This is a genomic window from Cellulomonas pakistanensis (assembly GCF_016862755.1).
Taxonomy (GTDB): Bacteria; Actinomycetota; Actinomycetes; order Actinomycetales; family Cellulomonadaceae; genus Cellulomonas; species Cellulomonas pakistanensis.
In genome coordinates this window covers 1-106,976 of record NZ_BONO01000015.1, presented here as the reverse complement: position 1 = coordinate 106,976, position 106,976 = coordinate 1, and the positions used below count along the sequence as shown (strand labels likewise).

The following is a 106,976-nucleotide window of genomic DNA, read 5'->3' as shown; positions in this document are numbered from 1 at the left end:
CGGGCTCGGGCTCGGACGCCGGCGCCGGCGCCGCGGCCGGCGCCTCGGGCTCCGCCCCCGCCGGCTCGGTCCCCGCCGCGGGGACGTCCGCGCCCTCGGCCGCCGCCTGGCCGGCGGTCACCAGCTCGGCCAGGTCGTCGGCCGTGATGACCGTGTCCGCGACGGCCCGGTACGCGCTCGCGGCCGGGCTCGCGGTGATGATCGTGACCCGCCGGTCGGCGGCCCGGCACCGCTGCACGAGCGGCGTGAAGTCGGCGTCGGCGGACACGATGACGAACTCGTCGTACCGGGTGTCCGCGTCGAGCGCGTCGACGGCGTCGAGCACGAGGTTGATGTCCGCGCTGCTCTTGCCCTGCTGGGTCAGCGACGGGCAGTCGACGACCTGGAACCCGGCGCGCGTGAAGTTCGGCCGGAACCGGGAGAACACCGACGGGTTGAGGTAGCAGGCGCGCACGAGGAACCGGCGGGTGAAGTCGCCGTCCGCGTCGCTCCCGCTCTCCAGCTCGGCGAGCCAGTGCCCCGGGTCGGTCGCGAACGCCTCCGCGGCGTCCGGGTCCAGGCGGCGCAGGCCGATGTAGACGTTGTCGAAGTCGACGAACATGGCGGTGCGCAGGCGGCGCGGCGCGTCGAGGCGGCTGGGGTCCAGGGCGGCTGTCACGCCGCCATCCTGCCGCGAAACCGGCCGGCCCGCGCCGCTCGTACACTGTCCCGGTGCCGAGCGGGACCAGGTGGTGAGCAGTGGACGTCCGTGACCTCCTCGCCGCGCCCGACCTCGGGCTGAGCGTCGTCGCCGCCGAGCCGGACGCGCTCGACCGCCCGGTGACGTCCGCCTACATCACCGACCTGCCCGACCCGTCGCGGTTCCTGTCGACGGGCGACGTCGTGCTCACGAGCGGCCTGTGGCTCGACCGCCCGGACGGCGCAGCGACGTTCCTCGGGGCGCTCGCGCAGCAGAACGTGGCGGCGCTGATCATCGGCCTGATCGAGATCGGCGTCATCCCCGACGAGGTGATCGCCGCCTGCCGCGCGCGCGGGCTGACCCTGCTCACGGTGTCGCCCGGGGTGTCGTTCCGCCGGATCGCCGACGAGATCGCCACCCGCCAGCCCGGGTCGGCGGCGGGGCTGGCCTCCCGGACGATGCGGTTCAGCCGCCGGATCGCGGACACGGTGTCCCGCGGCGGCGGCGCCGCCGAGCTGCTCGCGCAGTTCACCGCGGAGTTCGCGGTCGGCTGCTGGGTGATCGACGAGACCGGCATGCTGCTCGCCACGGCGGGCGCCGCCCCCGACCGCGCGCAGGTCGCCGAGCAGTGGAACGCGGTGATCGCCCGCGAGCACGACAAGCGGGTGATCCTGCCGGGGGAGGGCACCGACCACGGGCCCGCGACGATCGTGCGCACCGGCGCGCGGGACCGGTCCGGGTTCTTCGGCTGCTGGGGCGACCACCGGTCGTTCTCCGACGAGGTGGCGCTGGCGCTGGACGCCGTCGTCGGCGCGCTCCGGGTGGAGATGGAGCTCGCCGCGCGCTGGCGGGAGACCCGGGACGCCCAGGTGGCGGCGCTGATCACGGCGATCCGGGACGCCGAGGCGTCGCCCGGCGCGATCTCGGCGCGGATGCGCCTGGAGGGCATGGCGCCGTCCGACGAGACGACGATCGTCGCGGCGCGGGTCGACGACCCCCGGTTCCCCCGCGCGGCGGTGCTCGAGATGCTGCAGCGCACGCTGACCGCGCGGGGCCACCGCGTCCTCGGCTGCCGGTTCGACGACCAGGCGATCCTGCTGGTCAACGGCGCGGGCGACGACGACCGGCCGCTCGGCGAGCACCTGGCCGAGGAGTACCACCTGCTGCTCGACGGCCGGCAGCTCCGCGTCGGGATGAGCGACCCGGTCAGCGGGGTCAGCCGGCTGAACTCCGCCGTCGCCACCGCGGTCGAGCGGGTGCGCAACGCCTCCGGGACCGAGCCGGTCGTCGTGTCGACGTCGCTGCACGTGCAGACCCACCGGGCGCTGCTGCGGATGCTCGGGGAGAGCACCCGGTCCGGGTACGCCCGCGAGGTGCTGGCGCCCCTGCTGTCCTACGACGAGCGGCACAACGCCGACCTGGTCGGCACGCTGCGCGCGTTCCTGGACGGCGGCGGCGCGTGGCAGGACACCGCCCGGCAGCTGCACCTGCACACGAACACGCTGCGCTACCGGATCGCCCGGATCGAGGAGCTGACCAACCGCGACATGAGCACCATGTCGGACCGGGTCGACCTGTTCCTGGCGATGACCTGCCTGGACGAGACGGAGTAGCGCGCAGGGCCCCGGAGGGCCCGGGGCTCAGGCCGCGCCGAACCGCATCGTCGGGATGCCGTACGCCCGCGGGTCCGGCACGCGCAGCAGCGCGGGCGCGACGACCTCCTCGACCAGCACCTCGACCGTGTAGTGCGTCTCGGCGCTGAGCACGTGCCCGGCGAACCCCGCGGCGGCGGCGTTCTTCACCCCGACGGCCAGGTGCAGGTGCGGCGTCGGGGTCGCGGTGTCGGCGTCCCACAGGATCGTGCCGCTGCCGATGCCCTCGGTGTACGTCACCGTGACCTCGTGGGGGAGCGGCGGCTCCTGGTCGGCGACCGGCACGTCGGCGGCGATGAACCGCGCGGTGCGGAACGCCCCGGAGAACACCGGCACGAACCCCTGCCGGATCCCGTGCGCCCGGCACGCCTCGGTCAGGGACGCCAGCACCTCGTCGCCCGGCTCCAGCACGACCGCGACGCGGCGCCCGGTGGTGACCTCGCTGCTCTGCACGCTCAGACCGCCGCGGGGTCGAGGGCGAGCGCGGGCACGGCGGCGCCGACCCGCTCGGCGTGCGCGCGGATCTCCGCGAGGAGCGCGGCCTTGCCGGCGTCGGGCAGGAAGGACGACGCGACCGCGTTCGCGGCGAGCACGCCGACCTGGTCCTCGGTGACGGTGCCGGCGGCGACCAGGGCGCGCACGTTGTCGTCGAGGTACCCGCCGAAGTAGGCCGGGTCGTCGGAGTGCACGGACGCGCGCAGCCCCTCGTCGAGCATGACGGCGAGCGGGTGGTCGGCCAGGTCGGGGCCGGCGGTGCGCAGCGCGAGGTTCGACAGCGGGCAGACGGTCAGGGGCGTGCGGGTCTCGCGCAGGTGCGCGACCAGCTCGACGTCCTCCAGCGCCCGGTTGCCGTGGTCGATCCGCTCGGCGCCGAGGATGTCCAGGGCCTCCCAGACGTAGTCCGGCCCGCCCTCCTCGCCGGCGTGCGCGACGCGGCGCAGGCCCTCGGCGGCGGCCCGCTCGAACACGTCGCGGAACAGCGACGGCGGGAAGCCGACCTCGCTGGAGTCCAGGCCGACGGCCAGCAGCAGCGACCGGTGGGGGAGCACGGCCTCGAGCGTCGCCATCGCGGCGTCCGGGCCGAGGTGGCGCAGGAAGCAGACGATGAGCCCGCCGGACATGCCGTGCGCCGCGCGGGCGTCGGCGAGCGCGGCGGACAGCCCGAGCAGCACGTCCTCGACCGGCACGCCGCGCTCGGTGTGCGACTGCGGGTCGACGAAGATCTCCGCGTGCCGGACGCCGGCCGCCGCGGCGCGCGCCAGGTACCGGGCGCCCAGGTCCTGGAAGTCCCGCCGCGTGCGCAGGACGTCGAGGTTCGCGTAGTACACGTCCAGGAAGTCCTGCAGGTCGCGGAACGGCGCGCCCCGCCCGGCGCCCGCGGGGACGGGCAGCCCGTTGCGGTCCGCCAGCTCGCGGATGAGGTCGGCGTCCAGCGTGCCCTCGATGTGCACGTGCAGTTCAGCCGTCGGCCACACGTCCTGCTCCCGGTGATTCGTTCGTCCGTCGTCGCGGACGGGTGGTCCACGCTTGCCGCCGAAGCCAACCACAGGCCCGTGGCCTGCGGCCTCGTGCGATCCACCAACGACCGCCGGCCGACCCCGGGTCGGCCCCTGGGCGATCCGCCGGGACCCGGCGCCGCGGGGTGCCGGATGTGTCGCGCGTGTGTCGCGCTCGGTCGGTCGCACAACGGACCGCACCGCTCGGGGCGGGGGAGTTCGGAGGATCCCACATGGCGACGGCGGAGCCGCGCCCTGTCGAATGGGGGCAGTCGCCGGGTCGCCCGGCGCAACCCTCCCCCTGGCACCGCGGCCGCCCGTCGCCGCGGGCGCCGCACGACGTGATCGAGGTTGACGTGACCCGCTCCTTCACCGCGCGCCCCCGGCGCCGGATCGCCGGCCTGGCCGCTACCGTGGCCGCCGCCGGCCTCCTGCTCTCGGCCTGCTCCTCGGACGACACCGCCTCCGGCGGCTCCTCGGAGGCCGCGGAGGACTTCCAGGCGGTCAGCGTCCAGCTGTCCTGGCTGAAGAACCAGCAGTTCGCCGGCGAGTACCTCGCGGTGGAGGACGGCCTCTACACGGACGCCGGCTTCCCCGAGGTCACGCTGACCGCGGGCGGCTCGTCCGCCACCTCCGCCGAGGCGGCCGTCGCCTCCGGCCAGGCGTTCGTCGGCCTGTCCTCGCCGCTGATCACCGCCCCGGCGATCCAGAGCGGCGCGGAGCTGAAGATCGTCGGCGCGACGTACCAGCTCAACCCGTTCGCGCTCGTGTCGGCCGCCTCCGCGCCGATCGAGGGCCCGGACGACCTCGCGGGCAAGACCATCGCGGTGTCCGACTCGAACACGCTCGTGTGGAACGCGTTCCTCGCGGCGAACGAGCTGGACGAGGCCGACGTCACGACGGTGCCGCTCTCCGACACCTCGATGCTGACCACCGGCCAGGTCGACGGCTTCATCGGCTACACCACGACCGGCGCCGCCGCGCTGGCCGAGGCCGGCTTCGAGGCCACCGAGTTCCTGCTCGCGGACAACGGCCTGCCGATGGTCGGCGAGGTGCTGGTCACCTCGCAGCAGGCCATCGACGAGCGCCCCGAGGAGGTCAAGGCGTTCCTGCTCGCCACGGCCGAGGGCTGGCGCGCGGCGCTGGACGACCCGGAGCGCGCGGTCGACCTGACGGTGAACACGTACGGCAAGGACCAGCAGTACGACGCCGACGCGATCGCGCTGTCCTTCGACCGCCAGGCGACGCTGATCGAGACCGACGAGACCGCCGCGAACGGCCTGCTCACGATCAGCGACGAGCTGCAGGAGGGCACCATCGCCTCCCTCGGCTTCGCGGGCGTCGAGATCGCCGCGGACGAGCTGTTCGACCTCTCGCTGCTCGACGAGGTGTACGCCGAGAACCCGGACCTGCTCTCGTGACCGACCCCCAGTCCACGCCCGCCCCCGTGCTGCCGACCCCCTCGGCCGCGGGGGCGGGCGTGCCCACGTCGGCCCCCGGCATCGAGATCACCGGCCTGAGCAAGGAGTTCCGCTCCGGCCGCCGCTCGGTGACGGCGCTGGACGACGTCAGCCTGTCCACCCCGCGCGGGTCCTTCCTGTCGCTGCTCGGCCCGTCCGGCTGCGGCAAGTCGACGATCCTGCGGATCCTGGCCGGCCTCGAGACGCCGACCGCCGGCACCGTCGCCGTGAACGGCGCGCCCGTCGCCCCCGGCAGGCGCGCGGACGGGATGGGCATCGCGTTCCAGGACCCGGCGCTCCTGCCGTGGCGCTCGGTGCAGAAGAACATCCGGCTGCCGCTCGAGATCCAGAAGCGCGCGGACGACGGCATCGTCGACGAGCTGATCGAGCTCGTCGGGCTGTCGGGCTTCGAGAAGTCCCGGCCCGCGCACCTGTCCGGCGGCATGCGCCAGCGCGCGTCCATCGCCCGGGCGCTCGCGGTGCGGCCGGACTTCCTGCTCCTGGACGAGCCGTTCGGCGCGCTGGACGACATGACCCGCCAGCGGCTGAACTTCGAGCTGCAGCGGATCTGGACCGAGCGCTCCGCGACCACGCTGATGGTCACGCACGGCATCGCCGAGGCGGCCCTGCTGTCCGACTACGTCGCGGTCATGTCCGCGCGCCCGGGCCGGATCGTCGAGGTCGTCGAGATCCCGTTCGAGCGCCCCCGCACGCCCGAGATGATGCGGACGAAGGAGTTCCACGAGGTGGTCGACCACCTGTCGGGGCTGCTGTTCTCGCCCGGCGGCGCCGCGACGAAGGCGGACGGGTGAGCGTCGCCGTCGCGCGGTTCCGCGGCGCGCTGGCCCGCCCGTGGGTCGGCGGCACCGTCGGCATCGCGCTGCTGCTCGCCCTGTGGTGGGCCATGACCGCCGGGCTGGAGAACAGCACCTCGTTCCCGTCGCCGGTGGACGTGGCGCGCTCCGCGGTCGCCGACGGCTGGGGCTTCTACGAGGCCAACGTCGTCCCGACGCTGACCCGCGCCGCCCAGGGCTACCTGTGGGGCAACCTCGCCGGCCTGGCGCTCGCGGCGGTCGTGCTGGTCGTCCCGCGGCTCGAGGACGTCATCACCCAGCTCGGCGTCATCTCGGCCTGCCTCCCGGTGACCGCGATCGGCCCGATCGTCATGGTCATCTTCGGCGGCCGCGCCTCGGCGATCTTCCTCGGGGCCCTGCTCGTCTTCTTCACCACGCTCGTCGGCGCCATCCTCGGGATGCGCTCCGCGAGCCGCAGCTCGCTGGACCTCGTCGCCGCGTACGGCGGCGGACGGTGGACGCAGATCCGCAAGGTCCAGCTCATGTCGGCGCTGCCGGCGATCGTCACCGCCCTGCAGGTGGCGGTCCCGGCAGCGCTGCTCGGCGCCGTCGTCGGGGAGTACCTCGGCGGCATCGACTCGGGGATCGGCGTGGCGCTCAACGCGGCGCAGCGCCAGATCCAGCCCGACCGCGTGTGGGCGCTGAGCATCCTGGCCGGTCTGATCGCGCTCGGCGGCTACGCGCTCGTCGGCCTGGTCGGGCGGGTCCTCACCCCCTGGGCGAAGGAGAAGCGCGGATGAGCGGCGGGACGGGGCGGTTCGTCGCCCGCCGGGTCGGCACGCTCGCGGTGGCCGTCGTCGTCGCGCTCGGCGTGTGGGTGGCCGTGCTCGAGGTGTTCGACGTCAGCCCCCTCATCGGCAAGCGGCCGTGGGACGTGTTCGGCTACGTGGTCACGGCCGACGACGCCGCCGAGCACCGCGCGACGCTCCTCGCCGACCTGGCGGTCACGGTGCGCGACGCCGGGATCGGGTACGTCGTCGGCCTGGCCGCGGCGTTCGCCCTGGCCGTCGTGTTCTGCGTGTCGCCGGTCCTCGAGCGGATCGTCATGCCGACCGCGATGGTGCTCCGCTCGATCCCGCTGGTCGTGCTGACCCCGCTGATCACGCTCATCTTCGGCATCGGCCAGGCCGGCGTCACGGCGATCGTCATCCTCGTGGTGTTCCTGCCCGCGCTGGCGAACATCCTGTACGGCCTGCGCAGCGTGTCCGGGGAGCACCGGGACCTCGTGCTCGCGTACGGCGGCTCGTCGTGGACGGTGCTGCGCAAGGTCGCCCTGCCGGCGGCGGTGCCGTCGACGCTGGCCTCCGCCCGCATCGCCGTCCCGTCGGCCGTCACCGGCGCGATGATCGCCGAGTGGCTGTCCACCGGCGAGGGTCTGGGCGGCGCCATCTCCAAGGCGGCGGGCTCGTTCGGCTACGACGCGATGTGGGCGTCGGCGATCCTCGTCGCCGCGGTCACCATGCTGGCGTACGCGGTGCTGAGCATCGTCGACACGCTGGTGCAGGAGCGGATCGGGCAGCTGTCGTGAGCGCCGCCCCGGCGGGCGACGTGACGCTCGTGCTGCGCGGCGGGACCGTCGTCGACGGCACCGGCGCGGCCCCGGTCGTGGCCGACGTGCTGGTGGCCGGCGACCGGGTCGCGGCCGTCGGCCCCGGCCTCGCCGCCACGGCGCCCGCCGGCGCGCGGGTGGTCGACGCGGCCGGGCTGGTGGTCGCGCCCGGGTTCGTCGACGCGCACACGCACTCCGACGTCGTGCCCTTCATGGCCGACGCGCAGCCGTTCAAGGTGCTGCAGGGCGTCACCACCGAGGTGGTCGGCAACTGCGGCAACTCCGCGGCGCCGCTGGTCGACGACCGCGCGGTCGAGCTGCACCGGCCCATCTCGTCGACCGTCGCCGCCGGGGTGTCCTCCTGGCCGCGCACGTTCGGCGAGTACCTGGACGCGGTCGAGGAGCACGGCCCGACGACGCACGTCGCGTCGCTGGTCGGGCACCACACGCTGCGGATCAGCGCGAACGGCATGGCCGAGGCGCTGGCACCGGGTGCGCTGGACCGGATGGTGGAGCTCGCGGACGCGGCGTTCGCCGACGGGGCGTTCGGCCTCTCGACCGGGCTGATCTACGCGCCGGGCGTGTACGCGGACACCGACGAGGTCGCCGCGCTCGCCGCGGTCGCCGCCCGCTGGGCACGGCCGTACGCGACGCACATGCGCGACGAGGGCGACGGCCTGGCCGGCTCGCTGGCCGAGACGTTCGACGTCGCGCGGCGCACCGGCGTCCGGGTGCAGGTCTCGCACTGCAAGGCCGCCGGCCGCCGGAACCACGGCCGCGCGGGCGAGCTGCTCGCCGCGCTCCGGGCCGCCCGGGCCGCGGGCGTCGACGCGCACGGCGACGCCTACCCGTACACGACGGGGGAGAGCTTCCTGACCGCGCTGCTGCCGGCCGAGGCGCAGGTCGGCGGCCGCGCCGAGCTCGTGCGCCGGCTGTCCGACCCGGCGACGCGCGCGGCGCTGCGGGAGCGCGCGCAGGCCGGCGGGCCCGGCGCCGGGTCCTGGACCCAGACGACACCCGCGGGCGTGCTGCTCTCGATGCACGCCGACGCCGCGCTGCTCGGGCGGAGCGTCGCCGACGTCGCCGCCTCGCGGGGCGTGGACCCGTGGGACACCCTGTGCGACCTCGTGCTCGCCGACCCGGGCGCGATGATGGTCTACGAGCTCATGGCGGAGGAGGACGTGCGCGCGATCCTCGCCGACCCGCTGATCGCGATCGGCTCGGACAACTCGGTGCCGGTCGGCAACGCGCACCAGCGCGGCTGGGGCTGCTTCCCGACGGTGCTCGGGCGGTACGTCCGCGACCTCGGCGTCCTCGCCCTGCCGGAGGCCGTGCGCAAGATGACCTCGCTGACCGCCGACGCGCTCGGCCTGACCGGCCGCGGCCGGCTCGTGCCCGGCGCGATCGCCGACGTGGCGGTGTTCGACCCGGCGACGATCGGGCACGCGGGGACCCCGCAGCGGCCGTGGGAGCGGCCCACCGGCGTCGTGTGCACGGTGCTCGCCGGGACCGTCGTCGTGGACGGCGGGGAGTTCACCGGGGCGCGCGCCGGGCGCGTGCTGCGGGCGGGGCGGCCGGAGCCGGTCGGGCGCGCGGCGGTGCCGGCGTGAGCGGCCGGCACGCCGCCGCGGGCGCCGGGTCGGGGTCCCGCGCCGCCGTCGCGGCCGCCGACCTCGAGCTCCCCGCGATGCTGCTGCACGACGACGCGCTCGACCACAACGTCCGCGCGATGGCCGACTGGTGCCGCGCCGCGGGCGTCCAGCTCGCCCCGCACGCCAAGACCCACATGTCCCGCGACCTCGTCCGGCGGCAGACGGCCGCGGGCGCGTGGGGGTTCACCGCCGCGACGCCCGCGCAGGTGCGCACCCTCGCCGGCTGGGGCGTGGCCCGGGTGCTGCACGCGAACCCGCTCGTCGACCGGGCGTCGATCGCGTGGGTGGCCGAGCACCTGCTGACCGCCGGCTCGGCCACCGAGTACCTCGGCTACGTCGAGAGCGACGCGGGGCTCGACCTGCTGCTCGCCGAGCTCGACCGGCTGCAGCCGGCCCGGCCGCTGCCCCTGCTGCTGGAGCTCGGGTTCCGCGGCGGGCGCACCGGGGTCAGGGACGACCACGCGGCGCTGGCGCTGGCCGAGCGGGTCGCGGGCGCCGACCGCGTACGGCTCGCGGGCGTCTCGGCGTTCGAGGGCCTCATGCCGGTCGGCGACGACCCCGGCGCGCCGCCCGGCTCCGTCGACCTGCTCGCCCGCGTCCGCGCGCTGGTCACCGCGGTGACCGACCAGGGCCTGGTCGCCGGGGTGCCGGTCGTCACGGCCGGCGGGTCGTCCTACTTCGACCTGGTCGCGCGCGAGCTGGGCCCCGCGATGTGGGACCGCCCGGTCACCACCGTGCTGCGGTCCGGCTGCTACGTGACCCACGACCACGGCGTGTACCGCCGGACGTCGCCGCTGGGCGCCGACCGCGGCACCGGCGCGCTGCGCCCGGCGTTCGAGCTGCGCGCGTCCGTGCTCTCCGCGCCGGAGGACGGGCTGGTGATCGCCGGGTTCGGCCGCCGCGAGGTGCCGACCGACGACCGGCTGCCGGTGGTGCTGGGCGCGCTCGCGCGCGAGGGCGCGGCGGCCGGCTCGGCCGCCTCCGCCGACGTGGCCGGCTGGGAGGTCACGGCCGTCAACGACCACCACGCGTTCCTCCGCGTCCCGCCGGGCACGGCCGTCGCCCCGGGTACCGTGCTCCGGCTGGGCATCAGCCACCCGTGCGGCGCGTTCGACCGCTGGCGGCACATCCCCCTGGTGGACGCCGGCGACCGCGTCGTCGGCGAGATCACACCGCGCCTCTGACCCGCTCCACCCGCCCCGGGGTCGCCCGGGGCCCGCACCACCCGCGAAGGGCCCCCATGACCGACAGCACCACCCACGTCCTCGACGGCCTCCCGCTCTGGGACGGCGAGCGCGAGGTGGGCCCGGCCCGCCTCACCTGGTCCGGGGACCGCATCCTGGAGGTCGAGGAGGCGCCGGCCCGGCACGCGGACCTCAGCGTGATCCCCGGGCTGGTCGACACGCACGTGCACCTCGGCTACCCGGCCGGCGCGCCCGCCGCGGACCCGTCGGCCTGGCCGATCCTGACCCCGCCGGAGGAGCGGTCGCTGCACGTCGCGGCCAACGCCCTGCGCTGCGCCCGCGCGGGCGTCACCACGCTCCGCGACCTGGCGGCGGACTCGATCCAGCTCGCCGTCGGGCGCGCGTTCGAGACCGGCGTGCTCGCCGGCCCGCGCCTGCTCGCGCACGGCCAGGTCGGCATGACCGCCGGGCACGGCGACCTGTTCGTCCCGCCGCACTACCCGCACCGGCCGCCGACGGCGGACAGCCCCGACGAGTGCCGCAAGCTGGTGCGCGTGTGGGCCCGGTCCGGCGCCGCGGGCGTCAAGATCTACACCTCCGGCGGCGTGCTCTCGATGGGCGACAAGGTCGGCTGGCGGAACCAGACCCGCGAGGAGATCCGCACGACGGTCGACGAGGCGCACGCCCTCGGCATGCTGGTCGCCGCGCACACGCACTCGGTCGAGGGCCTGGACATCGCGCTCGCCGAGGGGGTCGACTCGATCGAGCACGGCACCGCGATCGCCGAGCAGCACCTCGCGGCGCTCGTCGAGCGGAACCTGCCGGTCGCCCCGACGCTGCTGATCAACGACATCATCGCCGAGGCCCGCCGCCCGGTGTCCGCCGAGGCGCAGGCCAAGGCGCGGGACGTCGTCGCGCTCCGGGACGCCGGGTTCGCCCGCGCCGCCGAGGCCGGCGTGCGGTTCGTGCTCGGCACGGACGCCTCCGGGCAGTTCGTCGGGTTCGGCGACCAGATGGAGGAGGTCCGGACGATGGCGGCGATGTTCGGCTGGACGCCCGAGCGCACGCTCGCCGCGGCCACCTCCGACGCCGCGGACGCGATCCGGATGGGCTCGGTCACCGGCCGGCTGCGCGCGGGGCTCGGCAGCGACTTCGTCGTGCTGCGCGGGCGGCCGTGGGAGGACGTGGCCGCGCTGCGGGTCGAGAACATCGTGGCCGTCGTCTCGCGCGGCCGCGTGGTCGCCGGCGCGCTGCCGGCCTGACCGGCGTGCCGCCGCGCCGAGACCGCCGGATCCGGACGAGAGCCACGCGCGCGGACGGGCGTCTCGCGCGGATCGGTGGGTCTCGGGGGAGAGTGGGCCGCATGACGAGCACGAGCACGACCGCCCGGGTCGCCGGGGTCGCGGCGGCGGTCGCCGCTCTCGGGCTGCTGGCCGGCTGCACCGGTGGCGACGACCGCGCCGAGCCGGCCGCCTCGTCGCCCGCCTCCGTCCCGACCGCGACCCCGACACCGGAGCCCTCGCGCTCCGCCGCGCCGACGACCCCGGCCGCCGAGCGCCCGCTGGTCGCCGCCGGCACGGTGGCCGAGGACGCCCCGGCGACCGCCTCCGGCGAGGGCCCCGCGCGGGTCTCGGTCGTGCGGGACGGCGACTTCGGCGTGGTCGCGCACCTGGACTGCTCCGCCTGCACCGGCGACGTCGTGCTGACCGCCGACGGCCGGATGTCGCCGTGGGGCGCCGGCCCCGCGCCGCTGACCGGCACCTACCTGGTCGACCTGCTGGAGGGCACCGACGCGGAGCAGGGCTTCGTCCTCGACGCGCAGGGCCCCTGGACGCTGACGTTCCAGAGCTGGAACGACCTGCCCGTCGTCGCCGGCGAGCAGCAGGGGCGCGGCGCGGCGGTGCTGCTGCTCGGCGACGACGCGAGCGGGGTGCGGATCGACTACTCGCCCGCCGGGCCGGACGACACGATGCTCGCCCGGGTGGTGTCGGCGGTCGACGTCGACCCGTCGACCGGCCCCGCGTCGCTCGTGCTCGGCGACGAGCAGGCGTTCAGCGAGACCGCCGAGGTGGCGCTCCCGGGGGTCGTCGCGCTCAGCACGAACGGGACCTGGTCCGTCACGCCCGTGCCCTGACCGGCCCGGTGCCCTGCCCGGGGTCTGGCGTCGGGCGCCCGTCCGCGCGAGGCTGGGGGCGATCGCGACGCGGCGGACGGGGGAGCACGGTGCTGGACAGCTACGACTACGTGGTCGTCGGGGCGGGCATGGCCGGGGACGCCGCGGCGCGCGGCATCCGCGAGGTCGACCCCGACGGCACGCTCCTCGTGATCGGCCGGGAGCCGACCGCGCCGGTCACGAGGCCCGCGCTCACCAAGAAGCTCTGGACCGACCCGGACTTCACGTTCGACCAGGTCTGGCTGGCGACCGCCGAGGACGCCCGCGCCGAGCTGCTGCTCGGGGAGTCGGTGATCGCGGTCGACACCGGCGCGCGCACCGTCACCACCGACGCCGACGTGACCGTCGGGTACGGCCGGCTGCTGCTGGCGACTAGCGGGCACCCGCGGCGGCTCCCGGGCGTCGAGGAATCGGGCCGGATCATCTACTTCCGCACGGTGCGGGACTACGAGCGGCTGCGCGACCTCGCCGGCGGCGGGCGGCACGTCGTCGTGGTCGGCGGCGGGTACATCGGCACCGAGCTCGCCGCCGCGCTCGTGCAGAACGACACCCGGGTGACGCTGGTGCACCGGCAGGACGTGCTCACCGGGGCGACGTTCCCGGACGGGCTCGCGCGGCACGTCGAGCGCCGGTACGCCGACGCGGGGGTCACGCTGCTGCGGGGCTCGACGGTCGCGTCCGCGGAGTCGGGCGCGGACGGCGTCACCGTGCGGCTCGCGGACGGTGCCGTGGTCGAGGCGGACGCCGTGGTGGTCGGCGCCGGCATCGAGGTCGAGACCGACCTCGCGCGCGCCGCCGGGCTCGAGGTCGGCGACGGGATCGCGGTCGACGACCGGCTCCGCACGTCCGACCCGCACGTCTGGGCGGCCGGGGACGTCGCCCTCTACCCGGACCGGATCCTGGGGCGGAGGCGGGTCGAGCACGTCGACAACGCGACCTCGATGGGCCGGCAGGCCGGGCGGAACCTCGCCGGCGCGGACGAGCCGTACGACCACACGCCGTTCTTCTACTCCGACCTGTTCGAGTACGGCTACGAGGCCGTCGGCCGGCTGGACGCGTCGCTGGAGACCGTCGAGGACTGGCACGAGGACGGGTTCGGCGCCGGCGTCGTCTACTACCTCGACGGCGGCCGGGTCGCCGGGGTGCTGCTGTGGAACGTCTGGGACGCGACCGACCGGGCACGGGAGGTGCTCGCGGGGCAGACCGACGTGCGGACGGAGGCGCTGCGAGGTCTCATCCGCTGAGCCGACGTGGCGCCGCGCCGGCACCCGGGTCCGGCAGGACCGCCCGGCCGTGCGCTGCGCGCGCCCGCCCGGACGTGGCATCGTGGGACCACGAGGTGCCCGACCCCCTGGAGGTGCCGCAGTGCCGCTCACCCTGGACACCGCCCTGCGCTCGGTCGCGGGGGAGCACCGGCCGCACAACGAGGACTCCGCCGGCTGCGCGCCGGGGTACGCCTTCGTCGCCGACGGCGTCGGGGGGCACGCGGGCGGGGACGTCGCGTCCTGGACGGTGGCGCACCGGCTGATGGCCGCGCTCGCGGCGGGGGCGGCCGAGCGGTTCACCGCGGACGACCTGCGCGCGGCCGTCGCCACGGCCAACGCCGACCTCGCCGAGCGGGTGCGCGAGGACCCGTCGCTGCAGGGCATGGCGACGACGTTCACCGGGGTGTTCTGCGCCGAGGACGCCGTCCGGGTCGTGCACATCGGCGACTCCCGCGCGTACCTGCGGCGCGACGGCGAGGGGCGCCGGGTCACCCGGGACGACTCGCTCGTGCAGCTGCTGGTCGAGGCGGGCGTGATCGACGCCGCCGAGGCCGCGCACCACCCGCGGCGCAACGTGATCCTGCACTGCCTCGCGGGGGACGACGCCGACGCGGCGCACGTCACCGTGCTCGAGGTCGACGCGCGCCCCGGCGACCGCTGGCTGATGTCGACCGACGGGCTCACGGACTACGTGCCGGAGGAGCAGGTGCTCGCGCTGCTCGGCACGCCAGGAGGGCCGGAGGCGGCGGCGGAGGCGCTGGTCGCGGCCGCGCTCGACGCCGACGCCTGGGACAACGTCACCGTGGTGGTGGCCGACGTGGTGGCCGCGGGGGACGAGCGCCCCGGCGGGCCGGCGCGGCTCGCGGGGGCCGCGGCGGACGAGCGGCTGCCGGCGACGGCGGGCTGACCGGACGTCTGCTGCCGGCAGACGGCGTCTGCCCCGGGCAGACCCGGCCCGGCGGGGCGCGGGCGCGGTGCGAGCGTCGGGGGACCAGCCCACCGAGGAGGCCCCGCATGCACCCCGTCCCCACCCCGCCCGCCGCGCGGACCGACGCCCCGCCGGCGCGCGCATTCGACGACGACCTGGCTGCGCGCCTGCTGCACCAGCGCATCGTCGTGCTCGGCCAGGAGGTCGACGACGCGGTCGCGAACCGCGTCTGCGCGCAGCTGCTCCTGCTGTCCGCCGAGGACGCGCGCCGCGACATCGCGCTCTACATCAACTCGCCCGGCGGCTCGGTCACCGCGGCGATGGCGATGTACGACACGATGCGGCTGATCCCGAACGACGTCGCGACGCTCGCGATGGGGCTCGCGGCCAGCGCGGGCCAGTTCCTGCTGAGCGCCGGGACGCCGGGCAAGCGGAACGTCATGCGGCACGCCCGCGTGCTCATGCACCAGCCGTCCGGCGGCATCGGCGGCACCGCCGTCGACATCGCCATCCAGGCGCAGAACATGGCGCACACCAAGCGGACCATGCAGGCGCTGATCGCCGAGCACACCGGCCAGCCGGTCGAGACGATCGAGCGGGACTCCGACCGCGACCGGTGGTTCACCGCGGACGAGGCGCTGGCCTACGGGTTCGTGGACCGCGTGGTCGAGCACCTGGACGACGTCCGCCCCGACGCGGCGCAGCGACGGGCGGGCCTGTGATGGCCGGGCAGTACACGGTGCCCGTGGTCGTCGAGCAGCGGCCGAACGGCGAGCGCGCGTCCGACGTGTTCTCCCGGCTGCTGTCGGACCGGATCGTGTTCATCGGGACCGAGATCGACGACGGCGTCGCCAACGTCGTCATCGCCCAGCTGCTGCACCTGCAGCAGGAAGACCCGGACAAGCCGATCCACCTGTACCTGAACTCGCCCGGCGGCTCGGTGACGGCGCTGCTCGCGATCTACGACACCCTGCGCTACGTCCGCCCGGACGTGGCGACGTTCTGCCTCGGGCAGGCGGCGTCCGCGGCGGCGGTGCTGCTCGCCGCGGGGGCGCCGGGTCAGCGGCACGTGCTCGAGCACGCCCGGGTGCTGCTGCACCAGCCGTCGGGCGGGGCGCAGGGCACGGCGGCGGACCTGGAGCTGCAGGCCGCGGAGATCCTCCGGGTGCGCGCGCAGGTCGACGAGATCCTCGCGGCGCACACCGGCCGGTCGCCCGAGCAGGTCCGCGCCGACACCGACCGCGACCTCGTGCTGACGGCGCAGCAGGCGGTCGCGTACGGCGTCGCGGACACGGTGATCACGACGCTGAAGCCGGCGCGGGCCGGCTCCGAGGCGGCCTGACCCGGCCCTGGTCAGGCGGCGAGCACGACCGCCGACGGGGACGTCGTCCGCCGCGGGAGGGCGGTCACGGCCCCCGGGCCCGGGGTCGCCGCCAGGTCCACGACCACGCGGCCGTCCGCCCGGGCGAGCACCGCGTGCGCGTCGCCGACCAGGTCGACGAGGCGCAGCCCGAGCGCCCGGCAGACCGCGCCGAGCACCTCGGACGACGCCTCCTTCCGCCCGCGCTCGACCTCGGAGAGGTACGGCACCGAGACCCGCGCGGCCGCGGCGACGTCCCGCAGCGTGCGGCCCTGGCGCTCGCGGTGCCGGCGCAGGACGGCCCCGACCAGCACGCGCAGCGGCGGCTCGGGGCGGGCGGCGGGCGGGGCCGACGGGGCGTCGGCGGCGTGCGCGGCGTGCGGCATGGCGGACCTCCTCGGTCCCCGCCACGGTAGCCCCGCGACCCGCGGCGCGGCCCGGCGCGTCGTTCTGCCGTCAGCAGACGCGCGCGCTTGACTTCGAGCGCGCTCCAAGGGGGATCGTCACGCACGACCGGCGCCCCGCCCGAGGCGCCCACCCGTGAAGGAGCCACCATGCGTCTCGGAGCCCACCTCATGCGGTTCGACGCCGTCGAGCCCGCCCGGCTGGCGCCGGAGCTCGCCGCCACCGGCGAGGCGGCGGAGGAGGCCGGCCTGTCCTGGCTCTCCGTGATGGACCACTTCTTCCAGATGGAGCCGGCCGGCCTCCCCGCGGACGACCCGATGCTCGAGGCGTACACGACGCTCGGCCTGCTGGCCGGGCGCACCGAGACCGTGCAGCTCGGCGCCCTCGTCACCGGCGTCACCTACCGGCACCCCGGCCTCCTGGCGAAGATCGTCGCGACGCTGGACGTCCTGTCGCGGGGCCGGGCCACGCTCGGCATCGGCGCGGCCTGGTACGAGCGCGAGCACGTCGGGCTCGGCGTGCCGTACCCGCCGCTGGCGGAGCGGTTCGAGCGGCTGGAGGAGACGCTGCGGATCTGCCGGCAGATGTGGGACCCGGCGGACGACGGCCCGTTCGAGGGCGCGCACTACCGGCTCGCCGAGTCGCTGTGCCGCCCGCTGCCGCTGAGCCGGCCCGGGCGCGGGCCGGAGATCCTGGTCGGCGGGTCCGGGGAGCGCAAGACGCTGCGGCTCGTGGCGCAGTACGCCGACGCGTGCAACCTGTTCGAGGCGGCGCCGGAGGAGATCGCCCGCAAGCTCGACGTGCTGCGCGGGCACTGCGACGCGGTGGGCCGGGACGCCGCCGACGTCCGGGTGACCCTGGTGATGGGCGGCGACCAGCTGCTGACCGGCGACGTCGACGCGTTCGTCGCCGCGGCGCGGCCGTACGCGGACCTGGGCGTGGCGGAGGTCATCCTGCGGGCCCCGGCGGGCGTGCCGCTCGCGACCTGGGTCCGGGACCACGTGGCGCCCGCGGTGCCGCGGGTCGCGGAGCTGGGCGGGCGCTGAGGCCCCGCGCCCCCGGCGCCGCGCACGGCCGGCCCCCTCCGCGACCCCCGCCGCACCCCCTGCCGCGCCGCCCCGACGTGCGGGCCCCCGGGGCCTTCCCGCAGGATGGACGGCATGCGGGGGCGTGCCGAGGGCGGCTGGTGGGGCGTGGTGATCGACGCGCCGGAGCCCTGCACGCTCGCGGCGTTCTACGCCGAGGTGCTCGGCTGGCAGGTCGTCGGCGACGACCCGGACCACGCGGTGGTCGCCGCGCCGTCCGGCGTCGCCTACCTGTCCGTGCAGCGCAGCCCGGACCACGAGCCGCCGGTGTGGCCGGCCGAGCCGGGTCGCCAGCAGCGCCAGGTGCACCTCGACGTCGAGGTCGTCGACCTGGAGGACGCCGTCTCCGACGCGCTCCGCCTCGGCGCGCGGCTCGCGGCGCACCAGCCGCAGCCGTCCCGGCGGGTGCTGCTCGACCCGGTCGGCCACCCGTTCTGCTTCTACCGCGACGGCTGAGTCGGCCGGTCCGTCACCCGCCCGGCGGCGGTGCGCGCGCGCCCCGCCCGGCGGGGGACGACGGGGGCGGGTAGGTTCGCGAGGGTGCGATCCCCGTGGTTCCAGCGCGTGACGGCCGGCAGCGCCACCGGCCTGCTCGCGCGCGAGGTGGACTGGGCGGCGACGCCGATCGGCGTGCCGAGCACCTGGCCGACCGCGCTGCGCGTCTCGGTCGAGATGTGCTTCACCACGCGGTTCCCGGTGCTGGTCGCCTGGGGCCCGGAGCTCACGATGATCTACAACGACGGCTACCGGGAGTGCCTCGGCACGGACAAGCACCCCGCCGCCATGGGATCGCCGGTCGCCGAGGTGTGGAAGGAGATCTGGGACGACCTGGTCCCGTCCATCGAGCGGGTGATGGTGCAGGGCGAGCCCACCTGGACGGTGGACCAGCACCTGCTCATGCACCGGTCGGGCTTCGACGAGGACACGTACTTCACCTACTCGTACTCGCCGATCCGCGACTCGACCGACACCGTGCGGGGCTTCCTCGACATCGCGACCGAGACCACCGAGCGCGTGGTGGAGCAGCGGCGGATGCGCCTGCTCGGCGACCTGTCCACGGCCCTGACCGCCGCGCACGGGCTCGACGGCGTCGCCCGCGCCGCCGAGGGCGCGCTGACCGGCTCGTCCGACGTCGTGGCCGCCGAGCTGTGGCTGGCTGCCGGGGGTGCGCTCGAGCAGCGCGCCGCGACGGCCGCGGCCGGGCCGGCGGTGCCCCGGGCGGTGATCGACCGGGTGGCGCGGACCGGCGCCGCGGAGGAGATCGGCCGCACGCTCGTGGCGCCGCTCACCCCGACCGGCGAGCCGGCTCCCGTGGGCGTCCTCGCCCTCACCGCCGGGCCGCGGCGGCCGTGGGACGACGCGAACCGCGCGTTCCTCGGCCTGGTCACGGGCGCGGTCGGGGAGGCCGTCGGCGGCACGGTGCGGCACCAGACCGAGGTCGACCACCTGCGCGAGGTCAGCGACACCCTGCAGGCGGCCATCGTGCCCGAGGGGTCCAGCCTGACCGGCGTGGTCGCGCGCTACCTGCCCGCCGTGGGCGACCTGGCGGTCGGCGGCGACTGGTACGACGTCGTCGAGCTCAGCCCGGGCCGCCGGGCGCTCGTCGTGGGGGACTGCGTCGGGCACGGCCTCGACGCCGCCGCCCGCATGGGCCAGCTCCGGGCGGCCACGCGCGCGCTGCTGCTCGAGGACCGCAGCCCCGCGGACGTGCTGGCCGGGCTCGACCGGTTCGCCCGCACGCTGCCCGGCGCCGAGTGCACGACGGTGTTCTGCGGGGTCGTCGACGAGGTGGACCACACCCTCGTGTACGCGTCGGCGGGGCACCTGCCGCCGGTCCTGCGCCGCGCGGCCGGCGGCGCGGAGCTGCTGGACGGGGCCCGCGGCGCGGCCCTCGCGATCGGCCTGCCCTCCCGGCCCGAGGCGGTCGAGCGGCTGACCGACGGCGACCTGCTGGTGGTGTGCACGGACGGGCTCATCGAGCGCCGGCGGGAGTCGCTGCGCGACGGCCTCGCCCGGCTCGCCGCCGAGGTGGCCGCGCAGCCCGACGACGCAGGCACGGCGTCCGTCGCGGACGACCTGCTCCGCGCGCTGGCGCCGAACGGGGCGGACGACGACGTCGCGCTGGTGGTCTACCGGGCGGGCGACGTGGCGGACGACCCCGGGCGCTGAGCGCGCCACGGGCCGGCCGGCCGCGCGCGCGTCAGCCCGCGGCGATCCCGTCGAGGAAGCCCTGGAACGCGGGCTTCGCCTGCAGCTCGTCGTCGAACAGCAGCGGCGCCTCGAACGGCCGCTCCTGGGGCCACGCGCGGAGCCAGGACCGCGTGTCGTACAGCCCCCAGACGCCGACGAACGCCAGGTCCCGCGCCGCGAACGCCGACGCGAGCTCCTGGACCTGGCCCCGCTGCGCCTCGAGCCGGTCCGGCGGGGTGCTGTCGAGCTGCTCGTCGCGCCCGGAGATCGCCACGTCCAGCTCGGTGACCGCCTGACGCAGCCCGAGCGCCGCCACGGCGTCGAGCGTGGTCGCCACCCGGTCGACGTCGGTGTCCAGGTCGACGTGCATCTGGTGCCCGACGGCGTCCACCGGGGCGCCGGCGGCCTGCAGGTCCATGACCAGCCGGACCAGCCCGCGGCGCCGGTCCGGGGCGTCGGTGTCGTAGTCGTTGAGGTACAGCACCGCGTCCGGCCCGAGCTCCTCCCGCGCGACCCGGAACGCCTCGGCGACGTAGTCCGGGCCGAGCACCTCGTACCAGCGGCTGTGCCGGAGGCCGTCCGCCTCCTCGGGGTCGAGCGCCTCGTTGACGACGTCCCACGACCTGACGGGGTTCGCGTCGCCGTACCGCTCGGCCAGGTGGTCCGCCACGGCCCGGGTGTGGGCACGCAGCCGGTCGAGCACCAGCGACCGGTCCTCCGGGGAACCGGTCAGCGGGCGGCCGTCCGGCGCCTGGAAGAACCACTCGGGCGTCGACCGGTGCCAGACGAGCGTGTGGCCGTGCACGGTCAGCCCGTGCTCCGCGGCGAAGTCGAGCACCTCGTCCATGGGCCCGAAGTCGAACTCGCCCTCCGCCGGCTGCACGGTGACCGGCTTCATCGCGTTCTCGGGCGTGACCTGGTCGAAGTGCCGGAGCAGGAGCTCCGCGGGGCGGCCGGTCAGGTCCTGCGGACCGACGGCGACGCCGAGCGGCACCTCCGTGGCGTCCTTGAGCGCGGGCACGTCCGTCTGCACCTCCGGGGTCGGGCGCCGCACCGCGACGTCGTCGACGCGCAGGTCGGCGGTCGACGCCGTGGTCTCGACGTACAGCCGCCACTCGCCGTCGCCCTCCGGGACCTCGGCCGCGCCGGTCAGCTCCACCCAGTCGCCGGCGCTCGCGGTGCCCCGCGCCACGTGCAGGTAGAGCGGGTCCTCGCTGCCGGGGTCGCGCTCCAGGGTCAGCTGCACGTCCGCGTCCGGCGCGCCCTCGCCGAGGCGGACCCAGGCGGACACGGCGTGCACCTGGCCGCGGGCGACGGAGCCGGACAGGTCGACGGCCGCGCCGTGCCAGGCCTCGGTCCGGCCCGACACCAGCAGGCTGCCCGCGCCGTCCCGCGTGACGTCCTGGGCGGCGGCCACCTCCACGCCGTCGCCGAGCGGCGCCCAGCCCTCGTCGCCCTCGTCGAACGTGCTCGACAGCACCGTCGTCAGCTCCGCGGCCGGCGGGCTGCTCGCAGCGGCCGTGGGCGCGGGGGTCGTCGTGCGGTCGCCGCCGTCGTCGCGCGTCACCAGCAGCACCACCAGCAGGGCGAGGACGACGACGAGGACGGCGCCGGCGCCGAGCAGGAGGGCGGGTCGGCGCACGCGGGTGCCTCTCGTCCGGGGGTCGGGGAGGGGCCACGGTAGGCAGACGGGCGCCCGGGAGGCCAGCCCCGCAGGTCGGGCGCGCGACCCGGGCGCGGCCCACGACGCCGGCGGCGGGCGCGGGCGGGTGCGGTCGGGCGCGCGCGCTCCTACGCTGGCGGGCGTGCGGGCCATGACGTGGAACGTGTGGTGGCGCTTCGGGGGCGCGTGGCGGGAGCGGGAGCCCGCCGTCCTCGGCGTGCTCGCCGACGCGGCGCCCGACGTCCTCGGGCTGGTCGAGACCTGGCGCGACGCCGACGGCACGCAGGCGGACCTCGTGGCCGAGCGGCTGGGGCTGCCGTCGGCGGTGTTCGTGCCCACGGGGCTGCCGCCGGTGCCGGACGACCCGGAGCTCGCCGGCGTCGAGATGGGCATCGCGCTGGTGTCGCGCTGGCCCCCGGTCGAGACGCGGACGATCCCGCTGCCCGCGAGCCAGCGCACCGGGCCGCCGGCGCACGTCCTGCACGCCACGCTCGACCACCCGGCGGGGCCGTTGCACGTGCTGGTCGCGACGCTCGAGTGGGAGCCGCGGTACGACGAGGACCGGATGGCGCAGGCCTGGGCGCTCGCGGACCTGGCGGCCGACGCGGCGCTCGACGGCGACCTGCCCGTCCTCGTGATCGGCGACCTGAACGCCCGACCGGACGGCCCGCAGATGGCGGCCCTCACCCGGCAGCTCGCCGACCTCTGGCCGCTCGGCGGCGGCGACCCGGCCGCGGCGACGCTGAGCTCCGTCGTCCCCGAGGCGCCGCTCGAGTGCACCGAGCTGATCGACCACCGGATCGACCACGTGCTCGCGCGCCCCGGACGACCCGGTGGCACGCTGCGCGCGGACGGCGCCCGGCTCGCCGGTGACGCGCCCGTCGACGGCCGGTACCCGTCGGACCACTTCGCCGTGGTGGTGGACGTGGAGCTGACCTCGTGAGGCGGCGGCGCGCGGGCGCGGCCGGCGTGCTGCTGCTCGCGCTCGCCGCGTGCACGGCGGGCGGTGACCCGGTGCCGTCCCCGGGCCGCAGCCCGGCGGGCGCGGCCACGAGCGCGGCCGTCAGCCCGCCCGCGACCGCCGCCGCGGCCGACGCGGGCCCCGGTGCGACCGCGCCGGACCCCGCCGGCGCGCCGGACCCCGCCACCCCGCCCGTCGTCGCCCCCGAGGTCGCGTGGGCGGACCACGGGGCCGTGGCGCCCGACGCCTACGCCCTCGGCTACGCCGGCGCCGTCGCGCCGATCACGCCGGAGCTGGCGGCCCGGATGGCGCCGTCCTGGCGCGCGGGCTGCCCCGTGCCGCTCGAGGACCTGCGGTACGTCACGGTGACCCACCGGGACTTCGAGGGCGGCATCGCGACCGGCGAGCTCGTGGTGCACGCCGACGTCGCGGACGGCGTGGTGGCGGTGTTCGGCGAGCTGTTCGCGCTCGGGTACCCGATCCGGTCGATGCGGCTGGTCGACGACTTCGGCGGCAGCGACGACGCGTCGATGGCGGCGGACAACACGTCGGCGTTCAACTGCCGCCCGATCAGCCGGGGGACCGGGTGGTCGGAGCACGCGTACGGCCGCGCGATCGACCTCAACCCCGTCGAGAACCCGTACGTGCGCGGCGCCCTCGTGCTGCCGTCGGAGGGCGCCCCGTTCGCCGCGCGGCCGGACGCGCCGGGCGTGGTGCACGCGGGCGACGCGGTGGTGCGGGCGTTCGCGGCGCACGGCTGGCTCTGGGGCGGCGACTGGACGTCCCCGGTCGACTACCAGCACTTCTCCACGACGGGGCGCTGACCGCCCGTCCGCCGGCGCGCGGGCCCGCGCCAGCCGCCCTCGGCGCCGGGACCTAGGGCCTGGCGCGCCCCGCCTCCGGAGGCGCATGGTGGGAGTTCCCGGTGGTGGTCCCACCGGGACGGAGGTGCAGGGGACATGGACGACAGGGTGGACGTCGGGTACGACACCTCGCCGGAGTCGGCGGCGGCGGTCCGGTGGGCCGCGACGCAGGCCGCCGGCCGGGGCTGGGCGCTCGACGTGGTGCACGTGTGGGGCTTCGCGGGCCGGGACGGCGGCGGGGCGGGGGAGTCCTGGCTCGGCCGGGAGGTGCAGAGCCAGGTGCGCGCGGTCGCCGAGGAGGGCGCGGTGCTCGCCGCGGAGGCCGCGCCGGGCGTCGACGCCCGGCCGGTGGTGCTGCACGGCCCGCCGGCGCGGGTGCTGGTCGACCGGGCGGAGGACGCCCGGCTCGTGGTCGTCGGCCGACGCGGCGCGGGGCTGGTCGCGGCGCTCGTCGGGTCCGTGGCGACCGGCGTGCTGCACCGCGCGCGCTGCCCGGTGGCCGTGGTGCCGGCGGCGGCGCGCCCGGGGTCGGCCCGGGAGCCGGTGCTGGTGGGCTTCGACGGGTCCGCGGGCGCGTTCCGGGCGCTGGAGGCCGGGTGCGAGCAGGCCGCCCACCTCGGTACGGGCGTGGTCGTCGTGACGGCCTGGACCGCCGCGGCGGAGGCGTCGCGCGCCGCGTACTGGGCGCTCGGCTACCCGTCGCGGTCGCCCGCCGAGGTCGCGCTCGACGAGGCCGAGCGGGTGCTGGAGCGCGCCCGGTCCTGGGCCGCGTCCCGGCGGGACGTGGAGGTGGCGTTCGACCTGGCCGAGGGCCGCCCGGCGCAGGCGCTGGTGCGGCGGTCGCGGCACGCGGGCCTGCTCGTGGTCGGCACGCGTGGCCGGGGCGGGCTCGCCGGCCTGGTGCTCGGGTCCACGAGCCGGCCGGTCGTGCAGCGCGCCGAGTGCCCGGTGCTGGTGACCCGGGGCCCGGAGGCGGTGCCGGAGCCGCGCGCGCCGCGTCCGGCGCGGGCGGCGGCCACGGCCTGACGCCGCGCGCGCCGGGCGCGCGGCGGCGTCGACAGGTCACGGATCGGGGGCTCCGGGGCCGCGAGACCCCCGGTCCGCGACCGCTCGGCGGCGCCCGCCGCGCGCGTCAGGCGGGCGGCGGGGCCGTGCTCGCGCGCACGACCAGCCGGGTCGGCACCACGATGCGGGTGTCGGTCAGCGTCTCCCGGCCCCGGATCTGCCGCATGAGCAGGTCGAGCAGCCGGTCGCCGATCTGGTGGAAGTCCTGCTGCACGGTGGTCAGCGGCGGCCAGAGGAACTCGGCGAGCGGGATGTCGTCGAACCCCACGACGGACAGGTCGTCCGGCACCCGCCGTCCGGCCTCGTAGAGCGCGCGGACCACGCCGGCGGCCATCTCGTCGTTGGCGCAGTACACGGCGGTGGCCGAGGCGTCGGCGGCGAGGCGCCGGCCGATCTCGTACCCCGACCGCGCGGTCCAGTCGCCGACCAGCACCTCGGGCACCGGGCGCCCCGAGCCGACGAGGTGCTCGCGCCACGCGGCCGCGCGCATCTGCGCCGGCGCGGAGTCGTCCGGCCCGGCGACGTGGTGCACGGTGCGGTGCCCGAGGTCGAGCAGGTGCTGCACCGCGAGGTGCGTCCCGGTGACCTGGTCGGCGCCGACCGCGGGGTGGTGGCCGACGAACCGGGAGTCCGACACGGCCACGGGCATCCGGGGCGGCAGCGCGAGCGCGACCGGCGTCGCGGTCTCGGCGCGGATGATGATGAGCCCGTCGATCGACTGGTGCGACAGCCGCGCGACCGCGTCGGTGACGTCCGCGGAGCCGGGGGTGCGCACGTCGACCAGGCTGACGGTGTACCCCTCGGCGCGGGCGGACTCGACGACGGCCTCGATGGTCCGCGACTCGCCGGTGCGGGCCAGCCGGTGCGCGATGAGGCCGATGGTGCCGAACGAGCCGTACCGCAGCGCGCGGGCGGCGTGGTTGGGGGAGTAGCCGAGCTCGTCCATGGCGGCGAGCACGCGCTCGCGCGTCTCGGGACGGACGTTCTCGGCGCCCGTGGACACGCGGGAGACCGTCTGCGCGGAGACGCCGGCCAGCTGCGCGACGTCCGCGATCGACGGGCCCGGGCGGCCTCGCGCGGCGACGGTCATGGCGCCGACCCTAGCGCGTGTTCACGTCACCATCGAGCACATGGTGACGTCACCATTTCGTGACCTCGGCATGACCCCCTCCCGTTGACGAGCGCCCTGACGCCGTGGCACCGTGAGCGGGCGCTTCCGATGTTGACGTCAACATCGCCGGCGCTACGACCCCGAAGGAGTGGCTCGTCGTGACCCAGACCGTCCCCCCGCCCGTCGTGGCGGACCCCCTCAGGACCGCGCGCCGCCCCGCTCGCCGCGGCCGGTGGACCGGCTGGGGCTTCGTCGGCCCCTTCATGGCCGTGTTCGCCCTGGTGTTCCTGGCCCCGATCGTCTACTCGATCTACCTCAGCCTGTTCCGGCAGCAGCTCGTCGGCGGCAACGCGTTCGTCGGGTTCGAGAACTACACCCGGGCGTTCGGCGACCCGGCGTTCTGGTCCTCGCTCGGCCGCGTGACGCTGTTCCTCGCGGTGCAGGTGCCGATCATGCTCGGCATCGCGCTGCTGGTGGCGCTCGCGCTCGACAGCGGCCGGCTCTACGGCAAGAGCTTCTTCCGCATCTCGATCTTCATGCCGTACGCGGTGCCCGCCGTCGTCGCCACGCTCATGTGGGGCTTCATGTACGGCACGCGGTTCGGCCTCGTTGGCAACATCAACGACGCGTTCGGGATCTCGCTGCCCAACCCGCTGTCGCCCGACCTGGTGCTGCTGTCGATCGGCAACATCGTGACCTGGAGCTTCGTGGGCTACAACATGCTGATCTTCTACTCCGCGCTGCGCGTGGTGCCCGCCTCGCTGTACGAGGCCGCGGCCATCGACGGCGCCGGCCAGTGGCGGGTGATCCGGTCGATCAAGCTGCCCGCGATCCGCGGCGCGCTGGTCATCGCGACGATCTTCTCGATCATCGGGTCGTTCCAGCTGTTCAACGAGCCGAGCATCCTGCAGAAGCTGGCGCCGAACGCGATCACGACGAGCTTCACGCCCAACATGTACGCGTACTCGCTGTCGTTCTCCGGCCAGCAGTACAACTACTCGGCCACCGTCGCGATCATCATGGGCCTCGTCACGATGGTCGTCGCCTACGCCGTCCAGCTCCGCGGCATGCGGAAGGAGGCGTGACGATGACGACCACCACCGCCCCCGCGCCGGCGCGCCCCGTCGCCGGCCCCCGGCTGCGCACGCGCCGCGGCCACAGCGTCGACAAGCCGCGCCGCAGCGTCCTGCTCACGGTCCTCACCACGGTCGTCGGCCTGTACGCCGTCGTCCCGCTCGTCTGGCTGATCATCAACGCCACCAAGGCGCAGGACGACCTGTTCGGGTCGTTCGGCCTGTGGTTCGCCGGCGACTTCTCCCTGTTCCAGAACATCGCCGACACGCTCACCTACAACGACGGCATCTTCGTGCGCTGGCTCGGCAACACGCTGCTGTACGTGGTCGTCGGGGCGGGCGGCGCGACCGCGCTGGCCGTGCTCGGCGGGTACGGCCTGGCCAAGTTCCAGTTCCCCGGCAAGCGCGCGGTGTTCGCGATCGTGATCGGCGCGGTGGCCGTCCCCGGGACCGCGCTCGCCGTGCCGACGTTCCTCATGTTCAGCCAGATGGGCCTGACCAACACGCCGTGGGCCGTCATCATCCCGTCGCTGATCTCGCCGTTCGGCCTCTACCTCATGTGGACGTTCGCGGCCGAGGCGATCCCCACCGAGCTGCTCGAGGCGGCCCGGATGGACGGCGCGAGCGAGGCGCGCACGTTCGCGCAGATCTGCCTGCCGCTGCTCGGCCCGGGCATCGTCACGGTCCTGCTGTTCACGATGGTCGCGACCTGGAACAACTACTTCCTGCCGCTGATCATGCTCAAGGACCCCGACTGGTACCCGCTCACCGTCGGCCTCAACTCGTGGAACGCCCAGGCGGCCACCGCCGGCGGCCAGGCGATCTTCAACCTGGTGATCACGGGCTCCGTCCTCACGATCCTGCCGCTCATCGCCGCGTTCCTGCTGCTGCAGCGGTTCTGGCAGTCGGGCCTCGCGTCCGGCTCCGTCAAGGAATGACCACCCTCCCGCACGACCCCCGCACGACCCATCTCACGACGACGTGGAAGGACACCCCATGACCGCACGTACCCGCCGGACGCTGGTGCGCACCGTCGCGCTGGCCGGCGCGCTCTCCCTCGGCCTCGCCGCCTGCTCCGGCGGCGGCGACAGCGGCTCGGGCTCGGACGACGCCTCGGGCGGTGGCGGCTCGCTGACCATCTGGGCGTGGGAGCCGGCGCTGACGGACGTCGTCGCCGACTTCCAGGAGGACCACCCGGACGTCGACATCGAGCTCGTCAACGCCGGCACCGGCAACGACCAGTACACGGCGCTGCAGAACGCGATCGCCGCCGGCTCGGGCGTCCCGGACGTCGCGCAGATCGAGTACTACGCCGTGCCGCAGTTCGCGATCGGCGAGTCGCTCACCGACCTGACCGAGTTCGGCGCCGACGAGCTGGACGGCACCTTCAGCCCCGGGCCGTGGAACGCGGTGCAGCAGGGCGAGGGCATCTACAACCTGCCGATGGACTCCGGCCCGATGGCGCTGTTCTACAACGCCGCGGTCTTCGACCGCCTCGGCGTCGAGGTGCCGACCACCTGGGACGAGTACCTCGAGGCCGCGCGGGCCCTGCACGCCGCGGACCCGAGCGTCTACATCGCCTCCGACACCGGCGACGCCGGCTCGGCCACCTCGATGATCTGGCAGGCCGGCGGCCAGCCGTACCAGGTCGACGGCACCGACGTGACGATCGACTTCACGGACGAGGGCACGCAGAAGTACACCGACCTGTGGCAGCAGATGATCGACGAGGGCCTGCTCTCCGACATCAGCGGCTGGACCGACGAGTGGTACCAGGGCCTCGGCAACGGCACCCTCGCCACCCTGGTCGTCGGCGCGTGGATGCCCGCCAACCTGGAGTCCGGCGTCGCGCAGGCGTCCGGCGACTGGCGCGTCGCGCCCATGCCGCAGTGGGAGGCCGGCCAGTCGGTGACGGCGGAGAACGGCGGCTCCGGCCTGTCGATCCCGGCGGGCACCCAGAACGCCGAGCTCGCCTACGAGTTCCTCGAGTACGCGACCGCCGGCGACGGCGTGCAGACCCGCATCGACGCCGGGGCGTTCCCCGCCACGGTCGCGGACCTGGAGTCCGAGGAGTTCCTCGGCAAGGAGTTCGAGTACTTCGGCGGCCAGAAGGCCAACGAGATCCTGGCGCAGTCCGCGGCCGACGTCGCCGAGGGCTGGCAGTACCTGCCGTTCCAGGTGTACGCCAACAGCATCTTCAACGACACGGCCGGCCAGGCCTACGTGTCGGACACGACGCTGCAGGACGGCCTGCTCGACTGGCAGGAGAAGTCGATCGCGTACGGCAACGAGCAGGGCTTCAGCGTCGACTGACGCCCGCGGGCCGGCGGCGGGCGCGCACCCGCCGCCGGCCCGGCCCCGCACCACCGCACCACCCCGGACACCCCAGGAGCCCCCGCATGCCCACGTTCGAGATCGGCGACGTCGACTTCCTGCTCGACGGCCGCCCGCACCAGGTGATCTCCGGCGCCCTGCACTACTTCCGCGTCCACCCCGAGCAGTGGGCGGACCGGATCCGCAAGGCCCGGCTCATGGGGCTCAACACCATCGAGACCTACGTGGCGTGGAACTTCCACGCCCCGGAGCGCGGCCGGTTCGACCTGGACGGCCCGCGCGACCTCGGCCGGTTCCTCGACCTGGTGGCCGCCGAGGGCATGCACGCGATCGTCCGCCCCGGCCCGTACATCTGCGCGGAGTGGGACGGCGGCGGCCTGCCGGGCTGGCTGCTGGCGGACCCCGAGGTCGGCGTGCGGCGGCACGAGCCGCGCTACCTCGCGGCGATCGCCCAGTACTACGACCAGCTGCTGCCGCTGGTCGCCGAGCGCCAGGTCACCCGGGGCGGCCCCGTGATCGCCGTCCAGGTGGAGAACGAGTACGGCGCGTACGGCGACGACCAGGACTACCTGCGCGCGCTGATCGCGATGAACCGCGAGCGCGGCATCGAGGTCCCGCTGCTCAGCTGCGACCAGGCCGACGACGCGATGCAGGCCCGGGGCAGCGTCCCGGAGCTGCACCGCACGGTGACGTTCGGGTCGCGCGCCAAGGAGCGGCTCGACCTGCTCCGCCGGCACCAGCCGACCGGCCCGCTCATGTGCATGGAGTTCTGGAACGGCTGGTTCGACTCCTGGGGCCAGCACCACCACGTCGCCCCGGCGGAGACGAACGCCCAGGACCTCGACGACCTGCTCGCGATGGGCGCGTCGGTCAACCTCTACATGTTCCACGGCGGCACGAACTTCGGGTTCACCGGCGGCGCGAACGACAAGGGCACCTACCTGCCGATCACGACCTCCTACGACTACGACGCCCCGCTCGCCGAGCACGGCGCGGTCACGGCCAAGTGGCACGCGATGCGCGAGGTGATCTCCCGGTACGCGCCGGTGCCCGACGAGCTCCCCGCCGACCCCGCGCCGGCGCCGGAGCTGACCGTCGACCTCGACCGGCGCCTGCCGCTGGCCGACGCGCTGCCCGCGCTGGGCGAGCCCGCCGCGTGGGACCACCTGCCGACGACCGACGAGCTCGGGCACTGGACCGGGTTCACGCTGTACCGGACCGAGGTCACGGCCGAGGACCGCGTGCTGACGCTCGCCGAGGTGCGGGACCGCGCGCTGGTGGCTCTCGACGGCGAGCCGGTGGGCGTCCTGAGCCGGACCGAGCACAGCCGGACGATCGCGCTGCCGGCGCGGGCCGGGGAGCTCACCCTGCTGCTCGAGGACCAGGGCCGGGTCAACTACGGCCCGCGGATCGGCGAGGCGAAGGGACTGATCGGGCCGGCGCGCACCGCGACCCGCGAGCTCACGGACTGGACCGTGACGCCGCTGCGGCTGGACGCCGTGGAGCCCGCCCTGGCGGCCCTGCTGGACGCGGCTCCGGCCGTCGCGGCCGGGACCCCGGTCGCGGGGCCCGCCTTCCTGCGGGGCACCTTCCCGGCCGACGCGGGCGCCGACCACTTCCTGCGCACCGACGGCTGGGGCAAGGGCCTGGTCTGGGTGAACGGGTTCCTGCTGGGCCGGTACTGGAGCGCCGGCCCGACGGCGACGCTGTACGTGCCCGGGCCGCTGCTGCGCAGCGGGGACAACGAGGTGGTCGTGCTGGAGCTGCACGGCGCCGAGGGCGCGCGCGTGGCGTTCGCGGCCGGCCCCGACCTCGGGTCCTCGGAGGTCTGAGAAGTCACCCGCCCGCCGCGCGGGTCCACCCGGTCGGCGTCTCAGATGACCTGCGAGGACGCCGATGACACGTGCAGGTCCCCGGCAGGTGCGCCGGGGTGGCACGTGAGGCGAGGGATCGGGTGGACGGCGCAGGGTCGCAGGAAGGCTGGGAGGCCGCCGAGGGAGCGCGGGTGCTCCGCGGGGCGCTCGCCGCGCTGACCCGGGACGGGTCCTTCCCGCTGGACGGCCTGACGCCGCGCTCGCCCGCGTCCGCCGCGGAGGGCGCGGGCCGCGTGCCCGGCCTGCCCCGGCGCCGCCGACGCGCGGACGCCCCCGCCGCCGAGGACCTCGCCGAGGTCGTGGCCCGGCAGAACCAGCGGATCCGGCAGCTCGAGAGCCTCATCGAGGCGGCGCCGGTCGGCATCGGCCTGGTGCAGCTCGACGGGCGCACGCCGCTGACCAACGACACCCTCCGGCAGCTGCTCGGCTACTCCACCGAGGAGTTCGCGGCGATGCCGTTCGCCGAGTACACGGCGCCCGAGGACCAGGCGGAGAACGACCGGCTGTTCCGGGCCATGGTCGACGACGACGCCGGCGGGTTCGCCATGCAGAAGCGGTTCGTCCGCAAGGACGGCAGCACGCTGTGGACCGACCTGACCGTCTCGCTGGTCCGGGACGCCGACGGCCGGCCGGACTACGCCATCGGCATGGTGCAGGACATCACGGAGCGGAAGCGGCTGGCGGACGAGCTCCGGGCCGCGGAGCTGCACTACCGCCTGCTCGTGGAGCACGTGCCCGCGGTCGTGTACATCGCCGAGCCCGGGCCCGGCGGCCGGTTCGAGTACGTGAGCCCGCGCCTGGAGTGGATGCTCGGGTACCCGGCGCAGGACTGGCTGACCGACCCGACGGCGTGGGCGCGCACGATCCACCCGGCCGACCGGCCGGTGCGCACGCACGAGGAGGCGCTGCGGGCGGGCGTGGCGGACGGCGAGATGCTGCCGTCGATCACCTACCGGCTGCGGCACCGCGACGGCCACGACGTGTGGGTGCGGGACGACGCCGTGCTGCGCCGGGACCTCGACGGCAGCCCGCGGCTGCACGGCGTGCTGCTCGACGTCACGCAGGAGAAGACGCTCGAGGAGCGGCTCGCGCACATGGTCGACCACGACGCCCTCACGGGGCTGGTCAACCGCGCGCACTTCCACCGGCTGGTCGACGACGCGCTGTCCCGCGCGGTCGGCGGGCGCCGCGGCGTCGCCGTCCTGTACGTGGACCTGGACGACTTCAAGGCCGTGAACGACAGCTTCGGCCACGCGGTCGGCGACCGGGTGCTGGTCGCCGTCGCGGACCGGCTGCGGGAGATCGTCCCGCCGTCCGGCGCCGTCGCGCGGCTGGGCGGGGACGAGTTCGCCGTGCTGGTCAGCGGGACGCCCGCCGCGGTGCGGCGCGCGATCGCCGCGGTGCAGGCGATGGGGCAGGTGTCCGTGCCGGTCGGCGGGGCGTGGGCGCGGGTCAGCGCCAGCGTCGGCGCCGCGACGGCGGACGCCTCGCACACGACCGAGCGGCTGCTGCACGACGCCGACCAGGTGATGTACGCGGCGAAGCTCGGCGACGACCGCCGGGGCGGTGCGGGCGCCGTCGGCGCCGCGGGCGGCCGCGCCTCCGGGCGGCGCTCAGGGGACCGCGCGACGGCGGGGCGCGGCGGGCGGCGCGGCGCGGGGTCCGGCGCGGCGGGCGACGAGGGCGGCCGGCGCGCCGGGGGCTGAGGCGGATCCTCGGTCCCCGGCGCGCCGGTCGTCGTCGTCAGGCGGGGGCGCCCACCCGCGCGAGCAGGCCCGCGACCACGGCCGCCGAGCGGTCCGCGGCGTCGTCCACGTGCGTGAGGAAGTCGTCCGCGCCGGCCGGGCCGCAGAGGTCCGAGATGCCGCGCACGGCCAGGAACGGCACGCCGTACACGTGCGCGACCTGGGCCAGCGCCGTGGTCTCCATGTCGGTCGACAGGCCACCGGGGAACTGCTCGCGCACCGGGCCGACCAGGGTCGCGTCGACGAACGCGTCGCTCGACAGCATCAGGCCGGCACGGACCGTGAGGTCGCCGGCGTCCGCGCCGAGGGCCGCGCCGCGCAGGCCCTGGTCCCCGTGGTAGGTCGCCGGCATGCCCGGCACCTGGCCGAGCGCGTAGCCGAACGCCCGGGCGTCCGCGTTCGTGTACACGTGCTCGGTGCCGACGACGACGTCGCCGACGTGCACGCCCGCCTGGACGCCGCCGGCGCTGCCGGCGCTGATCAGCGCCGCGGGGGCCTCGCCGCCACGGGCCGCGGACACGAGCACCAGCGCGGCCGAGGCGGCGGACGCCGCGTTGGCCAGGCCGATGCCGCCCCGGACCAGCAGCACGCGGCGGCCGGCGAGCGTGAGCACGTGGTGCTCGGCGCCGCCGACGGTCGCGGGCTCGCCGACGGCGTCGGCCCGCTCGAGGAACGGCGCGGCCTCGTCCGGCATCGCGACCGCGACGACGGCCTCGACCTCGGCGAGCGGGGTCAGGTCGGGCGCCGTCACGCGGTCACCGTGCTCCACTCGGCGCGGTGCGCGAGGAACTCCCGCGCGGCGCCCTGCGCGCCCTCGAGCGTGTGGTTGGCGCCCCAGCCGCACTGCACCTCGTTCGCGGCCGGGACCTCGCCGGCCGTCGTGATGTCCTCCAGCGTGTCCTGGACCAGGGTGGCGACGTCGTCCTCGGCCCACTCGCCCTGCAGGATCAGGTAGAAGCCGGTCTGGCAGCCCATCGGGGAGAAGTCGATGACCCGGTCGCTGTGGTTGCGCGAGTGCTCGGCGAACATGTGCTCCAGGGAGTGCACGACCGGCATCTCCAGGTGCGCCTTGTTCGGCTGCGTGAACCGGATGTCGAACTTGCTGAGCACGTCGCCCGCCGGGAGCACCTTCTTGTCGGCGAGCCGGATGTACGGCGCGGCGACGGTCCGGTGGTCGAGGTTGAACGACTCGACGTTCATGCGGGGCTGGTTCACGAAGGCTCCCTCGTGGGTGGGTCTGTCGGACGGTCCATTGTGCAGCGGCGCGCGGGGACGCGGTATTCCGGGGCGCGGCGGTGGACGTCGGTGTCGCGGCGCGGGGTGCCGCGCGCGAGGCGCCCGACCCCGCGCGCGGTCAGGCCGGCCGGACCGCGCGGCGGGGGCGGGGGCGCGTGCGGGGCGCGCGCGACCGGTCCGTGAGCTCCAGCAGCCGCACGACGCGGCCGCGGTGCGGCGCCCAGGGCGCGAGCACGTCGAGGACCTCCTCCTGCTCGACGCGGCGGCCCGCGATCGCGGTGCCGACGAGCCGGGGGAGGTGCAGGTCCCCGACGGACACGGCGTCGGGGTCCCCGAGCGCGCGGCGGGTGGTCTCCGCGACGGTCCACACCCCGACGCCCGGGACGGTGGCCAGCCGGCGCCGCACCTCCGCGGCGGCGCCCGGCGCGTCCGGGGCGACGTCCAGCACCTCCTGCAGCCGGCGCGCGACGGCGGCGGCCCGCAGGATCGTCGACGACCGCTGGTCGTCCACGCCGGCCCGGCGCCAGTCCCACACCGGCACCCGCCGCCAGCCGAGCGCGTCCGGCGGCACCCGCATGCCGGCGGGCGCGGGCCCCGGCGGGGTCTCGCCGTGCCGCAGCAGCAGCCAGCGCCAGGCGTGGTGCGCGTCCACCGTCACCACGCGCTGCTCGAGGACCGCCGGGACCAGCGCGCCGAGGACGTCGCCGGTCCGGGGGATGCGCAGCCCCCGCAGCCGGCGGTGCGCGGCGGCGAGCGCCAGGTGACCGACCGGGTCGAACGTGCGCGGGTCGTCCCGGGCGCCCAGCAGGTCCGGCAGCCCGGCCAGCGCCCGCGCGGCGCCGGGCCCCCACGCCGCGGCAGCGACCCCGCCGGGTCCGGGCCGCAGGTGCAGGGTCGCGGGGCCGTCCGCCGTGCGCAGCGCGTGCCAGACCGTGCCGTCGCGGTCGATCCGCAGTGCCGGGTCGAGGCCGCCGCGGCGGACCAGCATGAGCGTGAGCCGCACGTCCAGCGGGCCGTCGGGGACGTACGCGGCGGTCAGCGCGCGGTCGGTCGGGTGCTGCACCCCACCAGCATGCCGGACGCCGCCGACATGGGCCTCGGGCGTCGGTCGCAGCGACGAGTGGAAGATCCGGCCCGACACGCCGGGGCGTGTCGGGCCAGATCGTCCACTCGAGGGCCGCGGGGCGGGGTCAGCGCTTGAGGAAGTCCAGCAGGACCTCGGTGACCTCGGCCGCGTGGGTCCAGAGCATCCCGTGCGGGGCGCCCTCGATCTCGACGTACTCCGCCTGCGGCAGCGCCGCGTGGAACGGGCGGCCCGTCGCGTCGATCGGCAGGATCCGGTCGGCGGTGCCGTGCACGATGAGCGCCGGCACGTCGACCTTCGGCAGGTCGCCGCGGAAGTCCGTCAGCCAGGCCGGCACGACCGCGCTGGACGCGAACCAGGACGCCCCGGCGGCGACGTCCCACGAGTGCCGCAGCGCCTCCTCCGACAGCCGCGACCCCAGGTTCTCGTCCGTGTTGTAGAAGTCGGCGTAGAAGCTGGTGAAGTAGGCGTACCGGTCGGCGGTGACGGCCGAGAGGATGCCGTCGAAGACCTCGCCCGGGACGCCGGTCGGGTTGTCGTCGGTCCGGAGCAGGAACGGCTCGAGCGAGGCGAGGAACACGGCCTTCGCCACGCGCTCGGAGCCGTACGTGCCGAGGTACCGGCCGACCTCGCCCGTGCCCATCGAGAAGCCGACGAGGACCGCGTCCCGCAGGTCGAGGGTGTCGAGCACCGTCTTCAGGTCGGCCGCGAACGTGTCGTAGTCGTACCCGGTGGTCGGCTGGCTGGACTGCCCGAAGCCGCGGCGGTCGTAGGTGATGACGCGGTAGCCGGCGTCGAGCAGCGCGGCGGACTGCTTCTCCCAGGAGTGCCCGTCGAGGGGGTACCCGTGGATCAGCACGACCGGCTGCCCGGTCCCGTGGTCCTCGTAGTACAGGTCGATCGACGTGGTGTTCTCGGTGCCCACGGTGATGAACGGCATGGTCTGCCTTCTCCCTGACAATGGAGAACGGTCGTTCTCCGCGATGTCGCCTACACTAGAGAACGAGCGTTTTCGATGCAACCCCCGGAGGTGGGCGGCCATGAGCCAGGTGCAGGAGGCGGCCCGCCCGGGCCTGTCCGACGACGAGCTGCGCGAGCGGGTGCTGGAGGCGGCGGACCGGCTCTACTACGGGCGCGGCATCCAGGCGGTCGGCATGGACGAGCTGCGCACCGAGGCCGACGTGCCCCTGAAGCGGCTGTACAAGCTGTTCGGCGGCAAGGACGCGATCGTCGCCGAGGTGCTGCGCCGGCGCAGCGCCCTGTGGGAGACCGGCGTGCGCGCCGCCGTCGCCGCCGCTGCGACCCCCCGGGAGGGGCTGCTCGCCGTGTACGACCACCTGGCCCGCTGGTTCGGCGAGACCGACTTCCACGGCTGCATCTTCATCAACTCGTTCGGCGAGCTGGGCGGGTGCTCGCCCGACGTCGCGGAGATCGTGCGCGCGCACAAGGCGGCGTTCCAGGACTACGTGGCGGCGCTCGTGGCGGACGCCGGCGGGCCGCGTGCGCTCGCGGCGCAGCTGGCGATCCTCGCCGAGGGCGCGCAGACGACGGCGGCGATCGCGGGCACGCCCGAGGCGGCGGCCCAGGCGCGGGCGGCCGCCGCGACGCTGATCGACGCGGCGGGGCTGCCGGGCTGACGGCGGGCGTCAGGCCGCGCGGTCGCCCTGCACCCGGGCCAGGAACTCCGTGACGGTGCGCAGGTACTCCGCCCGCGGGCCGTCGGCCGACAACGCGAGGTCGTGGATGCCGCCCGCGACCGTCACGAGGGTGACGTCGTCGCCGAGCCTGGGCGCGCGGGCCCAGATCTGCCGCACGTCGAGCACCGTGTCCTGGGCGTCGAGCAGCGGGTTGGACCGCGCGTTCGGCCCGGACTCCGCGGCCGTGCACACCAGGACGGGCGCCTCGATCCGCAGCCCGCGCGCGAGCCGCGCCTGGCCCCGGCGCACCGCGCGCAGCCACCCGGCGCGCACCGGGAAGCCCTCGGCGGGCTTGAGCGCGCGGTCGTACGCCCAGCGCCCGCCGTGGTCGGCGTGCAGGTGCCACGAGTAGGCCGACGGTCCGTCCGCGAGCACCCGCATCGGGTCGACCGGCCCCAGGCTGTCGAGCACCCACGTCGACACCACGCGCTGGAACCAGCGGGCGTTCAGGTCGAACCAGGGACTGTTCAGCACGAGCGCGTCGACGGCGGCGCGGCCGCCGGGGCTGTCCGCCCACAGCGCCGCGGTCAGCCCGCCGGTCGAGTGGCCGTGCACGGTGAGCCGGTCGTGGCCGAGCTCCTCGCGCACCAGGCGCGCCGCCAGCCCCAGGTCGGCGCGGTACTCGGCGAGGTCGTCGACGTAGTGCGGCACCTGCCCCTCGCGCCACGACCGGCCGCACCGGCGCAGGTCGACCGCGTAGAACGTGTGGCCCGCCGCGGCGAACGCGTCGGCCAGGTGGGTCTGGAAGAAGTAGTCGTTGAACCCGTGCACGTGCAGCACCGCGGGGCCGCCGGGGGCCGACCCCGGGTCGGGGGCGCGGCGGACGACGGTCGCGACCAGGTCCGGGTCGGTGGTGGAGAGCGCGAGCGTGCGCTGCTCCCAGCCGGGCCCGAGCGGGTCGGGCCGCCAGCCGGTCACGCGCGCCCCGGGCCGGCCGCGCGCGCCCCGGGCCGTGCCGCCGCCAGGTGCAGCGGCAGCAGCGCGGCGAGGCCGATCGCGATCACGAGCACGATGCCCAGGATGCCCCACCGCTGCGACCCGGCGACCGCCACGGTGGTCGAGAACGCGAACGGCGCCAGGAAGCTCGCGGCACGGCCGGTGGTCGCGTACAGGCCGAAGATCTGGCTCTCCCGGCCGGGCGGTGCGATCCGGGTGAGCAGCGACCGGCTCGCCGACTGCGCCGGGCCGACGAACAGGCAGAGCAGCAGCCCGCACACCCAGAACGCGGACGCGCCGGCGCCGGCCAGCGCGAACGTCGCGACGCCGGCGACGACCAGCCCCGCCAGGGACACCACGATCAGCACCCGCGGGCCGACGCGGTCGTCGAGCGCCCCGGCCGCGAGCGTCGAGATGCCGGCGACCACGTTCGCGGCGATCGCGAACACGACCACCTCGCTCGCCGAGAACCCGAAGGTGCCCGACGCGATGACGGCGCCGAACGTGAACACGCCCGCGAGCCCGTCGCGGTAGACGGCGCTGGCCAGCAGGAACCAGACCGTGCTGCGTGAGGTCCGCCACAGGTCGCAGACGTCGGCGACGATCCGGCGGTACGCCTCGACGACGCCGGGCCGGCGCGTCCGGGCGGCGGCCTCCGCCGGGTCGTCGGGCACGGCGAGGAGGACGGGGATCGCGAACACCCCGAACCACAGCGCCGACACCAGGACCGCGACCCGGATGTTCACCCCGTCCTCGCCGGTGACCCCGAACCAGCCCACCTCCGGGTTGATGAACCCGACGAACAGCACGAGCAGCAGCACGATGCCGCCCAGGTAGCCCGCTCCCCAGCCCAGCCCGCTGACCCGGCCGAGCGTCGCGGGCGTCGCGACCCGGGGGAGCAGGGCGTTGTAGTGCACGCTCGCCAGCTCGAACGTGAGGTTCGCGGTCGCGAGCAGCGCGATGCCCAGGAGCAGGTTCGCGGTCAGCGAGCCCGGGTCGGGCCGGACGAGGGCCATCGCGGCGCACAGCGCGACCGTCACGGCGGTCTGCACCGCGAGGTTGCGCCGCCGGCGCCCGGAGCCGTCCGCCCGGGTCCCGCTCAGCGGGGCGAGCAGGGCGATGAGCACGCCCGCCGCCGTCAGGCCCCAGCCCAGCCAGGTCGAGTGCCGGGCCAGCGCCGCGTCCAGGGCGTCGCCGCCCTCCGCGACCACGGCCGGGTCGACGAACGCGTCGCTCGTGAGCCAGCGGGTGAACACGAAGGTCGTGATGACGGCGTTGAACGCCGCGGATCCCCAGTCCCACAGCGCCCAGGCGGCGATGCGGCGGCGCGCGCCGGGGGCGGGCGCGGGCGCGGCGGGCGCGGCGCCGGCGGGGGTCGCCGGGCCGGCGGCGGGCCCCGGCGGCGTCGGCGGGAGCGGGGCGGGGTCGGCGTGCACCCGCCAGGCATACCGCCACCGGGCGTCCCGCGCGTGTCGAACGGGGAAACGCGCGGCGACGCGCGCCGCGCGTCACCCGTCCGGAGCGGTTGCCGGGCCCGGGCGCCGTGCCTACGGTCCGGCCATGACCTCGACCGTCCGCATCGGCATCTCGGGCTGGCGGTACGCGCCCTGGCGCGGGGTGTTCTACCCGAAGGGGCTGGCGCAGCGCCGGGAGCTCGAGCACGCGTCCCGGCACCTGGGGACCATCGAGATCAACGGCTCGTTCTACGCGCTGCAGCGCCCCGGGTCGTACCAGGCGTGGCGCGCGGAGGTCCCGGAGGACTTCGTGTTCTCGGTCAAGGGCGGCCGGTTCGTCACCCACATGAAGAAGCTCGCCGACGTCGAGGTGCCGCTGGCGAACTTCTTCGCGTCCGGGGTGCTGGCGCTGGGCCCGGCGCTCGGCCCGGTGCTCTGGCAGCTGCCGCCGACGCTCGGCTACGACCCGGACCGGCTCGCCCGGTTCTTCGACCTGCTGCCGCGCACGACGGCCGCCGCCGCGGAGCTGGCCGCCCGGCACGACGAGCGGCTCGACGACCGCGCCTGGACCACGACGGACGAGGACCGCCCGCTGCGGCACGTGCTCGAGGTGCGGCACGCGACGTTCGAGACCCCCGAGTTCCCCGCGCTGCTGCGCGAGCACGGCATCGGGCTGGTGGTCGCCGACACCGCCGGGAAGTGGCCGTACCTGGAGGACGTCACGTCCGACGTGGTCTACGTGCGGCTGCACGGCGACTCCGAGCTCTACGTGTCCGGCTACGACGACCCGGCGCTCGACCGGTGGGCGGCGCGGGTGCGCGCGTGGGCGGCGGGCGGCGAGCCCGAGGACGCGCGCCGGCTCGGTCCCGCGGCGGCGCCGGCGCCGCAGGGGCGGGACGTGTTCGTGTACTTCGACAACGACGTGAAGGTGCGCGCGCCGGTCGACGCGATGGCCCTGGCGGCGCGGCTGGGCGTCGGCCCGCTGGTCGGCTCGGCCTGACCCGCGCGGGCCCCGGGCGGGCCGCCCCACTCGGCTCGGCCGCCCGGCTCGGCCAGGCTGGCTCTGCCCGAGCGGCTCGGCCCGGGGCCGAGTGTCCAGAAACTGCCGGACGAATCCGCCCAGATCGGGCGAGTTTCTGGACACTCGGCGCGAGGCGCGGGGCGCGGGGCGCGGGGCGCGGGTGCGGCGGGTCAGCGGCCGCGGAGCCGGTCGATCTCGCGGCGCTCGCGCTTCGTCGGCCGGCCCGCGCCGCGGTCCCGCTGCGCCGCCACCGCCACCTGCTCGGGCGGCGGGGGAGCCGGGGTGCGGTCGATGTAGCACCGGGCCGCGGGCTCGGCGCCGACGCGCCGCTCCAGGACGTGCGCGACCTCGACTATCCGCTCGGGCCCCTCGCCCCGGACCCGGACCTCGTCACCGACCTTCACCGACGTGGCCGGCTTGGCGCGCTCGCCGTTGACCCGTACGTGCCCGGCGCGGCACGCGGTCGCCGCCGCGGCGCGGGTCTTGGTCAGCCGGACCGCCCACACCCAGCGGTCGACGCGGGTCGACGGCGGGCCGGGGGGCAGCGGCTTGGCCGCGGCGGCGGGCGGAGGCGTGGCGGAGCCCGGCGCGGCACCGGGTCCGTCGTCGCCCGCCGCGCGTCCGGGCGCACCCGCCCCGACCGCACCCGGCCCGACCGCCTCCGGCCCGACCGCCTCCGGCCCGACCGCCCCCGGCCCGCCGGCCCCGCCGGGCGCCCCGCTCGCCACCACCGCTCCGCTCAGGCCGCGGCCCGCGCGGCGCCGAGGATCTCGGCCGCGTCGTGCCCGCCGGGCTGCTCGCCGGCGGCCGCGGCGGCCTCGGCCAGCCGGAGCAGGGCGGCGTTCAGGGGGGTCGCGACCCCGTGCAGCCGGCCGAGCAGCACGATCTCGCCGTTCAGGTACGCCGCCTCGATCGACCCCGCGCCGCGCACCAGGCTCTGCCACGACGACCCGCCGAGCCGCGTGACGCCCGGCAGCTCGACGAGCGTGAAGTCGCCCCGCGCCGCGGCCTCCTCCTCCGGGGAGGTCGGCTCGATGCCGGCGGCGGCGAGCACCTCGCGCGCCTCGGCCACCGTCGCGGACAGCAGCTCCTTCGCGGCGGGCTCGCGCACCGGGCCGCACAGGGCCTCGACGGCGTTGCCGAGGTTGCTCAGCAGCTTCGCGTACTTCCACGCCATGACGTCCCGCACGACGGGCGCGCGGAAGCCGACGGCCTCCAGGTCGGCGCTCACGGCGGCCAGGTCGGGGTCCGGCTCGCCGACGGGGTACGAGCCCATGGTCAGCACGCCCGTCACCGGGCTGCCGGCCGCCGACACCCGGCCGGGCTCGAGGAACGTCGCGGGCAGCCACACGCACATGCCGGCGACCCGGGCGAACCGGCGCAGCGCCGTGCGCTCGTTGTCCACCCCGTTCTGCGCGCAGACCAGCAGCAGGTCCTCGCCCGCGGTGCGCCCGCCGGCGACCGGGCGGCCCGCCCACTGCGCCGTCGTCGCCGCGGTGTCCTGGCCCTTGACCGCCAGCACCAGCACGTCGCCCGCCCGCAGGTCGACGTCCTCGGGGCCGGCCGCGGTCGCGGCGCGGACCACCCGCGCGCCGGCCGGGGTGGTGAGGTGCAGGCCGGCGTCCCGCATCGCGTCCAGGTGGGCGCCGCGGGCGACGAGCACGACCTTGCGCCCCGCCTCCGCCAGCAGCCCGCCGATGGTCCCGCCGACCGCGCCGGCGCCGATGATCACGTATCGCACCCGGCCACGGTGCCACACCGGGCCGCCGCGCGGCACCGCGACCTCGCCGGGCGCGGGTCGGGCGGGCCGGGGGCCGACGTACGGTGGAGGCCATGACCTCCTCCGTCGTCGCCGTCACCGGCGGCCATGTCGTCCCCGTCTCCTCCGACCCGATCGACGGCGGCACCGTCCTGATCCGCGACGGCCGCATCGAGGCCGTCGGCGTGGACGTCGCCGTCCCCGAGGGCGCGACCGTCGTCGACGCGACCGGCCGCTGGGTGCTGCCCGGCTTCGTCGAGGCGCACGGCCACATCGGCATCCACGAGGAGGGCGAGGGCGTCGCGGGTGACGACGTCAACGAGATGACGGGCCCCAACATGGCGGCGGTCCGGGCGATCGACGCGATCAACATCGACGACGAGGGCTTCCGCGACGCGCTGTCCGGCGGCGTCACCTCGGTCGTGGTGAAGCCCGGCTCGGGCAACCCGATCGGCGGCCAGTCGGTCGCGATCAAGTCCTGGGGCGGCCGCACGATCGACGAGCAGGTCATCCGCGCCGCGGTGAGCGTGAAGTCGGCGCTGGGCGAGAACCCGAAGCGCGTCTACGCCGGGAAGAACCAGACCCCGTCGACCCGGCTGGGCACGGCGCTGATCATCCGGCAGGCGTTCACCGAGGCGCAGCACTACCGGGCGGCGCGCGCCGCCGCCGAGGCCAAGGGCGAGCCGTTCAAGACCGACCTCGGCCTGGAAACGCTCGCCCGGGTGCTGGACGGCGAGCTCGCCTGGGACCAGCACGCGCACCGGCACGACGACCTGGTGACCGCGATCCGCCTGGCCGACGAGTTCGGCTACCGGCTGGTGCTCAACCACGGCACCGAGGGCCACAAGATCGCCGACGTCATCGCCGAGCGCGACATCCCGGTGATCTTCGGCCCGATGTTCACCTCGCGGTCGAAGGTCGAGCTGCGGGACCGGGCGATCGCCAACCTGGCGGCGCTCGCGAAGGCGGGTGTCCGGGTCGCGATCACCACCGACCACCCCGTCGTGCCGATCAACTTCCTCGTGCACCAGGCGACGCTGGCGGTGAAGGACGGCCTGCCCCGGCAGACGGCGCTCGAGGCCCTCACAGTCAACCCGGCGTCGTTCCTCGGCCTGGACGACCGGGTCGGCGCGCTGGAGCCGGGCCGCGACGGCGACGTCGTCGTCTGGTCCGGCGACCCGCTCGACGTGCACGCCCGCGCCGAGCACGTGCTCATCGAGGGCCGCACCGTCTACACCTGGGACCGGGCGACGGCCACGGCCCGCGTGGTCGAGCGCGCGGAGCGCTTCACCGCCTGACGCGCCCGGCCCGCCGAGGTCGGCACCCCGTGGTCGAGGTCGGCACCCCGGTGCCGACCTCGACCTGCACCTGCCGGCCTCGGCGGGCCGCGGCTCATCGCCGGCGCACAGGGAGGGTCCAGCGGACGTCCGGGTGCGGGGCGTTGTCTTCCTCCCGTCGGCGCCACCGCGGCGCCCCGCAGGAGGTGTCCCATGGACCAGCACGACCCCGCGTCGACCGCGCAGCCCGAGCGCGCGGATGCCGTCCCCACCGCCGACGCCGCGCCGGCGCCGCGGCGCTCCCGCCGGCGCCGCACCGCGATCGGACTGCTCACGTCGGGGGCCGTCGCCGCGGGCCTGGTGCTCGGCGGCTCGGCGGTCGCGACCGGGTGGCCCGACGACGCCGCCGGCACCGGCCTGACCGCGACGGCCGGGCGGGACGGATCGGGCGGCTGGAGCGGCACCGCGTGGGGCCACGGCGACGGCGACGGCTCCGGCGCCCCGTCGACCGGCCTGCTCCCGGGTGCCGGCTCCTCGACCGGCACCGGCACGGCCACCCTCGACGCCACGACGGCCACCGACGCGCAGCAGCAGGGCGTCGTCCTGGTCGACACCGTGCTCGGGTACCAGTCCGCGGAGGCGGCGGGCAGCGGCGTCGTGCTGACGTCGGACGGCCTGGTCGTGACCAACAACCACGTCGTCGAGGGCGCGACGGAGATCACCGTCACCATCGGCACGACCGGTCGGACCTACGTCGCCGAGGTCGTCGGCACCGACGCGACCGCGGACGTCGCGGTGCTGCAGCTGCAGGGCGCGTCCGGGCTGGCGACGGCCGCGCTGGACGACGACGGCGACCTCGCGGTCGGCGACGGCGTCACGGCGGTCGGCAACGCGGAGGGCGGCGGCGTGCTGCTGGCGGCCGGCGGCACGGTCACCGCGCTCGACCAGGACATCACCACCCAGGCCGAGGGCGCGTCGGCCGGCGAGTCGCTGACCGGGCTGATCCAGGTGGACGCCGACGTGGTGTCCGGCGACTCGGGGGGAGCGCTCCTGGACGACGAGGGCGAGGTGGTCGGCATCACGACCGCCGCGTCGTCGGGCTCGACCGACATCACGGGCTTCGCGATCCCGGTCGGCGACGCGCTCGACGTGGTGACCCGGATCGTGGCCGGCCAGGACACGGACACGATCACGCTCGGCTACCCGGCGTTCCTGGGCGTGCAGCTGGGGACGGTCCCCGGCGTCGGCGGCGCCGCGGGCGCGACCGGCAGCAGCGGCGCGACGATCGCCGGCGTGATCGAGGGGACCCCGGCCGCCGAGGCCGGCCTGGCGGCGGGCGACACGGTCACCGCGGTCGACAGCACCGCGGTGGCGGACGCGGACGCGCTGAGCGCGGCGCTCGCGGACCACGCCCCCGGCGACCAGGTGACGCTGACCTGGACGACGGCCGACGGCACGGCGCGGACCGCGACGGTCATCCTGATCGCGGGCCCGGCGGACTGACCGGGCCACGCCGAGGTCGTCGGTCCCGTCCCCCGGAGGGCTGCGCAACCGACGACCTCGGGCGCGACCGACGACCTCGTGCCGTCCGCGCTGCGGTCAGGACGGGCGCGGCGAGGGGGCGAGCACGCGGACGAGGTGGTCGAACGGCCGGAAGTCCGCGAGGTTCGCCGTCATCACCGCAGCGCCGTGCCGATGCGCCTGTGCCGCGATCAGCGCGTCCTTCCCGCGCACCTTCGCGCCGGTCGCGCGCGCGCCCGAGGCGACGATCCCGTACGACCTGCTCGACGCGACGTCGAACTCGAGCCAGTCGAACCGGTCGTCCAGGTCGTTGAGCCAGCGAAGGCGGTGCGCGGCGGCCTGCGGATCCCGGGCCGCGAGGACGCCGAACTCCAGCTCCGCGCGGGACAGGATGCTGGCGGCGTAGCGCTCCGCGCTGTCCAACGCGTACCGGTGCAGATCCACCAGCACGTCGGTGTCGAGCAGGATCACGCGCGGTCCTCCCAGGGGTCACGCGGCTCGGCGTCGTCGCGGTGTGCGGCGATCAGCTCGCGCAGCTCGACCGCGTCCTCGGCGTCGAGCGGACGCAGGTCGGCGAGCGCGTGCGCCGGCACCCAGCGTGCACGCTGCGGTCGGTCCGCCACGAGACGGACGCCCGTCGGTCGGCCGTGGGTCGTGATCTCGATCTCCTCGTCGGACGACAGCACGCGTTGGATCACCGCCTGCGGGTTCTGCTTGAGCTCTCGGGTGCCGACGGTCTCCATGCGTCGATCGTAGCGAGATGTAGACGTCCGTCTACATCTCGTGACCGCCGGGACCAGGCGCCTCCCGCTGCTGCGCGGGTCGGAGGCACCCGGCCCCGGCGGGGCCCACGGACCGGGCGCCGCGCCGCCGTCTCCCCGGTGTCCCAACCGGGTCGGCGGCGTCGCGCGCGCCCCCTCACCGGGCGTCGGAGTCGGCACCCTGGATCGCGGCCCTGCCGGCCTCGAGCCGCGCGACCGGAACCCGGAACGGCGAGCAGGACACGTAGTCCAGGCCCACCGCGTCGAAGAACCGGATCGACTCCGGGTCACCGCCGTGCTCGCCGCACACCCCCACGGAGAGGTCCGGCCGGGTCGCCCGGCCCTCCTCCACGGCGATGCGGACGAGCCGTCCGACCCCCTTCGTGTCGATGGTCTCGAACGGGGACACCGTCAGCACCCCGTTCGCCAGGTACTCCGGGAAGAACGCGCCCTCGACGTCGTCCCGGGAGAAGCCCCACGTGGTCTGCGTGAGGTCGTTGGTGCCGAACGAGAAGAACTGGGCGATCTCGGCGATCCGGTCCGCGGTCAGCGCGGCGCGGGGCAGCTCGATCATCACGCCGACCGGCAGGTCGAGCTCGACGCCGCGTCCGGCGCCGACCTCCGCCATGATCCGCAGCGCGTCGTCCCGCACGAGGTGCAGCTCCATCACGGACCCGACGAGCGGCACCATGATCTCGGCGTGCGGGTGCCCGCCCGCCGCGATCCGGTCGGCCGCCGCCTCGCAGACCGCCCGGATCTGCAGCGCGAACAGCCCCGGCACGACCAGGCCGAGCCGGACGCCCCGCAGCCCGAGCATGGGGTTCGCCTCGTGCATCCGGCGCACGGCCGCCAGCAGCTTCACGTCGTGCGGGTCCGGCTCGCCGCGCTCGGCCGCGACCGCGACCTTGACGGCCAGCTCGGTGAGGTCGGGCAGGAACTCGTGCAGCGGCGGGTCGATCAGCCGGATCGTCGTCGGCAGCCCGTCCATCTCGGTCAGCAGGGCCGCGAAGTCCTCGCGCTGCAGCGGGAGCAGGGCGTCGAGCGCGGCCTGCCGCTCGGCGTCGTCGTCGGCCAGCACGACCCGCTCGACCAGCACCCGGCGCTCGCCGAGGAACATGTGCTCGGTCCGGCACAGCCCGATGCCCTGCGCGCCGAGCGACCGGGCGCGCCGGGCGTCCTCGGCGGTGTCGGCGTTCGCGTGCACGCGCAGCCGCCGCGTCTCGTCCGCGTGGGTCAGCACGCGGTGCACCGACCGCACGAGCTCGGCCGTCTCCTGGTCCGGCCCGGCCTGCGCCAGCGCGGCGTCCAGCCCCTCGGCGAGGTAGGTGCTGACGGGCGACGCCACGACGGGCACGGCGCCGAGGTAGACCTCCCCGGTGGAGCCGTCGATCGCGATCACGTCGCCCTCGGCGACCTCGTGGCCGCCGACCTTCATGGACCGCGCGCCGAGGTCGATGTCGAGCTCGTCGGCGCCGACCACGCAGGTCAGGCCCATGCCGCGCGCGACCACGGCCGCGTGCGACGTCTTGCCGCCGCGGGCGGTGAGCACGCCGACCGACGCGATCATGCCGCCGAGGTCGTCCGGGTTGGTCTCCCGCCGGACCAGCACCACGTCCTCGCCGCCGGCCGCGCGCGCCTCGGCCGTGGCGGAGTCGAACACCGCCGCGCCCACGGCGGCACCGGGGGAGGCGGCCATGCCGCGGGTCAGCAGGGTGCGCTCGGCCCCGGCGTCGAACCGCGGGAACATCAGCTGGGACAGCTGCGCCCCACTGACCCGGGCCAGCGCCTCGTCCATCGTGATGAGGTGCTCGTCGACCAGCTGGGTCGCGATCCGGAACGCGGCGGGCGCGGTGCGCTTGCCGACCCGGGTCTGCAGCATCCAGAGCTTCCCGCGCTCGACGGTGAACTCGACGTCGCACAGGTCGCGGTAGTGGGTCTCGAGCCGGCGCATCGCCTGGCGCAGCTCGCCGTACGCCTGCGGGGACACCTGCTCCATCTCGGCGAGGCTCAGCGTGTTCCGGATGCCGGCGACGACGTCCTCGCCCTGCGCGTTCGCCAGGTAGTCCCCGTAGTCGCCGGAGTGCCCGGTCGCGGGGTCGCGGGTGAAGGCCACGCCGGTGCCGGAGGTCGGCCCGAGGTTGCCGAACACCATGCTTACGACGTTGACCGCCGTGCCGAGGTCGTCCGGGATGCGCTCGCGGCGCCGGTACAGCCGCGCGCGGTCGGTGTTCCAGGACCGCAGCACGGCGACGATCGCCAGGTCCAGCTGCTCGCGCGGGTGCTGGGGGAACTCGCGCCCCGACTCCGCGCGCACGATCTCCTTGTACGCCTCGACCAGCCGCCGCAGGTCCGCCGCGTCGAGGTCGACGTCCTGCGCGACGCCCTTGGCGGCCTTGGCCTCGTCCAGCGTGTCGGCGAACCGGTCGCCGTCGATGTCGAGGACGGTCCGGCCGAACATCTGGATCAGCCGCCGGTACGAGTCCCACGCGAACCGCTCGTCGCCCGCGAGCTCCGCCAGCCCGATCACGGACGCGTCGTTGAGCCCGACGTTGAGCACGGTCTCCATCATCCCGGGCATGGAGAACTTGGCGCCGGAGCGCACCGAGACGAGCAGCGGCTCGTGGAAGTCGCCGAGCCCCCGGCCCAGCGCGTCCTCGAGCCGGCGGACGGCCATGGTGACCTGCACGCGCAGCTCGGGCGGCAGGTGGCCCGTGCGCATGTACGCGCGGCAGGCGTCGGTGGTGATGGTGAAGCCGGGCGGCACCGGCAGTCCGAGGCGGGTCATCTCGGCGAGGTTCGCGCCCTTGCCGCCGAGCAGGTCCTTCTGGTCCTTGCCACCCTCGGAGAAGTCCTGGACATAGCTGGCCACGTGCACCTCCGGGTACGACCGCGGGGGCGTCGTCGCACCCGCCCTCCCTACTCTGCTCCCCGGCCTCGCGGTTGGACAGGGCCGTCCGCCCCTGGCGCCACCCCGCCGCGACCGGGAGAATCCGGGGGCGGTCCGTCGGTGGTGGTCGGTAGGATGGGTGTCCTCATCCCGCCTCGATGAAGGAGCGCACGGCGCACGCCGAGCACATGGCCGAGACCACACCCGATCGCCAGCGGCGATCGCTCCCCGGGACCGCCCGGGTCGAGCACCGGATCACGATCCCGTCCAGCGTGTCCATGGTCGAGCTCCTGGGGATGGACGACCAGGTGCTGCGCGCCGTGGAGGAGGGGTTCCGCACCGTCGACGTGCACGTGCGCGGCAACGAGATCACCCTCGGCGGCCCCGCCGGGGACGTCGCCCTCGTCGCGCGCCTGGTCGACGAGCTCGTCGAGACCGCCGTCGCGGGCACGCCGCTGACGCCGGACGTCGTCACGCGCTCCGTCGCCATGCTCACCGCCGGCACCGCGACGCGTCCGGCGGACGTGCTGACGTTCAACATCCTGTCCACCCGCGGCCGGACCATCCGCGCCAAGACGGCGGGGCAGAAGGAGTACGTCGACGCGATCGACCGGAACACGATCACGTTCGGCATCGGCCCCGCGGGCACCGGCAAGACCTACCTCGCCATGGCCAAGGCCGTGCAGGCGCTGCAGGCCCGCCAGGTGAACCGCATCGTGCTGACCCGCCCGGCCGTCGAGGCGGGGGAGCGGCTCGGGTTCCTGCCCGGCTCGCTCAGCGACAAGATCGACCCCTACCTGCGGCCGCTGTACGACGCGCTGCACGACATGGTCGACCCGGAGTCGATCCCGCGGCTGATGGAGGCGGGCACGATCGAGGTCGCGCCGCTCGCCTACATGCGCGGGCGCACGCTCAACGACTCTTTCATCATCCTCGACGAGGCGCAGAACACCTCCGCCGAGCAGATGAAGATGTTCCTCACCCGCCTGGGCTTCGGCTCCAAGGTGGTCGTGACCGGCGACGTCACCCAGGTCGACCTGCCGTCCGGCACGACCTCGGGCCTCCGGGTGGTCGAGTCGATCCTCGACGACGTGGACGACGTCGCGTTCTGCCGGATGTCCTCCTCGGACGTCGTCCGCCACCGCCTGGTCAGCGACATCATCGACGCCTACGCACGCTGGGACAGCACGAAGAGATGAGTATCGAGGTCAACAACGAGTCCGGCCACGAGGTCGACGAGGCGGAGTTCGCCGCGCTCGCCCGCTTCGTGCTGGACCAGATGCACGTGCACCCGCAGACCGACCTGTCGATCCTGTTCGTCGACACCGAGGTCATGACGGACCTGCACGTGAAGTGGATGGACGAGCCGGGCCCGACCGACGTGCTGTCCTTCCCGATGGACGAGCTGCGCCCCGGCCGCGCCGACGAGCCGACCCCCGCCGGGCTGCTCGGCGACGTCGTGCTGTGCCCGGAGGTCGCCGTCGAGCAGGCGCGCACCGCCGGCCACTCCACGGCCGAGGAGCTGCTGCTGCTCACCACGCACGGGATCCTGCACCTGCTGGGCTACGACCACGCGGAGCCGGAGGAGGAGAAGGAGATGTTCGGCCTGCAGCGCCAGCTGCTGCTGACCTTCCTCGCCGGCCGATGACCGCCGGCGTCCCGCTCGGGCTGCTCGCGGCCCTGACGGTCCTCGCCCTGCTCGCGGCCGCCGTGCTGTCCGCGGGCGAGGCGGCGGTGCTCCGGGTGTCCCGCGGCGTCGTCGCCGACCTGCTCGCCTCCCGGCACCCCGCCGCGGAGCGCGTGCGGCGGCTCACCGAGCAGCGCGCGACCGTCGCCGGTTCGGCGGGCGTCGTGCGGCTGCTGTGCGAGATGGTGGCCGCGGTCTGCCTCACGCTGGCGATCGCCGCGTCGTCGCTGCCCTGGCTCGCCGAGCTCGTCGTCGCCGTGCTCGCCTGCGCGTTCCTCACGGTCGTGCTCGCGCGGCTCAGCCCGCGCTCGCTGGGCCACCGGTACTCGCGCCAGGTGCTGACCGCGACGTCGCGGCTGCTGCTCGCGGTGCGTGCCGTGGCCGGCCCGCTGGTCCGGGTCGCCCCGGCCGCCGGCTCGGACCTGGACGAGGACGAGCTGCGCGAGATGGTCGAGCGCGTCGGCCAGTCCCCGTCGGCCGACCTGGACGAGCGGGCGATGGTCCGCTCGGTCCTCGGCCTCGGCGACACCCTCACCCGCGAGGTGATGGTCCCGCGCACGGACATGGTGACCACCGGTGAGGCCACCCCGCTGCGCAAGGTGCTGTCCCTGCTGCTGCGGTCCGGCTACTCCCGGGTGCCGGTGGTCGGCGAGGGCGTGGACGACCTCCGGGGCGTGCTGTACCTCAAGGACCTCGTGCGCCGGATGCAGGACGACCCGGAGGCCGCGACGGCGCCGGCCGGGTCGCTGGTGCGGCCCGCGGTGTTCGTGCCCGAGTCGAAGCCGGTCGACGAGCTGCTGCGCGAGCTGCAGGCCGGTGCCAGCCACATCGCGATGGTCGTCGACGAGTACGGCGGGATCGCCGGCCTCGTGACGATCGAGGACGCCCTGGAGGAGATCGTCGGCGAGCTGACCGACGAGCACGACCCGCACGCCCCGCAGGTCGAGGACCTCGGCGGCGGCACGTTCCTCGTCCCGGCCCGGCTCGGCAAGGACGAGCTCGGCGAGCTCGTCGGGCTCGAGGTCGAGGACGACGACGTCGACACCGCCGGCGGCCTGCTGGCCAAGGCGCTCGGCAAGGTGCCGATCCCCGGCTCCGCGGGCGAGATCCACGGGCTGCGCCTGGTCGCGCAGGGCACGGAGGGCCGGCGCAAGCGGGTCGCCCGGGTCCTGGTGTCCCGCGCCCCGGAGCCCGACGAGCGCGCCCCCGAGACCCCCGCCGAGGGCCAGCGGTCCGCCGCGCCCGCCACGACCACCGACGGATCCTGACATGACGGAGAACCCCGTGACCCACCGCTCCGGCTTCGCCTGCCTCGTCGGCCGGCCCAACGCCGGCAAGTCGACGCTCACCAACGCCCTGGTCGGCCAGAAGGTGGCGATCACCTCCGGACGGCCGCAGACCACGCGGCACACCGTCCGCGGCATCGTGCACCGTCCCGACGCCCAGCTCGTGCTGGTCGACACCCCCGGCCTGCACCGGCCGCGCACGCTGCTCGGCGAGCGCCTGAACGACCTCGTGCGGGACACGCTGACCGAGGTCGACGTCGTCGGGTTCTGCCTGCCCGCGGACCAGAAGGTCGGCCCGGGCGACCGGTTCATCGCCGAGCAGCTCGCCCAGCTCGGCCGGCGCACGCCGGTCGTGGCGATCGCCACCAAGGCCGACCTGGTCGGCAAGCAGCGGCTCGCCGAGCACCTGCTCGCGGTCTCCGAGCTCGGCGACTGGGCGGACATCGTGCCGGTGTCGGCGGAGTCGGGCTACCAGGTCGACGTCGTCGAGCAGGTGCTCGTCTCCCACCTGCCGGAGGGCCCGGCGCTGTACCCCGAGGGCGAGCTGACCGACGAGCCCGAGGCCGTCATGGTCGCCGAGCTGGTCCGCGAGGCCGCGCTCGAGGGCGTGCGCGACGAGCTGCCGCACTCGCTGGCCGTCGTCGTCGACGAGATCGTGCCGCGCGAGACCGCGAAGGACGAGACCCCGATGCTCGACGTCCGGGTGCACCTGTTCGTCGAGCGGGACAGCCAGAAGGCGATCGTCATCGGCCGCGGCGGCTCCCGGCTGCGCGACGTCGGCACCCGCGCCCGCCGCGGGATCGAGGCGCTCCTGGGCTCCCGGGTGTACCTCGACCTGCACGTGAAGGTCGCCAAGGACTGGCAGCGCGACCCCAAGCAGCTCGGGCGGCTGGGCTTCTGAGCACCCCGGCCACGCAGCGGGACCAGGAGGTCCCTGTGCGCGCGGACCCCGACGGGGATAATCGCGACGTGCGCTACCGGACCGCAGCGGGGACCGTCGTGGGCGCGGTGGTGCTCGCCGTGCTCGGCGCGCTCATGGGGCCTCAGTGGTCGCCGGTGCCGCTCACCGACCCGCTCACCGTCCAGACGTCGGCGACCGCGATCACCGGCGCCGTCGAGGCCGGCCCCTACCCGGTGCGGGCCTCGGTGCTCACGGTCGCGCTCGACGGTGCCGACGTGGACGCGCAGCTGCTCATGCCCGTCGGCGTCGAGGGCGACGTGCCCGCGGTGGTGTTCGTGCACGGCGCCGGTACCGGGAAGTTCACCGACGCCTTCCTCGACCAGGCCCGCTCGCTCGCCGAGCACGGCGTCGCGACGCTGGTGCCGGACAAGCGCCTCGACACCTACACGCTCCGGCACCGCGACTACGTCGAGATGGCCGGCGACTACCTGCGGTCCGTCGACCGGCTCCGCCGGGTGGACGGCGTCGACCCGGCCCGCGTGGGGGTGTACGCCGAGAGCGAGGGCGCCTGGATCGCGCCGGTGATGGCGGCCGACGAGCCGGGCATCGCGTTCGTGGTGCTGGCGTCCGCCCCGGTCGTGCCGCCGCGCCAGCAGGCCGCGTTCGCCGTCGACTCCTACCTGCGCAACACCGGCGTCCCGCAGCAGGTGTTCCGGGCGATCCCGCGGGCGGTCGGCATGTCGCTGCCCGGCGGCGGCCTCGACTACGCCGACTTCGACGTCGCGCCGTACCAGCGCCGGATGACCCAGCCGGTGCTCGTCGTGTACGGGACGGCCGACGCGTCGATGCCGGTGGTGCAGGGTGCGGAGCAGATCATCCGCGACCTGGCGATCGCCGGGAACACGCAGTACACGGTGCGGTACTACCGGGGGGCGGACCACGGGATCCGGGTCGACGAGATCGTGGCGCCCGCTTTCCTCGACGACCTGTCGGGCTGGGTGCTGGGGCTGCCCGCGACCGGGGCGGCGTACCCGCGGATCGCGGGCGACCAGCCCTCCCAGCTCTACTGGGCGGGCCCGGTGCCGCAGCCGCGCTGGCTCGGCGACGGGGACGTGCTGCTGGTCCTGGTCGCGGGCGCGGTCGGCCTGCTCGTGCTGCTGCCGGCCGGGCGGCTGGCAGTGGTCGGCGTGCAGCACCTGCGCGGGCGCGAGCCGGGGCCCGGGCGGGACCGGACGCTGACCCGCCGCCTCGCGCTGCTGTCCGGGGCGTCCGTCGCGACCGTCGTGGCGCTGGTCTGGTACCTCGTCGAGGTCGCCCGGCTCGCGGTCGGGTACGAGCGCAACGGCTGGATCGTGCAGGGCGGGTGGATCGCGGTGCGGGTGCTCGGCCTCGTCGCCGTGTACGCGGCGGCGGCCGTCGTCGTGCGGCTGCGGCGGCTCCGCCGGGCCGGCGAGCCGATGGCGCACGGGGTGCTCGGGCACGTCGTGCTGTGGGGCACGTGCGCCGCCAGCGCCGCGCTGCTCGTCGTCCTCGCCTACTGGGGTGTGTACCAGCTGGGCATCTGAGGGTGTGGACGATGCGGTACGTGGTGCCGCGACCAGGCACCATGGTGCCGGCAGGGGCGACGAGGGGAGCACGGGTGCGGACGACGTGGGGTTCGGCGACGGACCGGGGGCGCGTGCGCGCGCTCAACGAGGACGCGCTGCTGGCGCACCCGCCGGTGTTCCTCGTCGCCGACGGCATGGGCGGGCACGAGGCGGGCGACGTGGCGAGCCGCCTAGCGGTCGAGGAGTTCGCCGCGCTCGCGGGGCGGGCGACCGTCGACCCGTCCGACCTGCACGCGTGCTTCCGCAGCGCCGCGCGCCGGATCCGTGGCGCGTTCGAGCGCCGCGAGGGCGGCACGACCGTGACCGGCGTCGCCCTCTCCGAGCACGACGGGGCCGCGCACTGGCTGGTGTTCAACGTCGGCGACTCGCGGGTCTACCGCTGGGCGGACGGCGAGCTCGCCCAGCTCACCGTCGACCACTCGGTCGTGCAGGAGCTCGTCGACTCCGGCGCGCTGAGCCGGGACGCCGCCGAGCAGCACCCCGAGCGGCACGTGCTCACGCGCGCGCTGGGCACCGGCGCCGACCCGGACCCCGACTACTGGACGCTGCCGGCGCGCCCGGGGGACCGGCTGCTGGTGTGCTCCGACGGCGTGACCGGCGAGCTCACGCCCGCCGACCTGGCCGACGTCCTGCACCGGGTCGAGGGCGCCGGGGCCGCGGCCGCGGAGCTGGTCCGGCGCGCCGTCGAGGCCGGCGGGCGGGACAACGCCACCGCGGTCGTCGTCGACGCCGCGGGTGATGAGCCCGACACGACGGATTCACCCGGATGGCTCGCGTTCGGCACCGCTCCTGCCGATAGGACATGGGACGAGAGCGTCGACGGGGCGACCATCCCGCGACCGCGCAACCACCAGGAGGACCGTCGGTGATCGTGCCCGAGTACACCCCCGGCGAGTGGTACGCCGTCGTGGCCGGCGGCGTCGTGCTGCTGCTCGCCCCCAGCACCCCGCCCGAGGTCGTGCGCGACGTGTGGACCTCCGCGCCCGAGCGCGGCGAGGGGCTCGGCGCGCAGCTCGACGCCCTGGTCCGGCACGGCATCGGCGGCCTGCACCCGTTCGCGGCCGTCGACCTGGCCGGCGGCCAGGTGCACACCGCGCTGCGCGGCGACGTGGAGGTCGAGGTCGTGCGCGGCACGCGCGCCGAGGTGCTGTCCGCGCCGCAGGTCGTGTCCTGGTCCGAGCGGTCCGTCGGCGCGGCCGAGGAGGTCACCGTCCGGGTGTCCGGCTCCGGCCGCGGGCCCGCCCTGCCCATCGTCAGCGGCGTCGTGCGCGCGTCCCGCGTGCGGGTCCGGCTGACCGGCGCGGACGCGGCGCGCGAGCCCGCCGCGGCGGCGCCGTCCGAGCCCGTCGTGCGGTCCGCGGAGCCGACGCCGGTGGCCGTGGCGCCCGGGCGCGCGGCGGCGGAGTCGCCGGTCGCCGCCGTCGTCGCCGAGGCCGCGCCCGAGCCGGTCGCCGTGCCGGAGCCGGCCGAGGCCGCGTCGACCGCGGTCGCCGCCGGCTCGGCGGACCAGCCGTCGGGCACCGAGGTCGTCGAGGGCGCCCCGGCGCCGGGCGAGGTCGTCGAGGGCGAGCTCGTCGAGGCGGAGGTCGTCGAGGCGGAGGTCGTGGAGGCCGAGGTCGTCGAGGAGGACGCGCCCGCCGACGCGCCGTCGGACGCCCCCGCGGAGGTCGAGGAGCACGACGCCGGCGCGCCCGCTCCGGAGCGCGCGCCGGCCCCGGCTGCCGCCCCGACCCCCGCGCCCGCGCCCGCCGCCCCCTCGGCTGCCGGCGCGCCCGTCATCCCGGCCCCGTCGCAGCCGTACGTCCCGCCGGCCCCGGCCGCCCCGGTGCTGCCGGGCCCGGCGTCCGCCGACGACCACGACGGCCTCACGATCCTCAGCGGCGAGCTGGCCTCGATTCGGCAGCACCTGCCGTCCTGGGCGGTGTCCCAGACGGGTGAGTGGCCGTCCGGCCCGGTCGTCCCGACGCCGGCCCCCGCGCCGGGCGTCTCGGGCGCCGTCCCCGTCACGGCGGCCTCCACGGGCGCGCTGCCGGTCCCGCGGCTCGCCCTGTCCACGGGCGCGCTCGTGCCGGTCGACGGCGTCGTGCTGATCGGCCGCGCGCCGCAGGCCGACCGCGCGCCCGACGGGGCCCAGGCGCGCCTGGTCACCGTGCCCAGCCCGGAGCAGGACATCTCGCGCACCCACGCCGAGGTCCGCCTCGAGGCCGGCCGCGTCCTGGTCACCGACCTGTACTCGACGAACGGCATCACCGTCGCCGCCGGGGCCCTGCCGCCGCGGCGCGTCACCGCGGGCGAGCCGGTCGCCGTCGGGGAGGGGGACGTCGTCGACCTGGGCGACGGCGTGACGTTCACCGTGGAGCCGGGTGCGTGAACCGACGTCGTGAGGCCTCGCAGCCGCCCCACCTGCCCGGATACGCGGTGCAGCGGCTGCTGGGGTCGGGGGGCTCCGCCGACGTGTTCCTGTACGAGCAGGACCTGCCGCGGCGGCCGGTGGCCGTCAAGGTCCTGCTCGGCAGCGTGGACGCCGCCGCGCGCGAGGCCTTCGAGCGCGAGGCGGACCTGACCGCCCGGCTCTCGCACCACCCGTCGATCGTGACGGTGCACCAGGCGGGCGTGGCCGGCGACGGCCGGCCGTACCTGGTGATGGAGTACTGCGCGCGCCCCGGCCTGGGGCAGCGGTACCGCTCGGAGCGGTTCGCGGTCGCGGAGGTGCTGGAGCTCGGCGTCCGCCTGGCGTCCGCGGTCGAGACGGCGCACCGCGCCGGGATCCTGCACCGGGACATCAAGCCCGGCAACGTGCTGACCAACGACTTCGGCCGCCCCGTGCTGACCGACTTCGGCATCGCGTCCACGGTGGACGCGGGCGGCCCGGCCGTCGGCATGTCGATCCCGTGGGCGGCGCCCGAGCTGCTCGCGGCGGCCCCGCACGGCGACGCGCGCTCCGACGTGTACTCGCTGGCCGCGACGCTGTTCTCCGCGCTGGCCGGGCGCTCGCCGTTCGAGCGCCCGGGCGGCGGCAACGAGGCGGCGGACCTGGTCGGCCGGATCGAGCGCGGCGCCCCGGTGCCGTTCGCGCGCGACGACGTGCCGGACCGCCTGCGCACCGTGCTGGCCCGCGCGATGGCCCGCGAGCCGCAGCAGCGGCACGCCCGCGCGTTCGACCTGGCGCAGGACCTGCGCGCCGTGCAGGCGGACCTCGGGCTGCCCGTCACGGCGCTGGACGTCGACGACCACGCCGGGCCGGCCGGCGCCGCCGGTGCGCCGTCCGCCGGCGCGCCCGCGGACGCCACCCGCGCCCGTCCGGTCGTCGAGATCGCCCCGCAGGGCGGCGGGCCGGACCTCGCCCGCCCGCCGGTAGCGGCCGCCGCGCCGGCCGCGGCGCCGCAGCCCGTCGGCCCGCCGCTCGACCTGGGCTCGGGCCCCGAGGCGACCCGGCTGCGCCCGGTCGTCGCCGTGCGACCCGACGCCGCGCCGGCGCCCGCGCCCGGCCCCGAGCTCGTGCCCGCCCCCGTCGAGGTGCACCCCGGCGGGCCGTCCCGGTCCCGCACGGGCCGGGTGCTCGCGGCGGTCGGCTCCGTCGTCGCGATCGCCGCGGCCGTCGTGGCGCTGGTCCTGCTGACGAACCGCCCCGACGCGACGCCCGGCCCCGACGCCGGGACCGAGTTCCCCGGGCCGGCCAGCACGCTGTCGCAGACCGTGCCCGCGCCGACCAACCTGTTCGGCTCGCGCGAGGCGGACGGGACGGTCGTGTTCACCTGGACGAACCCGGACGAGCAGGAGGGCGACACCTACCTGTGGGGCCTGCGCACCGCGACGGGTGAGCCGCAGCTGCAGATCGTGGAGGAGCAGACCGTGACGGTGACACCGGAGGCCGCCGGCGAGGTGTGCATCGAGGTGTCCGTCGTCCGCGCAGACCGGCGCGCGTCGACCGTGCCGGCCGAGGGGTGCGTCCCGTGAGGGCCGGCTGGAACCGCCGGCGCGTCGCGTCCACCGCCGCGGTCGTCACCGTCCCCGCGGTCGTCGCCGCGCTCGCGCTGGTCAACCCGGGCTTCCCGCTCGCGCAGGTCGACCTCAACGACGGCGCGGTGTGGCTGACGTCGACCAGCACGCTGCAGGTCGGCCGGTACAACGCGCAGGTCGAGGAGCTCAACGCCGGCCTGGTCGCGAGCAGCACCGAGTTCGACGTGCTGCAGGACGCGGGCGACGTGCTGGTCGTCGAGGCCGGCACCGTGACGGTCGTCGACCCCGCCGGCGTCACCGCCGCGGCGCAGGTCGCCGTCCCCGCGGGCGCCCAGGTCTCGATGGCCGGCGGCACGGTCGCGGTCATGGACACCGACGGGCAGGCCTGGGTCCGGACGTTCGAGGACCTGCCGCTGCTCCAGGTGACGGCCGACGAGCCGGACGCCGACGTCGGCGCCGACGGCCTCGTCACCGCGTCGGTGACCGGTGACGCGTTCGCCGTGTCGGGCACGACCGGCGAGGTCACCCGGCTCATCCCGGTCGCCGGCGGCCCCGCGACCGCGCAGGAGGCGCCGGCCCTCGACGGGCCGGTCGACGCGCTCACCGCGGTCGGCGACGTCCCGGTCGGCCTGGACGGCGACACCGTGCGGACGCCCGGCGGGTCGAGCGCGCTCGGGATGGCGCAGCCGGTGCTCCAGCAGCCGGGCCCGGCCGCGAGCACCGCCCTGGTCTCGGGCAGCACGGGCCTCGTGGAGGTCGCCGTGGCGTCCGGCGAGGTCGCCGCGGAGCACGAGGCGGGCGGCGCGGGCGCGCCGGCGGCCCCGGTCCGGGTCGGGACCTGCGCGCACGCCGCGTGGCCGACCACCGCCCAGAACTACCTCGAGCTGTGCGAGGGCGCCGAGGCGCGCGTGCTCGACCTGGACGGCGTCACGAACGCCGACCGCCTCGTCTTCCGGGTGAACCGCCAGGTGGTCGCGCTCAACGAGACCGTCGACGGCCGGCTGTGGCTCCCGCTGGAGGACACCGAGGTCCGCGAGCCCGACTGGTCGGACGTCGTGCCGGAGGAGCAGCCGGACGACCAGACCGACCAGGCCGAGGGCGACCGGACCACCCAGCAGCTCGTGCCGGAGTGCTCGCCGACGAGCGCCGCGCCGACCGCCGTCGACGACGCCTTCGGCGTGCGGGCGGGCCGGACGACCCTGCTGCCCGTGATCGACAACGACACCTCCTCGGACTGCGGGATCCTCGTGATCAGCGAGGTCGACCCGCTGCCGGCCGAGTTCGGCTCGCTGCAGCAGGTCTACGGGGGGCGGGCGCTGCAGCTCGCCGTGCCCGCGGGCGCGTCCGGCACCGTCACGTTCGCCTACTCGATCAGCGACGGCCGGGGCACCACCGCGCCGTCCACCGCGCAGGTCACGCTGACCGTGCGCGACCCCGGCCTGGACGAGCCCCCGGCGCAGGACCGCACGGGCGAGATCCGGGTCGAGCAGAACGCCACCGCGACCTACCCGGTGCTCGCCGACTTCTCCGACCCGGACGGCGACCCGCTGACGCTGGTCGGCGCCACGGCCGAGAAGGGCAGCGCCCGGTTCCGGCAGGACGGCACCCTCACCTACGTCGCCGACGGCGGCGAGCTCGGCCGCGACGTGGTGCACGTGGTCGTGTCCGACGGCGTGTCCACCGCCGAGGGCACGGTCGACGTGGACGTGCGGGCCATCGGCTCGCTGCCGCTGCAGATCGACCCGGTGCACGCCGTCACCTACGTCGACCAGGACGTGGTGCTGCGCCCGCTCGACGCCGTGCGGACCTTCGGCGCGGAGCAGCCCCGGCTCGCCGGCGTCGAGGAGCTGCAGGGCACGACGATCGTCCCCGACCTGGACGCCGGGACGTTCACGTTCCGCGCCCCGCAGGCGGGCACGTTCTACGTGACGTTCACGGTGACCGCGCCGCCGCAGCAGGCGACCGGCGTGGCCCGCATCGACGTGCGCGAGCGCCCCGAGCAGGCCGAGCCGCCGGTCGCCGTCCAGGACCAGGCGTGGCTGCCGTCCGGCGGCGAGACCACGATCGACCCGCTGGCCAACGACTCCGACCCCGCCGGCGGCGTGCTGGTGCTGCAGAGCGTCGACGCGCCCGACGGCCTGCGGGTCGCGGTGCGCCAGCGCTCGCTCGTCACGATCTCGGCCGTCGGCGCGCTCACCGAGCCGGTGACGCTGCAGTACGTGGTGTCGAACGGCACGGCGAGCGCGACCGGGCAGATCATCGTCACGCCCGTGCCCGCCTCGGCGACGTCGCAGCCGCCCGTGGTCCCGAACGCGACCGCCGACGTGCGGACCGGCGGCGTCGTCACGATCCCCGTGCTGGAAGGGGCGTACGACCCGGACGGCGACGAGCTGACGCTGAAGACCCAGCTCGCCGAGCCGCTGGGCGACGGCGAGGGCCTGCTGTTCGTGTCGGGCGAGAACCTCCGGTACCAGGCGCCGAGCGCGCCGATGACGGTGCACGCGACGTTCGTCGTGCAGGACGCCACCGGCAACGAGACCGCGGCGACCGTCACGGTCCGGGTGCACGAGTCCGACGCGGAGACCAAGGCCCCGCCGAAGCCGCGCGCGCTGACCGCGCGGGTGTTCGCGGGGGAGACCGTGCGCATCCCCGTGCCGCTGGCCGGCATCGACGCGGACGGCGACGGCATCACGCTGCTCGGCGTCGCGTCCGCCGGCACCAAGGGCCGGGTCACGTCCGTCGGCGCCGACTACCTCGAGTACGAGGCGCTGCCGGACGAGGCGGGCACCGACACGTTCACCTACGCGGTCGAGGACTGGACCGGTCAGCGCGCCGTCGCCACCGTCCGCGTCGGCATCGCGGCGCGCCCCGGGGACAGCAACCGCGTCGTCGCGCGCGACGACACGATCACCGTGCGCCCCGGCCAGACCGTCGAGGTCCGCGTGCTGGAGAACGACACGGACGTGCTCGGCGGGGAGCTCGCGCTCCGCGAGGACCTCGAGGCCGACGTGGGCGTCACCGCGTCGGTCTCCGGCAGCCGGGTGGTCGTCCGCGGCGACGCGGCGGGCATCTTCAACATCGGGTACACCGCGGTCAACGAGCGCGGGGCCACCGGCGGCGCCGTGCTGTCCGTGACCGTCGACCCGGACGCGCCGGTGCTCCCGCCGGTCCCGCGCGACGTCGTCGTGCCGCCCGTCGACACCGTCGGGCGCACCAGCGTCGACGTCGACGTCCTCGCCGTCGCGCAGAACCCGAGCGGACCGGTCGGCGACCTGGAGGTCTCGGTGCCGAGCAGCGCGGCCGACGTCGCCACGGTCCGCGCGGACGGCACCATCACCGTGACGCTCGCGGAGACCGCGCAGACGATCCCGTACCTGCTGACCAACACGACCGCGGAGGGCGTGCGCGCGTACGCGTTCATCTCCGTCCCGGCGCTCGGGTTCTTCCCGCCGACCGCCCGGCCGCGCGCGCCCGAGCTGCGGGTCGCGTCCGGCGAGACGCTGACCATCCCGCTCGACGAGCAGGTGCAGGTCGCGCCCGGCCGCACGGCGCAGGTCGCCGACGCCGCCGGCGTGACCGCGACCCGGTCCGACGGCTCGTCGCTGGTCGCCGACTCCACCACCGTGCAGTTCCGGCCCGCCGAGGGCTACGTCGGGCCGGCGTCGATCACCGTGCCGGTGACGGACCGGACCAGCGCGGGGGACACCTCGGCGCGCACGTCGGTCATCACGCTGCCGATCACCGTCTACACGCTGGACGACTACCCGCCGACGTTCGTGCCGTCGACCCTCGAGGTCGGGCCGGGCGAGGCGCCGGTGTCCGTCGACCTGCTGGCCTTCACCCAGGGCGTCGAGGGCCCGACGGGCACGGAGACGTTCACGTTCCGCCAGGTCGGCGACGTGCCCGCCGGGTTCACCGCGTCGCTGCAGGGCACCCGGCTGTCGGTCGCCTCCGACGTCGGCACCCCGAAGGGCACGCGCGGGACGCTGCAGTTCGAGCTCGGCTACGGCCGGGCCGGGAAGATGACCGTCCAGGTCGACGTCCGCACCGTCGCGAGCACGCGCCGGATCGCGGTCGTCCCCGACCGGACGATCAACGACGCCGTCCAGGGCCAGGAGCGCGTCGTCGACGTGCTGGCCGGCGCGTCCAACCCGTTCCCGGACCAGCCGCTGCGCGTCGTCGGCGTCACCGTCGAGACGCCCGGCGCCGGCACCGCGTCCGTGTCCGGGTCCGACGTCGTCGTGCGGCCCGCGGCCGAGCTCGTCGGGCAGATGGTCGTGCGGGTGCGCGTCCGGGACGCCACCGACGACAGCGCCCGCGAGGTGTCCGCCGGGATCACGCTGCGCGTGCGCGGCAAGCCCGTGGCGCCGACCGCGCCGCGCGTGGGCGAGGTGCGCGACGCGACGGTCGTGCTGTCCTGGACCGCGCCGGACGGACGCGGCGAGCCGATCACCGGCTACCGCGTCGTCGCGAGCCCCGGCGGCCGCGAGTACGCCTGCGCCAGCACCACGTGCACCATCGACGGGCTGACGAACAACACCGAGTACACGTTCACCGTCGCGGCGCAGAACGCCGTCGGCTGGTCGGACCCGAGCCCCGCCTCCGCGCAGGCCCGGCCGGACGCGGTGCCGTCGGCGCCGGGCGCGCCGCGCTGGACCTCGTTCGGCGACGGCGAGCTCACCGCCTCCTGGGACGTGCCCGCGACGACCGGCTCGCCGGTGACGTCGTACACGCTCATGCTGTCGCCGGCCCCGCCGGGCGGCGCGAGCGTCACCACGTCCGGGACGTCGTACACGTTCCGCGGGCTGACGAACGGCACCGCCTACACGCTGCAGGTCCGCGCGCACAACCGTGCGCCCGAGCCCAGCCCGTGGAGCGCGGCGTCCGTCGGGGAGGTCCCTGCGGCGGAACCTGGTGCTCCGTCTGTAAGTGCCGGACGAGTTGGGAGCCCGCTTGGCGGGCAGATCAACGTGGCATGGACTCCAGGAGCGACGAACGGCGACGCGATCGGGGGTTACGAGCTGACCATCACTGGAGGCGGGATCAGCCGCACGCTCACCTACGGCGCTGACGTTACGTCGTACCCGATGACGGACGCGGCGAACGGCGTTGAGTATCGATTCGAGGTCAGAGCGCGGAACAAGGCTGGGTATGGCGAGCCAGGAGCCGCCAATGCTAAGGCCTATGGAAGGCCGACTTCCGGTTCTGCTCAGGTCTCGGCTTCTCTTTCGGATGCGCGATGGGGTAACGGCTGGGCGCGGATCGTTTGGGGTGAAGCGGACGGTAATGGTCAAACGATCGACGCTTACGAGGTCCTTCGTGATGGCGCTGTCATCGCTCGAACCGATCGCTGGGACCGCGATTTCGAGATCACCGGTTTGACTGGCGGTACATCGTTCAACCTGCAGGTTCGTGCGGTACATGACGGCGGGCAGAGCGATGCGGTCGGCAACGTCGTGACCGTTGCTACACGCCCCAGCGACCCTGGCACACCCGGAATCTCTCGAACGCCAGAGAACCCCGATGAACGGCCGTCGTCGCTCCGTGTGTCTTGGCAGCCGAGCTCTTCCGGCGAGGCTGGGAAGCAGGTCACATATCGCTATCGTGTAATCGACTTCCCCGGCCAAGACGCGCGGTGGCAGACCACGACGGGCACCACGTTGGATCTCGTCGTCCCGGGCGACGCTTCCAACGGCTTCCGGTTCAGGGTCGAGGTCGAGGCGTTCACCGATGAGCGGTATCCAACAGGTACTGCGCGCGAACAGTTCACGGTCAGTTGGACGGAGCAACCGCCCGCTCCCGATCCTGGGACCGGTCCCCAGGACCCTGGAACCGGCACTCCCTCCGGATGACGCCTTGCCTGCCGATCGGGTGATCGGGCCCCGCACGACACGACCACGCACCGCACCGACAGGAGACCCCCACCGATGACCCCCGAGCAGTCCGCCTGGTTCGCCGAGACGTTCAACGGCCTCGTGGCCAACGTGTCCCGCGCGGTGCTGGGCGCCGACCGCCCGGTGCGGCTCGTGCTGACCGCGATGGTCGCCGAGGGCCACGTGCTCCTGGAGGACGCCCCTGGCACCGGCAAGACCTCCCTGGCCAAGGCGATCTCCGCGTCCGTGCAGGGCACCCACCAGCGCATCCAGTTCACGCCGGACCTGCTGCCCAGCGACGTCACGGGCGTGACGATCTGGGACCAGGGCGCGCGCACCTTCCAGTTCCACCCGGGCCCGGTGTTCACCTCGGTGCTGCTGGCGGACGAGATCAACCGCGCCTCGCCGAAGACGCAGTCGGCGCTGCTCGAGGTCATGGAGGAGGGGCACGTCACGGTCGACCGCGACACCCACCCGGTCGGCCGCCCGTTCGTCGTGATCGCGACCCAGAACCCGATCGAGCAGGCGGGCACGTACCGGCTGCCGGAGGCGCAGCTCGACCGGTTCCTGGTCCGCACGTCGCTGGGCTACCCGGACCGCACCGCCACGGTGGAGATCCTGTCCGGCGCCCGGGACCGCACCAGGGAGCTCGACGCGGTCGTCACGACCGCCGGCGTGGTCGAGATGTCCGAGCTGGCGCAGACGGTGCACGTCGACGGCTCGGTGCTGGACTACGTCGCCCGGCTGGTCGAGGGCACCCGCGAGGACCCGCAGACCGCGCTCGGCGCGAGCGTCCGCGGCGGCCTGGCGCTGGTGCGCTGCGCGCGGGTGCAGGCCGCCGCCGCCGGCCGCGCGTACGTGATCCCCGACGACGTGAAGGACCTCGCGGTGCCCGTGCTGGCGCACCGCCTGGTGCTCGACCCCGAGGCCGACTTCCTCGGCGCCACGACGGTCCAGGTGGTCGAGCGCGTGCTGTCCGCGACCCCGCCGCCGGTGGCGCGCGCGTGAGGACGGTCGGCGTGAAGGTGCAGGGAGGCGTGGCGTGAGGCGCTCGCGCACCCGGCTGTCGGGCGTGGGCTGGGGCGCGGGGCTGCTCGGCGCCGCCGCCCTGGTGGCCGGCGTGCTGCTCGGCTGGGTCGAGCTCGCGGCGCTCGGCGCCGTGGGCGTGGCCGCGGTGCTGGTGGCGGTCGCGATGACCTGGGGCCGGCTGCCGCACGCGGTCCGGCTCGACCTCGCGGACCGGCGCGTGCGGGTGGGGGAGCGGGCGTTCGGCGGCGTGGTCGTGACCGCGCCCGGCGGCCGCCGCACCCGGTCGGTGCGCCTGGAGCTGCAGGTCGGCGAGGGGCGCGCCGAGCTCGACGTGCCGTCGCTCGCCCCGGGCGAGGAGCACGAGGAGCTGTTCGCCGTGCCCACCGACCGGCGCGCCGTCGTCACCGTCGGCCCCGTGCGCGCCGTGCGGGGCGACCCGCTCGGCATCGCCGTCCGGCACGCCGTCACCACCGGCTCCGAGGAGCTGTACGTGCACCCGCGCGTCGTCATGCTGACCGGCGCGGACGCCGGCCTGCTGCGCGACCTGGAGGGTGGCGCCACCCGCGACCTGTCCGACATGGACCTCGCGTTCCACGCGCTGCGCGACTACGTGGTCGGCGACGACCGCCGGTCGATCCACTGGCGCACCACCGCCCGCCGCGGGGAGCTCACCGTCAAGCAGTACGAGGACACGCGCCGCACCCAGACCGCGGTCGCGCTCGCGACCGACCCGCGGGACTACAAGCACGCCGACGACGACGCCGAGCTGGAGCTCGCGGTCAGCGTCGTGGCGTCGCTCGGCGTGCACGTGCTGGCCGAGGAGCACCCGCTCGAGGTCCTCGCCGGTCCCGGCCGGGTGCGCACGACCGCGCGCCGCCCGCTGCTCGACGACTGCTCCGGGATCACCTGCGGCCCGGACGGCACCGGTTCGCGGCTGCTCGGCCGCCGGATCGCGCGGGAGGCGCCGGACGTGACGCTGGCGTTCCTGGTCACCGGCTCCGTCGTGCCCGCCGCCGACCTGCGCGCCGCCGCCCGGCACGTGCCCGAGGGCACCCGCACGCTCGTCGTGAGCTGCGTCCCGGGCGCGGAGGTCGAGGTGCGCACGCAGCGCACCCTCAGCCTGGTGCGGCTGGGCGCGCTCGACGACCTGCCCCGCGCCCTGCGTCTGGCGGCGGCGGCATGACGACGACCACGACCGAGCCCACCGCGGCCGGCCCCGGCGTGCCGGCGCCCGCGCCCGGCGTTCCCACGCCGCCCGGCCCGCCCGCGCCCGGCCGCGGGAGCGGCGGCGGCGGAGCGCAGCCCGCGCGCGCCGACCGCCCGGTCCGCGGCGTGCCCCGCGGCGCGCTCGGGGTGGTCGACGTGCTGGTGCTCGCCGGCGCGGTGCTCGCCGCCCTCAGCCCGCTGCTCCCGGTGTACGGCGGCTCGGTGCTGCTGGCCCCGGTGCTCGGCGGCGTGCTGCTCGGCGTCGCCGTCGGCGTGCTGTCCGCCTGGGCGCGCTGGTCGCCGCCCGTGACGACGGCCGTGCTGCTCGCGGCGACGGTGGTGCTCGGCGGCCCCCTGGCCACGCCGGACCAGACCGTGGGCGGCGCGGTGCCGACCCTCGCGTCGATGGTGTCCGTGGTCCGCGGCGCCGCGCTCGGCTGGAAGGACGTGCTGACCCTGCAGCCGCCGCTCGGCGGCTCGGGATGGCTGCTCGTCCCGCCGTTCCTGCTCGCGGTCGTCGGGACCGCGGTCGCGGTGCGGCTGGCGCTCGGCACGAGCCGCGCGGCCCCGGCCGCCGCCCTGCTGCCGCCCGTCGCCCTGGCCGGCGCCGTGCTGCTCGGCACGCACACGACCGTCGCCCCGGTGGCGGTCGGCACGGCGACGGCGCTCGTGCTGCTGGTCTGGGCCTCGTGGCGGTCCGGCCGGCTGCGCGCCCGCCGCCCCGTGGCGCTGGTGCTGCTGGTCGCCCTCGCGGGCGCCGGCGGCGTGGCGGCGGGCACGGTCGTCGACGCCCAGCGCGACCGGTACGTGCTGCGCGACGCGCTCGTGCCGCCGTTCGACCCGCGCGACTACGCCAGCCCGCTGTCCGCGTTCCGCAAGTACGTGAAGGACGACGACACCGTCGAGCTGTTCACGGTCCAGGGGCTGCCCGAGGGCGCCCGGGTCCGGCTCGCGACGTTCGACCGGTTCGACGGCGTGGTGTGGAACGTGGCCGGCGACGGCTCCTCCCGCGCCTCCGGCGAGTTCCGCCGCGTCGGCGAGGTCGTCAGCGAGCAGGCCGTGGCCGAGGCCGACGAGGTCGAGGCCTCCGGTACCGGCGGCGACCGGGTCGAGGTGGAGGTCCGGGTAGACGGCCTGACCGGCGTCTGGCTGCCGACCGTCGGCGACTCGGTGTCCGTGCGGCTCGGCGACACCGAGGCGCAGTCCCGGCTGCGGTTCAACGACGCGACCGGCGCGGCCGTCCTGACGGGCGGGCTCGACGAGGGCCTGACCTACACGCTGGACGCGGTCGTGCCGGCCGAGCCCGACGACGAGCAGATCGGCTCCGCCGGCGCGCGCGACCTCGACCTGCCCGAGCCGCAGGGCGTGCCCGACGCGGTGCCGAGCGCCGCGGGCGACGCCGCGCGCGAGGCGGAGACGCCGGTGCAGGTGGCCCGGGCGCTGGAGCAGACCCTGTCCGAGCGCGGCTTCTTCTCGCACGGGCAGACGGACCAGGGCGACTACCCGTCGCTGTCCGGGCACGGCGCCGACCGGGTCGGCGCGCTGCTCGGCGGCGAGCTCATGGTCGGCGACGACGAGCAGTACGCGTCCGCCATGGCGCTCATGGCACGGGAGATGGGCCTGCCGGCGCGCGTCGTCATGGGCTTCGTGCCCGGGGCCGACGAGGACGGCGACGCCGCCGACGCCGCGCAGGCGCCGGCCGCGGACCCCGACGCCCCCGTGGTCGTCACGGGCGCCGACGTGCACGCGTGGGTCGAGATCGCGTTCGAGGGGTACGGCTGGGTCACGTTCGACCCGACGCCGCCCGAGAGCCAGACCCCGCAGGACGAGCAGGAGACCAGCCAGTCCGACCCGGAGCCGCAGGTCGCCCAGCCCCCGCCGCCGCCCGCCGACCCGGTCGAGCCGCCGTCGGACGACACCGACCAGCCGCAGACGCAGGACAGCGACGACTCCGGGGCGTTCGCGCTCTGGCAGCGCGTGGTGCTCGGCGTCGCCGCCGGGTCCGGGGTCCTGCTGCTGCTGCTCGCGCCGTTCCTGGTGATCGCCGCGCTCAAGGCCCGGCGCCGGCGCCGGCGGCGGCGCGACCCGGTGCCGCTCAACCGCGTCGTCGGCGGCTGGCAGGAGGTGCTCGACCTCGCGACCGACCTGCGCCGCGACGTCGACCCCGTCGCCACCCGCCGCGAGGGGGCCCGGGCGCTCGACCGCGCGTTCACCACGGCCCCCGAGCCGGAGGACACGGGTCGGCGGAAGTCGAAGGCCCCCCGGCCCGTCGCCGCGCCGGGCCCCGCGGGTGCCGAGGCCGGCGCCGCGGTGGTCGCGCTGGCGGACCGCGCCGACGCCGCCGTGTTCGGCGCCTCGACGCCCACCGCGGCGGACGCCCGGGAGTTCTGGGCCCAGGTGGACGGGGCGTTGGCCCGGATGCGGGCGGCGACCCCGCGCAAGGAGCGCTGGCGCGGGCGGGTCACGACGCGCTCGCTGCGCCGGTCCGAGCGGCGCCGGGCCCGGGTCGCGGCCCGGGCCGTGCGCGCGACGGGCACGGGCGGACGGGGGAGCGGGCGCAGGGAACGGCGGGCACGACGAGCGGACGGAGCGGACGGATGAGCAGCACCACCGGCGGCGTCGTCCCCCCGAGCGCGCCGAGCGCCCCCGTCGGGCGGCGCGTGGCGGCGTACCTCGTGGACGCCGCGCTGACCGCCGTCGCCGCGGCGCCGCTGTGGCTCGCCGTGCTCCCCGCGGCCACCGCCACCGCGCGCGCCGCCTCGGCCGCCGGCACGGGCACCGTCGTCCCGCCGCCGGCCGCGCCGTCCGGCGTGCTGCTGGCCGTCGGCGCCGTGCTGCTCGCCGCCTGGGGAGTCGCGCAGTGGGTGTGGAACGGCACCCGCGGGTGGACGGTCGGGCGCCGCCTGCTCGGCCTGCGCCTGGTGGACGTCCGGTCCGGGCGGCCCGTCGGGATGGGCCGGGCGCTCGTCCGGGCGCTGGTCGTCGCGCTCGGGTCGCTCGCGTGCGGGGTCGGGCAGCTCGTGGTGCTGCTCTCGCCGCTGTTCGACTCCTCGGGCCGCGGCCGCGGCTGGCACGACCGGGTCGGCGAGGCCGTCGTCGTCGACGTGCGCGGGCTCGTCGCCGCGCGCCGCGTCGGCGACTGGTCCGGCCGGCCGGGCGCCGGCCGGGACGCCCGCGACACCGGGGCGCCGGGGTCCGGTGCGCCGCGCGCCGAGGCCGGGCCTGCGGACGCCCCGGCCGCCGGCGCCGAGGCGGGGTGGCCGGGCGGCGTGCCGCACCCCGCCGTGCCCACGGGCTCCGCGCCGACCCCGTCCGTCGACCCCACGCCGTCCGAGCCGACCCGCACCCGGTGGAGCGCCCTGGCCGCCGACCGGCGCCTCGACGCCCCCGGTCTCGTGCTGCCGCCGCTCGGCGCGCCGGGCCTGGGTCCGGACCTCGACACCCGGCAGATCCCGGTCGTGCCCGCGGCGGTCGTGCCGGCGCACCCGGCCGCGCCGGTGCCGCTCGCGCCGGGACCGGCGGCAGCCGCGCCCGCGGCGGGGCCCGCCGCTCCCGCGCCCGTACCCGCGCCGGCGCCGCAGCCCGAGCCGCAGGCCGCTCCCCGGCCAACGACCGGGCCCGTCCCGTCCGTGCCGTGGCCCGCCGCCGACCAGGCACCGCGGGCGACCGCGCCCTGGGCCGGGCACGCGCCCGGGCAGGAGGCCGGGGGCTGGTCCGGGCAGGGCCCGGCGTGGCCGCCCGTCGCCGGGTCCGCCCCGCCCGCCGCCGCGCCGGGGGAGGGGCAGGGGCCCGCGCCCGAGCGTGCCGTCGCGCCCGGACCGGCGCCCGCGCCCGAGCCCGAGCGTGCCGTCGCACCCGCACCCGCACCCGCACCCGCGCCCACGCCGGCACCGGCGCCGGCACCCGCGCCGGCGCCGGCGCGTGCCGTCGCACCCGCGCCGTGGGCGCCCCCGGCCCCCGCCGGTGCGTCGGGGTCCGCGGTCCCGTCGCGCGAGGACGCCGCCTGGCGCGAGGCGCTCGGCCCCGTGCCGGGCGAGCCGCCCACCCGCACGGGACGGCACGCGATCGTCCCGGCGGCACCGGTGCACCCGGACGCGGCTCCCGCGGCCCCGGCGGCGAGCGACCCCCCGGCCGCCGCCGCGCCGCCCGCGACCCCGGCTCCGGAGCCCCCGGGTCCCGCCCCGGCTACGGCTCCGGCGGCCCCCGGGTCCCGCGCCACGGCCGCTCCGGCGCACGGCACCGCCCCGGCCCAGCCCGCCGCCGCGGCGCTCCCGCCCTCCGCGTTCCCGGCGCCGCCCGTCCCGGCCGCCGAGCCCGGCGCGGCGTGGGCGGTCCGGCTCCCGGACGGCACGGTCGCGGCGCTGGCCGGCCCGCTGCTGGTCGGGCGCAACCCGGACCCCCTGCCCGGCGTCCGCACGGTCCCGGTCGCCGACCCCGGCCGCTCGGTGTCGAAGACCCACCTCATGCTCGGCGTCGACGAGCACGGCCCGTGGGTCGTCGACCGCGGCTCGACCAACGGCACGCTGGTGACGCTGGCCGACGGGCAGCGGATCGTCTGCCTGCCGGACCGGCGGGTGCGGCTCGCGGACGGGTCGCTGGTGACGTTCGGGGACCTGTCGCTGGCGGTGGGGCTGCGCGCGTAGGGGCTTACAGTGGCGCATGGGCCGCCCGCGGTCTGCTGCGACGATGCAGGACGTCGAGCTCGTCGACGTCGCTGACCGCCCCCGCGCGCCCGGACGCCCCCGCACCTGGCTCCCGCCGGCGCCGCCGGACGACCCGCCCGCGCGTCGCGACGCGGCCCCGCACCCGCACCGCCGGCGGTGGACCGCGCTGCTGGTCGTGCTCGCGCTCGTCGTCGCCGGCGCCCTCGTCGCCCGGGCCGCCGCGCCCGCGGCCCCGACCGCCGTCGCGCCGGGCATGCTCGCGCCGCTGGACGGGCCGCCGTGGGCGCGGTGGCGGGCGGACGTGCCGCGGTCGGCCGACGTGCTCGCCGCGAGCGGGTCGATCGTGGTGTCCGGCGTCCACGACCGGCGGTTCCGGGTGACCGGCCACGACGAGCGGACCGGCGAGACGCTGTGGACGCGGGACCTGGGGCCGGTGGCGGGCACCCGGCCGCTCACGGGCTGCCCGCACGACGGGTCGGACGTCGGACCGGTCGTGCTGTGCGTCGTCGAGCCGCCGGTGGCGCCCGGCCGGGACGCGCGCGGCACGGTGCCGTTCCCCGCGCCGGACGAGCGGTGGGCGCAGGTGTCCGCGATCGACGCGGCGACGGGCGCCGAGCTCGGGCGGTGGGAGCTGTCCGGGCGGCTCGCGTCGGTCGAGCGGCTGGGGGACGACCTGGTGGCCCTGCGGGTCGGCGCGGACGGCCACGCGCGGGTGGGCCGGTACGGGGGCGCGGACGGCGAGCGGCGCTGGTGGTTCCGCGGCGAGAGCCCCCTGCGGCTGCGCGAGGGGATCGTCAGCGGGTCCGAGCTGCGGGTCAACGACGCGTTCGTCCTGCTGCAGGGCTGGTCGGCGACCGTGCTGGACGCGGCGGACGGCGACGAGCTCGTGACGACGCCCGCGGGCTGGTTGGTCGTCGGCTCGCTGTCGGCGGAGCTGTTCGGCACCTGGTCCAGCGGCGAGGGCGGCGTCGTCCGCGACCGGCGCGGGCGGGCGCTGTTCCACGCGCCGTCGCTGTTCCCGACGGTCACCGCCACCGACGGCGAGCCCGACGACGTCCTGGTGATGGACGAGGGCGGGCAGCTCGTCGGCCGGTCGGTGCCGGGCGGCGCGGAGCTGTGGCGGACCGACACCTACCGGGCCGTGCGGCTGCAGGCGGGCGGCCACCTGCTGCTGCTCGGCGTCGACGGCTACCAGGTCGTCGCCGCCCGGACGGGCGCGCCGGAGTGGGAGTCGCCGGGGCGGGTCCTCATGTGGTGGGCGCCGCTCACCGACGGCGACCTGGTGCTCGCGGCGGGGCGCTCGCCGGCGGGCCGGCCGACGATGGAGGCCCGGCGGCTGGCCGACGGCGAGCTGCAGTGGAGCCTGCCGCTCGAGGAGGGTGTGCGGTCGGTGACCGCGGTCGGCGGGCACCTCGTGCTCCGCAGCCGGGACGAGCTCATCGTGCTGACCTGAGGCCCGTCCGCCGGCGGCCGGGGTGGTCGCCGCAGGCGGCGTCCGCATGCTGAGCGGTTGCGGTCCGCCCGGAGGTGCGGAGTACAGTCGAGACGTGCTCACCCTCCGCAGCCTCCTTCTTCGCCGCCGCGACGAGGCCCTCTAGGCCGGATCCTCGTCGCGGTGTTCGGTGCGCCGGCTGACCCCAGCACCCCGCGAAGCGAAGGACCCCCGATGAGCTACCACTCCCGCACCGCCCAGCAGCCGTCCGGCATGCCGGTGCACAAGTACCGCCCGTTCGCCGACCAGATCCGCGTCGAGCTGCCGGACCGCACCTGGCCGACGAAGCAGATCACGAAGGCCCCGCGCTGGTGCGCGGTCGACCTGCGCGACGGCAACCAGGCGCTGATCGAGCCGATGAACGCCGCCCGCAAGCTGGCGATGTTCGAGCTGCTCGTGCAGATGGGCTACAAGGAGATCGAGGTCGGCTTCCCGTCCGCCTCGCAGACCGACTTCGACTTCGTCCGGATGCTGATCGAGGAGGACCGCATCCCCGACGACGTCGTCATCCAGGTGCTGACGCAGTCCCGCGAGCACCTCATCGAGCGGACGTACGAGGCGATCGCCGGCGCCAAGCAGGCCATCGTGCACCTGTACAACTCCACGTCGGTGCTGCAGCGCGAGGTCGTGTTCCGGTCCGACGAGGACGGCATCGTCGACATCGCCGTCCAGGGCGCCCGCCTGTGCAAGAAGTACGAGGAGGGCGTCCCGGAGACCGAGGTGTTCTACGAGTACAGCCCGGAGTCGTACACGGGCACCGAGCTCGAGTTCGCCGCCCGGATCTGCAACGCGGTGCTGGACGTGTTCGAGCCGACCGCCGAGCGCCCGGTGATCATCAACCTGCCGGCGACGGTCGAGATGGCCACCCCCAACGTGTACGCCGACTCCATCGAGTGGATGGGCCGGAACCTGCGGTACCGCGAGCACGTCGTGCTGTCGCTGCACCCGCACAACGACCGCGGCACCGCCGTCGCGGCCGCCGAGCTGGGCTACCTGGCCGGCGCCGACCGCATCGAGGGCTGCCTGTTCGGCAACGGCGAGCGCACGGGCAACGTCTGCCTGGTGACGCTCGGCATGAACCTGTTCAGCCAGGGCGTCGACCCCGAGATCGACTTCGCGGTCGGCGGCGGCATCGACCACGTCCGCCGGGTCGTCGAGTTCTGCAACCAGATGGCCGTCCCCGAGCGGCACCCGTACGGCGGCGACCTGGTGTTCACGGCCTTCTCCGGCTCGCACCAGGACGCGATCAAGAAGGGCCTGGACGCCATGGAGGCCCGCGCGGCCGCCGAGGGCACGGACGTCGACCACATCGACTGGGCCGTCCCGTACCTGCCGATCGACCCGAAGGACGTCGGCCGGTCGTACGAGGCGATCATCCGGGTCAACTCGCAGTCCGGGAAGGGCGGCATCAGCTACCTGATGAAGTCCGAGCGCGACCTGGACCTGCCGCGCCGGCTGCAGATCGAGTTCTCGCAGGTCGTGCAGCGGTACACCGACGCGCACGGCTCGGAGGTCACGGCCGACGCGCTGTGGCGGATCTTCACCGACGAGTACCTGCCCGTCGACGACGCGTCCGACCTGGACGCCTGGGGCCGGTTCGCCCTCCGCGGCACCCGGACCACCAGCGCCGAGGAGGGCCCGGACACGCTCGCGGTGGACCTCGTGGACGGCGGCGTCGACCGCACCGTCGAGGCGTCCGGCAACGGCCCCATCGCGGCGTTCGTCGAGGCGCTCGCCCAGGTCGGCGTGACCGTGCAGGTGCTGGACTACGCCGAGCACGCGCTGTCCGCCGGCGGCGACGCCGCGGCCGCCGCGTACGTCGAGTGCGCCGTCGGCGACCGGACCCTGTGGGGCGTCGGGATCGACTCGTCGATCACCACCGCCTCGCTCAAGGCCATCATCTCGGCGGTCAACCGCGCCGAGCGCGAGGCCGCCGCAGCCCGCTGATCCCGCGCGGGCCCCTGGACGGGGCCGGCGCCACCCCCGACCGGCCCCGGTGCCCGGTCCCGCCCGCCGCGCCCACCCGCGCCCGGCCCGCGGGGCCGGGCGTCGCCGCGTCCGGGGCGCGACGTGCGGAGGTCCTGCGGCGACGCGGCACGCGGTCGGCGAACACGTGCGCGCTCGGCGGCGCCCGCGGGGGATGATGGGGTCGTGAGCCTCTACCGCGACGAGGCGATCGTGCTGCGCACCCACAAGCTGGGGGAGGCGGACCGGATCGTCACCCTCCTGACCCGCACCCACGGCAAGGTGCGGGCGGTCGGCAAGGGCGTGCGCCGCACCACCTCGCGGTTCGGGTCCCGGCTCGAGCCGTTCATGCACATCGACGTGCAGCTGAACACCGGCCGGAACCTCGACGTCGTCACCCAGGTCGAGACGCTGGGCGCGTACGGCCGGCCGGTCTGCGAGGACTACGCGCTCTACACCGCGGGCACCGTGATGCTGGAGACCGCCGAGCGGCTGGTCGAGGCCGAGCGCGAGCCGGCGCTCCAGCAGTACTGGCTGCTGGTCGGCGCCGTCCGGGCGCTCGCCGGCCGGGAGCACGCGCCGGGCCTGGTGCTCGACTCGTACCTGCTGCGCGCGCTCGCGATCGCCGGCTGGGCGCCGTCCTTCACCGACTGCGCCCGCTGCGGCCGGCCGGGCCCGCACCACTCGTTCGCGGTCGCGCAGGGTGGCGCCGTCTGCGTGTCCTGCCGCCCGCCCGGCGCCACCGCCCCAGCGCCCGAGACGTTCGAGCTGCTGTCCGCGCTGCTCGTGGGCGACTGGGCCGTCGCCGACGCCTCCGCCGAGCGGCACCGCCGGGAGGGCAACGGGATGGTGTCCGCGTACTCGCAGTTCCACCTCGAGCGCACGCTGCGCTCGCTGCCCCTGGTCGAGAGGATCTGATGCCGGTTCCGCCGCCCCCGCACCCGAGCGGGGCCCGCCCGCCCGTGCTGCCGAAGGAGCTCGTCCCGAAGCACGTCGCGATCGTCATGGACGGCAACGGCCGGTGGGCGAACGCCCGCGGGCTGCCGCGCACCGCCGGGCACGCCGCGGGGGAGGCGTCGCTGCTCGACGTCGTCGCCGGGGCGATCGAGATCGGAGTGCAGCACGTGTCGGCGTACGCGTTCTCGACGGAGAACTGGACGCGGTCGCCGGAGGAGGTGCGCTTCCTCATGGGGTTCAACCGGGACGTGCTGCGCCGCCGCCGCGACGTGATGAACGACTGGGGCGTGCGGGTGCGCTGGGCCGGCCGGCGGCCGCGGCTGTGGCGGTCGGTCATCTCCGAGCTGGAGGAGGCCGAGCGGCTGACCCGCGGCAACACCACCTGCACGCTCACCATGTGCGTGAACTACGGCGGCCGGGCCGAGATCGCGGACGCCGCCAAGGCGATCGCGCAGGACGTGGCCGCGGGCCGGCTCAAGGCCGACAAGGTCTCCGAGAAGACGATTCAGCGCTACCTCGACGAGCCCGACCTGCCCGACGTGGACCTGTTCCTGCGGTCGTCGGGGGAGCAGCGCACGTCGAACTTCATGATCTGGCAGGCCGCCTACGCCGAGCTGGTGTTCCTGGACGAGCCGTGGCCGGACGTCGACCGCCGGCACCTGTGGCGCGCGATCGAGACGTACGCGCGCCGCGACCGACGCTACGGCGGCGCGATCGACAAGCCCGCGGAGTCCTGACCCCGCGGGTGCCGCCCTCGCGGGGACGGCCTGCTCCCCGAGATGGCAGCTCTCGGCTGTGCCCGGCCCGGCTCGGACAGCCGAGAGGTGCCGTCTCGGCGGCCGGGTGCCCCTCAGACGAGCTGGTCGGCCGGGGCGGCGGGGTCGCGGGGCTCGGCGCCGCGCCGGGCGCGGCGGCGCACGACCGCCCACGTCACCAGCGCCGCCACCGCGAGCAGCACCGCGGCCAGGCCCCACGGGGACGCCGTCGCCAGCCGGACCGCGGCCCACACGGCGCCGAGCCCGACGGTGCCCCAGATGAACGCCCACGCGACGCTGCCGGGGATCGACGCGGCCAGGAACCGCGGGTACGGCATCCGCAGCAGCCCCGAGCCGACGAACACGGCCGTCTGCACGCCGACGGTCAGGTAGGCGAGCGTGACGGCGAACGGCCCGAACCGGTGCACGAGCGCGAGGCCGCGCCGGGCGGTCGGCAGGCTCATCAGCCGGTGCACGCGCGCCCGGGCCGCGGCGCCGCGCGGGGCCCGGGCGGGCTCGGCCGGTGCCGCGGGGGCGCCCGCGTCGGGCTCGTCGGCCTCCTCGCCGACCCGGTCGGCCCCCTCGCCGGCCCGGTCGGCCAGCCGCGCCGCGCCCGAGGTCACGCCCCGCCCGACCCAGTAGAAGAGGTGCGAGCGGGCCATCACGACGACGAACAGCCCGGCGATGACGGCCCAGAACGGCCACCCGCCCATGCCGTACGCCGCCGCCGTGTCGCTCACCCGACCGAGTCTACGAGTGAGGTGAGCCTGACCTGGGGGACCGGGTCCCGGGTGAGACCGACGCCACGCCGCGCCCGCTGTGCCGCCGAGTGGGCATCAGGCGCGTCGAGTGGGCATCCACGGGATACCCACTCGACGTGTCCGGTGCCCACTCGACGAGCCCCCGCCTCGCGCGCGCGACCGCCACGCCGCCCGGGGTCAGCGCGCGGCCACGGGCAGGTCGACGTCGTCCGGCAGCTCCGGGTGCGGGTCGTGCGGGGCCTCGTCGGTGCGCCGCCGGGTCAGCAGCGGCCGCGTGACCGCCGCCATCGCGTACAGGGCGATCGCCAGCAGCACGATCGTCGCGCCGGGCGGGATGTCCTCCCAGTACGTGATCGACAGACCGACCACGCTGACCGCGACGCCGATGCCGGACGCCAGGGCCATGACCCGCGCGAACGAGCCGACGACGAGCTGCGCCACCGCGACCGGCACGATCATGAGCGCGCTGACCAGCAGCAGCCCGACCACCCGCATCGCGACGGTGACCGTGAGCGCCGACATCGCGGCCACCACCATGTTGATCGCCGTCACGGGCAGGCCGGAGCCGCGCGCGAACTCCTCGTCGTGGCTCACCGCGAACAGCACGTGCCGCAGCCCGAGCCCGACCAGCAGCACCCCCGCGGCGAGGCCGGCGGTCCACCACAGGTCGCCGGTCGACACGGTGGAGATCGAGCCGAACAGGTACGACACCAGGTTGGCGTTCGTGCCGCCGGCGAGCTTGATGAGCAGCACGCCACCGGCGATGCCGCCGTAGAACATGAGCGCCAGCGCGAGGTCGCCGGACGTCCGGCCGCGGGCGCGGACCCACTCGATCGCGACGGACCCGATGAGCGCCGCGATGACGGCGCCGGGGATGGCCAGCGCGTCCTGCGGCACCAGGCCCGCCCAGGTGCCGACCAGCCAGCCGAGGGCGACGCCGGTCAGCGCGACATGACCGAGGCCGTCGCCCATCAGCGCGAGCCGGCGCTGCACGAGGAACGTGCCGACGACGGGCGCCGCGGCGCCGACCAGCACGGCCGCGATGAGCGCGCGCTGCATGAGGGGCGACGACAGCATGGCGCCGAGCGTCTCGAACCACGTCACGGCAGGACCTCCATCGACAGCCCGGCGCCCGGCGTGGGCGGGTCGGCGTGCGGGTGGGTGTGCTCGTGCTCCGGGCCGGCGTGCTCGCCGCGCGGCCGCGGCGGCGGGCCGTCGTACACGACGCGGCCGTGCCGCAGCGCGACCGCGCGGTCGATCAGCCCGGCGAACGAGCCGAGCTCGTGCAGGATCACCAGGACGGTGCCGCCGGCGTCGTGCAGCGCGCGCACGGTGGCGACGAACGTCTCCTGGGTGGGCAGGTCGATGCCGGAGGTCGGCTCGTCGAGCACCAGCAGGTCGGGCTCGCGGACGAGCGCGCGGGCGATCAGCACCCGCTGCTGCTGACCGCCGGACATCTGCAGCACGGAGCGGCGCGCGTGCCGGGCCATCCCGACCTGCTCCAGCGCGGCGAGCGCCCGCTTCCGGGCGTCGCGCGGCGGACGGAGCGTGCGGCCGTGCACCAGGCCGGACGTCACGACCTCGAGGCCCGTGGCCGGGACGCCGCCGCCGGCGGGCAGCCGCTGCGGGACGTAGCCGACCCGCTCCCACGGCACGCCGTTGCCGAGCGCGCCGCCGAGCAGGTGCACCTCGCCCGCGGTGCGCGGCACGATGCCGAGCAGCGCGCGGACCAGGGTCGACTTGCCGGAGCCGTTGGCGCCGAGCAGCGCGACGACCTCGCCGCGGCCGACCCGCAGGTCGACGCCCTGCAGGATCTGGTGGCCGCCGAGCGTGACGTCGACGCCGGTGGCGAGGACGGCGGGCTCGGCGGCGGCCGCGGCGCCCGTGCTCACGCGCACCCCAGCGCGGTCCGCAGCGTCTCCAGGTTCGCCCGCGCGACGGAGACGTAGTCCTGGGACTCGTCCGTGAGGCCCTCGAGCGGGTCGAGCACCGCGGTGTCGACGCCGAGCTCGTCGGCCAGCGTCTCCGCGACCTTCGGGCTGGCCAGCGTCTCGAAGAAGATCGTCGACACGCCCTCGTCCCGCACGACGTCGCCGACCTCGGCCAGGCGCGCCGGCGACGGCTCGCCCTCGGGGTCGACGCCCGCGATGCCGACCTGCTCGAGGTCGTACCGCTCGGCGAGGTAGGAGAACGCCTCGTGGGTCGTGACGATCGTGCGGCTGTCGCAGGTCGCCAGGCCGGCCTGGTACTCCTCGTCCAGCTCGGTCATCGCCCGGGTGAACGCCTCGGCGTTGGCGCGGAACTCGTCGGCGTGGTCGGGGTCGAGCTCGGCGAGCTGCGCGGCGACGTCGTCGGCGACCGCGGGCAGGCGGCTCGGGTCGAGCCAGAAGTGCGGGTCGAGGGAGCCGTGGTCGTGGCCGTCGTCCTCGGCGTGCTCCTCCTCCTCGTGCTCGGCCGCGTGCAGCTCGGTGTCCTGCGCCGCGTCGACCACGTGCGCCGGCGGGTTCGCGTCGACCGCGTCGTCCACGGCGGCCTGGAACTCGGACAGGTACACGACGAGGTCCGCCCGGCCGACCGCGTCGACCTGGGCGGGGGACAGCTCGAGGTCGTGCGGCTCGGCCCCGGGCGGCGTGAGCGAGTCCACGGACACCAGGTCGCCGCCGACCTGCTCCGTCACGTACTGCAGCGGGTAGAACGAGGCCAGCACCGCGATGCCGTCGCCGCCGTCGCCGCCGCCGGACGCGCCCGAGCCCCCGGAGGAGCAGGCGGTCAGGGCGAGGACGACCCCCGCGGACACGGCGAGGGGCAGGGGGCGGCGCAGCGGCATCCGACCATCATCGACCTGTTGAGAACGAGTGTCAAAACCGCAGCACGACCCGCCCGTCCCGGAGGGCGGCGCGACCGGCGCCCCGGCACCGCGGCCCGGTAGCCTGTCCAGCGATCCCACCCCCGCGCCACCCAGGCGCGCAGGACCCCGGCACCAGGAGCACTCACCGTGGCAGCACCGTCCCGTCTCGACTCCGTCGTCTCCCTCGCCAAGCGGCGCGGCTTCGTCTTCCAGAGCGGCGAGATCTACGGCGGTTCGCGCTCCGCGTGGGACTACGGGCCCCTGGGCGTCGAGCTCAAGGAGAACATCAAGAAGCAGTGGTGGCGGACCGTCGTGCAGTCGCGCGACGACGTCGTCGGCCTCGACTCCGCGGTGATCCTGCCCCGCCAGGTGTGGGTGGCCTCCGGCCACGTCGGCGTGTTCACCGACCCGCTGACGGAGTGCCTGCACTGCCACAAGCGGTTCCGCGAGGACCACATGCTCGAGGAGTACGAGGAGAAGAAGGGCCGCGCGCCCGAGAACGGCCTCGCCGACATCGCCTGCCCGAACTGCGGCACCCGCGGGCAGTGGACCGAGCCCCGCGACTTCAACATGATGCTGAAGACGTACCTCGGCCCGGTCGAGGACGAGTCCGGCCTGCACTACCTGCGGCCCGAGACCGCGCAGGGCATCTTCGTGAACTTCGCCAACGTGCTCACCACGGCGCGCAAGAAGCCGCCGTTCGGCATCGGCCAGATCGGCAAGTCGTTCCGCAACGAGATCACGCCCGGCAACTTCATCTTCCGGACCCGCGAGTTCGAGCAGATGGAGATGGAGTTCTTCGTCGAGCCCGGCACCGACGAGACCTGGCACCAGTACTGGATCGACCAGCGCACCGACTGGTACGTCGACCTGGGCATCTCCCGCGACAACCTGCGGCACTACGAGCACCCCGCCGAGAAGCTGTCGCACTACTCGAAGCGCACCGTCGACATCGAGTACAAGTTCGGCTTCAGCGGCTCCGAGTGGGGCGAGCTCGAGGGCATCGCGAACCGCACCGACTTCGACCTGTCGACGCACTCGAAGCACTCCGGCCAGGACCTGTCGTACTTCGACCAGACGAAGGACGAGCGCTGGGTGCCGTACGTCATCGAGCCGGCCGCCGGCCTGACCCGGTCGCTCATGGCGTTCCTCATCGAGTCGTACGCCGAGGACGAGGCGCCGAACGCGAAGGGCGGCGTCGACAAGCGCACCGTGCTCAAGCTCGACCCGCGCCTGGCGCCGGTCAAGGCCGCGGTGCTGCCGCTGTCCCGCAACGAGGCCCTGTCGCCCAAGGCGCGCGACCTGGCCGCGGAGCTCCGCCGGTCCTGGAACGTCGACTTCGACGACGCGGGCGCCATCGGCCGCCGCTACCGCCGCCAGGACGAGATCGGCACCCCGTTCTGCATCACGGTCGACTTCGACACCCTCGAGGACCAGGCCGTGACCATCCGGCACCGCGACGACATGACGCAGGAGCGGGTGGCGCTGGACCAGGTGACCGGCTACCTCGCGCAGCGGCTCGTCGGGGCCTGAGCCCTGGCCGGCCACGGCCACGCGCACGGCGCGGGTCCCACCCCCGACCTCCCGGTCGGCAGGCGGGCCCGCGCCGTCGTCGTCGCGCTGCTCGGCGTCGCGCTGCTGGCGACCCTCGCCGGGCTCGTGGCGCTGTGGCCGCGGGACGACGCCCCGACGCTCGACACCACGCCCGAGGGCTCGTCGTACGTCGAGGTGACCGCGACCGACGTCGACCTGCTGGCGGAGTCCGCGACCGGGCCGGCGCTGCTCGCCGAGACCGACGGCGGCGAGGCGATCACGGTCCAGGTCGCGCCCGAGCACCTCGAGGTGATCGAGCCGGGCGACCGGATCCGGGTGCTGACCCTGCCGCAGGCGGGTGGCGCGGCGCCGTACGTGTTCGTCGACCTCGTGCGCGGGCCGCCCATGGCGCTGCTCGCCGCGGTGCTCGGCGTGCTGGTGCTGGCCGTCGCGCGGCTGCGCGGGCTCGGCGCCCTGGCGGGTCTCGTGGTGGCGGTCGGCGGCGTGCTCGGCTTCACGGTGCCCGCGCTGCTGACCGGCGGGCCGGCGCTGCCGGTCGCGCTGGTGACCGCGTCGGCGCTCATGTTCGTGCTGCTGTACCTCGCGCACGGCGTCTCGATCCGGACGTCGACGGCGCTGCTCGGGACGCTCGGCGGGCTGCTGGCGACCGGCGTGCTCGCCGCATGGGCCACCGGCGCGACGCACCTCAACGCGCTCAGCGGCGAGTACGCGCTGGACCTGCGCGCGGCCGCGCCGGAGGCGGACCTGCAGGGGATCCTGCTGTGCGGGATCGTCCTGGCTGGCCTCGGCGTGCTGAACGACGTGACGATCACGCAGGTGTCGGCGGTGTGGGAGATCCGGGCGCTGTCGCCCGCCGCCACGCGCCGCGAGCTCTTCCGCGGCGGCATGCGGATCGGGCGGGACCACATCGCGTCGACGGTGTACACCGTGGCGTTCGCGTACCTCGGGGCGGCGCTGCCGCTGGTGCTGCTGGTCGCGATGTCCGACCGGACGCTGCTCGACAGCCTCACGAGCGGGGAGATCGCCGAGGAGGTCGTGCGGACGCTGGTCGGGTCGATCGGCCTGGTGCTGGCCATCCCGCTGACGACGGCGATCGCCGCGGCCCTGGTCCCGGCGCCGAGTGCCGCGCCGTTCCCGGCCGCGACGGGGTCGTCCACCGACGACCCGGATCCCGCACCGACCCCGGCGGTCTGACGGGGCGGCACCCCTTGCCGAGATGGCAACTCTCGGCTGTGTCCGGGCGCCCGCGCACAGCCGAGAGTTGCCATCTCGGCGAACGGGGCGTCAGGCGTGCGGCGGGGCGTCCGCCTCCGTCACTGCGTGGACGTGGGCGTGCGCGTGGGTGTCCGCCGCGGCGTGGCGCGCGGGCGCCGCGCCCGTGCGCGTCACCACCAGCGCCGCGATGCCCGTGGTCAGCGGGATCGCCAGCACCAGGCCGATCGACGACACCATGGTGCGGACGATCTCCTCGGCGAACTCCCCGGACGTCAGCGTGGGCCCGAGCGGCAGGCTGTACAGCTCGAGCAGGAGCAGCACGGGCAGCGCGGCGCCGGTGTAGGCGAACGCGATCGTGTAGACCGTCGACGCGATGTGGTCCCGACCGATCCGCATCCCGCCGCGGAACAGCTCGCGCCGAGAAGCCCCGGGGGAGACGGCGCGCAGCTCCCACACCGCCGAGGCCTGGGTGATCGTCACGTCGTTCAGCACGCCGAGCCCGGCGAGCACCAGCCCGCACAGGAACAGCCCGCGCAGGGACGTCGCGCCGCTCTCGCCGAGCAGCTGCGCCAACCGGTACGAGTCCTCGCTGCTCACGCCCGACAGCCGCGCCCAGGACGCCCCGAGCACCCCGAGGACCGTCGTCGCCGCGAGCCCGGCGAGCGTGCCGAGCAGCGCCGCCGACGTGCGCAGCGACAGCCCGTGCGCGAGGTACAGGACCACGGCCATGATCAGCGTCGACGCGCTGAGCGCGACCACCACCGGGTTCTCGCCGCGCACCAGCGCCGGCAGCACGTAGACGCCGATGACGGCGAACGCGATGAGCAGCCCGACGAGCGCCCGCAGGCCGCGGCCGCGCGCGACCAGGATGATCGCCAGGGCGAACACCAGCGCGATCGTGACGAGCGGCAGCGTGCGGTCGTAGTCGTGCCAGGCCCACACCTCGGGGTCCGTGTCGGTGGCCGGGTAGTGCTCGACGAGGATCCGGGTGCCGGCGGGCACCTGGTCGGCCGTCGTCGACGCCGTGGCCCACACCTGGACCTCCCAACCCTGCTCCGGGCCGCTGGTCACCGTCGCCGACACCCGCAGGCACGGCACCTCGGCCGGGATCGTGCCGTCCGGCTCCCGGTCCTCGACCGTGCCCTCGCACTGCTCGACCGTGGTGCCGGTCACGGTCGCCGTCGGGTAGTCGATGTCGACCTCGCTGACGGTCCGCGCGGACTGCACCTCGCCGTGCGGCCAGGTCAGGGCCATGCCGACGGCGGCGGCGAGCACGAGCGGCAGCAGGATCGCGGCGATGAGCCGGCGGGTGCGCAGGGCGGCGGGGGAGGGCACGGGGGCGATTCTGCCGGGTGCGCGGGGCCCTCGCCCTCGGGGTCCGCCGCGACGTGGGGGACAATCGAGGCATGACCGTTCCCTCCACCGTCGACCCGGCGGCGCCCGTCGCCGAGGGGCACGTGCTGCCGCCGCTGCGCATCGGCCCGCTCACGATCGACACGCCCGTCGTCCTCGCGCCCATGGCCGGCGTGACGAACGCGGCGTTCCGCCGGCTGTGCCGCGAGTCCGGCGCCGGCCTGTACGTGGCGGAGATGGTGACCTCGCGGGCGCTGGTCGAGCGCGGCGAGGAGTCGATGCGGATCATCTCGCACGCCCCGGACGAGAAGCCGCGCTCCGTGCAGGTCTACGGCGTCGACCCGGCGACCGTCGGGGCCGCCGTGCACCTCATCGCGTCCGAGGACCGCGCCGACCACGTCGACCTCAACTTCGGCTGCCCGGTGCCCAAGGTCACCCGGCGCGGCGGCGGCTCGGCCCTGCCGTGGAAGCGCGAGCTGTTCGAGTCGATCCTGCGCGCCGCCGTCGAGGCCGCCCGCCCGTACGGCGTCCCGGTCACCGTCAAGATGCGCAAGGGCATCGACTCCGACCACCTGACCTACCTCGAGGCCGGGCTCGTCGCCCAGGACCTCGGTGTCGCCGCCGTCGCGCTGCACGCCCGCACCGCCGAGCAGTACTACTCCGGCACCGCGGACTGGGAGGCGATCGCGAAGCTCAAGGAGACCGTCACGGACATCCCCGTGCTCGGCAACGGCGACATCTGGTCCGCCGAGGACGCCGTGCGGATGGTCCGGGAGACCGGCTGCGACGGGGTCGTCGTCGGTCGCGGCTGCCAGGGGCGCCCGTGGCTGTTCGCCGACCTCGCGGCGGCGTTCGCGGGGTCCGACGAGCGGATCACGCCCGGCGCCCGGTACGTCGCGCAGGTCATCCGCCGGCACGCCGAGCTGATGGTCGAGCACTTCGGCGACGAGGGCAAGGCGCTCCGCGAGCTGCGCAAGCACATGGCCTGGTACTGGAAGGGCTACGTCGTCGGCGGCGAGCAGCGCGCGGCGCTCGGGCTCGTGTCGTCCCTGGCCGAGCTCGACGACCGGCTCGCGGCGCTCGACCTCGACCAGCCGTACCCGGGCGAGGCCGCGGAGGGCCAGCGCGGCCGCGCCGGGACCCCGAAGCGCCCGCACCTCCCGGACGGCTGGCTGGACAGCCGGGACCTCTCGGAGGACTTCCGCCGCTCCCTCCAGGAGGCCGAGCTGAGCGTCAGCGGCGGCTGACCCGCGCCGAGAGGTCGCAGACCGGGGCCTTCAGAGCCGCGAAGACACCGATCCGCGACCTCTCGGTCAGGCGCGCGCCACAGCGACGCGCGCAGCCAGGGCGCGCACGGACTCCGCGGTCGCGTGGGGGGCGCCCAGCGACTCCGTGGTCACCGCCAGGGCGCCCGCCGCGCTCGCCCACGCCAGCGCCTCGGCCGTCCCGCGCCCCGCCAGGGTCGCCGCCAGCAGGCCCGACAGGAACGCGTCGCCCGCGCCGTCGGCGTCGACGACCGACGCGACCGGCGCCGCGCCGACCTCCCAGAACCCGTCCGGGTCGAGCGCCAGCGCCCCGCGCGACCCGCGGGTGCAGACCGCGAGCCGCGCGCCGCCCGCGACGCGCGCCCGCAGGTACGCCGCCGGGTCGTCGAGCCGCGCCTCGGACACCAGCAGCACGTCCGCCGCGTCCGCGAACGGCCGCTGGAACGCCGCGACCCCGTCGTCGTCGTGGACGTCGCACCAGACCGGCACCCCGGCCTCGCGCGCGGCGGCCAGCACCGGGACCGACAGCTCCGCCAGGTCGACGACCGCGACCCGCGCGCCCGCGAGCCCGTCCGCCGGGTCGACGGCGACGCCCGGCGACGGCAGCTCCAGGTACACCGACACCCGCCCGCCGTCGGCCGCGACGAGGTTGACGTGCCGCTCGGTCCGCCCGTCGGCCGCGGGCACGGCGTCGAGCGCGATCCGCGGGTGCGCCAGCGCGTCACGCACGGCGTCCCCGAGCGCGTCGGCCCCGAGCACCGTCCGCAGCCGCACGTCGACGCCGAGCGCCGCGAGCGTCACCGCCTTGCCGGCCGACGTCCCGCCGAGCCCGTCGTGGTGCCCGGACGCGAACAGCGTCTGCGACCGCGCGCCGGGCAGCGCGTCGACCCGGACCACCGTGTTCCAGGAGGCGGGCCCCACGACGACGACGGGGCCGCCCCCGTGCGCGGGGGCGACCCCGTCGGGGTGCGTCACGGCGTCAGCGCGCCCGGAGCCAGACGGTGGTGTCGCCGGGCAGCTCCGCGCCGACCGGGGCGTCGCCCGGCAGGCCGGAGGCCAGCAGCACCTCGGCGTCGAGCGGCAGTGGGACCGGGGTCGAGCCCAGGTTCGCGACGACGACCACCGAGCCGTTGCGCACGGCGATGACGTCCTCGTCGTCCTGGAACTCCGGCTCCCACGACGCCCCGCCGAGACCGAGCTTCTCGGCCCGGCGCAGGCGCAGCGCGGCGCGGTACAGCTCGAGGGTCGAGCCCGCGACGCCGTCCTGCGCGTCGGCGGCGAACGCGGCCCACTCGGCGGGCTGCGGCAGCCACGTCCTCCCGGTCGGGGAGTAGCCGAAGCCCGGGGCGTCCGCCTCCCACGGCAGCGGCACGCGGCAGCCGTCGCGGCCGCGCTCGGCGCCGTTCGTGCGGAAGAACGCCGGGTCCTCGCGGACCTCGTCGGCCAGCGACGTGTGCTCGGGCAGGCCGAGCTCCTCGCCCTGGTAGACGTACGCGGAGCCGGGCAGGCCGAGCATGAGCAGCGAGGCGGCGCGGGCGCGGCGCAGGCCGAGCTCGGCGTCGGGCTGCTCGTCCTCGGCGCCGATGCCGTTCGGGCGCGACGACGGGTCGGCCAGGCCGAGCCGGGACGCGTGCCGGACGACGTCGTGGTTCGACATCACCCAGGTCGTCGGCGCGCCGACGGTGTCGTTCACCTGGTACGACGCCGCGATGACCTTGCGCAGCGCCGGGGCGTCCCAGCCGGTCGCGAGGAACGCGAAGTTGAACGCCTGGTGCATCTCGTCCGGGCGCACGTAGCGGGCCAGGCGGCTGAGCGGCTCGACCCACGCCTCGGCGACCAGCATGCGGTCGCCGTCGTACTCGTCGAGCACCTTGCGCCAGGCGCGGTAGATCTCGTGCACGCCGTCCTGGTCGAACATCGGGCCTTGGTTGCCGGAACCGGCGACCGCGTCGACGTCGTCGGCGCCTTCGATCATCGAGACGTGGCCGTCCCAGTCGGGCAGCCCCTCGGCCTTGACCATGCCGTGCGCGACGTCGACCCGGAAGCCGTCCACCCCGCGGTCCAGCCAGAACCGGAGCACGCCCTCGAACTCCTCGCGGACCTCGGGGTTCGACCAGTCGAGGTCGGGCTGCTTGGAGTCGAACAGGTGCAGGTACCACTGGCCGTCGTCGACGCCGTGCTTCTCCGGCGTGAGCCGGGTCCAGGCCGGGCCGCCGAAGATCGAGCCCCAGTTGTTCGGCGGCTCGGTGCCGTTGACGCCGCGGCCCTCGCGGAACAGGTACCGCGCGCGCTCGGGGGAGCCCGGGGGCGTCTTGAGCGCCTCCTGGAACCACACGTGCTCGTCCGAGGAGTGGTTCGGGACCAGGTCGACGACGACCTTGAGGCCGAGCTCGTGCGCGCGCCCGAGCAGCGCGTCGAAGTCCGCGAGCGTGCCGAACAGCGGGTCCACGTCCCGGTAGTCGGCGACGTCGTAGCCGGCGTCGGCCTGCGGGGACCGGTAGAACGGCGACAGCCAGACCGCGTCCACGCCCAGGGCCGCCAGGTGGTCCAGCCGCGCGGTGATGCCCGGGAGGTCGCCGATGCCGTCGCCGTCGGCGTCCGCGAACGACCGCGGGTAGACCTGGTAGATCACCGCGTCCCGCCACCACGGGCCGTCGACGGGGCCGGGCTCGTGCACCACCTCCGGGGCGGGGCGGGAGATCGGCTGCTGGTCGAGCTGGGTCACGCTGGTCCTCCGGGAGAAGCGGGTGCTGAGCTGGTGGAGCCGCGCACGATGAGCTCCGGGTGGAACAGGAGCTCGGTGCGCGACGTGGGGGTGCCGTTGATCTCCGCCATGAGCGCGGAGACCGCGGCCTGCCCCATCGCCTGGACGGGCTGGCGCACCGTCGTGAGCGGGGGGTCGGTGAAGCCGATCAGGGGCGAGTCGTCGAAGCCGACGACCGACAGGTCCTCAGGCACCCGCAGGCCGCGCGACCGGGCGGCGCGGATCGCGCCGAGCGCCATGAGGTCGGAGCCGCAGATGATCGCGGTGTGCCCGGAGTCGATGAGCTCGTGCGCCGCGGTGGCGCCGCCCTCGACCGTGAACAGGGTGGTGTTCACGTGCGGCGCGGCGTCCTCGACGCCGAGCTGCGCGCGGAGCTGGTCGGCGAACGCCTGGCGCTTGCGGGCCGCGGGCACGAACCGCTCGGGACCGATCGCCAGGCCGATGCGCCGGTGGCCGAGGGCGACCAGGTGCCGGACCGACAGCTCGATCGCCACGGCGTCGTCGGTGGCGATGCTCGGCGCGTCCACGCCGTCGGCCTTGCCGTTGACCAGCACGATCGGCAGCCCGCGCCCGCGCAGCGCGTGGTAGCGCTCCACCGACGCCTGCGTGTCCGCGTGCAGGCCCGAGACGAACAGGATCCCGGACACGTCGTGGTCGAGCAGGATCTCGACGTACTGGTCCTCGGTCGTGCCGCCCGGCTGCTGCGCGCACAGCAGCGGCGTGTAGCCGCGCTGGGTCAGCATCGACTCCATGGCCTGGGCCATGGCGGGGAACACCGGGTTCGACAGCTCGGGCACCACGAGGCCGACCAGCCCCGCCGGCCGGGTGCGGAGCTTCTCGGGGCGCTCGTAGCCGAGCACGTCGAGGGCGGCCAGCACGGCCTGCCGCGCCTGCGAGGAGACGCCGGGCTTGCCGTTGAGGACCCGCGAGACCGTCGCGGTGGAGACGCCGGCCTGCTCGGCCAGGTCGGTGAGGCGTGTGCGCACGGTCGCGAGCGTAGAGGGCACCGTCGCCTCCTCGTCGTCGTTGTCGTCATCCGATCGGGCCACGTCGTCCCTCGGGTCGGAGAGCACTGTAACCGATGCCTGAAAGTTACCGTAACGGCTTGCAAACGGGTTCCGCGGCCCGTTACGGTCCCCGCATCGAGCCAGCGCCGGCGGTGCCGTCGACGGCTCGCACCGCCCCTTCTGACGCTGGGAGACACCCTGATGCGACGGAGCATCCCCGCCCTCGCCACGACGGCCGTCCTCGCGCTCGCCCTCGCGGCGTGCTCGAGCTCGGACTCGCCGTCCGACGCCACCTCCGACAGCCCCGCGGCCGACGCCGCCGAGGGCACCCTGACGATGTGGGTCGACGACACCCGCATCGACTCCATGCGCCCCGTCGTCGAGGCCTTCTCCGAGGAGTCCGGCGTCGAGGTCGAGCTGGTCCAGAAGGCCACCGGCGACATCGGCCCCGACTTCGTGACCCAGGTCCCGACCGGCGAGGGCCCGGACATCATCGTCTCGGCGCACGACGGCCTGGGCGAGTGGGTGAACAACGGCGTCGTCGCCCCGATCGAGCTGGGCGACAAGGCCGACGCGTTCGCCGACTCGGCCGTCCAGGCCATGGCGTACGACGGCCAGACGTACGGCGTGCCGATCTCGATCGAGAACATCGCGCTCGTCCGCAACAACGCGCTGCTCGCCGACACCCCGGCCACCACGTTCGACGAGCTCGTCGAGCAGGCCAAGGGCGCCGGCACCGACTTCTCCGTGCTGATCCAGCAGGGCGAGGAGTCCGACCCGTACCACCTGTACCCGCTGCAGACGTCGTTCGGCGCCCCGGTGTTCGAGCAGAGCGCGGACGGCTCGTACACCGACACGCTCGCGCTCGGCGGCGAGGCCGGCCACGCGTACGCCGCGTACCTGGCCAAGCTCGGCGCCGACCGCACGCTCGACCTGTCGGTCGACGGCGACAAGGCCAAGCAGGCGTTCCTCGACGGCCAGGCGCCGTACATCGTCACCGGCCCGTGGAACACCTCGGCGTTCCAGGAGGCCGGCATGGACATCTCCGTGCTGCCGGTCCCGTCGGCCGGCGGCCAGCCCGCCCAGCCGTTCGTGGGCGTGCAGGGCGTGTTCATCTCCGCGAAGTCCGAGAACCCGGTGCTCGCCAACGAGTTCGTGGTCAACTACCTGACCACCGAGGAGGCGCAGGACGCGCTGTACGAGGCCGGCGGCCGCCTGCCGGCGCTGACCGCCTCGGCCGACAAGGTCGACGACGCGGTCCTCCAGGGCTTCAACGAGGCCGGCGCCACCGGCGCCCCGATGCCCGCCATCCCCGCGATGAGCTCGGTGTGGTCCTTCTGGGGCGCGACCGAGGCGCAGATCGTCGGCGGCCAGGCGGCCGACCCGGCCGGCGCGTGGGACGCGATGGTCCAGAACATCCAGGACGCCATCGACGGCTGACCGACGTCGCGCGACCGCCGGGGTGCTCACGCGGCACCCCGGCGGTCGCGCCGCTCGCCCCACCACCCCCTTGCAGCACCCGCACCGCCGCGCGCCCGGAGGCCCTCGCATGACCGACCAGTCGACCGCCCAGGAGGTCGTCCCCGACGACCCCACGGGGACCCGCCCGCCGCGGCGGCGAGCACCGCGCGGCACCACGTCGCACGCCCGCTCGTTCTCCCCGGGGTTCATCGCCAAGCTGATCCTCATCGGCACCGTCGACGCCCTCGGCGTGTACGGGATCCTGTCCGCCTGGGCGGTGTCCCAGTGGGGGATCCTCGCGTTCCTGGTCCTCGCGCTCGTGGTCGCGAACTGGGCCTACTTCTCGCGCCGGATGCTGCCGGCGAAGTACCTCGTGCCGGGCCTGCTGTTCCTGGTCGTCTACCAGCTGTTCGCGATGGGCTACACCGGCTACGTCGCGTTCACGAACTACGGCGACGGCCACAACTCCACCAAGGCCGACGCGATCACCCAGATCGCCGCGCAGAACGAGCGCCGCGTCGAGGGCTCGCCCTCGCTCCCGCTCGCGGTCGTGCAGAGCGGCGACGAGCTCGGGTTCGCGGTCGTCACCGAGGACGGCGACACGCAGGTCGGCACCGCCGAGCAGCCGTTCGAGGACGTCGACGCCACCGTCGAGTCCGGCCGCATCACCGAGGTCCCCGGCTGGGAGGTCCTCGGCTTCGCGCAGGTCGCGGCCGACCAGGAGGCGATCACCTCGCTCCGGGTGCCGTTCTCCGACGACCCGTCCGACGGGTCGGTGCGCACCCAGGACGGGTCGACCGGCTACGTGTTCCGGTCCGCGCTCGAGTACGACGCCGCGGCGGACACGTTCACCGACACCGACACCGGCACGGTCTACACGCCCGGCGAGGGCGGCAACTTCGTCTCCCCGGACGGCGAGCGGCTGACCCCGGGCTGGCGGGTCGGCGTCGGCTTCGACAACTTCACGGCGATGGTCACCGACTCGCGGATGGCCGGGCCGTTCGCGCAGATCTTCGTGTGGACCTTCGCGTTCGCGTTCCTGTCCGTGATCACCACGTTCGCGCTCGGCCTGTTCCTGGCCATCACGTTCAACGACCCGCGGGTGCGGGGCCGGAAGGTCTACCGCTCGCTGCTGATCCTCCCGTACGCGTTCCCCGGGTTCCTGTCCGCTCTCGTCTGGCGCGGCATGCTGAACGAGCGGTTCGGCCTCATCAACGAGGTGCTGCTCGGCGGCGCGTCGATCCCGTGGCTGAGCGACCCGTGGCTGGCCAAGGCCGCGATCATCGGCGTGAACCTGTGGCTCGGCTTCCCGTACATGTTCCTCATCTGCACGGGCGCGCTGCAGTCCATCCCGCACGACATGACGGAGGCCGCGCGGATCGACGGCGCCGGCCGCTGGCGGATCTTCCGCTCGCTCACGCTGCCGCTGCTGATGGTGTCGGTGGCGCCGCTGCTGATCTCGAGCTTCGCCTTCAACTTCAACAACTTCTCGCTGATCTACATGCTGACCGGCGGCGGCCCGAACTTCGTGGGCACCCCGTACGTGGTGGGCCACACGGACATCCTCATCTCGATGGTCTACTCCGTGGCCTTCGAGTCCGGGACCAAGCAGTACGGCGTCGCCAGCGCGCTGTCGATCGTCATCTTCCTGATCGTCGGGGTCATCTCCTACCTCGGCTTCCGTCGCACCCGCACCCTCGAGGAGATCTGAGATGGCCCGCTCGACCGAGCTGCACACCGCCGTGCGCGGCCGCCGCTGGTGGTCCGAGATCGGCTGGCGGCACGTCGTCGGCGTCGTGATGATCGCGATCTGCCTGCTGCCGCTGCTGTACGTCCTCTCCGCGTCGCTCAACCCGGGCGGCACGCTCACGGGGTCGAACCAGCTGTTCCGCACCATCAGCCTGGAGAACTACACCGAGCTGGGCCCGCGCGGGTACATGAACTGGGCGGTGAACTCGCTCGTGGTGTCCAGCGCGACCGCGGTCGGCACCGTCCTGATGGGTGCCGCGGCGGCGTACGCGTTCTCGAGGTTCCGGTTCCGCGGCCGCCGGTCCGGCCTCACGACGCTGCTGCTGGTGCAGATGTTCCCGCAGATGCTCGCGTTCGTGGCGCTGTTCCTGCTGCTGCTGTCGCTGTCCGAGGTGTTCCCGGCGATCGGCCTCAACACCCAGCTGGGCCTGATCTGCGTCTACCTCGGCGGCGCGCTCGGCGTGAACACGTTCCTCATGTACGGGTTCTTCAACACGGTCCCGCGCGAGATCGACGAGGCCGCCAAGATCGACGGCGCGAGCCACGCGCAGATCTTCTGGACGATCATCCTGCGGCTCGTGGCCCCGATCCTCGCGGTCGTCGGCCTGCTGTCTTTCATCTCGTCCTACGGCGAGTTCATCATCGCCAAGGTCGTGCTGCAGCGCCCGGAGCGGTTCACGCTGGCGCTGGGCCTCTACAACTGGGCCTCCGACGAGCGGAACGCCCGCTGGGGCATCTTCGCCGCCGGCGCCGTGCTCGCCGCGATCCCGGTCGTCGCGCTGTTCCTGTTCCTGCAGAAGTACATCGTCGGCGGGCTCACCGCCGGCTCCGTGAAGGGCTGACGCTTGTCCGACCGCACCACCGGCGGCCGCCACGCCGCCGCCCCCGACGTCGCCGTGCCCCTCGGGGCGCACCACGACGGTTCCGCGCTGTACGTGCCGCCCGGCACGCCGGCCCTCGGCGACATCGTGCCCGTCCGGCTGCGGGTGCCCTCCGACGGGCCGGCGCCGGACGTGTGGCTGCGGGTCGTCGAGGACGGCGAGCCGCGGGTGTACCCGGCCCGCGCGGACGGGGGCGACGAGCACGAGCGCTGGTACACGGCGGACGTGCCGGTCACCAACCCGGTGACGTCGTACCGGTTCCTGCTGGCGGGCGAGGGGCAGCCCGGCGGGCAGGCGTGGCTGAACGGCGAGGGCACGATCGCCCGCGACGTGCCGGACGCGTCCGACTTCCGGCTGTCGACCACGCCGCCGGGGCCCGACTGGGCGCGGGATGCGGTCGTCTACCAGGTGTTCCCGGACCGGTTCGCGCGGTCGTCCGGCCGGCACGACGGGCCGCCCGCGGGCGAACTGCCCGACTGGGCGCTGCCGGCGGCCTGGGACGAGGAGCCGATCGGCGGCGGGCCGGGCACCGGCACGCAGCTGTACGGCGGCGACCTGGGCGGCATCGAGCACCGGCTGGACCACCTCCAGCGGCTCGGCGTCGACACGCTCTACCTGACGCCGGTGTTCCCGGGCCGGTCGAACCACCGGTACGACGCCCGGACCTTCGACCACGTGGACCCGGTGCTCGGCGGCGACGAGGCGTTCGCCTCGCTGTCCCGCGCGCTGCACGGGCGCGGCATGCGGCTGGTCGGCGACCTCACGACCAACCACACGGGCGACGCGCACGACTGGTTCCGGCGCGCGGTCGAGGACCCGTCCGCCGAGGAGCGGTCGTTCTACTACTGGCAGGACGCCGCGCCCGGCTACGTCGGCTGGCTCGGGCACGCGTCGCTGCCGAAGCTCGACCACCACGCGCCCGCGCTGGCGTCGCGCATGTTCGACGGGCCGTCGTCGGTCGTCGGGCGCTACCTCGCCGAGCCCTTCGCGATGGACGGCTGGCGGGTCGACGTGGCCAACATGACCGGCCGCCAGGGCGCGGACGACATGACGCACGAGGTCGCGGAGCGGATGCGCGCCGCGATGGCCGCGATCAACCCGGACGCCGCGCTGATCGCCGAGCACTTCCACGACGCCGGTGCCGACCTGCGCGCGGCCGGCGGCTGGCACGGCACGATGAACTACTCCGCGTTCACCCGGCCGGTGTGGACGTGGCTCGCGGACCCCGCGGCGGCGCTCCGCTACGTGGAGCTGCCGGTCGGCATCCCGCGCCGGCCCGGGCCGGCCGCGGTGGCCGCCATGCGCGAGTTCGGCGCCGCTGTCCCGTGGAGCGTCACCACCCACCAGTGGAACCTGCTCGGCTCGCACGACACGGCGCGGTTCCGGACGATCGTGGGCTCGCGGGACCTGGTCGAGGTCGGCGTCGGCCTGCTCATGACCTACCCGGGCACGCCGGTGCTGTTCGCGGGCGACGAGGGCGGGCTGACCGGGCGCAACGGCGAGAACTCCCGGGTGCCGATGCCGTGGGCGCAGATCGACGCCGGCGGTGGTCCCGCGTGGGACGCCGGGCTGTTCGCCACGTACCGGTCGCTGATCGCGCTGCGCCGGTCGTCGCGGGCGCTCCGCGAGGGCGGGCTGCGCTGGGCGCTGGTCCGGGACGACGCGATCGCGTACCTGCGGGAGACGGCGGGCGAGCGGGTGCTGGTGCTCGCGTCGCGCGCGCCGTGGCGGGGCGCGCTGCTGCCGGGCCACCTGCTGGCGGCGGGGGAGCAGCCGGAGAACCTGTACGGCGGCGCCGCGCTCGCGGTGGAGCCGGGCGGGCTGCGGCTGCCGGGCGACGGGCCGGGCGTGCAGGTGTGGCGCCTGGCGTGAGCCGGGGCGGGTGCGAGGGGGTGGGCGCGAGCGCGGCACTCCCGGTGCGAGATCGGCACCTCGGGGTGCCGACCTCGGCGCGCGACTGCCGACGTCGGCGTGGTGAGCGAGCCTCACCCCGATAAACTCGGGTCCGTGACCAGCGAGCTTCCCGACGGCTACGTCGACGCCGACCGGGAGCGCTGGGTCGCCGAGGCGCCCAAGTCGCGCTCCCGGACCCCGTTCGAGCGCGATCGCGCGCGCCTCGTGCACTCCTCGGCGCTGCGCCGGCTCGGCGCGAAGACCCAGGTGCTGGGGCCGTCGTCGGACGACTTCGTCCGCACCCGGCTGACCCACACGCTCGAGGTCGCGCAGGTCGGCCGGGAGATCGGCAAGACGCTCGGCTGCGACCCCGACGTCGTGGACACCGCCTGCCTCGCGCACGACCTCGGCCACCCGCCGTTCGGCCACAACGGCGAGCGCGCGCTGGCCCACCTCTCCCGCGACATCGGCGGGTTCGAGGGCAACGCCCAGACGCTGCGGCTGCTCACCCGGCTGGAGCCGAAGGTCGTCGCCCCGGACGGCGTCGCGGTCGGTCTCAACCTGACCCGCGCGAGCCTCGACGCCTCGGTGAAGTACCCGTGGGGCGCCGGCGAGGGACCGCTGTCCGCGAGCGGCCGGCCGACCCACAAGTTCGGCGTGTACGCGGACGACCTGCCCGTGTTCACCTGGCTGCGCGACGGCGCGCCCGAGCGGCGCAAGTGCCTCGAGGCGCAGGTCATGGACCTCGCGGACGACATCTCGTACTCGGTGCACGACGTGGAGGACGCGGTCGTCGGCGGCCGGTTCGACCTGTGGGTGCTCACCGTGCCGGACCAGCGCGCGCGGGTCGTCGAGGCGATCCACACCTGGTACGGCGACGCGATCGACGCCGCGGGGCTGGAGGCCGCGATGGACCGGCTCGTCGCGGCCGAGCTGTGGCGCCCCGGCTTCGACGGCACCCGCGGGGCGCTCGCGGCGCTCAAGGACACGACCAGCCAGCTCATCGGCCGGTTCGCGCGCGCCGCGCAGGTCGCCACCCGCGAGCGGTACGGCCCCGGGCCGCTGACCCGGTACGCCGCCGACCTCATCGTCCCGGAGGAGACGCAGGCCGAGATCCTCGTGCTCAAGGGCCTCGCGGTCGCGTTCGTCATGGCGCCGCGCGAGCTCGAGCCGCTCTACCAGCGGCAGCGGGAGATCCTCGCCGACCTCGTGCAGGTGCTGTCCGACCGGGCGCCGCTCGCGCTGGAGCCGCCGTTCGCGGCGGACTGGCGCGCCGCGGCGGACGACGCGGCCCGGCTGCGGGTCGTGGTGGACCAGGTGGCGAGCCTGACGGACGTGTCCGCCGCCGCCTGGCACGCGCGCCTGGCGCCCCCGCCGCGGTACTGACGAGCGCGACGTCGTCGGCTCCGCCCCAGGTCGTCGGTTGCGCCACCCCCGTGGTGGACGCGACCGACGACCTCGGCGGTGGCGCTGGTCACGACCGGCCGGGTGGGCCTCCAGCGGCGCCTAGGATCGTGCCCGTGGCGGGACGGATCCGGCGGGAGGACGTGCAGACGGTCCGCGAGCGCGCCCGGATCGAGGACGTCGTCGGCGAGCACGTCGCGCTGAAGACCGCCGGCGTCGGCTCGATGAAGGGCCTGTGCCCCTTCCACGACGAGAAGTCCCCGTCGTTCCACGTCCGCCCGCAGGTCGGGCTCTACCACTGCTTCGGGTGCGGCGAGGGCGGCGACGTCATCGACTTCATCCAGAAGATCGACGGCCTGCCGTTCACCGAGGCCGTCGAGTACCTGGCCGGCCGCGCGGGCGTCACGCTGCGGTACGAGGAGGGCGGCGGCCCGCGCCCGGGTCACGAGCCCGGCAAGCGCCAGCGGCTGCTCGAGGCGCACCGCGTCGCGGCCGAGTACTTCGTCGAGCAGCTGCTCACCCCCGAGGCGGCGATCGCCCGGCAGTTCCTCGCCGAGCGCGGGTTCGACCGCGCCGCCGCGGACCAGTTCGGCGTCGGCTACGCGCCCCAGGGCTGGGACCACCTGCTGCGGCACCTGCGCGGCCGCTCGTTCACCGAGGCCGAGCTCACCGCCAGCGGCCTGATGAGCCAGGGCAACCGCGGGCTGTACGACCGGTTCCGCGGCCGCCTGGTGTGGCCGATCCGTGAGGTCACCGGCGACGTCGTCGGGTTCGGCGCACGCCGGCTCCACGAGGACGACCAGGGCCCGAAGTACCTCAACACCCCCGAGACGCCGCTCTACAAGAAGTCCCAGGTGCTCTACGGCATCGACCTGGCGAAGCGCGAGATCGCGAAGAACAAGCAGGTCGTCGTCGTCGAGGGATACACCGACGTCATGGCCATGCACCTGTCCGGCGTCGGCACCGCCGTCGCGACCTGCGGCACGGCGTTCGGCTCGGACCACGCGCGGATCGTGCGGCGGCTCATGGGCGCGGGCGGGGCCGGCAGCGGCATCCAGCTGGCGTCGGGGGAGTCGGTCGGCGGGGAGGTCGTGTTCACCTTCGACGGCGACTCCGCCGGGCAGAAGGCCGCGATGAAGGCGTTCGGCGAGGACCAGTCGTTCAGCGCGCAGACCTTCGTGGCCGTCGCCGACGGCGGCATGGACCCGTGCGACCTGCGCCAGGCCCAGGGCCCGGACGCGGTGCGCGCGCTGGTGAAGTCCCGGCAGCCGCTGTTCGAGTTCGTCATCCGCACGACGCTGCAGGGCTTCGACCTGCACACCGCCGAGGGCCGGGTCGCCGCGCTGCGCGCCGCCGCGCCGATCCCGGGCGGCATCCGGGACGCCGCGCTGCGGCCGGAGTACACCCGCATGCTCGCCGGCTGGCTCGGCATGGACATGGAGACCGTGCAGCGCGCGGTGCAGCAGGCGGGTCGCGGCGGGCGGTCCGGCGGCGGCACCGGCGGCGGGCGCGGGTCGTCCCCGTCGGCCTACGGCCAGGGCGGGTACGGGCAGAACGGCGGCCGGTCGACCTTCGTGCCCCCGGGCCCGGAGGAGGGCGGCTGGCGCCGCGACGGCGGCCGGGGCGGCCAGCGCGGCGGGCGGCCCGGCGGCGGCCAGGGCGGCGGCTCGCGCGGGCCCGGCGGCGGAGGCGGCGGGCGCTGGGACGACCGGCGCGGCGGCGGCGACGGCCGCTTCGGCCAGGGCGGCGGCGGTGGCCAGCGGTTCGACGAGCCACCCCCCGAGCCGTACGACGACGGGCCCCCGCACGACCTCGACCAGGCCGGCCCGGGCGGCGGCACGACCCCGCTGCCCGCGCCGCAGATGGCCATGCCCGATCCCCGCGACCCGGTCACGGCCACCGAGCGGCGCGCCCTGGAGGCCGTGCTGCAGATGCCGGACGCCGTGCCGCCGGAGTTCGACGACCTGCCGCCGGAGGCGTTCACCGCGCCCGCGTACCGGGCCGTGCACGCCGCGATCCGCGCCGCGGGCGGGGCCGCCGCCGCGCGCGCCAAGGTCGCCGCGCAGGGACCGGCCGGGGCGGTCGGCTGGGTCGAGGCCGTCCGTGAGGAGGCCGCGTCGCCGGTCGAGGGCCTGATCACCCGGCTCGCGGTCGCGCCGCTGCCCGAGGACCGGCCCGACCGGCTGCCCGGCTACGCCCGCGGGCTGGTCATGGCGCTGGTCGAGATGGAGCTGACCCGGCACATCGCCGACCTGCGCGGGCGCCTGCAGCGGATGGACGCGCAGGCCGACCCGGACGGCTACCGCGCGCTCGCGCACGAGCTGTTCGAGCACGAGAACCGCCGGCGGGCGCTGCGCGAGAGCGCCTGACGCGGACGCGCCGCGCACGACCGCGGCCGCACCGGGTCCCGACCGCCGCGCGAAACCTGGCGCACACGTGCGGCGGCTAGCCTGACCGGCATGACGACTGCGGAGGCCGCACCCGGCCAGGACCTGCCCGACGAGCGCGAGATCCTCGGCTGGGACGAGTTCGGCGAGGCGGCGCGCGACCTGGCGCGCGCGGTGGTCGAGTCCGGGTTCGAGCCCGACGTCGTGGTGGCGGTGGCCCGCGGCGGCCTGCTGCCCGCCGGCGCGCTGTCCTACGCCCTGGGCCTGAAGGCGTGCGGCACCCTGAACGTCGAGTTCTACACCGGGATCGACGCGCGCCTGCCCGAGCCGGTCGTCCTGCCGCCGCTGCTCGACAACGCCGCGCTGGTCGGCCGGCGCGCGCTGGTCGTCGACGACGTCGCGGACACCGGGGAGACCCTGGCCCTCGTGCAGCGGCTGGTCGCCGAGCACTGCGAGGAGGCGCGCACGGCGGTGCTGTACGCGAAGTCGCACTCGATCGTCGCGCCCGACTTCGTGTGGCGGCGGACCGACCGGTGGATCACGTTCCCGTGGTCCGCGCAGCCGCCGGTCACGGCCTGACGTCCGGTCGTGCCGCCGGGACCGGGGACGTGGCCGACCGCTGGACGATCGACGCGCGGTGGGGCGCCCGCGACGAGCCGTCGACCGCGCTGGCGGACCGGGTGGCGCGGTTCCTCCGCGCGATCGAGCGACTGCACCCGTCGTTCACGGCCTGGTACGTGGCCGGACCGGGCGTTCGAGCGCCGCTCGGCCCTGAGGGTCTCCACGCCCTGCTCCGCCAGGACGGCGACACGACGAACCTGGTGCTGACCACCGCGACCCGACCGGCTGCTCAGCTCCTCTGCGCGCTCGGCACGACGGCCGGCGCCACGAGCCGCGTGCGCCTGACCGTCCCGCCGCCCGTCGCAGGTGCGATGGGTCCCGCCGGTGTGAACGCGACCGTGCGCGCAGCCGTCGAGTCGTGGGACCCGTCCTGGGCGTCCTGCTACTCGGCCGAGCTCGGCCTCGCGCAGCTCCCCGCCCCGGGGTCGGTGGTCGTCGGTCGGCTGACCTACCTGTCCGCCGACCCGGCAGCGGTGGGGGCGATCGACGGCGTTCGGGTCGAGGCCCTCGGCGCGGGCTCGCTCGTCGTCGCCGACCGCGTCGACCAACCGGTCCGGGACCAGGTCCGCGCGATCCGCCGCGCGCTCGCGGCACGCGGTCTGCTGGAGACCCCCGGCAGCGAGGAGGCGTCCGGCGGGTTCGGCGCGCTCACGGTGCACGAGGCGTTCCTGGTGATGACTGACTACCTCTCCGCGTGCCACCTCCTCGGGCCCGGTCCGGTCGAGGACGTGTTGATCGCCGCCGCGCCGGAGCCGGACGGAGACACGTCCGACCCGGCGGCGTGGCACGACTGGCTCGACTCGGTCGCGCGGATCCGCTCCGGGCAGCCGCCGCGGTCGATCTTCGCGGACCCGTCCGAAAGCGGGTCGTCGGGTGACGAGTAACCCGCTCCGCTGGGGCCGGACGGACGTCTCTACTACCTGAGGTTCGCCGGCGCCGGGCGGGAGGGTGACCACGTGTGGCCCGAGACGTCGGGCTACGACTCGCTCGACCGGGCAATGGCGCAGGCGCAAGCGCGGCTCGGCAGTCGAACCACCCGGCGTGGAGAGGCGGGGATCGACGCACGACTGGGTGAACGGCGAGGACCGGCCCCGCGCGCGAGGTCCCCTCTCGCTACGGTGCCCTGGTGCTGCTGACCGCCGTCACGACCGCCGGGGACGTCCCAGGGGACGGGCCTGTGGCCTTCCGCGTGGTGATGGGGCTCGTCCTCGCGGTCACCCTCGCCTCGCAGGGGTGGGTCGTGTCCCGCGCGCTCCGGGGTGACACGGAGGCGCTGCGTCGCGTGCAGTCCCAACCTCAGATGGCGATGCTCTTCAGCGGTGACGTGGCGGTGTTAGCCCGGGCTGTCGTGCCGGCGAGCGCGCTGACGGCCTGGAGCTGCCTCGGCGTCGCCGGGATCGTGCTGCTCTTCCCGAGCGGGCCGCCCGGGCCGTTCACAGCCGTCTGGCTCCTCGGGATCGTCGTGCTGAGTGTGGTCTTCCTCGTCGCCGTGGCGACCGGCCGGCCCGCCGTGCTGATCTCCCCGCCGTTCCGCGGGCGCTCGAAGGACGAGATCCGCGCCTGGTTCGCGGCCGACGACCGCGCCCGGGCCCGGGACGCCGCGCTGCGGCAGCAGGTCGCGCGCGCCCGCGCTCGCGGTCTGCCGGCGGGCGACGCGGGATACGTCGGGGCCCTGCTCCGGACGCGCGGCGAGGAGGCCGCGCTCCGGACGCTGTGCGAGCTCCTGGCCGAGCAGGACGTCGCCCTGGACCCGTCTGACCGCGCGGTGCTCGAGTCGCTCGGGACCGAGGTCGACGTGCCGGTCTCGGAGCTGCTCGGAACGCGGGTCGAGCGGCCGTGACGGCCCGCCGGCTCGTGCATCCGTGCGCCGGTCGGGTGGCAGACGCGGAACCCGCCGCGGTCCACCGCTCGGGTCGGTACGGTGCGCTCGTGATGACCACCCGGTCGGGCGAGCCCGACGGCCTCCCCGACGCGCGCCGGACTGATCGCCTCGTGGCGTCGACGAGCCGGGACGCCTGACGATGGGCGGGACACCGACGTGGGTGCGCCGCGCTGCGCTCGTCCTCGTGAGCGCGCTCGCCGGTGTCGTCGCCGGGCTGACGTTCGCGGCGTTCACCGTCCGTGACGACTGGCTGTTCCGCCATGCATGGGACCTCCAGCCGAACGGCGTCGGTCTCAAGTCCGGGGTGCAGGTGGCTCGCTACGCGACGCCCGTGCCTGAGGACGACGCACGCCGGGTCGCGCAGGCAGCCCTCGAGGAGTTCGACCTCAACATCCCCGAGGACGCCGCGCGTGTCGAGGTCGACATCGTCGACTTCGAGTCGGAGGACGAGGTGTGGATCGAGGACGCGACGCTCGTCCGCGTGATGCTGCCCACGGACCAGGCCGTCGTGATGCTCACCCCGGACGCCCCCGGATCGAGCTCGCTCCCGCTCGTCGACTACTCGACCGCAGGCGACCTCAACGACTGGGTCGTCGACATGATGGGCGCGTACGTCGACCTGCACGTCCCCGCGGCGGACCTCAGGCCCGCGGGGCAGACCTACCTCGCGATCGTGGCGCCGGCAGGTGACCCGGCGGAGGTCACGTTCCTGGCCTACGACCTCGAGACCCGCATGTGACCAGCTCAAGACGGTCGAGAGGAGGTGGATGTCGCCGGATGACGTCGTGGCGGAACATCTCTGTCGACCGTGGCGCCATGGGGGTCCACACCCTGGCCGAGCTCGTCGGTGCCTGGGGGCACCACGTCAGCCGGCTCGAGAGGGAGGCCCGAGCGCATCCGGCGGCCGGGAGCCGTGAGCGTGCAGACGTGTGGGGCGTCTACGACCTGATCGCCGCGAACTACCTCCGCGACGTGCTGGAGCCGCTGATGCAGGCGCTGGGCGATCGCGAACGCGCGGACATGAGGTCGGCGCTGGATGCCGTCGACCAGCGCTTCCTGGGCTTCACCGTCCCTGATGTGCACAAGATCGTCCAGCGGATCGACGGGGGCGGTCCGCGATCCGCGTGGTGGTGGAACCGGATCCCCGAGCGCGGCCCGGTCCTGGACGACGTCGCGTACATGCTCCCTCCCGGTGATCCCGACGAGGCAGGGTGATCGCACCCCGCTGGACGCCCTCGCTACACTCGTCCCCACAGGCACCGATCCGGCCATCACCGGGGAGCCTCCGGAAGAACAGGGCGAGCCGCAGCACGCACGCGACGGACCCCCAGTAGACCCGGACGGGGCAGGCCCGTTACAGCCGCAGCAGAGTGGTCGCGCGCCGACCCCGCACCCGCGGGCGAGGCGATCGGCAAGCGGGGTGGTACCGCGGTGCCCGCCGGGGCTCAGGCCCGGGCGTGACGTCGTCCCCGTGGATCCGCCACCGCACCGCGGGCCCCCGGGCCCGCCGACCACCAGGAGCGCCATCCGCCATGGCCTATCCGCTGCACCGCACCCCGACCGGCCGCCGCGCCGCGCCCGTCGCGCCGGGCGCCTCGTTCGGCCTGCCCGCGTCCCCGGACCTGCCCGCGCTGGAGAAGGACGTCCTCGCGTACTGGGAGTCCGACGGGACGTTCCAGGCGTCGATCGACGCCCGCGACGCCGGTGAGGACGGCGCGAACGAGTTCGTGTTCTACGACGGCCCGCCGTTCGCGAACGGGCTGCCGCACTACGGCCACCTGCTTACCGGGTACGCCAAGGACATCGTCGGCCGGTACCAGACGCAGCGGGGCCGCCGCGTCGAGCGCCGGTTCGGCTGGGACACGCACGGCCTGCCGGCGGAGCTCGAGGCGGAGCGGATCCTCGGCATCACCGACAAGTCCCAGATCGAGGAGATGGGCATCAAGGCGTTCAACGACGCCTGCCGGACGTCGGTGCTGCGGTACACCGACGAGTGGCAGGTGTACGTGACGCGCCAGGCGCGCTGGGTCGACTTCGAGCACGACTACAAGACGCTCGACGCGTCCTACATGGAGTCGGTCATCTGGGCGTTCAAGCGCCTGTACGACAAGGGCTGGGCGTACGAGGGCTACCGCGTGCTGCCCTACTGCTGGAACGACCAGACGCCGCTGTCGAACCACGAGCTGCGGATGGACGACGACGTCTACAAGGACGTCCAGGACCAGACGGTCACGGTGACGTTCCCGCTGACCGGCGAGCGCACGGCCGAGCTCGGCCTGGACGGCGTCGCCGCCCTCGCCTGGACGACGACCCCGTGGACGCTGCCGACCAACTCGGCGCTCGCGGTCGGCCCCGAGGTCGCCTACGCGGTGGTCCCCGCGGGCCCGAACGGCACCAGCGCCAGCGCGGGCGCCTTCCTGCTCGCCCGCGACCTCGTCAAGGGCTACGCCAAGGACCTCGGCTACGACTCCGCCGACGACGCCCTGGCCGCCGTGACCCGCGAGGTGCGCGGCGCCGACCTGGCCGGCGTCCGGTACGAGCGGCTGTTCGACTACCTCGCGGACCAGCCCGGCATGGCCGAGCACGGGTTCCAGATCCTGCTCGCCGACTACGTCACCACCGAGGACGGCACCGGCGTGGTGCACCAGGCCCCGGCCTACGGCGAGGTCGACCAGGAGACCTGCGAGGCCGTCGGCATCCCGACGGTGCTGAGCGTCGACGAGGGCGGGAAGTTCACGTCCCTGGTGCCCGACTTCGAGGGCCAGCAGGTGTTCGACGCGAACAAGCCCATCACGCAGCGGCTGCGCGCCGACGGCCGCCTGCTGCGCCAGGCGTCGTACGTGCACTCGTACCCGCACTGCTGGCGGTGCCGGAAGCCGCTGATCTACAAGGCCGTGTCGTCCTGGTTCGTGAAGGTCACCGCCTTCCGCGACCGGATGGTCGAGCTGAACCAGGACATCTCCTGGGTGCCGGAGCACATCAAGGACGGCCAGTTCGGCAACTGGCTGGCGAACGCCCGCGACTGGTCGGTGTCCCGCAACCGGTACTGGGGCACGCCGATCCCGGTGTGGGTGAGCGACGACCCGGCGCACCCGCGCATCGACGTGTACGGCTCGTTCGCCGAGCTGGAGGCCGACTTCGGCCGGCTGCCGCTGAACGACGCCGGCGAGCCCGACCTGCACCGGCCGTTCATCGACGACCTGACCCGGCCGAACCCGGACGACCCGACCGGGCGCTCGACCATGCGCCGCATCCCGGACGTGCTCGACGTGTGGTTCGACTCCGGGTCGATGCCGTACGCCCAGGTGCACTACCCGTTCGAGAACGCCGACTGGTTCGAGCACCACTACCCGGGCGACTTCATCACGGAGTACATCGGGCAGACCCGCGGCTGGTTCTACCTGCTGCACGTGCTCGCGACCGCGCTGTTCGACCGCCCGGCGTTCCGCACGTCCGTCTCGCACGGCATCGTGCTGGGCTCGGACGGCCGCAAGATGAGCAAGTCGCTGCGGAACTACCCGGACGTCAACGAGGTGTTCGACCGCGACGGCTCGGACGCGATGCGCTGGTTCCTCATGGCGTCGCCGATCCTGCGCGGCGGCAACCTGGTCGTCACCGAGGAGGGCATCCGCTCGGAGGTCCGCCAGGTGCTGCTCCCGCTGTGGAGCACCTGGTACTTCTTCGCGCTCTACGCCAACGCGGCGAACCAGGGGGCGGGTCTCACCGCGGGCCGGGTCACGCCGGACACCCCGGTCACCACGATGGACCGGTACGTGCTCGCCCGGACGCGGAAGCTGGTCGAGACCGTCACCGCGCAGCTCGACGCGTACGACGTGCCCGGCGCCTGCGAGACCGTCCGCGTGCACCTGGACCTGCTGACAAACTGGTACGTCCGCACGCAGCGCGACCGGTTCTGGGCGGAGGACCAGGCGGCGTTCGACACGCTGTGGACGTCGCTCGAGACGCTAACCCGCGTCATGGCGCCGCTGGCCCCGCTGCTGTCGGAGGAGGTGTGGCGCGGCCTGACCGGCGACCGCTCCGTGCACCTGTCCGACTGGCCGACCCTGGGCGACGGCGGGGCCGACGACCTGGCGCTCGCGGCCGACGACGACCTGGTCGCCGCGGTCGACGGCGTGCGCGAGGCGGTGTCCGCCGCCCTGGCGCTGCGCAAGGCCCACGGGCTGCGCGTGCGGCAGCCGCTGAGCGAGCTGCGCGTCGCCACGGCGACCCCGGAGGCCCTGCAGCCGTTCGCGGACCTGCTCGCCGCCGAGCTCAACGTCAAGCGCGTCACGCTCTCGACGGTCGAGGAGGCCGCCGCGGGCGGCGTCGCGGTCCGCAGCAACCTCGCGGTGAACGCCCGCGCCGCCGGCCCCCGCCTGGGCCGCGGCGTCCAGGCCGTGATCCGCGCCGCCAAGGCCGGGGACTGGTCCACCGACGCCGAGGGCACCGTGGTCGTGCGCACCGACGACGGCGACGTCCCGATGCAGCCGTCCGAGTACGAGCTGACGACGTCGATCGACGTCACCACCGCCGAGGGCGAGGCGCCGGCGCTGGCCGCGGGCGTGCTGCCCTCGGGCGGGTTCGTGGTGCTCGACCTGGCGCTGGACGAGGCGCTGCTGGCCGAGGGCTACGCCCGCGACGTCGTCCGCGCGGTGCAGGACGCCCGCAAGGCGGCCGACCTCGTGGTGACCGACCGGATCCGGCTGACGCTGGGCGTCCCGGCGGGGCACCGGGCGGCGGTGGAGGCGCACCGGGAGTTCATCGCGCGCGAGACGCTCGCGACGGAGGTGGTCGTCGACGACTCGGGCTCCGAGCTCGCCGTCGGCGTCGAGCGGGTGGACGTCTGATGGCCGCCAAGGGCCGCGGGGGAGCGGACCACCAGCGCGACGAGGCCGCCCAGGCCGCCCGCCGCGCCGCCGACGAGGTGTACGCGGGCATTCTCGAGCGGGCGCCCGAGCACGACATCGACCCGACCCTCGACCGGGTCGCGGCGGTGTGCGAGCTGCTCGGCGACCCGCAGAAGGCGTACCGGGTCATCCACCTCACCGGCACGAACGGCAAGACGTCGACGGCCCGCATGGTCGAGCGCCTGGTGCGCGAGCACGGGCTGCGGACGGGCCGGTTCACCAGCCCGCACCTGCACCGGGTGACCGAGCGGATCGCGATCGACGGGGAGCCGATCTCCGACGAGGCGTTCGTCGCCACCTGGCAGGACGTCGCGCCGTACGTGCACATGGTCGACGTCAAGGAGCAGGCCGAGGGCCGCCCGCGGCTCAGCTTCTTCGAGGTGTTCACCGTCATGGCGTTCGCGGCGTTCGCGGACGCGCCGGTGGACGTCGCCGTGGTCGAGGTCGGCATGGGCGGGCGCTGGGACGCGACGAACGTCGCCGACGGCGAGGTCGCGGTCATCACCCCGGTCGCCTACGACCACGAGCGGTACCTCGGGCACACGCTGGTCGAGATCGCGGGGGAGAAGTCGGGCATCGTGAAGGACGGCGCGACCCTCGTGCTGTCCCGCCAGGAGGAGGACGCCGAGGGCGTCATCCTCGAGGCCGCCGCCGAGCGCGGCGCGCGGGTGGTCCGCGAGGGCGTCGACATCGACGTCGTGGACCGGCAGGTCGCCGTCGGGGGCCAGCTGCTCACGCTGCGCGGCTCGGGCGGCGTCTACACGGACGTGTTCCTGCCGCTGCACGGCGAGCACCAGGCGCACAACGCGCTCGCGGCGCTCGCGGCCGTCGAGGCGCTGATCGCGGGCGGCGGCGCGCTGGACGGCTCGGTGGTGGAGGCGGCGTTCGCGGACGTCGACTCGCCGGGCCGCCTCGAGCTGGTCCGGTCGAGCCCGACCGTGCTGGTCGACGGCGCGCACAACCCCGCCGGCGCCGAGGCGCTGGTCGCGGCCGTCGAGGAGGCGTTCGCGTTCCAGCGGATCGTCGGCGTCGTCGGCGCGATGGCGGACAAGGACCCCGAGGCGATCCTCGCGGTCCTGGAGCCGTACCTGGCGGAGGTCGTCGTCACCCGGGCGTCGAACCCGCGGGCGATGGAGGTCGACGACCTGGCCGAGATCGCGGTCGACGTGTTCGGCGAGGACCGGGTGCACGTGCGCGAGCGGCTCGACGAGGCGGTCACGCTCGCGGCCGACCTCGCGGAGCGCGAGGTCGAGCGCGGCGCGGCGGTGCTCGTGACCGGCTCGATCTACCTGGTCGCGGAGGCGCGCGTCCTCACGGGCCGCGCCTGACGGGACGGTCGGCGGCTCGGCCGGCGGGTCCGCGGCGGGGGTGCACGAACGTGCACCCCC

General features: G+C 75.6%; 86 protein-coding genes. 61 read left to right on the top strand and 25 right to left on the bottom strand.

Annotated features, from left to right (window positions below; all coding sequences use genetic code 11):
- The coding region (locus tag Cpa01nite_RS11140; RefSeq protein WP_239068716.1) for an NYN domain-containing protein at positions 1-658 on the bottom strand (658 nt) is incomplete at its 3' end.
- 80 nt (positions 659-738) lie between these two features.
- Here Cpa01nite_RS11140 and Cpa01nite_RS11135 point away from each other — a divergent pair.
- A complete protein-coding gene (locus Cpa01nite_RS11135; protein ID WP_203668824.1) occupies positions 739-2,292 on the top strand; it encodes a PucR family transcriptional regulator in 1,554 nt (517 codons plus the stop codon).
- Positions 2,293-2,319: 27 nt separating this feature from the next.
- Here the strand turns inward: Cpa01nite_RS11135 and Cpa01nite_RS11130 are convergent, their stop codons facing one another.
- A complete protein-coding gene (locus Cpa01nite_RS11130; RefSeq protein WP_203668823.1) occupies positions 2,320-2,784 on the bottom strand; it encodes a PPC domain-containing DNA-binding protein in 465 nt (154 codons plus the stop codon).
- Between the two features lie 2 nt (positions 2,785-2,786).
- Positions 2,787-3,806 carry an adenosine deaminase gene (gene add, locus Cpa01nite_RS11125; protein WP_203668822.1) on the bottom strand — a complete coding sequence of 340 codons (1,020 nt, stop codon included), beginning with the start codon at positions 3,804-3,806 and terminating at the stop codon, positions 2,787-2,789.
- Positions 3,807-4,183: 377 nt separating this feature from the next.
- Here add and Cpa01nite_RS11120 point away from each other — a divergent pair, with 377 nt between their 5' ends.
- The 12 genes from Cpa01nite_RS11120 (at position 4,184) to Cpa01nite_RS11065 (ending at position 16,234) form a co-directional block, all read left to right on the top strand.
- Positions 4,184-5,248, top strand: a complete 1,065-nt coding sequence (locus tag Cpa01nite_RS11120) for an ABC transporter substrate-binding protein (RefSeq protein ID WP_203668821.1) — start codon at positions 4,184-4,186, stop codon at positions 5,246-5,248.
- The gene (locus Cpa01nite_RS11115) at positions 5,245-6,099 is read left to right on the top strand and encodes an ABC transporter ATP-binding protein (RefSeq protein ID WP_308439371.1); all 855 of its coding nucleotides are present in this window, start codon (positions 5,245-5,247) and stop codon (positions 6,097-6,099) included. Before Cpa01nite_RS11120 ends, Cpa01nite_RS11115 begins: the two co-directional genes overlap by 4 nt.
- Positions 6,096-6,881 (top strand): ABC transporter permease, encoded by a 786-nt coding sequence (locus tag Cpa01nite_RS11110; RefSeq protein ID WP_239068714.1) that lies wholly within the window; start codon positions 6,096-6,098, stop codon positions 6,879-6,881. The genes Cpa01nite_RS11115 and Cpa01nite_RS11110 overlap by 4 nt, the downstream gene beginning before the upstream one ends.
- Complete coding sequence (locus Cpa01nite_RS11105; protein WP_203668820.1) at positions 6,878-7,669, top strand: ABC transporter permease; 792 nt, start codon at positions 6,878-6,880, stop codon at positions 7,667-7,669. Before Cpa01nite_RS11110 ends, Cpa01nite_RS11105 begins: the two co-directional genes overlap by 4 nt.
- Entirely contained in the window at positions 7,666-9,300 is a 1,635-nt protein-coding gene (locus tag Cpa01nite_RS11100) for an N-acyl-D-amino-acid deacylase family protein (RefSeq protein WP_203668819.1), read from the top strand. The genes Cpa01nite_RS11105 and Cpa01nite_RS11100 overlap by 4 nt, the downstream gene beginning before the upstream one ends.
- Positions 9,297-10,526, top strand: coding sequence for a type III PLP-dependent enzyme domain-containing protein (locus tag Cpa01nite_RS11095; protein ID WP_239068713.1), 1,230 nt, complete (start codon positions 9,297-9,299; stop codon positions 10,524-10,526). Before Cpa01nite_RS11100 ends, Cpa01nite_RS11095 begins: the two co-directional genes overlap by 4 nt.
- Positions 10,527-10,582: 56 nt before the next feature.
- Positions 10,583-11,788 carry an amidohydrolase family protein gene (locus tag Cpa01nite_RS11090; protein WP_203668818.1) on the top strand — a complete coding sequence of 402 codons (1,206 nt, stop codon included), beginning with the start codon at positions 10,583-10,585 and terminating at the stop codon, positions 11,786-11,788.
- Positions 11,789-11,889: 101 nt separating this feature from the next.
- Positions 11,890-12,660: a hypothetical protein gene (locus Cpa01nite_RS11085; RefSeq protein ID WP_203668817.1), complete on the top strand. Its 771-nt coding sequence runs from the start codon at positions 11,890-11,892 to the stop codon at positions 12,658-12,660.
- A gap of 89 nt (positions 12,661-12,749) precedes the next feature.
- Entirely contained in the window at positions 12,750-13,943 is a 1,194-nt protein-coding gene (locus Cpa01nite_RS11080) for an NAD(P)/FAD-dependent oxidoreductase (protein WP_308439370.1), read from the top strand.
- Positions 13,944-14,064: 121 nt separating this feature from the next.
- Complete coding sequence (locus Cpa01nite_RS11075; protein WP_203668816.1) at positions 14,065-14,871, top strand: PP2C family protein-serine/threonine phosphatase; 807 nt, start codon at positions 14,065-14,067, stop codon at positions 14,869-14,871.
- Positions 14,872-14,978: 107 nt separating this feature from the next.
- Complete coding sequence (locus Cpa01nite_RS11070) at positions 14,979-15,614, top strand: ClpP family protease (protein WP_203668815.1); 636 nt, start codon at positions 14,979-14,981, stop codon at positions 15,612-15,614.
- The gene (locus Cpa01nite_RS11065; protein ID WP_203668814.1) at positions 15,614-16,234 is read left to right on the top strand and encodes a ClpP family protease; all 621 of its coding nucleotides are present in this window, start codon (positions 15,614-15,616) and stop codon (positions 16,232-16,234) included. Before Cpa01nite_RS11070 ends, Cpa01nite_RS11065 begins: the two co-directional genes overlap by 1 nt.
- Positions 16,235-16,245: 11 nt before the next feature.
- Here the strand turns inward: Cpa01nite_RS11065 and Cpa01nite_RS11060 are convergent, their stop codons facing one another.
- The gene (locus tag Cpa01nite_RS11060) at positions 16,246-16,638 is read right to left on the bottom strand and encodes a helix-turn-helix domain-containing protein (RefSeq protein WP_203668813.1); all 393 of its coding nucleotides are present in this window, start codon (positions 16,636-16,638) and stop codon (positions 16,246-16,248) included.
- A gap of 168 nt (positions 16,639-16,806) precedes the next feature.
- Here Cpa01nite_RS11060 and Cpa01nite_RS11055 point away from each other — a divergent pair, with 168 nt between their 5' ends.
- From Cpa01nite_RS11055 to Cpa01nite_RS11045, 3 genes are all read left to right on the top strand, one after another.
- Complete coding sequence (locus tag Cpa01nite_RS11055) at positions 16,807-17,703, top strand: LLM class F420-dependent oxidoreductase (protein ID WP_203668812.1); 897 nt, start codon at positions 16,807-16,809, stop codon at positions 17,701-17,703.
- A 114-nt stretch (positions 17,704-17,817) separates the two neighbouring features.
- On the top strand, positions 17,818-18,198 hold the full coding sequence (locus Cpa01nite_RS11050) for a VOC family protein (protein WP_203668811.1): 381 nt from the start codon (positions 17,818-17,820) through the stop codon (positions 18,196-18,198).
- Positions 18,199-18,282: 84 nt separating this feature from the next.
- Positions 18,283-19,911, top strand: a complete 1,629-nt coding sequence (locus tag Cpa01nite_RS11045) for a SpoIIE family protein phosphatase (RefSeq protein WP_203668810.1) — start codon at positions 18,283-18,285, stop codon at positions 19,909-19,911.
- 31 nt (positions 19,912-19,942) lie between these two features.
- Here Cpa01nite_RS11045 and Cpa01nite_RS11040 read toward each other — a convergent pair whose 3' ends face one another.
- Positions 19,943-21,574 carry an endo-1,4-beta-xylanase gene (locus Cpa01nite_RS11040; protein WP_203668809.1) on the bottom strand — a complete coding sequence of 544 codons (1,632 nt, stop codon included), beginning with the start codon at positions 21,572-21,574 and terminating at the stop codon, positions 19,943-19,945.
- Between the two features lie 172 nt (positions 21,575-21,746).
- On the opposite strand from Cpa01nite_RS11040, the gene Cpa01nite_RS11035 reads away from it, so the two are divergent.
- The 3 genes from Cpa01nite_RS11035 (at position 21,747) to Cpa01nite_RS11025 (ending at position 24,445) form a co-directional block, all read left to right on the top strand.
- Complete coding sequence (locus tag Cpa01nite_RS11035; RefSeq protein WP_239068719.1) at positions 21,747-22,538, top strand: endonuclease/exonuclease/phosphatase family protein; 792 nt, start codon at positions 21,747-21,749, stop codon at positions 22,536-22,538.
- Entirely contained in the window at positions 22,535-23,380 is an 846-nt protein-coding gene (locus tag Cpa01nite_RS18660; RefSeq protein ID WP_239068712.1) for a M15 family metallopeptidase, read from the top strand. Before Cpa01nite_RS11035 ends, Cpa01nite_RS18660 begins: the two co-directional genes overlap by 4 nt.
- Positions 23,381-23,515: 135 nt before the next feature.
- The gene (locus Cpa01nite_RS11025) at positions 23,516-24,445 is read left to right on the top strand and encodes a universal stress protein (protein WP_203668807.1); all 930 of its coding nucleotides are present in this window, start codon (positions 23,516-23,518) and stop codon (positions 24,443-24,445) included.
- A gap of 106 nt (positions 24,446-24,551) precedes the next feature.
- On the opposite strand, the gene Cpa01nite_RS11020 is transcribed toward Cpa01nite_RS11025, so the two are convergent.
- Positions 24,552-25,574, bottom strand: a complete 1,023-nt coding sequence (locus Cpa01nite_RS11020; RefSeq protein ID WP_203668806.1) for a LacI family DNA-binding transcriptional regulator — start codon at positions 25,572-25,574, stop codon at positions 24,552-24,554.
- A gap of 179 nt (positions 25,575-25,753) precedes the next feature.
- Here Cpa01nite_RS11020 and Cpa01nite_RS11015 point away from each other — a divergent pair, with 179 nt between their 5' ends.
- The 5 genes from Cpa01nite_RS11015 (at position 25,754) to Cpa01nite_RS10995 (ending at position 32,582) form a co-directional block, all read left to right on the top strand.
- Positions 25,754-26,680, top strand: coding sequence for a carbohydrate ABC transporter permease (locus tag Cpa01nite_RS11015; RefSeq protein ID WP_373307391.1), 927 nt, complete (start codon positions 25,754-25,756; stop codon positions 26,678-26,680).
- Positions 26,681-26,682: 2 nt separating this feature from the next.
- On the top strand, positions 26,683-27,606 hold the full coding sequence (locus tag Cpa01nite_RS11010) for a carbohydrate ABC transporter permease (RefSeq protein ID WP_203668805.1): 924 nt from the start codon (positions 26,683-26,685) through the stop codon (positions 27,604-27,606).
- 58 nt (positions 27,607-27,664) lie between these two features.
- Positions 27,665-28,981, top strand: a complete 1,317-nt coding sequence (locus tag Cpa01nite_RS11005; RefSeq protein ID WP_203668804.1) for an ABC transporter substrate-binding protein — start codon at positions 27,665-27,667, stop codon at positions 28,979-28,981.
- 86 nt (positions 28,982-29,067) lie between these two features.
- Positions 29,068-30,834, top strand: a complete 1,767-nt coding sequence (locus tag Cpa01nite_RS11000; RefSeq protein ID WP_203668803.1) for a glycoside hydrolase family 35 protein — start codon at positions 29,068-29,070, stop codon at positions 30,832-30,834.
- Positions 30,835-30,956: 122 nt separating this feature from the next.
- Positions 30,957-32,582: a sensor domain-containing diguanylate cyclase gene (locus Cpa01nite_RS10995; RefSeq protein ID WP_203668802.1), complete on the top strand. Its 1,626-nt coding sequence runs from the start codon at positions 30,957-30,959 to the stop codon at positions 32,580-32,582.
- A 37-nt stretch (positions 32,583-32,619) separates the two neighbouring features.
- Here the strand turns inward: Cpa01nite_RS10995 and mtnN are convergent, their stop codons facing one another.
- The 4 genes from mtnN to Cpa01nite_RS10975 form a co-directional block, all read right to left on the bottom strand.
- Complete coding sequence (gene mtnN / locus Cpa01nite_RS10990) at positions 32,620-33,372, bottom strand: 5'-methylthioadenosine/S-adenosylhomocysteine nucleosidase (RefSeq protein ID WP_239068711.1); 753 nt, start codon at positions 33,370-33,372, stop codon at positions 32,620-32,622.
- Positions 33,369-33,821 (bottom strand): S-ribosylhomocysteine lyase, encoded by a 453-nt coding sequence (locus Cpa01nite_RS10985; RefSeq protein ID WP_203668835.1) that lies wholly within the window; start codon positions 33,819-33,821, stop codon positions 33,369-33,371. The genes mtnN and Cpa01nite_RS10985 overlap by 4 nt, the downstream gene beginning before the upstream one ends.
- A gap of 154 nt (positions 33,822-33,975) precedes the next feature.
- Positions 33,976-34,920 carry a DNA-3-methyladenine glycosylase family protein gene (locus tag Cpa01nite_RS10980; RefSeq protein ID WP_203668801.1) on the bottom strand — a complete coding sequence of 315 codons (945 nt, stop codon included), beginning with the start codon at positions 34,918-34,920 and terminating at the stop codon, positions 33,976-33,978.
- A 127-nt stretch (positions 34,921-35,047) separates the two neighbouring features.
- Positions 35,048-35,881, bottom strand: coding sequence for an alpha/beta fold hydrolase (locus tag Cpa01nite_RS10975; protein ID WP_203668800.1), 834 nt, complete (start codon positions 35,879-35,881; stop codon positions 35,048-35,050).
- A gap of 100 nt (positions 35,882-35,981) precedes the next feature.
- Here Cpa01nite_RS10975 and Cpa01nite_RS10970 point away from each other — a divergent pair, with 100 nt between their 5' ends.
- Complete coding sequence (locus Cpa01nite_RS10970; RefSeq protein ID WP_239068710.1) at positions 35,982-36,578, top strand: TetR/AcrR family transcriptional regulator; 597 nt, start codon at positions 35,982-35,984, stop codon at positions 36,576-36,578.
- 9 nt (positions 36,579-36,587) lie between these two features.
- On the opposite strand, the gene Cpa01nite_RS10965 is transcribed toward Cpa01nite_RS10970, so the two are convergent.
- Together Cpa01nite_RS10965 and Cpa01nite_RS10960 are read right to left on the bottom strand one after the other, a co-directional pair.
- Positions 36,588-37,556: an alpha/beta hydrolase gene (locus Cpa01nite_RS10965; protein WP_203668799.1), complete on the bottom strand. Its 969-nt coding sequence runs from the start codon at positions 37,554-37,556 to the stop codon at positions 36,588-36,590.
- Positions 37,553-39,010 (bottom strand): MFS transporter, encoded by a 1,458-nt coding sequence (locus Cpa01nite_RS10960; protein ID WP_203668798.1) that lies wholly within the window; start codon positions 39,008-39,010, stop codon positions 37,553-37,555. Before Cpa01nite_RS10960 ends, Cpa01nite_RS10965 begins: the two co-directional genes overlap by 4 nt.
- A 124-nt stretch (positions 39,011-39,134) precedes the next feature.
- On the opposite strand from Cpa01nite_RS10960, the gene Cpa01nite_RS10955 reads away from it, so the two are divergent.
- Positions 39,135-40,028 carry a DUF72 domain-containing protein gene (locus tag Cpa01nite_RS10955; protein WP_203668797.1) on the top strand — a complete coding sequence of 298 codons (894 nt, stop codon included), beginning with the start codon at positions 39,135-39,137 and terminating at the stop codon, positions 40,026-40,028.
- Between the two features lie 191 nt (positions 40,029-40,219).
- Here Cpa01nite_RS10955 and Cpa01nite_RS10950 read toward each other — a convergent pair whose 3' ends face one another.
- Positions 40,220-40,594, bottom strand: a complete 375-nt coding sequence (locus tag Cpa01nite_RS10950; RefSeq protein WP_203668833.1) for an RNA-binding S4 domain-containing protein — start codon at positions 40,592-40,594, stop codon at positions 40,220-40,222.
- A 194-nt stretch (positions 40,595-40,788) separates the two neighbouring features.
- On the bottom strand, positions 40,789-41,790 hold the full coding sequence (locus tag Cpa01nite_RS10945; protein ID WP_203668796.1) for a ketopantoate reductase family protein: 1,002 nt from the start codon (positions 41,788-41,790) through the stop codon (positions 40,789-40,791).
- 92 nt (positions 41,791-41,882) lie between these two features.
- Here Cpa01nite_RS10945 and Cpa01nite_RS10940 point away from each other — a divergent pair, with 92 nt between their 5' ends.
- Together Cpa01nite_RS10940 and Cpa01nite_RS10935 are read left to right on the top strand one after the other, a co-directional pair.
- Complete coding sequence (locus tag Cpa01nite_RS10940) at positions 41,883-43,106, top strand: amidohydrolase (protein ID WP_203668795.1); 1,224 nt, start codon at positions 41,883-41,885, stop codon at positions 43,104-43,106.
- A gap of 192 nt (positions 43,107-43,298) precedes the next feature.
- Complete coding sequence (locus Cpa01nite_RS10935; protein WP_203668794.1) at positions 43,299-44,588, top strand: S1C family serine protease; 1,290 nt, start codon at positions 43,299-43,301, stop codon at positions 44,586-44,588.
- Between the two features lie 96 nt (positions 44,589-44,684).
- Here the strand turns inward: Cpa01nite_RS10935 and Cpa01nite_RS10930 are convergent, their stop codons facing one another.
- The 3 genes from Cpa01nite_RS10930 to ppdK form a co-directional block, all read right to left on the bottom strand.
- Positions 44,685-45,077 carry a PIN domain-containing protein gene (locus Cpa01nite_RS10930; protein ID WP_203668793.1) on the bottom strand — a complete coding sequence of 131 codons (393 nt, stop codon included), beginning with the start codon at positions 45,075-45,077 and terminating at the stop codon, positions 44,685-44,687.
- Positions 45,074-45,349, bottom strand: coding sequence for a type II toxin-antitoxin system Phd/YefM family antitoxin (locus Cpa01nite_RS10925; RefSeq protein ID WP_203668792.1), 276 nt, complete (start codon positions 45,347-45,349; stop codon positions 45,074-45,076). Before Cpa01nite_RS10925 ends, Cpa01nite_RS10930 begins: the two co-directional genes overlap by 4 nt.
- A 175-nt stretch (positions 45,350-45,524) precedes the next feature.
- A complete protein-coding gene (ppdK, locus tag Cpa01nite_RS10920) occupies positions 45,525-48,236 on the bottom strand; it encodes a pyruvate, phosphate dikinase (protein WP_203668791.1) in 2,712 nt (903 codons plus the stop codon).
- A gap of 206 nt (positions 48,237-48,442) precedes the next feature.
- Here ppdK and Cpa01nite_RS10915 point away from each other — a divergent pair, with 206 nt between their 5' ends.
- The 17 genes from Cpa01nite_RS10915 (at position 48,443) to Cpa01nite_RS10835 (ending at position 75,618) form a co-directional block, all read left to right on the top strand.
- Positions 48,443-49,453 (top strand): PhoH family protein, encoded by a 1,011-nt coding sequence (locus tag Cpa01nite_RS10915; protein ID WP_203668832.1) that lies wholly within the window; start codon positions 48,443-48,445, stop codon positions 49,451-49,453.
- Complete coding sequence (gene ybeY / locus Cpa01nite_RS10910) at positions 49,450-49,902, top strand: rRNA maturation RNase YbeY (protein ID WP_122149451.1); 453 nt, start codon at positions 49,450-49,452, stop codon at positions 49,900-49,902. Before Cpa01nite_RS10915 ends, ybeY begins: the two co-directional genes overlap by 4 nt.
- Positions 49,899-51,209 carry a hemolysin family protein gene (locus Cpa01nite_RS10905; RefSeq protein ID WP_203668790.1) on the top strand — a complete coding sequence of 437 codons (1,311 nt, stop codon included), beginning with the start codon at positions 49,899-49,901 and terminating at the stop codon, positions 51,207-51,209. Before ybeY ends, Cpa01nite_RS10905 begins: the two co-directional genes overlap by 4 nt.
- Position 51,210: 1 nt before the next feature.
- Positions 51,211-52,128 carry a GTPase Era gene (gene era / locus Cpa01nite_RS10900; RefSeq protein WP_203668789.1) on the top strand — a complete coding sequence of 306 codons (918 nt, stop codon included), beginning with the start codon at positions 51,211-51,213 and terminating at the stop codon, positions 52,126-52,128.
- Between the two features lie 68 nt (positions 52,129-52,196).
- Positions 52,197-53,693 (top strand): alpha/beta hydrolase family protein, encoded by a 1,497-nt coding sequence (locus Cpa01nite_RS10895; RefSeq protein WP_308439369.1) that lies wholly within the window; start codon positions 52,197-52,199, stop codon positions 53,691-53,693.
- A gap of 113 nt (positions 53,694-53,806) precedes the next feature.
- On the top strand, positions 53,807-54,604 hold the full coding sequence (locus Cpa01nite_RS10890; protein ID WP_239068709.1) for a PP2C family protein-serine/threonine phosphatase: 798 nt from the start codon (positions 53,807-53,809) through the stop codon (positions 54,602-54,604).
- On the top strand, positions 54,601-56,106 hold the full coding sequence (locus Cpa01nite_RS10885) for an FHA domain-containing protein (RefSeq protein ID WP_203668787.1): 1,506 nt from the start codon (positions 54,601-54,603) through the stop codon (positions 56,104-56,106). The genes Cpa01nite_RS10890 and Cpa01nite_RS10885 overlap by 4 nt, the downstream gene beginning before the upstream one ends.
- Positions 56,103-57,692 (top strand): serine/threonine-protein kinase, encoded by a 1,590-nt coding sequence (locus Cpa01nite_RS10880; RefSeq protein ID WP_203668786.1) that lies wholly within the window; start codon positions 56,103-56,105, stop codon positions 57,690-57,692. Before Cpa01nite_RS10885 ends, Cpa01nite_RS10880 begins: the two co-directional genes overlap by 4 nt.
- Positions 57,689-63,547: an Ig-like domain-containing protein gene (locus Cpa01nite_RS10875; RefSeq protein WP_203668785.1), complete on the top strand. Its 5,859-nt coding sequence runs from the start codon at positions 57,689-57,691 to the stop codon at positions 63,545-63,547. The genes Cpa01nite_RS10880 and Cpa01nite_RS10875 overlap by 4 nt, the downstream gene beginning before the upstream one ends.
- 75 nt (positions 63,548-63,622) lie before the next feature.
- On the top strand, positions 63,623-64,576 hold the full coding sequence (locus Cpa01nite_RS10870) for an AAA family ATPase (protein WP_203668784.1): 954 nt from the start codon (positions 63,623-63,625) through the stop codon (positions 64,574-64,576).
- A 34-nt stretch (positions 64,577-64,610) separates the two neighbouring features.
- Entirely contained in the window at positions 64,611-65,780 is a 1,170-nt protein-coding gene (locus Cpa01nite_RS10865) for a DUF58 domain-containing protein (RefSeq protein WP_203668783.1), read from the top strand.
- Positions 65,777-68,404 carry a transglutaminase TgpA family protein gene (locus Cpa01nite_RS10860; RefSeq protein WP_203668782.1) on the top strand — a complete coding sequence of 876 codons (2,628 nt, stop codon included), beginning with the start codon at positions 65,777-65,779 and terminating at the stop codon, positions 68,402-68,404. Before Cpa01nite_RS10865 ends, Cpa01nite_RS10860 begins: the two co-directional genes overlap by 4 nt.
- Complete coding sequence (locus Cpa01nite_RS10855; protein WP_203668781.1) at positions 68,401-70,446, top strand: RDD family protein; 2,046 nt, start codon at positions 68,401-68,403, stop codon at positions 70,444-70,446. The genes Cpa01nite_RS10860 and Cpa01nite_RS10855 overlap by 4 nt, the downstream gene beginning before the upstream one ends.
- Before the next feature lie 43 nt (positions 70,447-70,489).
- The gene (locus Cpa01nite_RS10850; RefSeq protein ID WP_203668780.1) at positions 70,490-71,920 is read left to right on the top strand and encodes an outer membrane protein assembly factor BamB family protein; all 1,431 of its coding nucleotides are present in this window, start codon (positions 70,490-70,492) and stop codon (positions 71,918-71,920) included.
- A gap of 213 nt (positions 71,921-72,133) precedes the next feature.
- Complete coding sequence (gene leuA / locus Cpa01nite_RS10845) at positions 72,134-73,906, top strand: 2-isopropylmalate synthase (protein ID WP_203668779.1); 1,773 nt, start codon at positions 72,134-72,136, stop codon at positions 73,904-73,906.
- Between the two features lie 204 nt (positions 73,907-74,110).
- Positions 74,111-74,842: a DNA repair protein RecO gene (gene recO / locus Cpa01nite_RS10840; RefSeq protein ID WP_203668778.1), complete on the top strand. Its 732-nt coding sequence runs from the start codon at positions 74,111-74,113 to the stop codon at positions 74,840-74,842.
- Positions 74,842-75,618 (top strand): isoprenyl transferase, encoded by a 777-nt coding sequence (locus tag Cpa01nite_RS10835; protein WP_203668777.1) that lies wholly within the window; start codon positions 74,842-74,844, stop codon positions 75,616-75,618. Before recO ends, Cpa01nite_RS10835 begins: the two co-directional genes overlap by 1 nt.
- 113 nt (positions 75,619-75,731) lie before the next feature.
- On the opposite strand, the gene Cpa01nite_RS10830 is transcribed toward Cpa01nite_RS10835, so the two are convergent.
- The 4 genes from Cpa01nite_RS10830 to Cpa01nite_RS10815 form a co-directional block, all read right to left on the bottom strand.
- Positions 75,732-76,376: a DedA family protein gene (locus Cpa01nite_RS10830; protein WP_203668776.1), complete on the bottom strand. Its 645-nt coding sequence runs from the start codon at positions 76,374-76,376 to the stop codon at positions 75,732-75,734.
- 198 nt (positions 76,377-76,574) lie between these two features.
- A complete protein-coding gene (locus Cpa01nite_RS10825) occupies positions 76,575-77,474 on the bottom strand; it encodes a metal ABC transporter permease (RefSeq protein WP_203668830.1) in 900 nt (299 codons plus the stop codon).
- Positions 77,475-77,497: 23 nt separating this feature from the next.
- Positions 77,498-78,289 (bottom strand): metal ABC transporter ATP-binding protein, encoded by a 792-nt coding sequence (locus Cpa01nite_RS10820; protein WP_203668775.1) that lies wholly within the window; start codon positions 78,287-78,289, stop codon positions 77,498-77,500.
- Entirely contained in the window at positions 78,286-79,224 is a 939-nt protein-coding gene (locus Cpa01nite_RS10815; protein WP_203668774.1) for a metal ABC transporter substrate-binding protein, read from the bottom strand. The genes Cpa01nite_RS10820 and Cpa01nite_RS10815 overlap by 4 nt, the downstream gene beginning before the upstream one ends.
- A 168-nt stretch (positions 79,225-79,392) precedes the next feature.
- On the opposite strand from Cpa01nite_RS10815, the gene Cpa01nite_RS10810 reads away from it, so the two are divergent.
- Positions 79,393-80,778, top strand: coding sequence for a glycine--tRNA ligase (locus tag Cpa01nite_RS10810; RefSeq protein WP_203668773.1), 1,386 nt, complete (start codon positions 79,393-79,395; stop codon positions 80,776-80,778).
- A gap of 126 nt (positions 80,779-80,904) precedes the next feature.
- Positions 80,905-81,993 (top strand): YibE/F family protein, encoded by a 1,089-nt coding sequence (locus tag Cpa01nite_RS10805; protein ID WP_239068707.1) that lies wholly within the window; start codon positions 80,905-80,907, stop codon positions 81,991-81,993.
- A 90-nt stretch (positions 81,994-82,083) separates the two neighbouring features.
- Here the strand turns inward: Cpa01nite_RS10805 and Cpa01nite_RS10800 are convergent, their stop codons facing one another.
- Positions 82,084-83,349, bottom strand: a complete 1,266-nt coding sequence (locus Cpa01nite_RS10800) for a YibE/F family protein (RefSeq protein ID WP_239068706.1) — start codon at positions 83,347-83,349, stop codon at positions 82,084-82,086.
- A gap of 71 nt (positions 83,350-83,420) precedes the next feature.
- Here Cpa01nite_RS10800 and dusB point away from each other — a divergent pair, with 71 nt between their 5' ends.
- Positions 83,421-84,614, top strand: a complete 1,194-nt coding sequence (gene dusB / locus Cpa01nite_RS10795) for a tRNA dihydrouridine synthase DusB (RefSeq protein ID WP_203668772.1) — start codon at positions 83,421-83,423, stop codon at positions 84,612-84,614.
- Positions 84,615-84,680: 66 nt separating this feature from the next.
- On the opposite strand, the gene Cpa01nite_RS10790 is transcribed toward dusB, so the two are convergent.
- The 3 genes from Cpa01nite_RS10790 to Cpa01nite_RS10780 are packed head-to-tail and all read right to left on the bottom strand — an operon-like array spanning position 84,681 to position 88,382.
- Entirely contained in the window at positions 84,681-85,607 is a 927-nt protein-coding gene (locus Cpa01nite_RS10790; protein ID WP_203668771.1) for a carbohydrate kinase family protein, read from the bottom strand.
- A gap of 4 nt (positions 85,608-85,611) precedes the next feature.
- Positions 85,612-87,357, bottom strand: a complete 1,746-nt coding sequence (locus Cpa01nite_RS10785; protein ID WP_373307388.1) for a glycoside hydrolase family 13 protein — start codon at positions 87,355-87,357, stop codon at positions 85,612-85,614.
- Positions 87,354-88,382 carry a LacI family DNA-binding transcriptional regulator gene (locus Cpa01nite_RS10780; RefSeq protein ID WP_203668770.1) on the bottom strand — a complete coding sequence of 343 codons (1,029 nt, stop codon included), beginning with the start codon at positions 88,380-88,382 and terminating at the stop codon, positions 87,354-87,356. Before Cpa01nite_RS10780 ends, Cpa01nite_RS10785 begins: the two co-directional genes overlap by 4 nt.
- Before the next feature lie 222 nt (positions 88,383-88,604).
- Between Cpa01nite_RS10780 and Cpa01nite_RS10775 the strand changes: the two genes are divergently transcribed.
- From Cpa01nite_RS10775 to Cpa01nite_RS10710, 13 genes are all read left to right on the top strand, one after another.
- On the top strand, positions 88,605-89,843 hold the full coding sequence (locus Cpa01nite_RS10775; RefSeq protein WP_203668769.1) for a sugar ABC transporter substrate-binding protein: 1,239 nt from the start codon (positions 88,605-88,607) through the stop codon (positions 89,841-89,843).
- A 109-nt stretch (positions 89,844-89,952) separates the two neighbouring features.
- Positions 89,953-91,575, top strand: coding sequence for an ABC transporter permease subunit (locus Cpa01nite_RS10770; RefSeq protein WP_203668768.1), 1,623 nt, complete (start codon positions 89,953-89,955; stop codon positions 91,573-91,575).
- A 1-nt stretch (position 91,576) separates the two neighbouring features.
- Positions 91,577-92,455, top strand: coding sequence for a sugar ABC transporter permease (locus Cpa01nite_RS10765; protein ID WP_203668767.1), 879 nt, complete (start codon positions 91,577-91,579; stop codon positions 92,453-92,455).
- A gap of 3 nt (positions 92,456-92,458) precedes the next feature.
- A complete protein-coding gene (locus Cpa01nite_RS10760; RefSeq protein WP_239068705.1) occupies positions 92,459-94,366 on the top strand; it encodes a glycoside hydrolase family 13 protein in 1,908 nt (635 codons plus the stop codon).
- A gap of 135 nt (positions 94,367-94,501) precedes the next feature.
- Positions 94,502-95,773, top strand: a complete 1,272-nt coding sequence (locus tag Cpa01nite_RS10755) for a deoxyguanosinetriphosphate triphosphohydrolase (RefSeq protein ID WP_203668766.1) — start codon at positions 94,502-94,504, stop codon at positions 95,771-95,773.
- 134 nt (positions 95,774-95,907) lie between these two features.
- Entirely contained in the window at positions 95,908-98,160 is a 2,253-nt protein-coding gene (gene dnaG, locus Cpa01nite_RS18655; protein WP_239068704.1) for a DNA primase, read from the top strand.
- Positions 98,161-98,250: 90 nt separating this feature from the next.
- Entirely contained in the window at positions 98,251-98,757 is a 507-nt protein-coding gene (locus Cpa01nite_RS10740; RefSeq protein WP_203668765.1) for a phosphoribosyltransferase, read from the top strand.
- Positions 98,758-98,786: 29 nt separating this feature from the next.
- Complete coding sequence (locus Cpa01nite_RS10735) at positions 98,787-99,683, top strand: hypothetical protein (protein ID WP_203668764.1); 897 nt, start codon at positions 98,787-98,789, stop codon at positions 99,681-99,683.
- Between the two features lie 242 nt (positions 99,684-99,925).
- Positions 99,926-100,639: a hypothetical protein gene (locus tag Cpa01nite_RS10730; RefSeq protein WP_203668763.1), complete on the top strand. Its 714-nt coding sequence runs from the start codon at positions 99,926-99,928 to the stop codon at positions 100,637-100,639.
- A 226-nt stretch (positions 100,640-100,865) separates the two neighbouring features.
- Entirely contained in the window at positions 100,866-101,420 is a 555-nt protein-coding gene (locus Cpa01nite_RS10725; protein ID WP_203668762.1) for a hypothetical protein, read from the top strand.
- A 77-nt stretch (positions 101,421-101,497) separates the two neighbouring features.
- Positions 101,498-101,896 (top strand): hypothetical protein, encoded by a 399-nt coding sequence (locus Cpa01nite_RS10720; RefSeq protein WP_203668761.1) that lies wholly within the window; start codon positions 101,498-101,500, stop codon positions 101,894-101,896.
- 317 nt (positions 101,897-102,213) lie between these two features.
- Positions 102,214-105,528: an isoleucine--tRNA ligase gene (ileS, locus tag Cpa01nite_RS10715; protein ID WP_203668760.1), complete on the top strand. Its 3,315-nt coding sequence runs from the start codon at positions 102,214-102,216 to the stop codon at positions 105,526-105,528.
- Positions 105,528-106,916, top strand: a complete 1,389-nt coding sequence (locus Cpa01nite_RS10710; protein ID WP_203668759.1) for a bifunctional folylpolyglutamate synthase/dihydrofolate synthase — start codon at positions 105,528-105,530, stop codon at positions 106,914-106,916. The genes ileS and Cpa01nite_RS10710 overlap by 1 nt, the downstream gene beginning before the upstream one ends.
- Positions 106,917-106,976 lie beyond the last annotated feature (60 nt).

Excerpts from the sequence above, each read along its gene's own strand:
- Cpa01nite_RS11105 (WP_203668820.1), top strand. The coding sequence starts at position 6,878 with ATGAGCGGCGGGACGGGGCGGTTCGTCGCCCGCCGGGTCGGCACGCTC.
- Cpa01nite_RS11090 (WP_203668818.1), top strand. The coding sequence starts at position 10,583 with ATGACCGACAGCACCACCCACGTCCTCGACGGCCTCCCGCTCTGGGAC.
- Cpa01nite_RS11085 (WP_203668817.1), top strand. The coding sequence starts at position 11,890 with ATGACGAGCACGAGCACGACCGCCCGGGTCGCCGGGGTCGCGGCGGCG.
- Cpa01nite_RS11070 (WP_203668815.1), top strand. The coding sequence starts at position 14,979 with ATGCACCCCGTCCCCACCCCGCCCGCCGCGCGGACCGACGCCCCGCCG.
- Cpa01nite_RS11065 (WP_203668814.1), top strand. The coding sequence starts at position 15,614 with ATGGCCGGGCAGTACACGGTGCCCGTGGTCGTCGAGCAGCGGCCGAAC.
- Cpa01nite_RS11060 (WP_203668813.1), bottom strand. The coding sequence starts at position 16,638 with ATGCCGCACGCCGCGCACGCCGCCGACGCCCCGTCGGCCCCGCCCGCC.
- Cpa01nite_RS11055 (WP_203668812.1), top strand. The coding sequence starts at position 16,807 with ATGCGTCTCGGAGCCCACCTCATGCGGTTCGACGCCGTCGAGCCCGCC.
- Cpa01nite_RS11050 (WP_203668811.1), top strand. The coding sequence starts at position 17,818 with ATGCGGGGGCGTGCCGAGGGCGGCTGGTGGGGCGTGGTGATCGACGCG.
- Cpa01nite_RS11035 (WP_239068719.1), top strand. The coding sequence starts at position 21,747 with ATGACGTGGAACGTGTGGTGGCGCTTCGGGGGCGCGTGGCGGGAGCGG.
- Cpa01nite_RS11025 (WP_203668807.1), top strand. The coding sequence starts at position 23,516 with ATGGACGACAGGGTGGACGTCGGGTACGACACCTCGCCGGAGTCGGCG.
- Cpa01nite_RS11020 (WP_203668806.1), bottom strand. The coding sequence starts at position 25,574 with ATGACCGTCGCCGCGCGAGGCCGCCCGGGCCCGTCGATCGCGGACGTC.
- Cpa01nite_RS11010 (WP_203668805.1), top strand. The coding sequence starts at position 26,683 with ATGACGACCACCACCGCCCCCGCGCCGGCGCGCCCCGTCGCCGGCCCC.
- Cpa01nite_RS11005 (WP_203668804.1), top strand. The coding sequence starts at position 27,665 with ATGACCGCACGTACCCGCCGGACGCTGGTGCGCACCGTCGCGCTGGCC.
- Cpa01nite_RS11000 (WP_203668803.1), top strand. The coding sequence starts at position 29,068 with ATGCCCACGTTCGAGATCGGCGACGTCGACTTCCTGCTCGACGGCCGC.
- Cpa01nite_RS10985 (WP_203668835.1), bottom strand. The coding sequence starts at position 33,821 with ATGAACGTCGAGTCGTTCAACCTCGACCACCGGACCGTCGCCGCGCCG.
- Cpa01nite_RS10975 (WP_203668800.1), bottom strand. The coding sequence starts at position 35,881 with ATGCCGTTCATCACCGTGGGCACCGAGAACACCACGTCGATCGACCTG.
- Cpa01nite_RS10970 (WP_239068710.1), top strand. The coding sequence starts at position 35,982 with ATGAGCCAGGTGCAGGAGGCGGCCCGCCCGGGCCTGTCCGACGACGAG.
- Cpa01nite_RS10955 (WP_203668797.1), top strand. The coding sequence starts at position 39,135 with ATGACCTCGACCGTCCGCATCGGCATCTCGGGCTGGCGGTACGCGCCC.
- Cpa01nite_RS10940 (WP_203668795.1), top strand. The coding sequence starts at position 41,883 with ATGACCTCCTCCGTCGTCGCCGTCACCGGCGGCCATGTCGTCCCCGTC.
- Cpa01nite_RS10935 (WP_203668794.1), top strand. The coding sequence starts at position 43,299 with ATGGACCAGCACGACCCCGCGTCGACCGCGCAGCCCGAGCGCGCGGAT.
- Cpa01nite_RS10925 (WP_203668792.1), bottom strand. The coding sequence starts at position 45,349 with ATGGAGACCGTCGGCACCCGAGAGCTCAAGCAGAACCCGCAGGCGGTG.
- Cpa01nite_RS10915 (WP_203668832.1), top strand. The coding sequence starts at position 48,443 with ATGGCCGAGACCACACCCGATCGCCAGCGGCGATCGCTCCCCGGGACC.
- ybeY (WP_122149451.1), top strand. The coding sequence starts at position 49,450 with ATGAGTATCGAGGTCAACAACGAGTCCGGCCACGAGGTCGACGAGGCG.
- Cpa01nite_RS10905 (WP_203668790.1), top strand. The coding sequence starts at position 49,899 with ATGACCGCCGGCGTCCCGCTCGGGCTGCTCGCGGCCCTGACGGTCCTC.
- era (WP_203668789.1), top strand. The coding sequence starts at position 51,211 with ATGACGGAGAACCCCGTGACCCACCGCTCCGGCTTCGCCTGCCTCGTC.
- Cpa01nite_RS10870 (WP_203668784.1), top strand. The coding sequence starts at position 63,623 with ATGACCCCCGAGCAGTCCGCCTGGTTCGCCGAGACGTTCAACGGCCTC.
- Cpa01nite_RS10860 (WP_203668782.1), top strand. The coding sequence starts at position 65,777 with ATGACGACGACCACGACCGAGCCCACCGCGGCCGGCCCCGGCGTGCCG.
- Cpa01nite_RS10855 (WP_203668781.1), top strand. The coding sequence starts at position 68,401 with ATGAGCAGCACCACCGGCGGCGTCGTCCCCCCGAGCGCGCCGAGCGCC.
- Cpa01nite_RS10850 (WP_203668780.1), top strand. The coding sequence starts at position 70,490 with ATGCAGGACGTCGAGCTCGTCGACGTCGCTGACCGCCCCCGCGCGCCC.
- leuA (WP_203668779.1), top strand. The coding sequence starts at position 72,134 with ATGAGCTACCACTCCCGCACCGCCCAGCAGCCGTCCGGCATGCCGGTG.
- Cpa01nite_RS10835 (WP_203668777.1), top strand. The coding sequence starts at position 74,842 with ATGCCGGTTCCGCCGCCCCCGCACCCGAGCGGGGCCCGCCCGCCCGTG.
- Cpa01nite_RS10825 (WP_203668830.1), bottom strand. The coding sequence starts at position 77,474 with ATGCTGTCGTCGCCCCTCATGCAGCGCGCGCTCATCGCGGCCGTGCTG.
- Cpa01nite_RS10815 (WP_203668774.1), bottom strand. The coding sequence starts at position 79,224 with ATGCCGCTGCGCCGCCCCCTGCCCCTCGCCGTGTCCGCGGGGGTCGTC.
- dusB (WP_203668772.1), top strand. The coding sequence starts at position 83,421 with ATGACCGTTCCCTCCACCGTCGACCCGGCGGCGCCCGTCGCCGAGGGG.
- Cpa01nite_RS10775 (WP_203668769.1), top strand. The coding sequence starts at position 88,605 with ATGCGACGGAGCATCCCCGCCCTCGCCACGACGGCCGTCCTCGCGCTC.
- Cpa01nite_RS10770 (WP_203668768.1), top strand. The coding sequence starts at position 89,953 with ATGACCGACCAGTCGACCGCCCAGGAGGTCGTCCCCGACGACCCCACG.
- Cpa01nite_RS10765 (WP_203668767.1), top strand. The coding sequence starts at position 91,577 with ATGGCCCGCTCGACCGAGCTGCACACCGCCGTGCGCGGCCGCCGCTGG.
- Cpa01nite_RS10740 (WP_203668765.1), top strand. The coding sequence starts at position 98,251 with ATGACGACTGCGGAGGCCGCACCCGGCCAGGACCTGCCCGACGAGCGC.
- Cpa01nite_RS10720 (WP_203668761.1), top strand. The coding sequence starts at position 101,498 with ATGGGGGTCCACACCCTGGCCGAGCTCGTCGGTGCCTGGGGGCACCAC.
- ileS (WP_203668760.1), top strand. The coding sequence starts at position 102,214 with ATGGCCTATCCGCTGCACCGCACCCCGACCGGCCGCCGCGCCGCGCCC.
- Cpa01nite_RS10710 (WP_203668759.1), top strand. The coding sequence starts at position 105,528 with ATGGCCGCCAAGGGCCGCGGGGGAGCGGACCACCAGCGCGACGAGGCC.